This is a genomic window from Streptomyces meridianus (assembly GCF_023703325.1).
Taxonomy (GTDB): Bacteria; Actinomycetota; Actinomycetes; order Streptomycetales; family Streptomycetaceae; genus Streptomyces; species Streptomyces meridianus.
This window is the reverse complement of the sequence record NZ_JAMQGM010000001.1, coordinates 233,416-348,758: the sequence shown is the minus strand read 5'-3', so window position 1 is coordinate 348,758 and position 115,343 is coordinate 233,416. Positions and strand designations below refer to the sequence as shown.

Here is a 115,343-nt window from a genome sequence, read left to right as displayed (position 1 = left end):
CCGGCCCGGGCTCGGTCGACCGGCCGCAGCGCGTACACGAAGGTGTGGTCGGAGGTGACCTCCAGATGGTCCGGCCCGGCCTGTTCGACGTCGAACGAGCCGCGCACCCTGATCCTCCGGTCGGCCAGGGCGGTGGTCGCGGGGTCGAAACGGACGAGCCAGCCGGTGGCGGCGGCCTCCGCATCGCCGTTCGGCCGGTCGATGTTCCGGTCGAACTGCGCCAGCTGCCCCGCGTCGAGCAGGGAGCGGACCGGATGCACGACGCCGCCGGTGAGCACCTCCTGGTCGAGCGCCGAGGTGATGACGTACTTCCGGGCGGTGTCCAGCGCGGCCATCACCTGGCCGCCGGAGAAGCTCTCGGTCGATCCGGCGATCGGCGGGTTCACCCCCTCGGACCCGATCCGGAACCCGGCCGCGGGGCTGTGCTCGAAGAGCTCGGCCGGAGTCGCCCCCGGGACGGCCGCGGGCGGGGACAGCCTGATGACGGTGCTCCTCATCGGGATCGACACACCGGGCGCCGCTCCCTGGTACGGGTGGCGCACGCCCATGTAGATGGCCGTCCCGAAGGCCAGGGCGATCAGCACGACGAGCACCACCAGCTGCCGGGACACTCCACCGCGCACCCGGGACCGGCGGCTGCGCACGGCCGGGGAGTGATCGGTCAGCCGCTCCTGTGCGGAGAACTCCTGAAGGCGGGCAGCTCGGATGAACGACTCGTCGAAGACGACGGATCGGTACTCGTCCTCGCCACCTCCCGGGAAGCCCTCGGGAGGCCCTTCGGGTGGGTCTCCACGACCGGTCATACCTTCAGAGTGGGTCGGAAGGAGACCCCCTAAACGCGGGAGAATCCACCAACTTCGGCCCGGGAAGAGAGGATTGGAATCAGCGTTCGCGGGGAATGGCGGACACCGTCTGCGGGGCCGGCACGGACGGCAGCGACGGGACGGCGCCCGGCCGTCCGGCGGGGGAACCCGGACGCGAGCGGTCCACCTCGGTCGTCGCCGGCGGCGGCGACGGAGTCTGCCGGCTGTTCGTGGCCCCGCGGTAGACGGCCGTGAACGCGAGCGCGACCATCCCGATGCCCATCACGACGGCGAGCAACCAGGCCACGGGGCGGTGCCAGCGGATCCGTTCCCGGTAGGGGCGCAGGGCTCCCCCGTAAGGGCCGTACGGCCCGTCGGCCGCGTACCCGGGGTCGCCGTAACCGTGTATGTCCGGCGGGAGGAGCTCCTCGGGGTACTCGTCCTCCGCGGGGCCCGGCGCGGAAAGGGCGCCGACTGCGTCGGCCTCCGCGCGGGCCTGCGCCGCCTGGAGACTGCGCTCGGCCGCGGTGGGTTCGTGGATGCGCGCGGACCGGACGAATGCCTCGTCGAAGACCACGGAGGCGAACTCCTCGTCCGCTGCCCCGCGGCTGTGGCTGTCGGGCTCGTCACCGTCCGGGAACGGCCTGCCCCCCACATCGTCCGGCACCCGTCCAGCGTACGGCGCACGACCACCGCTGGATAGTGAAAGAACGCCAACGGGCCCCCGGGGACCGGGACCCTGCAGGGCCGGTCAGGAGCCGGGAACCCCGCCGCGGACGTGCCCGTCGCCGGTGACGACGTACTTCGTGGAGGTCATCTCCGGCAGGCCCATCGGGCCCCGGGCGTGCAGTTTCTGCGTCGAGATGCCGATCTCGGCGCCGAAACCGAACTCGCTGCCGTCCGTGAAACGGGTCGAGGCGTTCACGGCGACAGTGGTCGAATCGACCAACTGGGTGAACCGGCGGGCGGAGCTCTGCGACGAGGTGACGATCGCCTCGGTATGGCCGGAGGACCACTCTCGGATGTGGGCCACCGCGGCGTCCAGCGACGGGACCACGGCAGCGGCGATGTCGTAGGACAGGTACTCGGTCTCCCAGTCCTCGGCAGTGGCGGGCACCACCCGCGCCGAGGTCCCGGCCGCCTCGGCCGCGGCCACCACCCGCTCGTCGCCGTGCACGGTGACTCCGGCCCCGGCGAGCGCCGCGAGCGCCGGCGGCAGGAACTCCGCGGCGATGTCCTCGTGCACCAGCAGTGTCTCGGCCGCGTTGCACACGCTGGGACGCTGGGCCTTCGAGTTCAGCAGGATGTCCAGGGCCATCCGCAGGTCGGCCCCGGCGTCGACGTACACGTGGCAGTTGCCGGTCCCCGTCTCGATGACCGGCACCGTGGACTCCTCGACGACGGTCCGGATCAGCGAGGCACCCCCGCGCGGGATCAGCACGTCCACCAGGCCCCGCGCCCGCATGAGCTCGCGCACGGAGTCACGGCTCTCGCCCGGGACGAGCTGCACCGCGTCGGCGGGCAGACCCGCACCGGCGACGGCGTCCCGCACCACGGCCACCAGGGCCCGGTTGGATGCGTACGCGGAGGAGGACCCGCGCAGCAGCACGGCGTTGCCCGACTTGACGCAAAGAGCGGCGGCATCGACGGTCACGTTGGGCCGCGCCTCGTAGACGATCCCGACCACACCCAGCGGGACCCGCACCTGGCGCAGATCGATTCCGTTCGGCAGCGTGGAGCCGCGGACCACCTCGCCGACGGGGTCGGGCAGCGCGACGACGTCCCGGACATCGGAGGCCATGGCCCGCACCCGCTCGGGGGTCAGGGTGAGCCGGTCGACGACGCTCTCGCTCGTTCCCGTCTCACGCGCCCGCGCGACGTCACCGGCGTTGGCCTCGACGATCTCCGCGGCCCGGGACTCCAGCGCGTCCGCGACCGCCAGCAGTGCGGCGTCCTTGGCGGCGCGCGGCAGCGGAGCGAGGGCCTCCGCCGCGCCCCGGGCCCGGCGGGCGCACTCCAGGACGGGTGACGGGGCGGTCCGGTCGGTCGCGGGAGACGTGGAGACGCTGGTCATGCGTGCCAGCGTACTGACTCCGGCGGGCCGCTTCCGTGCGGTACCGCTCTGCGAGACGCCTGCGGCGACCGGCCGTTCCCGGCGCCGTCGGGCGCATGCCCGGGCCCCGCGGGGCCCTCGACCACGCGGGCATCCGGTCGGCGGCGGCAGCCGCGTCAGCGGTCCAGGAGCACCAGGTCGTCGCGATGGACGACCTCGCGCTCGTAGGCCGGGCCCAGCTCCCGCGCCAGCTCGTACGTGGTGCGCCCCAGCAGCCGGGGGATCTCCTTGGCGTCGAAGTTGACCAGCCCCCGTGCGACGGCATGCCCCTGCATGTCGCGCAGCTCCACCGGGTCCCCGGCAGTGAACTCGCCCTCGACGGCCGCGATCCCGGCGGGGAGCAGCGAGGTCCGGCGGTCGACCACGGCCTGCACGGCCCCGTCGTCCAGGGTCAGCGAACCGCGCGGTGCGGAGGCGTGCGCCAGCCACAGCAGCCGGCCCCGCGAGCGCCGGCCGGTGCGGTGGAAGTACGTCCCGGTGGGCCGCCCGGCGAGCGCTTCGGCGGCGCGGGCGGCCGAGGTCAGTACGACGGGGATGCCCGCCGCGGCGGCGATCCGGGCGGCCTCCACCTTGGTGACCATGCCGCCGGTGCCCACCCCGGCACGCCCTGCGCTTCCGATGGAGACGCCGTCCATGTCCCGTGGCCCGGTGACCTCGGGGATCCGGGAGGTGCCGGGGCTGCTGGGATCGCCGTCGTAGAGACCGTCGACGTCCGAGAGCAGGACGAGCAGGTCGGCCCGGACGAGATGGGCGACGAGCGCGGCCAGCCGGTCGTTGTCCCCGAACCGGATCTCATCCGTGGCCACGGTGTCGTTCTCGTTGACGACCGGCAGCGCGCCCATGGCCAGCAGCTGGTCCAGGGTCCGGAAGGCGTTGCGGTAGTGCGCACGACGGCTGGTGTCGTCGGATGTGAGCAGGACCTGCCCCACCCGCACGCCGTGACGCGCGAAGGAGGCGGTGTAGCGGGCGACGAGCAGCCCCTGCCCGACGCTGGCCGCGGCCTGCTGGCTCGCGAGGTCCCGGGGGCGGCGCGGCAGCCCGAGCGGGGCGAGACCGGCCGCGATGGCTCCGGAGGAGACCAGCACGATGTCCTTGACGCCGCCCTCCCGTGCCCGGGCCAGAACGTGGACTAGGGCGTCCACCCGATCCGCGTCCAGCCCTCCCGCCGACGTGGTAAGAGAGGACGAGCCGACCTTCACCACGATCCTGCGGGCCGCCACGACCTCGTCACGCTCCGCCGTCGGCCCTGCTGCCCCTGACACGTACGTCCCCTTGTTCGACCCAGCGCTGTTCCGGGCCGCCGTGAGGCGTCCCCTCGCTGGCAATCTACGTCAGCGCGCGGACTCCGGTGCCGGCGTCCCGATCGGCGGACGGCCCCGGCCGCCGGGGCATCCGGCTGCTGCACACGGCGCAACCCGCCCTACCGCCTTTGACCGCATTGCAGGTGATTGCTGTCACCGCAGATTGTCACGGGGGCGGCGCGCATCATACGGTCAGTGGTCGACCTGGCGTCGGCGCCGCCCGATCCGGCTGCTCCGACGCGTCCCGCGACCCGCGCCCCGCCGTCCACCTGCGAGGCATCGCGCCCGGGCCCCGGTCCGTCCCCCGTCCGTACGTCTCCCGCCAGGAGCCCAGCCCGTGCCCTCAGCCGGACTCGCCCCCCGCCGCATCGTGCAGCTCTGTGCGCTGCTCGCGATGTTCGCGGCCTTCACGGCCCAACTCGCGGGCGCGTTGCTGCCCAACGTGCCACTCTTCGTCACCGCTTCGGCGGCGGGCCTCGCGCTCGACCTCCATCTCCAGCACCGCCAGCCCGGCCTGCTCGCGCTGCTGGGCAAGGTCCGCTTCGACGTCACCGTCCGGCAGCTTCTGCGGGACATGCTGATCCTCGTCGGGCTGCTCCGCATCCCGGGTGTCAATCCGCTGCACGAGCAGTCACCGCTCACCATCGCCCTCCTCGCGTTCTACGCCCTGCACTTCGCCTGTCAGGCCATGGCGGTCCTGGTGCGCCGCAGCCGCACGCTGCCCATCGTCACGCGCAACATCGACACCAGCGGCCTGGAGCTCTCCCCCGCTCCCCCGCGCATGCTGGCCCGCCGTGCCGGCCACCGGTTGCTGACCTTCGCGGTCCCCTCCACCACGGGCCTGCTGATCAGCTCCGTCACCACCGAGGCCGTCTGGGGCGGCGTCGGCCTGGGCATCTCGCTGGCCCTGCTGCTCGGCGGCATGATCCACCTCGGCACCTGGCTGCTCCCGGGCAAGCGGACGGCGAACGAGCAGGCAGCCATCCAGTGGCTCAACGAGTGGCTGGCGTCCTACCGGCCGACGGTCGGCATGTACTTCTCCGGCGGCACCACGTCCGCGTACCAGGCCAACATGTGGCTCTCCACGCTCGCCGAGCTGGACCGGCCCGTCATCGTGCTCCGTGAGCGGTTCATGGTGCAGAAAATCGAGGCGACGGACGTCCCGATCCTGTGCATCCCGAAGGTCGCCCACCTGATGAACCTCGAGCACTCCACGCTCAAGGCGATGCTGCACCCGGCGAACTCCGGCAAGACCTCCCAGGTGCTGCGCATTCCTTCGATCAAGCACGCCTTCATCAACCACGGCGAGAGCGACAAGCTCTCCAGCTGCAACCCGTACGCCAAGGCGTACGACGAGGTGTGGGTCGCGGGCCCGGCCGCCCGCGAGCGCTACCAGCTCGCCGACATCGGCGTCGACGACCGCGACGTCGTCGAGGTCGGCCGCCCGCAGCTGGCGCCCATCCGGCCCTACGCCGGGCCGCCGGCCGCGGACGGCATCACCACCGTTCTCTACGCCCCCACCTGGGAGGGCTGGACGAACGACCCGGGCAACACCTCGGTGATCCTGGCGGGCGAGAACATCGTCCGCGAACTGCTGGCCGACCCGAAGGTCCGCCTGCTCTACAAGCCTCACCCGATGACCGGTTCGGTCGATCCCCGCGCGGGCCGCGCCAACCAGCGCATCCAGGAGATGATCGTCGCCGCCAACGCCCGGCGCAGCGGCGAACGCCCGGACGTGTCCGCCGTGGCCGAGCGCCACCGCCGCGCCGCCGACCTGGACCGGCTCACCAGCACGACGTTCCGCACCAGCGCCGACGAGGCCGAGCGGATGATGCTCCAGAGCGCCCCCGAGGAGGACCGGGCCGGGATGGTGGCCGCCGCCACGGCCGCATGGGAGGAGGCCTACTGGGCCTCGTACCCGGAGTGGGAACACCTGATCATCACATCCGCCCGGCCCGGCATCTACACCTGCTTCAACCAGGCGGACCTGCTGATCAGCGACGTGTCCAGCGTGGTCTCGGATTATCTGACCAGCGAGAAGCCTTACGCGGTCGCCAACACCAGCGGCCTGTCCGAGGACGACTTCCGGGCGAACTTCCCCACCGTCCGCGCCGCGACCATCCTCGACCCCAAGGCGACCGGTGTCCCGGGGCTCCTCGATCTGGTGCGCAACCCCGGCAAGGACGACCACGCCGGGGCTCGCAAGGAGCTCAAGGAGCACCTGCTCGGCCCGTCCGACCCGCCGTCGCTGGTGCGCTTCGACGCGGCGACGCGGGCCCTGTGCGCGGAGGCCGACGCCCGGCGCGCCCGGATGGAGGCACGCCAGTCCTCCGAGGTTCCCGGGCAGCGCGAGGTCGAGGACGCCGCCGAGGAGCTGGAGCTCGATCCCCACACCTCCGCCACGGACCCGACCGCCTCCACCGAGGAGGACGCGGTCAACGCCTAGCACCGGCACCGTGAACGGCTCGGGCCCCGAAGGCAGTCAACTGCCTTCGGGGCCCGAGCCGTTCAGCGCGGTGGAACCGGAGCCGGCCCGCCGTTCATCCGCTCACGCAAAGGGGTCGAAGTCGTCATAGGCGGCCTCGGCGTCGTCCCGCTCGGCCTCCCGCTCGCGGCGGCGCTGGGCCGCCGGACGCGGCGCATCGAGGCGATGGTCCTCGCCACGCCGGCCGAGCATCTCTGCGCCCGCGGCGAGCGACGGCTCCCAGTCGAAGACAACGGCGTCCTCGTCCGGACCGATGGCCACTCCGTCCCCGGGGCGCGCCCCGGCCTTCATGAGCTCCTCCTCGACGCCCAGCCGGTTCAGGCGGTCGGCGAGGTAGCCCACGGCCTCGTCGTTGTTGAAGTCGGTCTGCCTGACCCAGCGTTCGGGCTTCTCGCCGCGCACCCGGAACAGCGCCTCTCCCTCGGCGGTCACCGTGAAACCCGCGTCGTCGACGGCCTGGGGACGGATGACGATGCGCGTCGCCTCCTCCTTCGGCTTGGCAGCCCGTGCCTCGGCAACGACACCGGCCAGCGCGAAGGACAGCTCCTTGAGCCCCTGCCGCGAGACCGCCGACACCTCGAAGATGCGGTATCCGCGGGCTTCGAGCTCGGGGCGGATGATGTCGGCGAGGTCCTGTCCGTCCGGGATGTCGATCTTGTTGAGCACCACGATCCTCGGCCGGTCGTCCAAGCCGCCGTACTCGGCGAGTTCGGCCTCGATGACGTCCAGGTCGGAGAGCGGATCCCGCTCGGACTCCAGCGTCGCCGTGTCCAGCACGTGCACGAGCACCGAGCAGCGCTCGACGTGCCGGAGGAACTCCAGCCCCAGGCCCTTGCCCTTGCTCGCGCCCGGGATCAGGCCCGGTACGTCGGCGATGGTGTAGACGGTCGAACCGGCCGTGACCACACCAAGGTTCGGGACCAGCGTCGTGAACGGGTAGTCCGCGATCTTCGGTTTGGCCGCGGACAGCACCGCGATGAGCGACGACTTGCCTGCGCTCGGGTAGCCCACGAGCGCCACGTCGGCGACGGTCTTCAACTCCAGGACCACATCACCGGCCCGGCCGGGCTCACCGAGCAGCGCGAAACCGGGCGCCTTGCGACGGGCCGAGGCCAGTGCCGCGTTGCCGAGACCGCCCCGGCCGCCCTGCGCGGCGACATAACGCGTGCCCTCGCCCACCAGGTCGGCGAGCACCTGGCCGTGCCGGTCCAGGACGACCGTGCCGTCCGGGACGGGAAGTACGAGGTCCGCACCGTCCTTGCCGGAACGGTTGCCGCCCTCGCCGGGCTTGCCGTTGGTCGCCTTGCGGTGCGGCGAGTGGTGATAGTCGAGCAGCGTCGTGACGGACTGGTCGACGACCAGGATCACGTCGCCGCCCCGGCCGCCGTTGCCGCCGTCCGGGCCGCCGAGCGGCTTGAACTTCTCACGGTGCACGGAGGCGCAGCCATGGCCTCCGTTACCCGCGGCGACATGCAGCTCGACGCGGTCCACGAAGGTGGTCATGCGGGCCTCCTGCTGTGCTGACGTGGATGTACTGCTGATGAGGGTTGAACGCGCCGAGGGCGGACCGGCTTCCCCGCCGCTCGCTGCGACGGGAAAGGGCGGTCCGCCCTCGGGAAAGGTGCTGTATCGCGCGGAAGCCGTCAGGCGACCGGGACGATGTTCACGACCTTGCGGCCACGGCTGCTGCCGAACTCGACCGCACCGGCGGCGAGGGCGAACAGCGTGTCGTCGCCGCCACGGCCGACGCCCGTGCCCGGGTGGAAGTGGGTGCCGCGCTGACGGACCAGGATCTCACCGGCGTTCACGACCTGACCGCCGAAGCGCTTCACGCCGAGCCGCTGGGCATTGGAGTCGCGACCGTTCCGAGTGGACGATGCGCCCTTCTTGTGTGCCATCTCTCCTCAGTCCTTACTTCGCAGCCGGGGTGGGAATGCCGGTGATCTTGAGCGCCGTGTACTGCTGGCGGTGGCCCTGGCGCCGACGGTAGCCGGTCTTGTTCTTGTACCGAAGGATGTCGATCTTGGCACCCTTGTGGTGGTCCACGATCTCGGCCTCGACCTTGACGCCCGCGAGCACCCACGGGTCGCTCGTCACGGTGTCACCGTCCACGACGAGCAGGGTCGACAGCTCGACCGCGTCGCCCACCTTGCCGGTGGAAATCTTGTCAACCTCGACGATGTCGCCGACAGCAACCTTGTGCTGGCGACCACCGCTGCGCACGATTGCGTACACGCGGAACTCACTCTCTGCTCGTTAACGGGACCCGTGATGCCAGCCGCTCACACGGACGGGTGTCCGTGAGATCCGTGCGGACGAGCGGCCTCTCCCGGCGGACCGGGAGGTATTTGCTCAAGGGGTTGGCGTACAGACGCCGACGCTCCAGGTTACGGAACCCCGGTCGCGCCGGTCAAACCGGGTGTCCCTCCCCGCACCCGCTCGTTCGAGCGGGTGCGGGGAGGGACACGCGGCCTATGCCTCGTCGGCGGGCGCGGGGGCGGACGCCGCGGACCGGTCCGCCGCCACCGTCTCCTTCTGCGCCGCCTTCTTGGCCGTGGTCTTCTTCGCGGCCGTCTTCTTGGCGGTGGTCTTCTTCGCGGCCGTCTTCTTGGCCGGGGACTTCCTGGCGGTCTTGCGGGCCGTCTTCCGGGCCGGGGCGGACTCCTCGGGCTCCCCCGCCTCGGCCGCAGGTTCCTCGTCGGCGGACGTCTGCGCAGCCTCCTCGGCATCCGGAAGCCCGGCTGCCGGTACGACGATCTCGGCCGAGGCCGCGGCCTCGGCGGCCTCCTGGGCAGGTTGCTGCGGCGGACCGGCCGGCGAGGAGACCTTGCGGGTCGCCCGGCGCCGCGCCCGGACCGGCGGGGCCGGCTCCGCGGCAGCGGCCGGCTCGGTCACCGGCTCGGACCCGGCCGCCGGTTCGCGCTTGGCGGGGGCGACGACCACGGCCGCCTCCTCCGACACCTTCGGCGAACCGGCGGGCGCCGACACCTTGCGGGTGGCCCGTCGGCGGGAACGCCCGCGCGACGCCGCGGCCTCGGCCTCCTCCGCGCTGCTGAACAGTTCCTCGTCCGGTGTGAACTCGGGCTCGGGAAGCTTCCGGGGCTCGGCCGCCTCGGCGGCCACCTCGGCCTCGGTCTCCTTCTCCGGCCCGGGCTCGGCGGTCTCCTGGGTGGGCTCGTGGACGGGCTCCTGCGGCTGGCCGCCGCCGGACTTGCCCTTCTTCTTGCGCTTGCCGCCGCCCCCGTTGCCCGGCACGGTGGGCTGTTCCACGTGGACGATGACCCCGCGGCCGTTGCAGTGCGCGCAGCTCTCGGAGAAGGACTCCAGCAGGCCCTGGCCGACGCGCTTGCGCGTCATCTGGACCAGACCCAGCGAGGTGACCTCGGCGACCTGGTGCTTCGTCCGGTCACGGCCCAGGCACTCCAGCAGACGCCGCAGCACCAGGTCGCGGTTGGACTCCAGCACCATGTCGATGAAGTCGATCACGATGATGCCGCCGAGGTCGCGCAGCCGCAGCTGACGCACGATCTCCTCGGCCGCCTCCAGGTTGTTCCTGGTGACCGTCTCCTCGAGGTTGCCGCCCTGACCGGTGAACTTGCCGGTGTTGACGTCGACCACGATCATCGCTTCGGTCCGGTCGATGACCAGCGAGCCCCCGCTCGGCAGCCACACCTTGCGGTCGAGCGCCTTCATGAGCTGCTCGTCGATGCGATACGTCGCGAAGACGTCGACGTCCGAATTCCACTTCTGCAGCCGGTCGGTGAGGTCCGGGGCGACGTGCTGGACGTAGTCGTGGACGGTCTTCCACGCCTCGTCACCGCTGACGATGACCTTGGTGAAGTCCTCGTTGAAGATGTCCCGGACCACCCGGACGGTCATGTCCGGCTCGCCGTAGAGCAGCGTCGGCGCGTTTCCGCTCTTCGCCTTCTTCTGAATGTCCTCCCACTGCGCCTGCAGCCGCTCGACGTCGCGACGCAGTTCCTCCTCGCTCGCACCCTCGGCCGCGGTGCGCACGATGACACCGGCATCCTCGGGGACGACCTTCTTGAGGATCGTCTTCAGCCGGGCCCGCTCCGTGTCGGGCAGCTTGCGGCTGATGCCGGTCATCGAGCCCTCGGGCACGTAGACCAGGTAGCGGCCGGGCAGCGAGACCTGGCTGGTGAGCCGGGCGCCCTTGTGCCCGATCGGGTCCTTGGTGACCTGGACCAGAACGGACTGGCCGGACTTCAGCGCGGTCTCGATCCGGCGCGGCCCGTGGGCCATGCCGAGCGCCTCGAAGTTGACCTCGCCCGCGTAGAGCACGGCGTTGCGGCCCTTGCCGATGTCGACGAACGCGGCCTCCATCGACGGCAGCACGTTCTGGACCTTGCCCAGGTAGACGTTGCCGACGTAGCTGGTGGCCTGCTCCTTGTTCACGAAGTGCTCGACGAGGACGTCGTCCTCGAGCACGCCGATCTGCGTGCGGTCGCCGTTCTCGCGGACGACCATGACCCGCTCGACGGCCTCGCGGCGGGCGAGGAACTCGGCCTCGGTGATGATCGGCACCCGGCGGCGGCCCTGCTCGCGCCCTTCGCGGCGGCGCTGCTTCTTCGCCTCGAGACGGGTGGAGCCCTTGATGGACTGCACCTCGTCGGCGCCGGTGCCCGGCTCCTCCTTCTTGCGGGGCTCACGAACCTTGACGACCGTGCGCTCCGGGTCGTCCGAGCCGGCCTCGGCGGTCTCGCCGGCGTCGCCGCTGCGACGGCGGCGGCGACGACGGCGCCGGCTGCTGCTGCTGCTGCTGCTGCTGCTGGAGGAGGATCCGCTTTCCTCGGACGTGCCCTCGTCCTCGTCGGCGCCCTCCTGCTCGTCCTCCGCGGGACCCTCCGGGTTCTCCGCCGAGCCGGAGGCCCTGCCGCCGTCCTCCTCGGGACGGTCCGGCCCGCCTTCGGCGGAGTCGCCGCGACGACGGCGGCGCCCGCCACGCCGACGGCGACGGGCCGGGCGGTCCCCCGACTCGTCGTCGCCCTCGGCCTGGTCGGCCCGGTCTTCGGTCTCGGCGGACTCGCCGTTCTCCGAGGTCTCGGCGAACTCCTCGGCCGGCTCCCGGCGCCGACGGCGGCGGCGCGGGGCGGTGTCCGCCTCGTCCTCGTCCGCGCCGGCCCGGGCCTCGGCCTCAGCGGCGGCAGCGGCGGCTGCCGTCTCGGGGGTCTGGAACACCGGCTCGGTGAACACCGGCGCCTGGAAGACCGCGCTCGGCGGCCGGACCGCACGGCGGCGGGTACGGGCCGGCTCGGCGGGCTCCTGCGCAGCGGCCCGGTCCGGCGTGCCGCCCTGGCTCTCGGCCGTGTCCTCGGCGGGGGCGGCGGACTTGCGGGAGGCACGTCGGCGGGTACGGGCCGGCGGTGCGTCGATGGCGTCGGCCACGGTGACTGCGGCGGCGCGGTCCGGCTGCTCCTCGGTGGTGTCCTGTGCGGCCTCCGCGGAGGCCGCTGCCGGGGCGGCGGACTTGCGCGTGCCACGACGCCGGGTACGCGCCGGCGGCGCAACCTCCTCGGCATCCGGCGCCGGGGCAGCCCCGGTCCCGGCGGCCTCGGCGGCCTCCGTCCCGGATGCCTCGGTCACTGCTGCTTCCCCGATGTCCTCGGACGCCGGGGATGCGGGGCCGGTCGCCGGTTCGCCGGTGGCGGCCGGTGCGCTCTCCTCGGCAGCCGCCGGCGAACCGGCGGGGGCCGAAACCTTGCGCGCGGCACGACGCCGCGACCGGACCGGCGGCGCGGCCTCCTCGGCGGACTCCTCCACCGGCGACGGCACCGCGGCCTGCGCCTCCACCGAAGCCGGGGCGGCGGGCGCGGCCGGCTCGACGACGGCAGCGGCGCTCTCCTCGGCCGGAGCCGGGGAAGCGACAGGGGCCGTCACCTTGCGGGTCGCACGGCGACGGGTACGGGCCGGCGGCGCGGCCTCCTCGGCGGACTCCTCCACCGGCGACGGCACCGCGGCCTGCGCCTCCACCGAAGCGGGAGCTGCCGGAGCCTGCACCGGCGGTATGGCCGGCGCGGCCTCGGCCGGCGCGCCGGCCGGAGGGCCTGCGGGCCTGGACGCGGCACGGCGGCGGCGCGGCGGCAGGGTGTCGCTGGGGCTGCTGTCCGAGCCGTTGCCGTGGTTCTGGGCGCGGTCTGCGCCGGCCGACGGCTCGTTGGGGTCGGTTGCTTCGAGCATGCGGGCGGTTCTCCCGTCTACGCTCCCGGGCGCCGCGCCCTGTTCCGGGAGCGGGCCGCTGATGTTCGCGTCCCGCTCTCCGGGGGCGTGGGCGCCGCACGGGAGCTGTTGTCTCACTCGCCGGGTCCGTCAGGGCGGGACCGGCGAAAGTCTCCTGGTCAGTGCGTCTGCCGGACCCGGGTGGCTCCCTGGTTCCTCGGCGACGCGACGACGGCGGTCCTCAGGCCGAACCATCCGGCGCCTCCGCCGAGGGGCCCTCCTGAACTGCCGGAGGGGAGGCCGGCCCGGCGGCCGCGAATCGGACGGCCGTGGCTGCCTCGCGGTCGGACGCGAGCGGGTCGGTCACCGTGCCGGTCTCCTCATCGAGCGGCCCCTGCGCCAGCCTGGTCACCGCAGCGGGGACCGGCGGCGCCAGGTCGGCCGTGGCGCGGAGACCGGACAGGACGTCGTCGGGTCGCACGGCAGGTGTGGAATGCCGAACAACCAGCCGCAGTATCGCACAGGCGTCGTCCACCGGCCCATCACCCGCGTCGTCGACGACCTCGAGGCGCTTCACGGCGGCGCGGGAATCGAAGGTCCGCATCCCGCTCTTCGTCCGCCGCTCGACCTCGACCGTTCCGGCCGCGAGGAACGTCTGCACGGCACCGGCGGCCTCCGTCCGGTCCGCACCGGGCAGCCTGATCTGCCAGACCGAGGCCTCCAGCCGCTCGGCGAGACCGGACGTCCGTGCCTCCACGGCGTCCACGATGTCGAGCCCGGTCGGCATCGACTCGTCGAGGAGCAGGCGCAGCTTCTCCGGGTCCCGCTGCTCGGTGAGGGCGATCTCGAGGTACTCGGCCTCGCTGCCCGTGCCGGTGGGTGCGGCATTGGCGTACGACACCTTCGGGTGCGGGGTGAAGCCCGCCGAGTACGCCATCGGCACCTCGGCCCGTCGCAGGGCCCGCTCGAAGGCGCGCTGGAAATCGCGGTGGCTGGTGAACCGGAGGCGGCCGCGCTTGGTGTAGCGCAGGCGAATGCGCTGCACCGCGGGTGCTGGCGGCGGGCCCTCGGGCTGTCGCTTGCCCAGTGTCGTTCAGTCCTTCGTGAGTTCCGTCGTACTGCCATCCAGATTACGTGTGCCGGCCACCGCTGGTTCCCGGGACCCGGGCACAAGCCGCGGACCTGCCCCGGAACCCTCGCCCCAGCAGGCCCGCCCCCTGGTCCCGGCGGCTCCGAGCCGGTCCTACTCGTTGACGACCGTGAGCGGGAGCAGCTTCTTGCCGGTGGGGCCGATCTGGATCTCGGTGTCCATCTGCGGACAGACACCGCAGTCGAAGCACGGCGTCCAGCGGCAGTCCTCGACCTCGGTCTCGTCGAGGGAGTCCTGCCAGTCCTCCCAGAGCCAGTCCTTGTCCAGCCCGGAGTCCAGGTGGTCCCAGGGCAGGACTTCCTCGTAGGTGCGCTCGCGGGTGGTGTACCAGTCGACGTCGACGCCCTGCTCGGGCAGCGTGCTGCCGGCGCACTCCATCCAGCGGTCGTAGCTGAAGTGCTCGCGCCAGCCGTCGAAGCGGCCGCCGTCCTCGTAGACGGCGCGGATGACGCTGCCGACCCGGCGGTCGCCGCGCGAGAGCAGGCCCTCGACGATGCCCGGCTTGCCGTCGTGGTACCGGAAACCGATGGAACGGCCGTACTTCTTGTCCCCGCGGATCTTGTCGCGGAGCTTGCCGAGCCGCGCGTCGGTCTCCTCCGCGGACAACTGCGGCGCCCACTGGAACGGGGTGTGCGGCTTGGGCACGAACCCGCCGATGGACACGGTGCAGCGGATGTCGTTCCGCCCGGAGACCTCACGGCCCTTGGCGATGACGTTGACCGCCATGTCGCCGATCTGCAGGACGTCGTCGTCGGTCTCGGTCGGCAGGCCGCACATGAAGTACAGCTTCACCTGGCGCCAGCCGTTGCCGTAGGCGGTGGCGACGGTCCGGATCAGGTCCTCCTCCGAGACCATTTTGTTGATGACCTTGCGGATGCGCTCGGATCCGCCCTCGGGTGCGAAGGTCAGGCCCGAGCGGCGGCCGTTGCGGGTCAGCTCGTTGGCCAGGTCGATGTTGAACGCGTCGACCCGGGTGGACGGCAGCGACAGGCCGATCTTGTCCTCTTCGTAGCGGTCCGCGAGTCCCTTGGCGATGTCACCGATCTCGGTATGGTCGGCCGAGGACAGGGACAGCAGGCCGACCTCCTCGAAGCCGGTGTTCTTCAGGCCCTTGTCGACCATCTCGCCGATGCCGGTGATGCTGCGCTCGCGGACCGGGCGCGTGATCATGCCGGCCTGGCAGAAACGGCAGCCACGGGTACAGCCGCGGAAGATCTCCACGGACATCCGCTCGTGCACGGTCTCCGCGAGCGGGACCAGGGGCTGCTTCGGGTAGGGCCACTCGTCGAGGTCCATCACGGTGTGCTTGGACACCCGCCACGGCACGCCCGAGGCGTTCGGGACGACGCGGCTGATCCGGCCGTCGGCGAGGTACTCCACGTCATAGAACTTCGGGACGTAGACGGTGCCCGTGCGGGCCAGCCGCAGCAGTACCTCGTCCCGGCCGCCGGGGCTGCCCTCGGCCTTCCAGGCGCGAATGATCTCGGTGATCTCGAGGACCGCCTGCTCGCCGTCGCCGACCACCGCGCAGTCGATGAAGTCGGCGATGGGCTCCGGGTTGAACGCCGCGTGACCGCCGGCGAGCACCAGCGGATGTTCGACGGTCCGGTCCTTCGCCTCGATCGGGATACCGGCCAGATCCAGCGCGGTCAGCAGGTTGGTGTAGCCCAGCTCGGTGGAGAAGGAGACACCGAACACGTCGAAGGCGCTGACGGGGCGGTGGGAGTCCACAGTGAACTGCGGCACCCGGTGCTCCCGCATGAGTTCCTCGAGGTCCGGCCACACGCTGTACGTGCGCTCGGCGAGCACGCCCTCGCGCTCGTTGAGCACCTCGTAAAGGATCATGACGCCCTGGTTGGGCAGGCCGACCTCGTAGGCGTCGGGGTACATCAGCGCCCATCGCACATCACAGGCGTCCCAGTCCTTGACGGTGGAGTTGAGCTCTCCACCGACGTACTGGATCGGCTTCTGGACGTGCGGGAGAAGCGCTTCCAGGCGCGGGAAGACCGACTCGACAGGCATCGCGATGTCTCTCATGAGCTGACTGGGGGACCACCCAGCGTACCGCGAACGGCGCAAGCCGCCGGACGGCTCCGCCCACGGCGTGCGTGCACGCCTCAGCCACCGAGGCCGGCCCGCAGCTTTCTTCCCGCGACCTCCCGCCACACCTTCCCGAGCTCGGCCTCCCGGGCGGCGGCGCGCTGCTCCTCGCGCCCGTACAGGACACCGAACGTGAAGGCGTTCTCACCGGACGAGTGAGTGCGGGCCGCGAGACCGAGCAGGGCCTCACGGGCGACAACGGAATCCTGGTGATCGCCGAGCACGGTCTGGAGCGACTTCATCCGCTTCACCATCCGCCGGGCCGGCTTCCCCAGGACCGGCCGGGCCGCCTCCGCTCCGTAACGGGTGCGCTTGGCGGCCTTGCGGGCCTCGTGCAGAGCCAGGTCACGCTCCTCTCCCGGCGGGAGGCCCAGCGCGCGGTCGATCCGGACCGTGAGCCGGTCGAGGTCGCGCAGCACCGCCTTGCGCATGACGCCGCGCGGCTTGCGGGAGGCGGCGGGCAGCAGCGGAGGGTCGTCGAGCAGAGTGTCGAGGGTTCCGAGCAGTGCGAGGTAGCGGTCTGCGTCAAGGACCCGGTTGACGTGCCGGCGGGTGTCGGCATGCTGAGCGTTGTCCCAGGTGCGCAGCTGTCCCCGCGGAGAGCCGATCAGCAGTTCGTGTGGCAGGGCGTTCAGTTCCTCGTGCAGGCGTGCACTGAGCACCTCGCGGTCCCGGTCCAGACCCAACTCTCCTGCCAGCCAGGACAGTTCGGTGATGACAGGGTCGGTTGCGGCCCGGTCGAGGACGTTGCGGTAGGTCCGCAGGGCGCTGCGCAGCCGGCGGCAGGCGACGCGCATCCGGTGCACCGAGTCGGGGGCTTCGAGGCGCACCGCGGGATCCAGCCGGACGATCTCGTCCGCCTGCGCACGCACGTAGGCCAGGACGTGGTCGCCGGCCGTCACCGGCTTGCGCCGGGCAGCGGCCCGGGTCTTCCCGGCACGTTCGGTGCGGGGCCGGGTGCGTTCCAGGGCGCGCGCCAGCTTCGAGGGGACGTCCGCCCGGACCAGTCCGGCGGCCAGCAGATGCCGTTCCACACCGTCGAGGAATGCGGGAGGGGTCGCGCCGGCGAGCTCCACCTCGGTCTCCGCCCAGGTCGTGGCGGAGTCGCCGCCGTGCAGCCGTTGCGCCTCGACCCGGTCGACGGCGACGTCGGCGAGGACAGCGCCGTCGGCGTCGTGGAGCCGGCGGATGCGGCGCTCGGTGCGCAGTCGCATGACGGGAACCAGGTCCCGGTCGCGGGTGTGTACGCGGACCAGCGAAGCCAGGCGGCGCGGCACCTCGTCGGAGAGGGGGGCGTGGATCTCGTCCCGCGCGTCGCCGTTCGCTGCGGCGTCGGCGGGCAGTTTGAGGTGCCAGCCCTCGTCGTCGCCGCCGGTGCGCCGGCGCAGGGTGATCCCTGCGGTCGCCAGGCGTTCGTCGGGGGTGTCGTAGTAGGTGGCGTCGAGGGCGTGGACGCCCTCGTCCGCGACCGTCGCCACCCCGGCGATGTCCCGCAGGTCGGGAAGATCTCCGCCCGAGGAATCGTACTTTCGTTCGATCTCTCGCACTTTGTCGGCCATGATGCCGAATGTAGTCGCCCTCGCACCGTCCGGACAGGGCGGCGAAACCTGCGCGCACGACACACGGCCGTCCCGGGCCCGGGACGCCGCCGTGACGTCAGGCGGAGACGGGCCGCTGGATGCGGATGGACAGCAGGAGCCCGATCGCGATCCAGACGGCGAACATCGATGTGCCGCCGTAGCTGACGAACGGCAGCGGAAGGCCCGCGACGGGCATGATGCCCAGCGTCATTCCGATGTTCTCGAAGGCCTGGAAGGCGAACCAGGCGGTGATGCCGGCGGCGACGATCGTGCCGTACAGCTCCGTGGTGTCCCGGGCGATCCGGCAGCACCGCCACATGACGATGCCCAGGAGCAGGATGATCAGGCCGGCGCCGAGAAACCCGAGCTCCTCGCCCGCGACGGTGAAGATGAAGTCGGTCTGCTGCTCGGGCACGAACTGGCCGGTGGTCTGGGAGCCGTGGAAGAGGCCCTTGCCGAGCAGTCCGCCGGAACCGATGGCAATGCGTGCCTGGTTGGTGTTGTATCCGACGCCGGCCGGGTCGAGTTCGGGGTTGGCGAAGGCCGCGAACCGGTTGATCTGGTACTCGTCCAGCACGCCCAGCTGCCACACCATGACAGCACCGACGGCGCCGGTGGTGCAGAGCCCGATCACCCAGCGGTTGGACGCCCCGGAGGCCAGCAGCACACCGAGAACGATGACGGCCATCACCATCACCGAGCCGAGGTCCGGCATCAGCATGGTGATCGCCATCGGCAGCACCGCCATGCCCAGGGCCTGCATGACGGTGCGGTGGTCCGGGTGCAGCCGGTCCCCCGCGTCGACACGAGCTGCGAGCAGCATCGCCATGCCCAGGATGATCGTGATCTTGCAGAACTCGGACGGCTGCAGCGAGAGGCCGCCGGCCTTGATCCAGGCGTGGGCGCCGTTGATGGTGGCGCCGAGCGGGGTGAGGACCAGGGTGACGAGCAGCACGGACAGGCCGTACAGGAACGGGACGGCCGTTCGCAGTGTGCGGTGGCCGAGCCAGACCGTACCGACCATCAGGGCCACACCGATGCCGATGTTGATCAGGTGCTTGAGCAGATAGGCGTAGGTGTCACCGGAGTTGAGCTCGGTCCGGTTCCGGGTCGCCGACCAGACCAGCAGCGTGCCGATCACCGACAGCATCAGGCAGGCGCCGAGCAGGATCCAGTCCAGGCGGCGGACCAGGGAGTCACGGGCGGTGAGACGGGCCCAGGCGCCGAGCTCAGGGGTGTAGCGGCGGATGAAGAAGCGCTGGGACGTCACTCGCTCCTCCGTCCGACCTTGACGGGCTTCTTGGGCGGTTCGGGGGATTCGATGGTGCCGTCCTTGCCGATTTTCGGCAGCTCGTCCTGCGGCTTGTACAGGAGGGCCTTCTTCTTGTTGATGCCGCCCTTGCCGCCCACGCCGTACAGCGCGTTGTAGATGTTGCGCACGGCAGGGCCCGAGGCGCCGGATCCCGTACCACCCTGGGAGATCGTCATGACGATCGCGTAGTCCTTGGTGTAGGTCGCGAACCAGGACGTGGTCTGTTTGCCGTAGACCTCTGCGGTACCCGTCTTGGCGTGCATCGCGATCTTGTCCTGGGGCCAGCCGCCGAACCGCCAGGCGGCGGTGCCCCGCGTGGCGACGCCCTCGAGCGCCTTGTCCATCTTGGCGAGGTTGGCCTTGCTGATCGGCAGCTTGGCGTGGGACTTGGGCTCGATCCGCTCGACGCGCTTGCCGTCGGGACTGACGATCGCCTTGCCGACCGTGGGGTTGTAGAGGGTGCCGCCGTTGCTGATGGCGCCGTAGATGGCCGCCATCTGGATGGGGGTGACGAGGGTGTCACCCTGTCCGATCGAGTAGTTGACCGAGTCGAAGGCGTGCAGCTTCATGCCTTCGAGGCAGTTCTCGCGGGAGAGCTGCGTGACGTAGTCCTTCTTCTCCGGCCACTTCTTGGCGATCTTGCACCAGTTGTCCTTGTTGGCCTTCCAGAAGTCCTTCTTCCACTTCCGGTCGGGGACTCGGCCGGTGACCTCGTTGGGGAGGTCGATGCCGGTCTCGGCGCCCAGGCCGAACTGGTGGGCAGTCCGGTAGAACCAGTTCTTGGCGTCCTTGTGGGGAGTGAGTCCGCCGTCCTTGCGCCACTGCTCGTGGCCGAGCGCGTAGAAGACCGTGTCACAGGAGACCTCGAGCGCGCGGCCCAGGGAGATGGGCCCGTGGTTCTGCGACTCGAAGTTCTTGAAGACCTGGTTGCCGATGCTGTACGAACTGCCGCAGTTGTAGCGGCCGTCGAAGTCGTACCCGGCCTGGAGCGCGGCGGCCGTGGAGACGACCTTGAAGATCGAGCCGGGTGCCGCCTGGCCCTGGATCGCCCGGTTCAACAGCGGGTAGTTGGACTTCTTGTCGGTCATCCGGGCGTAGTCCTTGCCCGAGATTCCGCCGACCCACGCGTTGGGGTCGTAATCCGGGTTGGACGCCATCGCGACCACCCGGCCGGTCTTGGCCTCCATGACGACGACGGCGCCCGCATCCGCCTCGTAGAGGCGGTTGGTGTTGCGGTCCATCTGCTTGCGGGCTTCCTTCATCGCCTTCTCCAGCTCCTTCTCCGCGACGGCCTGGACGCGGGAGTCGATGCTGGTGATGACGCTGGAGCCGGCCTCGGACTTGTCGTTGCGCTGCTCGCCCATCACACGGCCGAGCTTGTCGACCTCGTACCGGGTGACGCCGGCCTTGCCGCGGAGCGCGTCGTCGTAGGCGCGTTCCAGACCGGAGCGGCCGATCTGGTCGGAACGCAGCAGCGGTGAGCGGCTGTTCTCGGCCTTCTTGATCTCTTCGTCGGTGACGGGTGAGAGGTATCCGAGGACCTGTGAGGTGCGGGCCTTGTCGGGTGCCGGGTAGCGGCGTACCGCAGTCGGCTCGGCGGTGATGCCGGGGAACTCCTCGGCGCGCTCACGGATCTGGAGGGCCTGCTGGGTGGTGGCCTCGTCGGTGACCGGGATGGGCTGGTAGGGCGAGCCGTTCCAGCAGGGCTGCGGGGTCTTGGAGTCGCAGAGGCGGACCTTCTCCGCCACCTCTTCCGGGGTCATGTCGAGGACCTCGGCGAGACGTGCGAGCACGGCCTCCCCATCGTCCTTCATCTTCATCAGCTCGGTGCGGCTGGCCGAGACGACGAGGCGGGTCTCGTTGTCGGCGAGCGGCACGCCGCGGGCGTCGAGGATGGATCCGCGGACAGCGGGCTGGACGACCTGCTGGACATGGTTTCCGGCGGCTTCGGCGCTGTACTCGTCGCCGTTGCGGATCTGGAGGTACCAGAGCCGGCCGCCGAGAGTGGCCAGCAGGGAGAACACCAGGACCTGGATGGCGACGAGCCGGATGGTGACGCGGGAGCTCCGGCCCGTCTCGGGGATGTTGCTCACAGCCGTTTGACCCCCTTGATGCGCGCCGTGCGGATCCTGGGCTTGGCAGGACGTGTCAGCAGGCCCGTGCGTGCGCTGCCGATCCGGCCCTTCTTGAGGCGCATGCCGCCGCTCGTCATCAGGCTTGCCGTCGGGCGCTCCGTGCCGGTGCCGGTGCCGGAGCTGTCGGCCAGCGGGTCGTTGTCGATGCGCCGGGCCAGGGTCATGATCAGCGGCACGGTGAAGGGCGCGAGGAGCAGGTCGTAGATCAGAGCGGTCAGCACCAGGCTTCCGAGGCCGGTCTGGCCTTCGTGCGTCTCACCGACGAGCGCGGCGACGCCGACCGACAGGAACGTGGATCCGGCGGCAGCGCCGCAGACCACCAGCAACGGGACGGTGGCGGACTGGACCCGCCCCTTGTCGGGCCTGGCGAGGCCGGCGAGGTACCCGATGAAGCACAGGACGAGCGCGTAGCGGCCCATCGCGTGGTCGGCAGGCGGAGCCAGGTCGGTGAGCAGGCCCGCGCAGAACCCGACCAGGGCTCCGGCCACGTGGCCCCAGACGAGAGCGAGCGCGATGATGACGAGCAGCATCAGATCGGGGACCGCGCCGGGCAGGTGGAGCCGCGCGAGGATGCACACCTGCACGACGAGGGCGACGGCCACGAGGGCGGTCGACAGCAGGATCCGGTTGACTCGCATGATCAGCTCCTGCTCGGGCTCGGTGTGGGGGCCGCACCGTCTTCCGCCGCGACGCCGGCGTCGTCCTCGTTCCGGGCGTCCACGCCGCCCTCGGCTCCCTCCGCGGCCTCCTCGTCACCCCGGGCCGACGGGGAGGCCGTGACGGTGACGGTCGGCGTGGGTTTGGCCTTCACCGGGGGCGGCAGCACCATGTCGCGAGGGTTCTTGCGCGGTGGCTGGACGACGACCCCGACGATGTCGAGCTTGCTGAAGCCGACGAAGGGGCGGATGTGCACGGTGCGGGTGAGGTCTCCCGTCGACCGGTCGACGCGGACGATCTCACCGACGGGAACGCCGGGGACGAACGGCTTGTCGGCCCGGGAGCCGAAGGTCACCATCCGGTCGCCCTTCTTCACCCTGGCCTTGCCGTTGAGGAGCTGGACGCGCATCGGGCGGTCGCCCTGTCCGGTGGCGAAGCCCAGTTCCCCGGAGTGCTCCATGCGGGTGCCGACGGTGAAGTCGGGGTCGCTCGCGAGCAGGATCGTCGACGTGGACGGGCCGACGGTGGTGACCCGTCCGACCAGACCGTCGCCGTTGACGACGGTCATGTCGCGGGCGATACCGTCGTTGCTGCCCGCGTCGATGGTGACGGTCCAGGAGAAGCCCTGGGCTGCTCCTATGGCGATGACCTCGGCGCCCTTGATGCCGTACTGACCACGGCCGGCGAGCTTGAGCATCTTGTCGAGCTCGGCCACCCGGCTGCGGTTGCGGGCGTCGCTGCCGAGCCTGGTCTTCAGGGCTGCGTTCTCCTGTTCGAGCCGGCTGACGCGGGTGTGGCGGTCACCGGACTCGCGCACCGCGCTGATGGCGTTGCCCACGGGGCCGACGGCGGTGGCCACGCCGTTCTCGACCGGGCCGAAGACAGAGGCCGCTGCCCGTCTGGCGCCATCGAGGGGTGAATCCTCACCACCGCGAATGTCCACCGTGATCAATGCGAACGCGATGGCGATCAGCAGCACCAGGAGCAGCCGGCTCTCTCGTGTGTCCCTCACGTGCGGCGGCCGTGCCTTCCTCGTCGGGCCGGACGGCCGGGGCCGCACCGGATCATCAGGGTCGCTCTACTCGCGGGCATCGGGGTTCGAACCGACCCCGCACACATGTGTCCACGACGAGCGGACGACCCGCCGCACGGGCGTAGAGCTACCCGTGCAGCAGGGCTCCCCACCGCGGTGCGGGGGGCATTTCACCCGATTGTCATCTGCGGGGCTGGGCGTCCAGCACCTGCTGGAGCGCTTCGAACTCCTCGACGCACTTGCCGGAACCGAGCGCGACGGAGTCGAGCGGGTCCTCGGCGATGTGGATCGGCATACCGGTCTCGCTGCGCAGTCGCTCGTCGAGGCCGCGCAGCAGAGCGCCGCCGCCGGTGAGCACGATGCCCCGGTCCATGACGTCGCCGGAGAGCTCGGGCGGGCACTTGTCGAGGGTGGTCTTGACCGCGTCGATGATCGCGTTCACCGGTTCCTCGATGGCCTTGCGCACCTCGGCGGCGGAGATGACGACGGTCTTCGGCAGCCCGCTGACCAGGTCGCGTCCACGGATCTCGGTGTGCTCCTCCTCGCCGAGATCGAACGCCGAGCCGATGGTCATCTTGATGCTCTCGGCGGTCCGCTCACCGAGGAGGAGGCTGTACTCCTTCTTGATGTGCTGGATGATCGCGTTGTCGAGTTCGTCGCCGGCGACCCGGATCGACTGGGCGGTGACGATGCCGCCGAGCGAGATGACCGCGACCTCGGTGGTACCGCCGCCGATGTCGACCACCATGTTGCCGGTGGCCTCGTGCACGGGAAGGCCGGAGCCGATGGCCGCGGCCATGGGCTCCTCGATGATGTGGACCTGCCGGGCGCCCGCCTGGGTGGACGCCTCGATGACCGCGCGGCGCTCGACTCCCGTGATTCCGGAGGGCACACAGACAACGACCCTGGGGCGGGCCAGGTAGCGGCGCTTGTGGATCTTCAGGATGAAGTAGCGCAGCATCCGCTCGGTGATCTCGAAGTCGGCGATGACGCCGTCCTTCAGCGGGCGGACCGCGACGATGTTGCCAGGGGTGCGGCCGATCATCTTCTTGGCCTCGGCCCCGACCGCGAGGATGCCACCGGTGTTCGTGTTGATGGCGACGACGGACGGCTCGTTGAGGACGATCCCGCGACCCCTGACGTACACCAGCGTGTTGGCGGTGCCGAGGTCGACAGCCATGTCACGGCCGATGAACGACATGTTGTTCCCCATGAGGATACGTCTGGCCTTCCCAGCTGGAGCGGTGATGGCTTTGCTTGAGGTAGGCAGGGTGAGCGCTGTGGGCGTGGAAGCATCATCGTAGACCCGCTCGGAGGCGAGCGCGGCGCGAGGGTTCCTCAGCCATTGTCAGTGGAACACGACCCTGCCTCAGTAATGGTGACGTCGTGTCGGGGGAATACGTTCCCCCATTCGGGCTACATATGCCAGAGGGCGACCGAATTTCTTCGATCACCCCAGGTCATACCGCCCGTTGAGATGACGGGCTGTCAGGCAAAGGCCGGGAAAAAAATCTTCAGCTCTCGCTCCGCGGACTCCTCGGAGTCCGAGGCGTGAATGAGGTTCTCGCGGACAATGGTGCCGAAATCTCCGCGAATACTTCCGGGAGTTGCTGCAATCGGGTCAGTCGGCCCGGCCAGCGTGCGCACACCCTCGATGACGCGCTCACCCTCCACGACCATCGCGACGACCGGGCCGGAGGACATGAACTCGACCAGCGGCTCGTAGAACGGCTTGCCCACGTGTTCGGCATAGTGCTGCTCCAGCACCGCACGGTCCAGCGTCCGCAACTCCAGAGCGGTGATGCGCCAGCCCGCCTTCCTTTCGACACGGCCGACGACCTCACCGATCAGGCCGCGTCGGACGGCATCGGGCTTGAGAAGGACGAGGGTGCGCTGGCTCACTGGGTTGACTCCTTGGAGGTACGGCTCGGGGGCATCCTGATCGCTCCCCGGAGGAATTCGTCCGCGGACGGTGGTCAGAGGCTACAGGGACGACTCCGCCGCTCGTCACGCAGCGTCAGCCTCGGCGGCCTGCTCGGCGAACCGGGCCTTGGCCTCGTCCACCTTGCGGCCGAAGTGGACCGACGCCCACCACAGGGCGCCGAAGCACACGCCGAGGAAGAACATCGTGGGCACGATGAAGCCGCTCGCGACCAGACCCGCCTGGAGCACCCAGCCGATCGTCACCGCGCCCGGCCGGCTCAGCACGCCGCACAGCAGCAGGCACAGCAGCATCACCACGCCGCTCACCGTCCACACGACGCCGGCGGACAGCTCCGACGTCTGCATGGCGACCAGCCCCGCGAACCCGATGACGAAGAACTCACCGATGAGGGTGCTCGCACACAGTGTCCGCATCTCACGACCTCCCGAGCAGCAGCCGGGCCTCGCCGACCGTGATCACCGAACCGGTCACGAGCACGCCCGCGCCGGAGTATTCGTCCTCCTCCTCGGCGAGCGTGATCGCCGCTTCGAGCGCGTCGTCGAGCCGCGGTTCGACCTGCACCCGGTCCTGGCCGAAGACCTCGACGGCGATCGCGGCCAACTCGTCCACGTCCATGCCGCGGTGACTGGAGTTGCGGGTCACCACCAGGTCGGCGAAGACCGGCTCGAACGCCTCGAGGAGACCTCGGACGTCCTTGTCGCCGCTGGTGCCCACCACACCGACCAGCCGGCTGAAGCCGAACGCCTCGGTGACAGCCCCAGCCGCGGCCCGCGCGCCGGCGGGATTGTGGGCGGCGTCCAGGACGACGGTCGGGCTCTTGCGGACGACCTCGAGACGCCCCGGCGACACCACCGAGGCGAAGGCGGCACGCACGGTCTCGGGCTCCAGGGTGCGCGCGTGGTCGGTACCGATACCGAAGAACGCCTCGACGGCCGCCAGCGCCACTGCCGCGTTGTGCGCCATGTGCGCGCCGTGCAGCGGAAGAAAGACGTCCGGGTACTCACCGCCCAGGCCGCGCAATGTCAGCAGCTGGCCGCCGACGGCCGGCTCACGGCTCTGCACACCGAACTCCATGCCCGCACGGGCCACGGTCGCGTCGACTTCGACGGCCCTCTTCAGCAGCACCTGCGCGGCGTCAACCGGCTGCTGGGCCAGCACCACGGTCGCCCCCTGCTTCACGACGCCGGCCTTCTCGGTCGCGATCTCGCGGGGCGTGGAGCCGAGCCGGTCGGCGTGGTCCACGTCGATGGGGGTGATGACGGCCACTTGCCCGTCGATCACGTTGGTGGCGTCCCAGGTGCCGCCCATGCCGACCTCGACGACCGCCACGTCCACCGGGGCGTCCGCGAAGGCCGCGTACGCCATTCCGGTGAGGACCTCGAAGAAGGACAGCCGGTGTTCCTGCGAGGCGTCGACCATGTCGATGTACGGACGGAGGTCCTGATACGTCTCGATGAACCGCTCGGCCGCGACGGGCGTGCCGTCGATGCTGATGCGCTCGGTCACCGACTGGACATGCGGGCTGGTGTACCGCCCGGCCCGCAGCTCGAACGCGGTGAGCAGCGCCTCGATCATGCGCGCGGTGCTGGTCTTGCCGTTGGTGCCGGTGATGTGGATCGACGGGTAGGCGCGCTGCGGATCGCCGAGGACGTCCATCAGCGCCTCGATGCGGACCAGTGACGGGTCGAGCTTGGTCTCCGGCCAGCGCCCCGCCAGCTCCGCCTCGACCTCGCGCAGCGCCCGGTCGGTCTCCGGGTCCTGCGGACGGGCCGGGATCCCGTCGCCCTGCGGCGGGCCGGCCTGGGCGCGCAGCGTCCGGCTGCCCGCCTCGATCACGGCCAGGTCGGGATCGCGCTCGGTCTCGGCCTCGACGATCTCGTCGAAGGGGTCGGTTCCACCGGGATTGTCGGGTTCATCGTGCTGGGGGCGCTCACTCACCCCTTCAGTCTACGGAGCGCGCCGGTCGGGGTCGGCACGGACCGCCCGAGCGCCCCGCGGCCGTCCGCGACGAGGGCCCTGCCGCCCGATGAGACGGACGGCAGGGCCCCGATCACGTCGGTGCGCTGCGGGTCAGCGCTGCGGCAGGGCTGCCAGCTGCGCCGTGATGCGCTCGATGTCGGCCTCGGCGGTGGCCTGCCGGGTGCGGATCTTCTCCTTCACCGGCTCCGGCGCCTTGGCAAGGAACGCCTCGTTGCCGAGCTTCGCAGTGGTCTGGGCCTTCTCCTTCTCGGCCGCGGCGAGGTCCTTGGCGAGCCGTTTGCGCTCGGCCTCGACGTCGATCACGCCCGAGAGGTCGAGGGCGACCGTGGCCCCGGCGATCGGCAGGGTGGCGGTGGCCGCAAAGCGGTCGCCCTCCGGCTGAAGGCGCAGCAGCTGCCGGATGGCGTCCTCGTGCGCGGCGAGCGGGGTGTCGGTCAGGTCGAGCCGGGCCGGGACCTTCTGCCCTGGCTGGAGGCCCTGGTCGGCGCGGAACCGGCGGACCTCGGTGACGACCTGCTGGACGGTCCCGATCTCCTGCTCGGCCGCCCGGTCGCTGAAGCCGTTCGGTGCGTCGGCACCAGGAACCAGCACAGCGGCCGGCCAGTCGGCGATGACGACGGACTCACGGCCGGTGAGCGTGGTCCACAGCGTCTCGGTGACGAACGGGACGACGGGATGCAGCAGGCGCAGCGTGACGTCCAGGACCTCGCCGAGGACCCGGCGCGAGGCGTCGGCCGCGGGCCCGCCCTTGGCGAAGGTGGTCTTGGACAGCTCGACGTACCAGTCGAAGATCTCGTCCCAGGCGAAGTGGAACAGGGTCTCACTGAGCTTCGAGAACTGGTAGTCCTCGTAGTACGCGTCGACCTCGGCGACGACGCTGTTCAGCCGGGACAGGATCCACCGGTCGGCGGCCGACAACTCGGCCGCGGGCGGGAGTTCGCCCTCCACGGTCGCGCCGTTCATCATCGCGAACCGGGTGGCGTTCCAGATCTTGTTGGCGAAGTTGCGGGAGGCCTGGACCCAGTCCTCGCCGATCGGGACGTCGACACCGGGGTTGGCGCCGCGGGTCAGGGTGAACCGGACGGCGTCCGAGCCGTAGGTGTCCATCCAGTCCAGCGGGTTGACCGCGTTGCCGAAGGACTTCGACATCTTCTTGCCGAACTGGTCGCGGACCATGCCGTGCAGCGCGATGGTGCGGAACGGCGGAGTGCCGTCCATCGCGTACAGGCCGAACATCATCATCCGGGCGACCCAGAAGAAGAGGATGTCGTAGCCGGTGACCAGGACGGAGTTCGGATAGAACTTCTCGAGGCTCTCGGTGCGTTCGGGCCAGCCGAGCGTGGAGAAGGGCCACAGGCCCGAGGAGAACCAGGTGTCGAGGACGTCGCCGTCCTGGTGCCAGCCCTCGCCGCTCGGCGGTTCCTCGTCCGGACCGACGCAGACGACCTCGCCGTCCGGGCCGTACCAGATCGGGATGCGGTGGCCCCACCACAGCTGGCGCGAGATGCACCAGTCGTGCATGTTGTCCATCCAGCCGAAGTAGCGGGACTCCATCTCCTTGGGGTGGATGGTGACGCTGCCGTCGCGGACCGCGTCGCCGGCAGCCTTCGCGAGCGGGCCGACCTTGACCCACCACTGCATGGACAGCCGCGGTTCGATGGTGGTCTTGCAGCGCGAACAGTGACCGACGGAGTGGCTGTAGGGGCGCTTCTCCGCCACGATCCGGCCCTCGGCGCGCAGGGCGCCGACGATGGCGCTGCGTGCCTCGAGCCTGTCCAGGCCCTGGAACGGTCCGTGCGCGGTGATGACGGCGTGCTCGTCCATGACCGCGAGGTTCGGCAGGCCGTGCCGGCGGCCGATCTCGAAGTCGTTGGGGTCGTGCGCGGGAGTCACCTTGACGGCGCCGGTGCCGAACTCGGGATCGACGTGCTCGTCCGCGACGACCGGGATCCGGCGACCGGTCAGCGGCAGTTCGATCTCGGTACCGACCAGGTGGCGGTAGCGGTCGTCGTCGGGGTGGACCGCGACGGCTGTGTCACCGAGCATCGTCTCGGCGCGGGTGGTCGCGACGACGATGGAGCTGTCGCCCTCGCCGTAACGGATGGAGACGAGTTCGCCGTCGTCGTCCTGGTACTCCACCTCGATGTCGGAGATGGCGGTCAGGCAGCGCGGGCACCAGTTGATGATGCGCTCGGCGCGGTAGATCAGCTCGTCCTCGTAGAGCTTCTTGAAGATCGTCTGGACGGCCCGGGAGAGTCCCTCGTCCATGGTGAAGCGCTCGCGCGACCAGTCGACACCGTCACCGAGGCGCCGCATCTGGCCGGAGATCTGTCCGCCGGACTCGGCCTTCCACTGCCAGACGCGCTCGGTGAACGCCTCCCGGCCCAGGTCGTGGCGGGACTTGCCCTCCTTGGCGAGCTCGCGCTCGACGACATTCTGGGTGGCGATTCCCGCGTGGTCCATGCCGGGCTGCCACAGCGTCTCGTGACCCTGCATGCGCTTGCGGCGGGTGAGGGCGTCGATCAGCGTGTGCTCGAAGGCGTGGCCGAGGTGGAGCGAGCCGGTGACGTTGGGCGGCGGGATGACGATCGTGTAGGGCTCTTTGTCGCTCTTGGCGTCCGCGGCGAAGTAGCCGCGCTCCACCCAGCGCTCGTACAACTGCCCTTCCACCTCGGCCGGGGCGTACTGGGTCGGCAGATTCTCGGGCGCACTGATGCCCCCGGTGGCGGGGCGCTGGGTGTTGTCGGTCACGACGGTCAGTGTACGGGCGCGGTCGGAGCGGCCACGAACCGGTTTCCCGTGACGGGCGGCGCGGGGCGGGGCGGGCGTAACCGTTTCGAATCTGTTGCCGCCCCACGGCGATGTACAGACATGACGTCCGGGAGGATGTGCCCGACGCAGCGCGTGACGAGGGGACTTCATGAGCCACAACCAGCCGCCGCCACCGCCGGGAGGGGGACAGGGGCCGTACGCCGCCGCCGGCGGGCCGGGGTTCGGGCCGCCGCACCACCCTGCCGGTGGAGCCGCCGGGCCGCCCCGACCGGGCGACGGCCTCCCCCAGCCGAACCCCTACGCGTCACCGGGCGCCTACGCACCGCACGGCCCGTACCCGCCGCAGGGACAACCTGCCGGGCCGCCGTACGGGATGCCGCGGGCGCCTCAGGGCGGTGGCGGGAAGGGCCGGACGATCGGTCTCGCCGTCGGCGCCGCCGTGCTGGTGGCGTCCGTTGTCGGAGGGGTCGTTCTCTTCGGTGGCGCGGGCGACGAGCGGTACGAACTCACGACCCCGGCCCGGGTGGCCGCGGTGTTCGACCGCGAGGGTCCGGGTGAATCAGGCCCTGAGCTGAACGCTGCCGACCGGAAGGCGCTGGAGCAGCTTCCCGGGGTGGCCGATCCCCGGCCCGTGGCGGCGCAGTACCGCGCCCCGGGCGAGCGGAAGCTGATGCTGACCGGTGTCTCGGGGCGGGTCGGGAAGCCGGAACAGGTCGTGGACGCCACCTTCCTGGTGCTGGCCGAGTCGCTCGCCGGTCAGGACACCACCCCGGTGGGAAGCCCCGAGACGCTGACGCCGGAGGGGCTCGATGACGACGCGGTCATGAAGTGCCAGAAGTTCCGGGTCCGGGCTCCTGCGGGCAGCGGCGGCCCCTCGACGGTGGACATGCCCGTGTGCGTCTGGGGTGATGCGAGCACCGTCGGCGCGGTCCTGGTGGTCGACCCGCTCGCGGCCGTGACCGGGAACGTGAAGCTGTCGGATACTGCCGGGACCGCCGCAAAGGTCCGTACCGACGCCCGCGTCGAGATCGAGCAGTAGCCAACCCGAGAGGATCCCCATGAGCCACAACGAGCCCGGGCCGTACGGCGGTCAGCCGCAGCAACCGCACTACGACCCGTACGGGGACGGTTACCAGCAGCCCGGACCGTACGGCGGTCAGCCGCAGCAGCCCCACTACGACCCGTACGGCGACCCGCAGGCGGATCCTTACGGACAGCAGCAGGGACAGCCCGGCTACGGCTACCCGCAACAGCCACCGCCCGAACAGCCGGGCTACGGCTACCCCCAGCAGCCGCCTCCGCAGCAGCCCGGCTACGGCTACGGCTACCCGCAGCAGGAAACGGCGTACGGCTACCCGCAGCAGCAACAACCGCCACCGCCACCGCAGCAGGACCCCTACGGTGAGCAGCACAGCCCGTACGGACAGGAACAGGCGGAGTGGGACGCCCCCGCGGAGCGCAGCAGCAGCGGCAGGACCATCGGCATAGCCGCGGCCGCGGTGTTCCTGCTCGTGATCGTCGGCACCGTGGTCTGGTTCAGCGGAGGCGGCGGCGCGGGCGGGAACGGGGACGGCTACACGCTCACCACCCCGGCCAAGGTCATGGGCGGGGAGTTCAGCAAGAACCAGGAGCAGAGCGAGAAGATGCCCAAGTCCCAGTCCGGGGACGACACCGGCATCAGCGACGCCACCTCCGTCTCGGCCGTCTACACCAACGACAAGGCCCAGTTGTCGTTCGGCGGAGCCTACGGCGACGTGACGGACCCATCAGCGGCGGTGGACCAGATCATCGCCGGCGGACCGTTCAAGGACACCAGGGTCACGGCTCAGAAACCCGCGGGGTTCGACGGCGACGTCATGAAGTGCGGTGAGCTGGACATGGAGGTCTTCAAGACGCCCTTCTGCGTCTGGGGCGACTCGAGCACCGCAGCTCTCGTGATGTACTCCCCGACTCCCAAGGCGGCGACGGACGGCAAGATCTCGACCCCGTCGGTCGGCGACTGGGCGGAGACGACGGCGAAGTTCCGCAAGGACGTGCGCGTCAAGGAGTAGCCGGCACGGACACCGAAGGGGCGGGCCCGGGAAGCTCCCGGACCCGCCCCTTCGCGGATGTCCTATGCGCTCTTCTCGTGGCGCTCACCCTTACCGATGGACCGCGACTCGCGCGGCACCAGGGTGGGGTTGACGTTCGAGTGCACGACCTCTTCGGTGATGACCACGCGTGCGACGTCCTTGCGGGACGGCACCTCGTACATCACCGACATCAGCACCTCTTCCATGATGGCGCGCAGACCCCGCGCGCCGGTGCCGCGCAGAATCGCCTGGTCGGCGATCGCCTCGAGCGCGGGCCGATCGAAGTCCAGCTCCACACCATCGAGTTCGAAGAGCCGCTGGTACTGCTTGACGAGCGCGTTGCGCGGCTCGACGAGGATCTGCAGCAGGGCCTCGCGGTCGAGGTTGTGCACCGAGGTGATGACGGGCAGCCTGCCGATGAACTCGGGGATCATGCCGTACTTGACCAGGTCCTCCGGCATGACGTCACGGAAGTGGTCGGAGGAGTCGACCTCGTGCTTGGAGCGGATCGTGGCACCGAAGCCGATGCCCTTCGCCCCGGCGCGGGCCTCGATGAGCTTCTCCAGCCCGGCGAAGGCACCGCCGACGATGAACAGCACGTTCGTCGTGTCGATCTGGATGAACTCCTGGTGCGGGTGCTTGCGTCCGCCCTGCGGAGGCACCGAGGCGGTGGTGCCCTCGAGGATCTTCAGCAGCGCCTGCTGCACGCCCTCGCCGGAGACGTCACGCGTGATCGACGGGTTCTCGCTCTTGCGGGCGACCTTGTCGATCTCGTCGATGTAGATGATGCCGGTCTCGGCCTTCTTGACGTCGTAGTCGGCGGCCTGGATCAGCTTCAGCAGGATGTTCTCGACGTCCTCGCCGACGTAGCCCGCCTCGGTGAGCGCGGTGGCGTCGGCGATCGCGAAGGGGACGTTGAGCATCCGGGCGAGCGTCTGCGCGAGCAGTGTCTTGCCGGAGCCCGTGGGGCCGAGCAGCAGGATGTTGGACTTCGCCAACTCGATGCCGTCCTCGCGCCCTTGGCCGTTCTCCCCGGCCTGCACTCGCTTGTAGTGGTTGTAGACCGCCACGGACAGCGCCTTCTTGGCGGCCTCCTGCCCGACGACGTACCCCTCGAGGAACTCGGAGATCTCACGGGGCTTGGGGAGTTCCTCCCACCGCACCTCGGAGCTCTCCGCGAGCTCCTCCTCGATGATCTCGTTGCAGAGGTCGATGCATTCGTCGCAGATGTAGACACCGGGACCTGCGATGAGCTTCTTCACCTGCTTCTGGCTCTTCCCGCAGAACGAGCACTTGAGCAGGTCGCCGCCGTCACCGATGCGTGCCACGAGGTGCTTCCCCTTCGCCTGGGATCCGCCCTGTTCGACGAACCCTGGTGCCTGACTTGGGTTTCCGGGGGAGCCGCATCGCTCGGTCGCTGCCTTCTGCAGCGGCTGCCGTCAACGGCGAAGGCCCCAGGCCCAATACGACGGTACCTTGCCCGGCCCCCGGTTCGGGCCCCCCTTGGGCCGACTCGGCCCAAGGGGGTCGGAACGTCACATGGTCACGGTGGAACTCTTGCGGGTCGAGACGATCTGGTCGATCAGGCCGTACTCGAGGGACTCCTCGGCCGTGAGGATCTTGTCGCGCTCGATGTCGTCGCGGATCTTCTCCAGCGGCGTGGTCGAGTGCTTGGCCAGCAGGTCCTCGAGCTGGGAGCGCATCCGAAGGATCTCCTGAGCCGCGATCTCCAGGTCGGAGACCTGGCCACGGCCCGTCTCGCTGTACGGCTGGTGGATCAGCACGCGGGCGTTCGGCAGCGCCATCCGCTTGCCGGGCGTTCCCGCGGCCAGCAGCACGGCTGCCGCGGAAGCCGCCTGGCCCATGCAGACCGTCTGGATGTCGGGCTTCACGAACTGCATCGTGTCGTAGATGGCCGTCAGCGCGGTGAACGAGCCGCCGGGCGAGTTGATGTAGATCGAGATGTCGCGGTCCGGGTCCATCGACTCCAGGCACAGCAGCTGCGCCATGACGTCGTTGGCGGAGGCGTCGTCGATCTGCACGCCCAGGAAGATCACGCGCTCCTCGAAGAGCTTCGCGTACGGGTCGTACTCGCGCACGCCCTGAGAGGTGCGCTCCACGAAGCGCGGGACGACGTAGCGGGACTCTGCCGCCGGGCCCTCGTAGAGGCCGCTGCCGGGGAAGTTGTTCATGTCGGTGTCACCGTCCTGGTGGCGTTCAGTGGACTGGAGTGCCCCGGCCTGCGGTGGCGGGCGGGGGAAGGTCGCCTGGGGGTGGCGCGGGGATCAGGCCCCGGTGCCGCCTCCGCCCGGAACGCCCATGGCGGACGCCATGACCTCGTCGACCAGTCCGTACGCCTTGGCCTCCTCGGCGGAGAACCAGCGGTCGCGGTCGGAGTCGCGCGTGACCTGCTCGACGGTCTGGCCGGTGTGGAAGGCGGTGAGGTCCGCCATCTTCTTCTTGGTGCGCAGCAGCTGCTCGGCGTGGATCTTGATGTCCGAGGCCGAGCCGGCCAGGCCGGCGGAGGGCTGGTGGATCAGGATCTCGGCATTGGGCAGCGCGAAGCGCTTGCCGCGGGTGCCGGCGCTCAGCAGGAACTGGCCCATCGAAGCGGCGAGGCCCATCGCGATGGTGACCACGTCGTTCTTGATGTACTGCATCGTGTCGTAGATCGCCATGCCGGCGGTGATCGAACCGCCCGGGCTGTTGATGTACAGGTAGATGTCCTTGTCGGGGTCGGCGGCAAGGAGGAGCAGCTGCGCCGTGATCCTGTTGGCGATGTCGTCGTCGACCTGCTGGCCGAGGAAGATGATGCGCTCGTTGAGGAGCCGGTTGTACACCTGGTCGCCGAGGCCACCACCGATGGACGGCTCGCCGGCGGCGGAAGGCATCAGATTCGTCACGTATCCACCTGCTCGTCTCTGACGGCAACGGGCCGTCTCAGCGTCTTCTTCTCGGGCACGGGTTCGGTTTGCCACCGACGGTTCTCCGTCGCCCCGCGGCGACTCCCCTGCCCTCGTATCTACGGACCCTAACGCGCAGGTCGGACAACACCATCCCGCACGGAGAACTGTTCGCTGTGAGCGCAGGCTTCGGGCCCCTCCGGACATGCCGGTGGGCCCGGTGCGGCACCTGCCGCTGTCGCGGCCTGTGCGGCGCGTCCGGGCCCACCGTACGGGTGAAGGCCTCCGGGGACTCGGCCCCGCCTACTTCTCCTCGGCGGCCTTGTCCTCGGCGCTCTCGGCGTCCTCGGCGTCCGACGCCTGGACGGTCTCGGCGGTCTCGTCCTCGTCGTCGAGGTCCACGGTCTCGCCGTTGCTGTCGACGACCTTGGCGGCCTCGACGACGACCGCGAGCGCCTTGCCGCGGGCGACCTCGCCGACGAGCATCGGGACCTGGCCGCCTTCGACGACGGCCTGGGCGAACTGGTCGGGGCTCATGCCGGAGGACTGCGCACGGCGCATGAGGTGCTCGGTGAGCTCCTCCTGGCCGACGGACAGCTTCTCCTTGTTGACGAGCTCGTCGAGGACGAACTGGGTCTTGATGCCCTTCTCGGCCTGCTCCTTCAGCTCTGCGTCGAAGTCCTCGGCGGACTTGTCCTGCATCTTGAGGTAGCCCTCGAGGTCGAGCCCCATCTGGCCGAGCTGGTGGTGCTCGAGGTTGTGCTTGCGGGTCTGGACCTCGTCCTCGAGGAGCTTCTCGGGGATCGGGACCTCGACCAGCTCGAGAAGCGCGTCGAGCACCTTCTCCTGGGCCTGGGTGGCCTGGTCGTACTTCTTGGACTGCTCGAGGCGCTTGCGGCTGTCGGCGCGCAGCTCGTCGAGGGTGTCGAACTCGCTCGCCAGCTGGGCGAACTCGTCGTCCAGCTCGGGCAGTTCACGCGACTTGACGGCCGTGACGTCGACCTTGACCTCGGCCTCGCGGCCCTCCGCCGAGCCGCCCTTGAGTTCGGAGGTGAAGGTGGCCGTGCCGCCGGCCTCGAGACCGGTGACGGCCTCGTCGATGCCCTCGAGCAGCTCACCGGAACCGACGGTGTAGTCGATGCCCTGCGCGACGCCGTCCTCGAGGACCTTGCCGTCGACGCTGGCCTCGAGGTCGACGGTGACGATGTCGCCCTCGGCGGCGGCGCGCTCGACCGGCGACGTCGAGGCGAAGCGCTCGCGAAGCTGCTCGACGGCCTTGTCGACCTCCTCGTCGGAGACCTCGATCGGATCGACGGTGACCTCGATGCCCGAGAAGTCCGGGATCTCGATGGAGGGGCGGATGTCGACCTCGGCGGTGAAGGCCAGCAGCTCGCCGTCCTTCAGCTCGGTGATGTCGACCTCGGGCTGACCGAGCGGGTTGAGCTCACCCTCATTGACGGCCTCGGTGTAGAACTTCGGGAGCGCGTCGTTGACGGCCTCTTCGAGCACGGCCCCGCGGCCGAACCGCTGGTCGATGACGCGGGCCGGGATCTTGCCCTTACGGAACCCCGCCACCGTGACCTGCTGGTTGATCTTCTTGTACGCCGCGTCGAGGCTGGGCTTGAGCTCCTCGAAGGGCACCTCGACAGTGAGCCGAACCCGGGTCGGGTTCAGGTTCTCCACGGCGCTCTTCACGGTTCGGTCTCCTTGGGGCTGACTTCTGGGATTTCGCTGACACTCAGCGGATTGGGCCCGGCAGAGAGACACACGGGCACACAGCTTGCATAGTAACCGCAAGCACGACGGGCCCCACAACGCGATCTTGCATGGTCGGGGTGGCCGGATTCGAACCGACGGCCTTCCGCTCCCAAAGCGGACGCGCTACCAAGCTGCGCCACACCCCGCAGGTGCGACACGTAGGGTACATGCCCGTACGCTCAAGAGCCGTCGCGTTCCGTGCGGGACAGCGAACGTGCGGGAAGGCCCCCCGACCCGCTACGATGCATGCCGTGCCGCAGCCGTGATCGGCCGCGCTCGCGGGCGTAGCTCAATGGTAGAGCCCCAGTCTTCCAAACTGGCTACGCGGGTTCGATTCCCGTCGCCCGCTCCACACGGCATCGGGCCAGGTCGGAGGATGTTTCCTCGACCTGGCCCGATGTGCTTCCCAGAGGCTTGATCAGCCGCCCGTGCCATCCACGTGCCAGTCCTGTGCCGAGACCTCTTCGCGGGGTGCCGCAGCAGCCTTCCTGGCCTGGCTCACGAGTTGACTCACCGAGTCGGCGATCAGCCGGTCCCGTTCAGCGCTCGCGTGCTGGTAGATCAGCGCAGCCCTGGCCGTGCTGTGGCCCATCCTGGCCATCAGCTCACAGGTGCTGGCACCGGTCGAGGCCGCCAGGGTGTTGCCCGTGTGCCGGAGGTCGTGGAAGCGAAGGCCGGAGATGCCGGCCCTTTCGCACGCCTGGTGCCAGAGCCGGTTGAAGTGGTTGCGGCGCGGGGTAGCGCCCTTGCCGCCGATGAACACCCGGCCTTCCGAGCCCGGCTCGGCGAAGTGCTCGAGGTGCGCGCGCAGATCCGGGAGGATCGCCTCCGGGATGGACACGGTTCGCTTGCCCGCTTCGCTCTTGGGAGCCTTGATCTCCCGCTGCCCGTTGGTCAGCTCGGCGACGGCCTGGCGCACGCGGACGGCTCGCCGGTCGAGGTCGATGTCCCGACGGCGCAGGCCGATCAGCTCGCCCCATCGCAGGCCGAGGAAGCCCGCCATGAGCACCAGGGCGCGGTAACGCGGCTGGACGGCATCGGCGATGGCGAACACCTCGTGCACGGTGGCTGTCGGCGCTCGGGGACCGGGGTGGCGCTCGCGCCTTTGATCTGGCAGGGGTTCCGCCGGATCATCTGGTCTTCCACCGCAGTGGCGAGTACCGCCCGCAGCAGCGCGTACGCCTTGGCGACGGTGGATGCCCCGGTACCGGCACCGAGTCGAGCGGCTCGTCAACGACGCACCGCAGCGGGCGAGATGTCGGCGACAGCCACTCCCCCGAAGGTCGGGGCGAGGTGGAGCCGCAGCAGCGACCGGTACAGCTCGGTGGTCCGCGTGGTCAGTCCGCGCTCCTCGATCCAGGCAGCCGCGTACTCCCCGAAGGAGACCTGCCCGGCGTCAGGGTCGCGCCAGGTCGGTGCCGATGGCGGCCGCAGTGTCAGCCACGGCCGCCGGAGCCACAGGGAAGCGGGGCACTGGTGACCGCCCTGGCAGTGTTCCGGGTGCGCTGACCACCAAGATCTCAGGAACGCAGGCGGGCTTCGCACCGGGACGAGCGGCCCCCCGGTCGCACATTCGCCGACGGTGAAGCACGGTGGAAATGTGCCATACCGGTACATGCCAACGTGGAGGCGAGATGAACAATCACGTGAATCTGGCGTGGGACTTTCCGCTCCTCAGCGCCTTCCTGGTGACCGTATGGATCTTCCTCTGGGTCATCTGGCTGGTGCTGCTGATCCGGGTCATCGGCGACATCTTCCGTGACCACGATCTGAGCGGGGGAGCCAAGGTCGGCTGGCTACTCTTCGTGATCGTCCTCCCGTTCCTCGGCGTCTTCGTGTATTTGACGAAGCGCGGAACGGAGATGGCGAAGCGGGAAGAGCTTCGGTCACGGAGGAGTCAAGAAGAGGCCGACGCGCAGGTCCGAGCCGCCGCAGGGACCGGGGGAACAAGCGGGGCGGACGAGCTGACCAAACTCTCGGACCTCAAGGCGCGTGGCGAGATCACTGACAGCGAGTTTCAGCAGGCCAAAGAGAAGATCCTCCACTGACCACGTGGGCCGACCCGTTCACGTGCCCTACGCGTGCCCGTACGAGGGGGATCATGCAGACAACCACGGGGAACCACGGTGCATCAGGCGGCGTCATCGCAGGATGCGTTTCCTCCCCGAGCTGAAGCACGGGGTATCCACGCAAGGAGTGTGGGATGAAAAGCAGCAGCCTGAGGCGCACCGGGAAGGATCATGAACGATTCGGACACACCCGACAACGGCGTCCCCCCGGACTCGGAGACGTCCGGAGCATCGGGCAAGGATGCACGCGAGCAGGGCGGCGATGGGGCGGAAGCGAACCGCGGGGGCCCGGCATCGCGGGGCCGCCCCCGTCGGCGTCGCACCTTGGCCACCTTCGCCGGCGCCGTCGGGGCCACCTTGATCAGTCTTGTGTTCATCGCCTCTTTCATGGGTGCCCTGCATGCTCCGGGCCCAAGAGCCCTGCCGATCGGAGTGGTGGGCAGCCGGACGCAGGCCTCGGCCCTGAGTGACAGCCTGGAGCGGGAGCGCCCCGGCGGTTACACCGTCAGGAGCTACCCGACCGTGCAGGCAGCACGTAACGCAATCCTCGAGCGCGAAGTGAACGCCGCCCTGGTGCCTGCGACACCCCGCCACGTGCTCGCGGTGGCCACCGCCAACGGTTCAGCGGCTACGAACGCCACGGTCGCCGACGCAACCGCCGTTGCTCGCGCGGACGGCATGCAACTCGCCGTGCAGAACGTCCGCCCCTTGCCTCCCAACGATCCTCAGGGCCTGTCGCAGGTGTTCTTCGTGATCGCGCTGCTCGCACCGAGCCTGGTTTTCGCCAATCTGCTGGTGACACGCTTCGGCAAGGTCATGCACCCGTTCGGGCAGCTGCTCGCGATCGCCGCTTATGCGGTGCTCGTCGCCGCGGTCGCCACCGCGCTCGCCGACCCGGCGATCGGGGCGCTGACCGGTGCCCCCTGGGGGCTGTTCGGCATCGGCACCCTGCTGGCGTTCGCCGCCACCGCGACGGCCGCCGCTGCGGCGCGGTGGGCCGGAGGCCTGGGCTACCTGCTGGTGTTCCTGCTGTTCATCCCCGTCGGTGTGGCCTCCTCGGGCACGACACTCGGCCCTCACATGATCGCCCCGTGGTATGCCGACCTCGGCAAGGCCCTTCCCGCCGGATCGGCCCTTCCCGCCATCCAGAACACCGTCTACTTCGACGGCAACGCCATCACCACCCCGCTGCTGATCCTTTCCGCCTGGGCACTGGCCGGCGCGGTTGCGCTGGCCCTGGTCGCGGTCTTCCATCCGCCCACGCCCGGCAGCCGCAGGCAGCACCCCGGCCGCCCCGCCGCCGGCAGTGGCCCTGCTGCGGACGCCCGGACCTGACCGTCGGTTCCGCAGGACACAGCGGCGAGGGCCTGTCCCGGACCAGGCACCGGGCAGACGACCTCCCCGGCGCCGCCGGACCCACGATCTCCCGCCGGCAACGCCGCAAAGGCGGCCTGCCTGCGCTCCGGGGGCCGCTTCCGGCAGGGGCCGCGGCTGGCTAATCTTCGCGGCATGGAGATCTGGGTGAACCCTGCTTGCTCGAAGTGCCGCTCGGCCGTGCATCTGCTCGACGCGGAGGGCGCGGACTACACGGTCCGCCGCTACCTGGAGGACCCGCCGAGCGCGGACGAGATCGGGGCCGTCCTCAAGCGGCTCGGACTGGAGCCGTGGGACATCGCCCGCACCCAGGAGCCGGAGGCGAAGGAACTGGGGTTGGGCGACTGGTCCCGCGAGCCGGCGGACCGTGACCGGTGGATCGGGGCGCTGGCCGCGCACCCACGTCTCATCCAACGACCGATCATCACCGCGGACGACGGCACAGCTGTGGTCGGGCGCAGCGAGGACGCGGTACGCGACGCCCTCGAGCGCGGGAAGGCGTGACCGTCAGAAGGTGATCTGGCTGATCGTGTCCGTTATCGAGTTGAGGAACCGGTTGATCGACGGTGCCATGTTGGTCGAGGCGAGGAAGAAGCCGAACAGCGCTGCGATGATCGCGGGACCCGCTTTGAGCGAACCACCCCGAATCATCACGATCAGGACGATCGCCAACAGGACGACTACTGACAGCGAAATGGCCACAACTCATCACACCCTCGGTCGGAACGCTTTGCCGGCCTGAGGGCGTGCAGCGCCGCACACCCCCGCCAGATCCATGGTGCCACCAACAGGCCCCGGGTATGCGCGGGGTGACGAATCGTTGGTCAACGGTCGACGGGCCGCCCGGAGGCCGCCGCCTGCCACTGCGAGGCGGGGGCGGGCACCGCGACGTGTGGGTGAATGAATTCCCCCATCACGGAGACCCTCGAGACGCGTTCGTTTCCTCATGCACGGGTCCGCGACGATCCTCATGCACGGGCACGCAATGCCAGCCACATGTGACGACGGACACCAGGAATGCGAATGGCATTCCGAGTGCATCAACATGTCGACAAAATCACCCACATCGGACGTCACGTTCGGCTGATGTGGGCTGATATGACTACATCGAACATGGTGAAGCCGGACAAAGCCTCCAGGTGCTGTCATCGCACCCAACAATTCGAAGAGCCCCATGAATGCGCGGGATGGGGGTAGCAGAACCCTTCACGAGAGGAGAGGTGAAGGTTTTACGGCGACGACCTTCCAACGCTATGGTGCCTCAGATGTTCCACGCTGCCCCGACCCCCGAACGCGCAGTGAGGTCCGAGATCGTCTCCCCCAGTCTTTGGTGGGATGGTCTGTGACGAACAGCCTGCGCCCCCATGGTTATCAGAGGGTTCCGCTCCCCCCGGCCCGGGACGAGAACCCTGCGGATCGTGCCTACCGGCCCGACGAGGCGGACGAGAGTCCCAAGTCCTCCAGCGGCACGGCCGGCAGGGACAAGCCCAAGCAGCGCAACGCGTTCTTCGACAACGCGAAATACCTGGCGATCGTGTTCGTGGCCTGCGGCCACGCCTGGGAGCCGCTGACCGACAGCAGCCGGGCAGCGGAAGCCCTGTACATGGTCGTCTACACGTTCCACATGCCGGCGTTCATCATCATCTCCGGCTACTTCTCCCGTAGCTTCGACATGCGGACCGACCGGCTCAAGCGGCTGGTCACAGGCGTCCTCGTGCCGTACGTGATCTTCGAGATCGTGTACAGCTTCTTCAAGCAGTACGCGGACGACGACCCCACGCACCCGATCAGCCTGCTCGACCCGTGGTACCTCACGTGGTTCCTGGTCGCGCTCTTCGTGTGGCGGCTGGCCACCCCGCTGTTCAAGATCGTGCGCTGGCCGGTGCCGCTCGCCCTGGGCATCGCGGTACTGGCCTCGATCTCGCCCGACATCGGCGACGACCTCGACCTCCAGCGGGTGCTGCAGTTCCTGCCGTTCTTCGTCGTGGGTCTGGTCATGAAGCCGGAGCACTTCGAGTGGGTGCGGCAGCGCTGGGTCAAGATCGCGGCCGTTCCGGTGTTCGCGGTGGCCACCGTGTTCGCCTACTGGGCGGCCCCGCGGATGTCGTCCGCGTGGTTCTACCACCGCGACAGCGTCCAGGAACTGGCTGCGCCGTGGTGGAGCGGCATCGTGATGACGCTCGCTCTCTTCGGCTGCTCGCTCGTGCTGACGGCCTGCTTCTTCGCCTGGGTCCCCAAGCGCACCATGTGGTTCACCGCGCTGGGCGCCGGAACGCTGTACGGCTACCTGCTGCACGGCTTCCTGGCCAAGGGCTCCCGCTTCTGGGGCTGGTTCGACCATGACTGGCCGCACACCCCACTGGGCGCCATCGCCGTGACGGTCGTCGCTGCCGTCGTGGTCACCGTCCTGTGCACCCCGCCGGTGCAGCGGATGTTCCGCTTCGTGATGGAGCCGAAGATGAACTGGGCGTTCAAGCGGGACGCGGCCGCCCAGGCCCGCGATCGCGCCGGGACCCCTCCCCGCAAGGAAACCGCTCGGGCCCACTAGGTCCTGCCCAGGACCTTGGGCCCCGGGCAGCGCGTGCAACCGGTCCGGGTGACGGAAGTGTTCGTCGTCACCCGGACCGTTTCTGTCGGAGGAAACCGCCGCGGTCGGAGCTCCGGCTCAACGCGGCCCGTGCACAGCGCGGTTGACGAGTTCTGCGGCCAGTTCCCCCAGGGCCTCCTGCGTCGCGCTGCCGAGCAGCGCCATGCGGATCGCACCGCCTGCGGCCAGATGCCGGTCGTAGGGCAGCGGCAGCACCCGGACGCCGTCGAGCCGGAGATGGGCCGCCGCGGCATCGAGGTCGATCGTCATGTGCGGGGAGTGCGAGGCGAGTACGACGACGGTTCCGGGAAGCATCAGCGGGCGGGGCAGACCGCCCATCCAGTCGAGCACCGACCGGGTGCTCGTTACGCCCTCCAGCGTGGCCGGGGCGACCAGCACCCGGGCGTGGGCGGCAGCCAGCGCGGTCCGGGCGAGCTCGCTCGGCAGCGTCTCGCAGTCCACCACGGTCATCGCGAAGAAACGGCGCAGGGCCACGACCACCGACCCGTAGTCCGCCGGATCGAGCCGGGCCCCGACCCGCCCCTGGCTGCCGGGCAGCAACCAGCCGCCGTCGGGCAGCTGGACGAGATACCCCGTGACATCGGTGAGCTGCATCGACGGGTCCACGATCCTGGCGAGGTCACCGCAGGTCCACCGGACCACCGGGGCTCCGAGCCGTACCGGCAGAGTGCCGAGCGCCGGATCGGCCTCCAGGGTGAGGACCGGGTCGTGCCGGTAGTGCTCCAGCGTGCGGCCCAGCAGCGCGGAGACGGTCGTCTTCCCGGCGCCGCCCCGGATGCTGGTCACCACGATCTGGCGGCCGTCGCCCACGGGTTGCTGGATGTCCCGGGCCACCCGGGTGGCGATCTCGACCTCGCGGGCCGCGGAGGATCCGACGAGCTTGCGCAGCGATCGTCCGGTGCGCCGGGCCGCGGAGTCACCGTTGAGCAACTTCCCTTGGGCCTGGGCAAGTTCGGGCGCCACGGTGGTGACGGAGACGGGTGTCGCCGTGGGCACGCGGGTCGCCGGCCGGGTCTGCGGGGGAAGGGACGGGGGCGCCCCGGAAGCGGGACCGGCCTGCGCGGCGGATGGCCGGGCCGGTGACGGTCCGGGGCTCACCGGCGGGGACGGCGGCTGCACCGGCGCCGGAGCGGCTTGCGCGGGAGCCGGAGCCGGTCCGGCCGGTCCGGCCGCCGACGGGACCGAGGCCGGGGCCGCCGCCGGTCCGGCCGGTTCCGCGCCCCGGGCGGGAGCCGGGGCGGCCGGGGCGGGATCCTGTGGCATCGGCACGGGAGCCGTCACCGGGGTCTCGGACGACGTCGGGGGCTTGGCAGGAGCCGGGGAGGACCGGGACAGCGCGGCCTTGAGCGGCCGGTCCCAGGGGGACTCCTCGGGCAGCGGTGGCACGCCGGGCACCGGCGTCCACTGTCCGCTGCCTGCCCGGACGACGTCCCCGTGCCGCTCCGATTCCGCCATACCGCTCCCCCTCGGGCTGTTGTCGCTCACGGCTCAGAATGCGCCGGGCAGATGGGTGCCGGTGCCGAACACGCCGACGGCAAGCGGGAGCAGGACGACGAAGCCCGCCGGCTCGGCGAGGTCCATGCCCCGGGACAGACGGGTACGCAGGCGGTCCGGCAGGGTCACGGCCGTCGCCGCGAGCGACAGTACGGCCGCCGCCCCCAGCAGTCCGACCGCCGCGATCGAGGCCTGCGCGTTCGTTTGCATCCACACAGCGACGAGCCTGACCAGGAGTACCACGGCCCCGGCCCGCAACAGCACCACCTCGATGACCAACGGATAGGCCCGGGACCGTGCCCACATCACCACTGCGAGAACCGTCGTGAACAGCACCGCCCAGGGACTCGGCAGCCCTCCCACCAGCCAGCCGGCGGCGGTTGCCGAGGCGGCTGCGACGAGCGCCGCACCGACCAGCCCGCGGTGCGTGACGGCCAGCGCGGCGCCGGCACCGAGCCGGCTCACCGACGCCCCGGCCGGGCGGTTGCCCCAGGCGGCCAGCCCGGCACCGGTCAGCGCGGCCCGCGGCAGCACGCCGAGCACGACCAAGGCGATCACCCCCTGGGCGGCCCCCGCGTGCGCGGGGGCGTCCGTCAGCAGCAGAGTGGCCCACCACAGTGCGGCGAGCCCCGCCAGCGCCATCGCCCCCACCGGGCCGGAACGCCCGACGGGCGAGAACAGGCCGAGCAGGACGAGTGCCGCAGAACCCGCGACCGCGAGCCCGGCCACCCGGCTCGGTGCGGACCACTGGTGCGCGTCGGCCGCCGTCCACACCGCGAGGACCGCCAGTACGCCCGAGGCTGCGGCCAGGGTCGCCGGAGCACCGCGGACGGTCTCGGGGCGGCGGAACAGCAGTGCGGATGCCGCCGCCGTGAGGGCGGCGCATCCCAGCAGCCACCAGGCGACGGCGCCCGGGGCGAACGCGTCACGGGCGAGCAGGGCCGTGACGGCGGTGAGCAGGACGGTGGCCGCGGAACCGGTGATCCGGGCAGTACGGGGGCTCCATCGCCAGGCGGCCGGACCGGCCCCCGGGTCAGCGCCGTCGTGCTTGTCCGCGTCGGCGCTCAACTGCTGCTGCCGAGCCGTTCGTTCCGCCCCCATGCTGGCCACCGGGCGAATTTACCACCGCCGGTCAGTCCCGGCAGATGAGCAGAAGAGCCCGGTCGTCGTTGACGTCCTTGGCCACCGACTCGATCAGGTGCCAGGCGGCCCCGTGGAAGCCGCTGACCACGTATTTGTCGGCCTCACCGGTGAGCCGGTCCAGGCCCTCGGTCAGCTCGCGCTCCGCGGATTCCACCAGCCCGTCGGTGAACAGCATCAGCACGTCCCCCGGCCGCAGCGTGCCCTTCACCGAGTCGAACTGCGCACCGCCGTAGACCCCGAGCAGCGGCCCCTCGCCCGTCTTCTCCTCCCAGCGGCCGGTGCCCGCGCAGAGCTGGAGGCCCGGAGGGTGCCCGGCCGAGAGCAGTTCGTAGTCGCCGCTGTCCAGGTCCAGGACGAGGTGGATGGAGGTCGCGAAGCCCTCGTGCCAGTCCTGGCGCAGCAGATAGCCATTGGCGGCCGGGAGGAAGTCGTTCGGTGGCAGTGACCCGAGCAGGCCGCCGAACGCGCCGGACAACAGCAGGGAGCGGGAGGCCGCGTCCATGCCCTTCCCGGAGACGTCGGTCAGCACGACCTCGAGGGTGCGGCCCCCGTTGGTGCGGGCCGCGACGACGAAGTCCCCCGAGAACGACTGGCCGCCCGCGGGACGCAAGGCCATCTCACTGTGCCAGCCCTGGGGGAGCCCCGGCAGCTTGCTCTGCACCCGGATGCGCTCGCGCAGGTCGAACAGCATGGTGCCGCCACGCCGCCAGGGCACACCGACACGGCTGCGGAACTGGGCCACCACCAGGCCGGAGAAGCCGACGGCGCCCACGACGAGGACGGTCCCGGGCGTCACGCGGTACCAGGCGCCCTCGGCGTACGGCCCGAGCATCAGGGTCTCGACGATCAGCGCCGCAGCGGAGGCGCCGTAGAGCAGGAGCAGGCTTGCGGGCCGCAGCAGCAGGCCGCCGGCGACGATCGGGAGGACGAGTGCCGCGGGCGGGCACCACAGCGGTACGGCCACGGTGGCGGCGGCTATCGCCGGGACGCTCAGGAGCAGGGCGACGAGGGCGATCCAGTCGGATCCGTCGCCGCGGAAGTAGTCGACCCCGGCCTTGCGCAGGCCGGTGCGGGCCCGGTGCATCGTGATGCGCATCCGTGCCGTGAATGTCTCTGCTCTTGCCGTACGTGCCATTGCACCGGGACCCTATCCATCCCGGGCTGCGCTGCGCAGGGGGGATCCCCCAGCTGCCCTCGGAAAACGTTCCGCCCGGCGCCGAGGGCGGCACGGCGGGCCCGGGTCACGCGCCCTCGTGTGCGAAATGCGCTCGCCTGCTCGGACCGGAGTCGGCAGGCTGGAGGCCATGACGACGGAGTTGCGCAGCCTGCGGCCCGACGAGTGGGACCGGTGGTTCCGGATGCTGGAGGTGGCGTTCGGGGGTGTCGCCGAGTCACCTCAGTGGCGGGCCCGGTACCGGGAACTGACCGAGTTCGAGCGGTCGGTGGGGGTCTGGGACGGTGACACGTGCGTGGGGGCGTCCGGGGCGTTCAGCTTCCGTATGACGGTGCCGGGCGGCGCGTCGGTGCCCACTGCGGGGGTCACGATGGTCGGCGTGCTGCCGACGCACCGGCGGCGCGGGATTCTGCGGTCGATGATGCGGCGGCAGTTGGACAACCTGCGGGAACGGGGTGAACCGCTGGCGGCCCTGACGGCATCCGAACCGGTCATCTACGGACGTTTCGGATATGGCGTCGCCAGTGAGCAGTTGAGCGCGGAGATCGACACCGCCCGGGTGCGGCTCGACGTCCCGGAGGGGACCGGGCGGGTGCGGCTGCGCCTGACGGAACCGGATTCCGTGCGGGAGGAGTGCGAGGCCGTGTACGCGGCCGCCGTGCCCACCCGGCCGGGAATGCTGGCCCGGATGCCGGGCTGGGACCAGGTCCCCCTGCTGGACCCCGAACAGGACCGCGCGGGCGCGTCGCCCCTGCAGTGCGTGGTGGCGGAGTCCGGGGGCCGGGTGACGGGCTTCGCCCGCTACGCGGTCCGGCCGGACTGGGACGCGAGCGGCGCGAACGGCGCGGTGCTGCTGCGCGACCTGTACGCGCCGGATCCGGCGGTGTACGCCGCCCTGTGGCAGTTCCTCCTCGACATCGACCTGACCTCCCGCATCGAGGTGCGCAGCAGTCCGGCGGACGCGCCGTGGCGGCATCTGGTCTCGGACGTCCGGCGGTGCGGACTACGGGTTCGCGACGGGGTGCACCTGCGACTGGTCGACGTGGGCAGGGCGCTGGAACTGCGCAGCTACGCACGGGAGCTGGACACCGTCCTTGACGTCACCGATCCGTTCTGCCCCTGGAACGAGGGCAGTTGGCGGCTGGCCGCCGACAGCAAGGGCGCGTCGTGCGAGCGGACGACCGCACCGGCGGAACTCGCCCTGTCCGTGAACGATCTCGCGTCGGCCTATCTCGGCGGGACGTCCCTGGCCGCGCTTGCGGGCACCGGACGGGTGCGGGAGCTGAGGCCGGGTGCCCTGGCGGCGGCGTCGGCGGCGTTCCACAGCGATGTCGCGCCCTGGCTGCCGCACGGGTTCTGAGCCGTCGCCCCGGTCAACCGCCGTGCCCCGGCTGACAGCCGGGGCACCAGAAGAGGTTGCGGGCAGCGAGCGCGGCGGTGCGGATCTCGCCGCCGCAGAGGTGACACGCCTGACGGGCGCGGCGGTAGACGTACACCTCGCCGCCGTGGTCGTCGACCCGCGGCTCTCTTCCCATGGCCCCGGGGGTGTGCTCGGGACGGACCGTGTCGATCCGGTTGTTGCGGACGCCCTCGTGCATCAGTTCGGTGAGATCCGCCCAGAGGGCGTCCCATGCGGTGCGCGTGAGGTCCCGGCCCGGGCGGTAGGGGTCCATGCCGTGCCGGAAGAGGACCTCGGCGCGGTAGACGTTGCCGACCCCGGCGACGACCTTCTGGTCCATGAGCAGGGTGGCGATCGCGGTCCTGCTGCGGGAGATGCGCGCCCACGCCCGGCCGGGGTCGGCGTCGGAGCGCAGCGGGTCGGGGCCGAGCCGGTCGTGTATCGCCTGCTTCTCCCCCGGTGTGACGAGTTCGCAGGCGGTGGGGCCGCGCAGATCGGCGTGGTGCAGCCCGTCGGTTCCGCCGGTCAGGCGCAGCCGGACCGCGCCGACGGGCTCGGGCGCAGGGCCGGTGCCGAACCGGAAGGTGCCGTAGAGCCCCAGGTGGACGTGGACCCAGCCGGCGCCGTCGAAGCCGAGGAAGAGGTGCTTGCCGTGGGCGTCGGCGGCGCTCATGACCCGGCCGTCGAGCAGCGCCGCGGACTCCGTGAACCTGCCCTGCGGGCTGGCCGCACGCACCGTGCTCCCGCCGAAGCGGTGCAGGCAGTCCTGGGCGAGGCGGTGGATCGTGTGGCCCTCGGGCACGGGTCTCTCCGGTCGGCGCGTACGGGCTGACTGTGCCGGCCGCGGCGGTGGGCCGGAACCCGCCGCCGCGCCGTCAGGGCTGCTGCGGGTGGTGGGCCGGAACGGGCGGCAGCTCACCGTTGTTCTCGTAGGTGGTCAGCATGTCGATGCGGCGGGTGTGGCGCTCCTCGCCCGAGTACGGGGTGTCGAGGAAGGTCCGGACGAACGCCGTGGCCTCGTCCGCGGTGTGCATGCGGCCGCCGATGCTGATCACGTTGGCGTTGTTGTGCTCACGTCCGAGGGCGGCGGTCTGCTCGCTCCAGGCGAGGATCGCGCGGACGCCCTTGACCTTGTTGGCGGCGATCTGCTCGCCGTTGCCGGAGCCGCCGATGACGATGCCGAGGCCGTCCGGGTCTGCGGCCGTGCGCTCCGCGGCGCGGAGGCAGAACGGCGGGTAGTCGTCGACCGCGTCGTAGATGTGCGGGCCGCAGTCGACGGGCTCGTGGCCGTTGGCCTCGAGCCATTCGACGAGGTGGTTCTTGAGTTCGAAACCGGCATGATCGGAGCCGAGGTACACGCGCATGCCCCGAAGTGTGGCACGGCCGCGGCGGGGAAAGCGGTGCGGGTGGTCCCTGCGCTTTCCCTGCATGAGACGTACGCAACTATCCGGAATAAGGGGTTCCGTAACCGTTTCACCTGAGTTTCAATGCGAAGGCTCGAAATCCGAGAACCGTAAGGACCGTGCATGAGCGCGCAACCGACGACCACCTCGGTGGACACGTCGCCCGTCACCCCCGGGCATCATGATTCACCCGATGGACTCAAAGCCGGTCTCAAGGACCGCCACCTCTCCATGATCGCCATTGGCGGCGTCATCGGGGCCGGCCTCTTCGTCGGCTCCAGCGCCGGCATCGCGGCCGCAGGACCCGGCATCCTCGTCTCGTACGCCCTGGCGGGTCTGCTCGTCGTCCTCGTCATGCGGATGCTCGGCGAGATGTCCGCGGCCAAGCCGACATCCGGCTCCTTCTCCGCCTACGCGGACCGCGCCCTCGGCCGCTGGGCGGGCTTCACCATCGGATGGCTGTACTGGTTCTTCTGGGTCGTGGTACTCGCCGTCGAGGCGACGGCCGCCGCCACCATCCTCACCGGGTGGATACCGGCCGTGCCCCAGTGGTCCTGGGCACTCATCGTCATGGTGATCCTCACCCTGACCAACCTCGCGTCGGTCGGCTCCTACGGCGAGTTCGAGTTCTGGTTCGCCGGCATCAAGGTCGTCGCGATCGCCGCGTTCATCGTCATCGCCGGCCTCGCCGTCTTCGGCGTACTGCCGGGCACCGACGCGGTCGGCGCGAAGAACCTCACGGGTGCAGGCGGGTTCCTGCCGAACGGGCCCGGAGCCATCCTCTCCGGCATGCTGCTCGTCGTCTTCTCCTTCATGGGCAGCGAGATCGTGACCCTCGCCGCGGGTGAGTCCGAGAACCCCTCGAAGATGGTCCGCAGGGCGACCAACAGCGTGATCTGGCGGATCTCCCTGTTCTACCTCGGCTCGATCGCCCTCGTCGTCACGCTGCTCCCCTGGAACGACAAGTCCATCACGGAGAAGGGCAGTTACGTCGCGGCCCTGGACGCCATCGGCATCCCGCACGCGGGCACCGTGATGGACGCGATCATCGTGACCGCGGTCCTGTCCTGCCTCAACTCCGGGCTGTACACGGCCTCCCGCATGGCCTTCTCCCTCGGCGGCCGCGGGGACGCCCCGAAGTCCTTCGCCCAGGTGAACAAGCGCGGGGTGCCCGCGACGGCGATCTGGGCCTCGGTGGCCTTCGGCTTCGTCGCGGTGATCTTCAACTACACCTCGCCGGACACGGTCTTCCAGTTCCTGCTGAACTCCTCCGGCGCCGTCGCGCTCTTCGTCTGGCTCGTCATCTGCTTCTCGCAGCTGCGGATGCGCCGGATCATCGAGCGCGAGATGCCGGAGCGGCACACGGTGCGGATGTGGCTCTTCCCCTACCTGACGTACGCGACGATCGCGATGATCCTCTTCGTCGTGGGCTACATGACGTACGACAAGGAGGGCCGTCCGCAGATGCTGATGTCCGTGCTCGTCGGCGCCCTGGTGCTGGGGATCGGCCTGGTCGTCGGCCGCAGGCACCGCGCTCGGGCGGCCCGGTAGCCGCACGGTTCCGACCACGGCCGGGGTCCGGGTCCGCCGCAGCTTCGCGGCGGGCCCGGGCCCCGGCTCGGTTTTCCGTGCCGCAGTCAGCCGCGACGGCCGGCCAGCCTCCACGCAGCCGGCAGCAGCCCCATCGCCAGGGCGGCCTTGAGCGCGTCGCCGACCAGGAACGGCAGCAGCCCGGCCGCCACCGCCCGGCCGAGGGACATGTGGGCCGCGAGCGCGAGACACGGCACACCGACCGCGTAGATCACGGCCGAGCCGACGGCCATCGTCCCCGCCGTCCGCAGCACCCCGCGGTCGCCCCCGCGACGCGCCAGCGCACCGACCGCTCCGGCGGCGAGAACCATGCCGAGCACGTAGCCGAGCGAGGGCGCGGCGACTCCCGAGGACCCCCCGGCGAACCACGGCATCCCGGCCATCCCGGCCAGCGCGTAGAGCAGGAGCGCGGCCGGGCCGCGACGGGATCCGAGGGCGGCTCCGACGAGCAGCGCCGCGAACGTCTGACCGGTGACCGGCACCGGCGAACCCGGGACCGGCACGCTGACCTGGGCGGCGAGGCCGGTCAGGGCGGCACCGCCGACCACGAGGAGCGCGTCTCGCGCACGGGCACCGGAGGCGCCGTCGGCGGTCAGCACGTCGGCGAGGACCGCGCCGGGGCGGACGGCGGCATGGGCAGTGCTCATCGGGGGCTCCTGATGGGGAGTTGGACGGGTACGTACCCAGCGACCGTAACCCACCTGTGAACGGTCGTTCACCTTCGCGGTGAACAGCCGGTCCTGCGGCTCGGGAGGCATCCGGACAAGCCCCCGGGCGGCACGGCCGCCGACGGCACACGCCCACCGGGCGTGAGGATTCTCACGCACCGGAAACGCTCCGCCGCCGCGCCGGAACCCTTACCGGCACGGCCCCGCCCCTCCGGCCTCCCCGCCGGGCGCGGTCGAGTGGCGAACTCGCCCGCACAGGTGGGTGATGCACCGCCCCCGGCCCCGTCGAACCGGAAGCAGCACGCTCCCGAGCAGGCACTTCCGGTCGCAAGCGGGAGGTCCGGCATCGGCAGCACCGGCCGCTGCTGCCGATGCCGTGCTTGGGACCGGGCGAACACCAGCACCCCCCGCCGAGCGTTCCTGACGAGACGTCGGGCACGCACGGTCACCGCAGTGTCCGCATCGCGAGCGTGTGGGGCTCGTCATTGTTCTGGGCGGAACCGGGCCTCACACTGAGGCTTCTTTGTGCCCGTTCTCATCCATTGGACAGAAATGCCCATCAACAGGACATCCGAGTCATCGGTGCCCACAGCCGTCGACCCGTCCGTCGAGGACGCCGGCTCCCCGCTGTCCCACGGCCTGAAGCAGCGCCATCTCTCGATGATCGCGCTCGGCGGCGTGATCGGCGCCGGACTGTTCGTCGGCTCGGGCGCCGGCATCGCGGCGGCCGGTCCGTCGATCGTCCTGGCGTACGCCGCGTCCGGGCTGCTGGTCATGCTCGTCATGCGGATGCTGGGCGAACTGTCCGCCGCGCATCCGGCCTCCGGATCGTTCTCGGTGCACACCGAGCGGGCGATCGGCCCCTGGGCCGGTTTCACCACCGGCTGGATGTTCTGGGTGCTGCTCTGCGTCGGCGTTGCCGCCGAGGCCATCGGCGCGGCCGAGATCATGACGGGTTGGCTCCCGGGTACCGAGTCCTGGATGTGGGTCGCCCTGTTCATGACCCTGTTCTGCGCCACCAACCTCGCGGCCGTCAGCAACTTCGGCGAGTTCGAGTTCTGGTTCGCGGCCCTGAAGGTCGGCGCCATCGCGCTGTTCCTGATACTGGGCGGCCTCGCGGTCTTCGGCGTTCTGCCGGGCACCGAGCCGGTGGGCACCGCCAACCTCACGGGCGAGGGCGGGTTCCTCCCCAACGGCACGAACGGCCTGGTCGTCGGCCTGTTGGCATCCGTCTTCGCCTACGGCGGTCTGGAGACCGTCACCATCGCCGCGGCAGAGTCCGAGCACCCGGTGAAGGGCGTGGCGAAGGCCGTGCGCACCGCGATGTGGCGGATCGCCGTCTTCTACGTCGGCTCCATGCTCGTCATCGTCACCCTGGTGCCGTGGGACGACAAGGCGGTCGTCGAGGACGGCCCCTACGTCGCCGCTCTCGGCCACATCGGGATCCCCGCCGCGGGCCAGCTGATGAACGTGATCGTGCTGGTCGCGCTGCTGTCGGCGATGAACGCCAACATCTACGGCTCCTCCCGCATGGCCTACTCGCTCATCGCCCGGGGCGAGGGACCGAAGTTCCTCGGCGCGGTGAGCGGCGGCGTGCCCCGTCTCGCGGTGCTGGCCTCCTCGGTCTTCGGCTTCTTCGCGGTGCTGCTGAGCTACTGGTGGCCGGACACGGTCTTCAAGTGGCTGCTGAACATGGTCGGTGCGGCGGTACTCGTCGTGTGGGGCTTCATCGCGGTGGCGCAGCTGCGGATGCGGCGGCGGCTGGAGCGCGAGGCTCCGGAGAAGCTTGTCGTCCGGATGTGGCTTTTCCCGGGTCTGACCTGGGCGGCACTGGCAGGTGTGGCCGCGATTCTGGTGCTCATGGCGGGCCAGGACGACACCCGGGTCCAGCTGTACTTCACCGGCGGGCTCGCGGCGGTGCTCGCCGGCGTCGGCCTGATACGGCAGAAGCGGGCCGGCGTCACGCGCGACTGAGCCGGACTTCTCCCACCGACGCCTGCGGGCGGGGCCACGTCATGCCGAGATGACCGGCATCGCTCCGGCCATGCCTCAGTCGAAGATCGGGCGCTCGGTCCGGGTCCGCTTGATCTCGTAGAAGCCGGGGGTGGCGGCGACCAGCAGGGTTCCGTCCCACAGCCTGGCCGCGGCCTCACCCTTCGGCGCCGGGGTGACGACCGGGCCGAAGAAGGCCACCCGCTCCCCGTCCGGTCCGGGGGTGGCGATGACGGGGGTGCCGACCTCCTGGCCGACCAGCTCGATGCCCTCGCGGTGCGACTGGCGCAGCTCCTCGTCGTACTCGGTCGAGCCCATGAAGTCCGCCAGGTCCTCCGGCAGTCCGGCGTCCTGCAGCGCGAGGATCACGGTCTCCCGGTCGCGGGGCCTGTCCTCGTTGTGGAAGCGCGTCCCGAATGCGGTGTAGAGCGGGCCGAGCACCTCGCTGCCGAACTTCTGCTCCGCCGCGATCGCGACCCGGACCGGCCCCCACGCCGTGGTCGCCAGCATCTCCCGGTACTCCTCCGGGAGTTCGTGGATCTTGGGCTCGTTGAGCACCGCCAGGCTCATCACGTGCCAGCGGACCCGCACCGGGCGCACCTTCTCGACCTCGAGCATCCAGCGCGAGGTCAGCCAGGCCCACGGGCAGACGGGGTCGAACCAGAAGTCGACGGACGTCGGCTCGTCGTCGGACGCGGCGGCGGGGGTGTTCTCGGGCGCGGTCACGGCATCTCCTCGCAGGTTCCCTGGATGCGGTCAGCCTGCACAACGCCCTGATCCTCCGGCTCATTCCCCGGCGGTGCCCGCAGGGACGCGTGACATGATGCGGGCGATCGGGATTCGAGACATGAGACGGACAAGACGAAGGAGTCGGTCGTGCCAGGCGAGAACCTGACCCGTGAGGAGGCCCGGGAACGGGCCCGGCTGCTTGCCCTGGACGCCTACGAGGTCTCCCTCGACCTGCGGTCGGCGACGGCCGCGCCGGATGAGGGCCCGCACACCTTCCGCTCGGTGGCGACCATCCGGTTCCGCTGCGCCGAGCCCGGCGCCTCGACCTTCGCCGACCTGATCGCGCCGTCGGTGACGTCCGTGACGCTCAACGGCCGGGCGCTGGACCCCGCGGCCGTCTTCGACGGATCACGGATCGCCCTGGACTCGCTGGCCGCGGAGAACGAGCTGGTGGTGGACGCCCGGTGTGCCTTCAGCCGCACCGGCGAGGGCATGCACCGGTTCGCCGACCCGGAGGACGGGGAGGTCTACCTCTACACCCAGTACGAGCCGGCCGACGCGCGCCGTGTGTTCGCGAACTTCGAACAGCCGGACCTGAAGGCGCCGTTCACGTTCTCGGTCACCGCGCCCTCCGACTGGACCGTGCTCAGCAACGGCGACCGGGACGGCAAGGCAGAGCCCGTCGACGACACGGCGTCGACGTGGCGGTTCGTGCCCACACAGCCGATCTCGACGTACATCACGACCGTCCTCGCCGGCCCATACCACTACGTTCACGACCACTACAGTCGCACCGGCGCCGACGGCGCGGCGCTCGAGATCCCGCTCGGGGCGCTCTGCCGCAAGTCGCTGGCCCGGTACTTCGACGCCGACGACATCTTCACCGTCACCCGGCAGGGCCTGGACTTCTTCCACGACAACTTCGACTACCCCTACCCGTTCGGCAAGTACGACCAGGCCTTCGTGCCCGAGTACAACCTGGGGGCGATGGAGAACCCCGGCTGCGTCACCTTCCACGAGAAGTACGTCTTCCGCGGGAAGACCACGCAGACGTCGTACGAGAACCGGGCGAACGTGATCCTGCACGAGATGGCCCACATGTGGTTCGGCGACCTCGTCACCATGGAGTGGTGGGACGACCTGTGGCTCAAGGAGTCCTTCGCCGACTTCATGGGCGCGTTCGCCCTCGTCGAGGCCACCCGGTTCAAGGACGGCTGGATCACCTTCGCCAACCAGCGCAAGTCCTGGGCCTACCGCGCCGACCAGCTGCCGTCCACGCACCCGGTCACGGCCGACATCCACGACCTCGAGGACGCCAAGCTCAACTTCGACGGCATCACCTACGCCAAGGGCGCGGCCGTGCTGAAGCAGCTCGTCGCCTACGTCGGACCGGACGCGTTCCTCGAGGGTGCGCGCCGCTACTTCAAGCGGCACGCGTACGGCAACACCCGGCTCGAGCATCTGCTGGCCGCCCTCGAGGAGACGTCGGGCCGCGACATGGCCCAGTGGTCGCGCTCCTGGCTGCAGACCGCCGGTGTCAACTCCCTGACCCCGCAGGCCACGTACAGCGCCGCGGGCCGGATCACCGAGCTGGCCGTCGTCCAGGAGGCGGACCCGTCGTACCCGCAGCTGCGGCCGCACCGGGCGGCGGTCGGGCTCTACCGGCGGGAGGAGGCCGGCGGCGCCCTCGTGCGCTACGCCCGCGCCGAGGTGGACGTCGACGGACCGCGCACGGTGGTCGGGGAACTGGCCGGTGCCGAGCGGCCGGAACTGATCCTGGTCAACGACGAGGACCTCACGTACGGCAAGGTCCGCTTCGACGAGGAGTCGCTCGCCACGCTGCGCGCGCACCTCGGCGAACTGACCGACCCGCTGGCCCGGGCGCTGTGCTGGTCGGCGCTGTGGAACCTGACCCGTGACGGGCTCATGCCCGCCCGGGACTTCCTCGCACTCGTGCTGCGGTTCGCCGGGCGCGAGAGCGGGGTCGGGGTGCTGCAGATGCTGCACGCCTGGGCCGGCACGGCCCTGCTCCACTACACCGCGCCCGAACGGCGCGAGGAGGCGGGCCAGGAACTGGCCGAGGGCGCGCTGCGCGAACTGCGGCTCGCCGAACCGGGCAGCGGCCACCAGCTCGCGTGGGCCCGGTTCTTCGCCGCGAGGGCCACCGCGGAGCCTCATCTGCAGTTGCTCCAAGGGCTGCTGGCCGGCACCGCGAAGATCGACGGCCTCGACGTCGACCAGGAGCTGCGCTGGACGTTCCTGGAGCCGCTCGCCGCGCACGGCGCCGTCGGTGCCGCCGACATCGCGGGAGAACTGGCCCGCGACGACACGGCAGCAGGCCGGCAGCACCGGATCCGCTGCCTGGCCGCCCGGCCGTCCGCCGAGATCAAGGCCGAGGCGTGGGCGAACGTGATCGAGTCCGACACGCTCTCCAACGCGCTGGTGAAGGCCACCGTCGCCGGCTTCCAGCAGCCGGGGCAGCAGGAGTTGCTCGCGCCCTACACCGAGAAGTACTTCGCCGTGCTGGAGACGGTGTGGCGGGAGCGGTCGATCGAGACCGCCCTGTCGTTGGTCCGCGGTCTGTTCCCGGTCTTCCAGGCGGACCGGCGGACCCTGGACACGGCCGGCGCGTGGCTCGACGCGCACCGGGATGCGGCTCCTGCGCTCCGCCGCATCGTCCTGGAGGCGCACGACGACCTCGCGCGTGCCCTGCGGGCCCAGGCGTGCGACGAGGCGGCCGCCTGACCAGGGCGGCTCGGGCAGCGGAGGGTCCGTGGGCGGCATTCATGATCGGTTGTCGTCCCGCGCCACTTGAGGACAGGACCGTTCTGGTTTGTCGACGAGCGTGTAACAGGCGTTAGGAGGCGGGGCCGGGGAGGGAATCGGGGGTTCATGTACCCCAACACCCCCCTCTCTCCCCGCCCTCTGAGCCATCTCGCCGATGGCGGACCCGTCCTCCTGACGCTGCGTCAACTCCGTGACCACGGGGTCTCCCCCGCCGACGCCGCCGACCGGTGTGCGCCGGGCGGCCCCTGGCGGCAGATCCTGCCCGGGGTTTTCCTGCTCCACCCGGGGCCGCCCACCAGCGAGGAGCGGCTGCACGCGGCGCTGATGTACGCGGAGCGGCCGGTCGACGCGTCCGCCGTCCGGCCGTCCCCGGTACCGGGGGTCCGGCACGGCGCCTCTTCCTTTCCGCGGCAGCCCGGCTCACCGGAGAGTTCCACGGAAGCGATGATCACCGGGCTGGCGGCGCTCAACCTGCACGGCTTCGCCTCCGCCCCGCCGCTGACGGCGATCGACCGCATCGACGTCCTGGTACCCCGGACGCGCCGGGTGCGTTCGGTCGGCCCGGTCAACGTCGTGCGCTGTCAGGTGCCGCCCCGACCGCTGGAGGTCACCGGGGTTCCCGTCGCACCCGTGACCCGCGCCCTGGCAGATGCCGTGGACGGACTCGACGACCCGGTGACGATCCGGCGTCTGCTCACCGAGGCGCTGCGCAGCGGACGCTGCGACGCCACGGCGATCGTCGGTGAACTCGGGCGGGCGCGGCTGTTGACGCGCCCGCCGGTGATGGACGCGGTGGAGTCACTGCATGCGGAGGGGCGGGCGCTGGCCGAGGGCCGGTTGTACGCCGTGGTGCGTGCGCACGGCCTGCCGGAGCCGCTGTGGAACGTCGAACTGCGGCTTCCGGACGGCCCGTCACTCGGTTGTGTGGACGCCTACTGGCCGGACCACGCGATCGCGTTGGAGATCGACGGCATGCATCGCGGCCACGAGGCCGGCGGGCCAGGGGAGTTCGCGGGAAAGCGCGAGCAGCTGGAGCAGCTCGGCCTCATGGTGGTCCGGGCCGAGCCCAGGAGGCTGCGCGACCGCCCGGACGAGCTCGCGACGGTGGTGCGTACGGCGCTGATGGCGTCGGCGGACCGGGAACCGGCGGCTCACGTCCACGTGCTGCCGTGCTGAGCGGCCGGCGCACCAGGTGGTCCTGCGGAAGACGAACGCAGACGGATGTCACCGCTGTTTCAGCAGCAGTTCCGTGTTGCGGTCGGCAGGGCCACCGGCCAGGTCGTCGCGGGCCGCGGGGTCGTTGAGGGACAGCTCCCGGTAGAGCGCGGCCAGGCCGGTCTGGGAGAGGTCCGTGACATCCGTGCGGTGCGGGGCGGCGGACTCGATGAGCGTGGTGAACAGGGACAGGGTCCCGTCCCCGTTGTCCACCAGCTCGAAGACCCGGGCCAGTTGGGGGAAGTCGATGTGCGAGGCGGTGGAGATCTCCCACAGTCCGCCGTGCGCTCTGATCTCGTTGCGGTGGCTGTGGCCGTTGATCCAGGCCAGGACGTTGCCGTGGTTCGTCAGCAGGGCGAGCAGTTCGTCCCCGGTGTGGCGTTTCTCGCCGGGGCGCGACGGGTCCGGGCGCGGGTTCTTCATGGACGTGCTCGTGTGGTGGCTGAAGACGAGGACGCGGTCGTCCCGGTGTCGGGCGAGGGCCCGTTCGAGCCAGCGCAGCTGAGCGGTGCCGACGGACCCCTGGTAGTGGCCGCCGGGGTCGGTGGTGTCGAGGCTGACGCCGATCACGCCCTCGGCGACGGGGAACGTGTAGTACATCCGGCCGTCCTCGAGGTGGTCGGCGGTGTAGCCGTGGCCGACGGGGCCGGCGCCCGTGTACCGCGGGTCGAGGTGGGCGCGCAGGTACTCGTGCGGGGTGAAGGGCGCGCGACGCGGGTCGGGGGTGACGGTGCGCATCTTCCGGGCGTTGGCGCGCAGCACCTCCTTGAACTGCTCCCCCTTCGGGTCGAGGCCCTTCTCGACGGCTCTCCACAGTGCGGCGCCCTCGGCCTCGGGGAGCGCCTCGAGCTTGCGGCCGCCGACCGCGAAGTCGGCGAAGAAGGGGTCGCCGGGGGCCCAGCATCCGCCGGGGAGGCTGTCGTGGTTGCCCACGGTCGAGTACCAGGGGACGTTCAGGCCGGGGCTGACGACAGTACGGATCGCGGCGTCCAGGTAACCGTGGATGCGGGGGAAGCCGAGCCGCTTGTCCGCGTCGCGCTGGTCGGAGTCGGCCTGCCAGTAGAGGTCGGAGCCGCCGTTCTGGACGCCTTCGTAGCGGCGGGGGTCACCGGTGTCGGGAGTGATGCGGCCACCGCTCATGACGGAGAGGTACCAGTCGAGTTCGGCCCGGGAGTTGTTGTCGGTGTTGTCGCCGGTGGTCATGACGAACGAGACCGGCTCCCCGGTGGCGGGCGCTCCGGACAGGCGGTTGACGCGCTCCACGAGGGAGACGGCGCCGGCGACGGTGAGCGCCTCCTGGGGACGCCAGGCGCTGCCGGTCTGCGGGCGCACGTACTCGTACCGCAACGGGTGCTGGACGTCGACCAGATGAAGGTCGGTGAACTGCACGAACGCGGCGAGCGTGCTGCGCCGGTCCTCCCGTCCTTCTTTCGCGGCGGCGAGTTCCTGGCGGACGACGCGGGGCCAGCCGGGCCCGTCGGTGATCCTGCGGTAGCTGCCGCTGCCGGTCGGGATCGCGACGGATTCGAGGGTCGTCCCGGCCGGTGAGGGTGCGGGGTCGGCGACGCGCAGGATGCGCCGAGGGCGGGCCGGGGCGGCGTCGGCCCGCCTGCCGCCGGGGCCGAGTGCGGCCGAGATGCCGGCGGAGACGCCGGCGGTCCCGAGGGCGGCGAGGACAGTACGACGATCGGGTCCGGAGGCGACGTGGCCGGTCCGGGACATGGGCGGTCTCCCCAGTGACGCGGTGCGGGCCGCGGGGCGTTCGTCCCCGCTCACCGGTGATGCTGGGCATTCCGGGAGAGCGACACGTGAACGGGACGGGAACCACCGGCGCCGATCAGCCCACGTGGATCATTCCGGGCGGAGACGTCATCCGGGCCTCGCCCGCCGGAGACACTGCGCTCACCTGATGTTCAACCAACGGCACTGGCGGACGCTTTCTTGGCTTTGCGCCCGTTTCGCTCCGGATGGCGGCTGGCGGAAACATGCCAGCGGACGATTACGCGCGAAGAACCCTCCCCGAACACCCTTTCCATCCATAACAGTTCGCTCATCCGGTTCCGAAGTACGAACAAGGATGACCATGTCTTCTTCCATATCTTCCGCCTCCGGGCGGAGACGCGCGGCCCGCACAGCGATGGCCGCCGGGCTGGTGGCCGCACTCGCCGCCGCCGGCCCTTCGTGGGCCCATGCCTCCGACGAGCCCGCTCCGGCAACCGGTTCGGTCAAGTCCGCCGGTGACAAGCTCGGCTCGGCGGACGCCGAGCTGCTGGCCGACGCGAAGGCCGACGGCGACAAGACCGTCACGATGATGATCGCCACCACCCCCGGCGCCACCGAGCAGGTCGCCGGCGCGCTGGACGCGGTCAAGGGCGGTTCGGTGGGCCGCACCTACGACAAGCTCGGCTACGTCCGGGCAACCGTGCCGACCGGCCGAGCCGATGCCGCCATCGCCAGGGCCGAGAAGCTGTCCTCGGTGCACGGCATCGACCTGCGCCACGAGATCAAGCTGCCGGACCCGACCCCGGCGGCCGACCGCGCCAAGGGGTCGAAGGCCGCGAGCAAGGGCTCGTACCCCGCGCCCGGCAAGGACACGCCGGCCAAGAACCCCTACCAGCCGTCCTTCGAGACCGGCGCCGTCGACTTCGTCGACGCGCACCCGCAGGCGGACGGCCGGGGTGTCACCATCGGCATCCTCGACTCGGGCGTCGATCTCGGGCACCCGGCGCTGCAGAAGACCACCACCGGCAAGCGCAAGATCGTCGACTGGGTGACCGCGACCGACCCGATCGTGGACGGCGACGGCACCTGGCGCGCGATGGTCACCCCGGTCGAGGGCTCGTCCTTCACCTACTCGGGCCGCACCTGGACCGCGCCCGAGGGCAAGTACCTGATCAACCGCTTCTCGGAGTCCGCCACCACGGGCGGCGACATGAAGGGCGACCTCAACCGGGACGGCGACACCACCGACCGCTGGGGCGTGCTGCTCGACCCGGCCGCCGGCACCGTGCGCGTCGACCTCGACGACGACGGCGACTTCGGCGACGAAGAGGCCATGAAGCCGTACAAGGACGGCTTCCAGAAGCGGTACTTCGGCAAGGACGACCCGGACACCCCGGTCGTCGAGCGGATCCCGTTCGTGGTCGAGACCCGCAAGAACGTGCCGATGGACCCGTACGGCGGCGACTGGGTCGGCAAGAAGGCCGACTTCGTCAACATCGGCGTCATCCAGTCCGAGCACGGCACCCACGTCGCGGGCATCACCGCCGCCAACTCGCTGTTCGGCGGCGAGATGAACGGCGCCGCCCCCGGCGCGAAACTCGTCTCCTCCCGGGCCTGCACCTGGAGCGGCGGCTGCACGAACGTCGCGCTCACCGAGGGCATGATCGACCTCGTCACCGAGCGGGGCGTCGACATCGTCAACATGTCGATCGGCGGCCTGCCCGCGCTCAACGACGGCAACAACGCCCGCGCAGAGCTGTACAACCGGCTCATCGACACCTACGGCGTGCAGCTCGTCATCTCCGCGGGCAACAGCGGCCCCGGCGCCAACACCATCGGCGACCCCGGCCTGGCCGACAAGGTGATCAGCGTCGGCGCGACCGTCTCCAAGGAGACGTGGGCCGCCGACTACGGCTCGGTCGTGAAGCAGAAGTACGCGATGATGCCGTTCTCGTCCCGCGGCCCGCGCGAGGACGGCGGTTTCACGCCGACCCTCTCCGCCCCCGGCGCCTCGGTCAACACCACCCAGACCTGGCTGCCCGGCGGCCCGGTCGCGGAGGCCGGCTACGACCTGCCGCCCGGCTACAGCATGCTCCAGGGCACCTCGATGGCCTCGCCGCAGGCCACCGGCGCCTCGGCGCTGCTCCTGTCAGCCGCCAAGCAGGCGCACGTCAAGCTGACGCCGATGAAGCTGCGCACCGCCCTGACCAGCACCGCGAAGCACATCAAGGGCTTCCAGGCGTACGAGCAGGGCGCGGGTCTGATCGACATCGTGAAGGCGTGGCAGGCCATCGGAAAGAAGGCCACCGCGCACGAGTACACGGTCAAGGCCCCGGTGAAGACCGCGCTGTCGGACTACCTGAAGACGCCCGGCTTCGGCACCGGCCTCTACGACCGCGAGGGTGGCCTGAAGGCCGGCGAGTCCAAGACCTACAACGTCACCGTGACCCGCACCAGCGGCCCGGACCGCCGCGTCGCGCACCGTCTGGGCTGGAAGAACAACGACGGCACCTTCAAGCTGGCGAGCAGCAAGGACGTCTCGCTGCCGCTCGACCGGCCGGTGACCGTGAAGGTCGTCGCCGAGCCGCGCAGCGGAGGCTTCCACAGCGGCATCCTGACCGTCGACGACACCCGCACCACCGGTGTGGACAAGCAGATCCTCACCAGTGTCGTCGCGGCCGACGAGACTGCGAAGCCTTCGTACTCGGTGAAGAAGTCGGGTGCGGTGCAGCGCAACGGAACCACGTCGTACTTCGTGTCCGTCCCCGAGGGCGCCAAGTCCCTCGAGGTGGCGATGGGCGGGCTGCGCACCAACAGCCAGACCCGGTTCATCGCGATCGACCCGTACGGCGTCCCGGCCGACAGCACCTCGACCCCGAACTGCTACAACAACTACGACAACCCGGCCAACACCTGCCGCCCCGACGTGCGTTCGTACTCGGACCCGCTGCCGGGCGTCTGGGAGATCGAGGTCGAGGCACGGCGCACCTCGCCGGTACTCGACAACCCGTTCACCCTGACGGCGACCGCGCTGGGCACCACGTTCGACCCGGCCGTCCTGACGGTGGACGAGGCCGAGGTGGGCACGCCGTCGGCCGTCGAGTGGAAGGTCACCAACGGTTTCGCCGCCGTCGACGGCAAGCTCGCGGGCGGTCCGCTCGGCTCGGCGAAGAACGCCCGCCCGACGATCGCGGACGGCGAGTCGCAGGAGACGCAGCTGGTGGTCGGCGATGGCGTCTCGCGCCTCGACGTGGCCATCGGCTCGACCACGGACGCCGGCGCGGACCTCGACCTCAGCGTCTCGCTGAACGGCAAGGTCGTCGGTTCGTCCGCGGACGGCGACTCGGAGGAGTCGGTCAGCCTGAAGAACCCGGCGGCGGGCACGTACACCATCACGGTCGACGGCTACTCGGTGCCCGCGGGCACGACCGAGTACGACTACCGGGACGTGTACTTCTCCCCCTCGCTGGGTGAGGTGAAGGTGGACGGGTCCCGCAAGGTGGAGCTGGCGAACGGCGCGTCCGTCCAGGTCCCGGCCCAGGTCGTGGTCGGCAGCACCGCCCCCGAGGGCCGCGTCTTCTTCGGCGAGGTCAAACTGCTGAACGCCCGTGGCACGGTGACGGGCGTCGGCAAGGTCGAGGTCGAGAAGGTCGTCGAGTAGCACCGGGCACACCGGGAGCGGGCCGTGCGGTCCGCTCCCTCCCGGGACACAGCACAGGAAGACCGCTGCCCGGCTCCCTCAAGGGGGCCGGGCAGCGGCGCGTTCCGGGCGGTGCCGCCTCCCGGCGGACCGTCGCGCCGGTCCGGGAGACGGCCGGGCGCGTACAACCTTTCGATGCCGAGGGGAGTCGCAGTGATCAGCACCGTCCCTTCAGTCAAACGGAGTATCACCATCATCCCCATGCACAAGGGTGTGGCCGCTGCCGGCTGCGCCGTCTTCATCGCCGTCTCCCTGGCCGGCTGCGGCACCGAGCAGATCAGCGCCGGCACCAAGGTCGAGCAGGCTTTCGACCGGCTCGACCGGCAGAAGGCCGTCACGATGACGTTCGGCTTCGACGGCACCGAACAGCAGGTCTGGACCGCGATGAAGGGCCGGAAGGACTTCACCCGCGACGACGCGAAGATGCTCGCCGGCCTCGACGTCTCGGTGTCCACGAGCTCGGCCGGGCCGCTGAAGGACAAGAAGAAGGACCGGTCGGTCGCCCTGCGCGTCTCGCAGGGCAAGGGCAAGGACCTGCTGGAGGTCCGCCGACTGGGCGGCCGGAAGCAGCTGTTCATGCGGGCCGACATCGAGCGGCTGATGGCCCTCACGGCCGACAACGGCGACGCCGAGTCCAAGGCCGCCATGAAGGAGTTCGGTGCCTTCGTCGACGCCGCCGGGGACTTGCCGTCGAACTACCGCTCGGTCAAGGACGCCCTCACCGGCAAGTGGGTCTCGATCGACCCGCAGGCCTTCGAGGAGTTCTCGAAGAACATGGGCCCCGGCTCCGGCGGGAAGTCCCCGCTCCCGGACATGAAGGGCCTCAGCGCCAAGGAGCAGCGGAAGATCTCCGACGCACTCGGCAGGACGATCCGCCGCAACGCCCGGTTCACCGACAAGGGCACCAGGAACGGCGTCGACCACGTCACCGTCACGCTCCCGACGCAGAAGACCGCCGACGCCGTGATCAAGGCGTTCGAGCCGGTGGAGTCCCGGCTGCCGGACGGCGTCGAGCTCGCGAGCCTCAAGGACATCCCCGCCAAGAAGCTCGACCTGGACGTGGCGATCAAGGACGGAGCGGTCGCCGGGATCACGATCGACATCGCCCAGCTCGACCGGAAGACCCAGGGCAGGCTCCCCCTGTCCGTCCGCTTCGCCCCCGACGCAGGCCCCGTCAAGGCCCCGGCGGGCGCCTCGGCGCTCGACCCGCAGGACGTCATGGGCGCGGCGATGCAGTTCATGATGGGCCGGATGAACGCCTGACCGGCTTCCCGACGGACCGGCCTGCACGGCCGGTGGGCCCGCCCGCTGCTGTTTGGGCGGGCCCGCCGTCGTTCCCCCCGCCGGTCGGGCCCGGGCAGTCCCGGCACCGCCCGGTCACGCCGGAGAGTGCCGGGATGTTCACCGTGTGCCGCAGAAGCCGCCGAGCGTGGCCGGGCCCACAGGCATGGTTCCTGCGGACCTGAGAAGGTGAGGGATGTCGAACCACGAGGTCGGAGACGGAGCAGGTGTCCCCATGAAGATCGGAATCGTCGGAGCCACGGGCCAGGTCGGTGGCGTGATGAGCAGGATTCTCGCCGAGCGGGTGTTCCCCGTCGAGCAGCTGCGGCTGTTCGCCTCGGCGCGGTCCGCGGGGCGGACCCTGCCCTGGCAGGGAAGCGAGATCACGGTGGAGGACGCCGCGACCGCCGATTACTCCGGGCTGGACATCGTGCTGTTCTCCGCCGGCGGCGCGACGGCGCGCGAGCTGGCTCCCCGGGTCGCGGCACAGGGCCCGGTCGTGATCGACAACTCGTCCGCGTTCCGGCGCGACCCCGAGGTGCCGCTGGTCGTCTCCGAGGTGAACCCGCACGCCGTCGCCGACCGGCCCAAGGGCATCATCGCCAACCCGAACTGCACGACGATGGCCGCCATGCCGGTGCTGCGGCCGCTGCACGCCGAGGCCGGTCTGACCGGCGTCGTCGTCTCCACCTACCAGGCGGTGTCCGGTAGTGGCCTGGGCGGCGTCTCGGAACTGGACGAACAGGTGCGCAAGGTCGTCGCGCAGGACGCCACCCGGCTCACCCACGACGGTTCGTCCGTGGAGTTCCCCGAGCCGGAGAAGTACGCTCGCCCGATCGCGTTCAACGTGCTGCCGATGGCCGGTTCGATCGTGGACGACGGCTCGGAGGAGACGGACGAGGAGCAGAAGCTCCGCCACGAGAGCCGCAAGATCCTCGAGATCCCGGACCTCAGGGTCTCCGGCACCTGCGTGCGCGTCCCGGTCTTCACCGGACACTCGCTGCAGATCAACGCGCGCTTCGACCGACCGATCACCCCGCAGCGGGCCCGCGAGGTGCTCGGCGGCGCGCCGGGGGTGGCCGTGTCCGCCATTCCGACTCCGCTCCAGGCCGCGGGCAACGACCCGACGTACGTGGGCCGGATCCGCGCCGACGAGACCGTGGAGAACGGGCTCGCCCTGTTCTGTTCGGGCGACAACCTGCGCAAGGGTGCCGCGCTGAACGCGGTGCAGATCGCGGAGTTGGTGGCCGCCGAGCTCGGCTGAGCCAGGGACGTTCCGAACGGAGGGCGGCGGTCGCGGACCGTCGCCCTCCGCGTTCGCCGGCTACGGATCAAAGGCCCGGGTGACGGCGGAGCGCCGCGCCGATCCGGACCTTCGTCGGCCCCGGTACCGTCCGATGCGGTGCAAAGAGCGCGGAGGCCACCGAACGCACGTGCTCGCACTGCGCCTTGGAGTCCTTGACCAGTCCACTCCCAGCGGTCCGCAACAACACCTCGACCCGCCAACCCGTGCTACCGCACGTGCCACCACCGGCAATCCTCCTGCTGCCGAAGGCCCACCGTGGAAGGATGGCCGGAAAGCGTCCGAACAAGGAGATGACCAGGTGCCTGGCGAGAACCTCACCCGTGAGGAGGCGCAGCAGCGGGCGCGCCTGCTGCACGTCGACACGTACGACATCGATCTCGACCTGACCGGGGCCCCGGACGGGGGCGTGTTCCGGTCGGTGACCACCGTGCGGTTCGACTCCGCCGAGGCGGGTGCGGGCACCTTCGTCGACCTGGTGGCACCCACGGTGCACGAGGTGGTGCTCAACGGCGCCGCCCTGGACCCGTCCGAGGTGTTCGCCGACAGCCGGATCGCGCTGACCGGCCTGCAGGCCGGGAGCAACGAGCTGAAGGTCGTCGCCGACTGCGCCTACACCAACACCGGCGAGGGCCTGCACCGGTTCGTCGACCCGGTGGACGACCAGGTGTACCTCTACACGCAGTTCGAGGTGCCGGACGCGCGGCGGGTCTACGCCTGCTTCGAACAGCCCGACCTCAAGGCGTCGTTCCGGTTCACCGTGACCGCTCCGCACGGCTGGAGCGTCGTGTCCAACGCGATGACGCCGGGCGAACCGGACGACAACATCTGGCGGTTCGAGCCGACTCCGCGGATCTCCACGTACATCACGGCGCTGATCGCCGGCCCGTACTACAAGGTGTTCAGCACCTGGGAGGGCCACGGGCGCAGCGTGCCGCTCGGCATCTACTGCCGCCCGTCGCTGGCCGAGTTCCTGGACGCCGACGCGCTCTTCGACGTGACGCGGCTGGGCTTCGACTGGTTCGAGGAGAAGTTCGACTTCCCGTACCCGTTCTCCAAGTACGACCAGCTCTTCGTGCCCGAGTTCAACGCGGGCGCCATGGAGAACGCCGGCGCGGTGACCATCCGCGACCAGTACGTCTTCCGGTCCAAGGTGACGGACGCGGCGTACGAGACGCGCGCCGAGACCGTCCTCCACGAGCTGGCCCACATGTGGTTCGGCGACCTGGTGACGATGGAGTGGTGGAACGACCTGTGGCTGAACGAGTCGTTCGCCACCTACACGTCCATCGCCTGCCTCGCGCACGCTCCCGGCAGCCGGTGGCCGCACGCGTGGACCACGTTCGCCAACTCCATGAAGACGTGGGCCTACCGGCAGGACCAGCTGCCGTCCACACACCCGATCATGGCGGAGATCAACGACCTGGACGACGTCCTGGTCAACTTCGACGGCATCACGTACGCCAAGGGCGCTTCGGTGCTCAAGCAGCTCGTGGCGTACGTCGGCATGGACGAGTTCTTCAGCGGCGTGCAGGCGTACTTCAAGCGGCACGCATTCGGCAACACCCGGCTGACCGACCTGCTGGGCGCGCTGGAGGAGACCTCCGGGCGCGACCTGAAGACCTGGTCCAAGGCATGGCTGGAGACCGCGGGCATCAACGTCCTGCGGCCCGAGATCACCACCGACGACAACGGCGCCATCACGTACTTCGCCGTGCGCCAGGAGGCTCCGGCGCTGCCGGCCGGGGCGAAGGGCGAGCCGACGCTGCGTCCGCACCGGATCGCGATCGGCCTGTACGAGCGGGCGGGCGGCAAGCTGGTGCGCACCGACCGGATCGAGCTCGACGTCGACGGCGGGCTGACCGAGGTTCCGGAGCTGACCGGCCGGCAGCGGCCCGCGGTGGTGCTGCTCAACGACGACGACCTGTCGTACGCCAAGGTCCGGCTCGACGAGGAGTCGCTGGCGACCGTCACGCAGCACCTGGGCGACTTCACCGAGTCGCTGCCGCGGGCGCTGTGCTGGGCGTCGGCCTGGGACATGACCCGGGACGGCGAACTGGCGACCCGCGACTACCTGGACCTGGTGTTGTCGGGCATCGGCAAGGAGTCCGACATCGGCGTCGTGCAGTCGCTGCACCGCCAGGTGAAGCTGGCCCTCGAGCTGTACGCGGACCCGGGATGGCGCGAGACCGGGCTCGCCCGGTGGACGGACGCGGCCCTGGAGTACCTGCGGGCCGCCGAGCCGGGCAGTGACCACCAGCTGGCCTGGGCCCGGGCGTTCGCCGCCTCGGCCCGTGAGGAGGACCAGCTCGCCCTGCTCTCCGGGCTGCTGAACGGCACCGCCGTGATCGAGGGCCTGTCCGTCGACACCGAGCTGCGCTGGGGTCTGCTCCAGCGGCTCGCCGCGACCGGGCGGGCGGACGACGACGACATCGAGGCGGAGCTGGAGCGCGACCGGACCTCGGCGGGCGAGCGGCACGCGGCGACGGCCCGCGCGGCCCGTCCGACGGCGGAGGCGAAGGCGGATGCTTGGGCGTCGGTCGTGGAGTCCGACAAGTTCCCCAACGCCGTGCAGGAGGCGGTCATCAGCGGGTTCGTCCAGACCGACCAGCGTGAGCTGCTGGCGCCCTACACGGCGAAGTACTTCGACGCGCTGAAGTCCGTGTGGGAGGCGCGCAGCCACGAGATGGCGCAGCAGATCGCGATCGGTCTGTACCCGTCGCTGCAGGTGTCGCAGGAGACGCTGGACGCGACGGACGCCTGGCTGGCCGAGGCCGGGCCGTCGGCCGCGCTGCGGCGGCTGGTCAACGAGTCGCGTTCGGGCGTCGAGCGGGCGCTGCGGGCCCAGGCCGCCGACGCGGCGGCTGCGGGCGGCAGCGCCTGACGGCGGCGGTTGCCGGCCGGGCCCCGTCCACCCGTTGGTTGGTGGACGGGGCCCGGCCGTGTGCGGGACGGGCGCCGCCGCGGTTCAGGAGGCGCCGCGGAACTGCAGCTTCAGGAGGGCGTCGAAGGCACGGTCCCCGAACAGCCTCCGGGTGTGCACCAGGACCTTGGCGGCGGGGGTGACGACGTAGCGCGGACGGGGCCGGACGGACAGGGCCGCGCGCTCGATCACCCGGGCGACGGCCTCGGGGCGAGCTGCCAGCAGGGGCGAGGCGTAGGCCCCGGCGATCTGACGTTCGACGACGGTGTTGAGGGTGGCGTACGGCCCGGAGGGGGCGGCGGAGCCGGCGAGGGAGGTCGTCGCGGCGGAGCCGAACCGGGTCCGGATCAGTCCGGGTTCGATGAGGCTGACCTTGATCCCGAACGGCGCGGCCTCGAAGCGCAGGGCGTCGCTGAGCGCCTCCACCGCGTACTTGCTCGCGTGGTAGTAACCGCCGGCCGGGAAGGTGAAGCGGCCGCCCATGGAACCGATGTTGACGATGCGGCCGCGTCCGGCGGCGCGCATGCCGGGAAGCACCAGCTGGGTCATCCGGGAGAGGCCGAACACGTTGGTTTCGAACTGCCGCCGCACGGCGTCGAGATCGGCCTCCTCGACGGTGCCGTACGCGCCGTAGCCTGCGTTGTTGACGAGGACGCCGACGGCGCCGTGCTCGGCCTCGACCGCTTCCACGGCGGCGCGCATGGACTTCTCGTCGGTGACGTCCAGGGCGAGGGTCCGGGCGCCGGTCCCGGCGAGGTCCGCTATGTCCTCCGGCCGGCGGGCAGTGGCGTACACCGTGAGGCCGGGGCGGGCGGCGAGCCGCTGGACGGCGGCGCGGCCGATGCCGGAGGAAGTGCCGGTGACGAGGACGGCTGTGGTGGGGGCTGCGGTCACGTCTGCTCCTGGGAGGGGGTCTTGGAGGTGGTCCGGGGTCCGGGGCCCTGCCGGCGTCGGGGGTCCTGCTGGTGGGCGAGGCCCGCGACGAGCAGTGCGACGCCCTGGCGCAGACGCCTGAGCGGAGCCTCGGGGTCGGACAGATCGGCCTCGATGCCGCGGGCGAGGGCGAGCAGGACCTCGGCGAACTCGGATGCGTCCGGGCGCGGGACGGTGCCGTCCATCACCTCGACGAGCAGGGCACGCATGGCGTCGTTGTAGTCGCCGATCAGGTCCTCGGACAGCCGCGCGTCCTCACCGAGCAGTTCGGCGGCATGCGCCGGGCTGTCCCGCCACAGGTCCCGGGCCAGGGCGATCTTCGACTCGAGGACGGCCGCCAGCCGGTCGTCCAGCGGGCCGTCGTCGCCCGCGGCGGTGCGGGCCTCGGCGAGGGCACGGTCCAGCAGGTGCTGCGCGAGGCGGCGGAAGGCGTCCTGCTTGTTGCGGACGTACTGGTAGACGGCCGGGCGGGACATGCCTGCCGCACGGGCGATGTCGTCCATGGTCGTGCGCCGCACGCCGTGCCGGGTGAAGCACGTGTACGCCGCGTTCAGGATCTTCTCGATCCGCTCACCCTCCGTCATGCTGACAATATGAGTATGAAACGTCAGAATGTCAAGCGAGGCCGTGCGCCGACCGCACCCCGGCCGCGCAGGCCGCCGAGGGGTTCGCTAGGTTGAGTGGCGTGAGCAACCTGGACAAGAAGAATGCGCTGCGCGCCGGAACCGTGTCCGCCGGCACGGTCCTGATGATGCTGATGTCGAACCCCGCGTTCGCGACCTACCGCGACGACGGCGACGACCCGGGCACGGGCCTGAGCGTCGCCGAGACGCTCGGCCTCTTCGTCATCACACCTGTCGTTGCGTTCCTCGTGATCGCCGCGCTCGTGGTGGTGGGCGAGAAGGCCGCCAAGAAGAAGCACGGCTGACGCCACCCCCCCCACAGGCGTCGAGGCGCCCGGACTCGTTGAGCTGCCGGGCGCCTTCGCCATGCGCGGGGCCGATGCCCACGCCGTGGCCGGCCCCGGCGCGCCGGTCCGGCCCTGCGGACTCGAGGTTCTGCCGCACCGGCGTACTCAGCGGCTGCGGCGGGCCCCCACGTCGCCGGACCCGGCTGCTTCACGGGCCGGACCCGGCCGCTTAACGGCCGTCCCCGCCCGGTCCTTCCGGTCCGGGCATGGGAACGGCCGGCCGGAGGGGCCGGCCGGCCGGGATCACTGAGGTGTCGGGGAGCGGCTCGCGGCTGACGCCGCGCGGATGACGGGTCGGGCGGCACTCACGCGGGGCCGAGGTGCCGGGACTCCGGCTCGGCGGGAACGGGAAACGCGTTCCCGGGCGGCTCGGCCGTGTGGTCGGGGGACGTCGCCTGCCGTGGCGGCGCCGTTGCGGTGCGAGGCCGCGCCCGCCCGTCAGACCTCGGTGGACTCCGTCCCCGCACCGGTCCCGGTGGCAGTCGGCTCGCTCGTCAGGGGGGCCTCGGTGCCCAGCGGCGGCTCGCTCGTCAGCGGAGCGGCGTCCGCGAGCGGCGGCTCGCTGGTCAGCGGCGGTTCGGCGTAGTCGCCGGAGCTCGATCCGTCCAGACCGCTGTCCGGGTCGGACAGGCCGTCGAGGTCGAGCGGATTGAAATCGTCGGTATCGCAGGGGTCGTCGGGTTTGGAAAGCAGCGGCGCGCTGGCGGGCATGGCTTCCTCCTTGTGCGGACGGGAGTGGGTCACAGCAGCCCTACCCAACGATGGCGACAGCAGGCGTGTTGGCACGACGATCGTGGCGCACCTCACACTAGGGCCACCCGGGCGATTCGACTGCTGGGCGCGTCGTACAGCGTAGACCGTTGCGGCGAAACGGGTCACGAACGGGTGTTCTTACGACCTAACCGGCGATCGGCAGTATGCGCCCCCGCCACGGTGCCGCCTCCTCCAGCTGTGCCGCAAGCGCGAGCAGTGGTCCGTCCGCACCGTGGGACGCGCCCAACATCATCCCCACGGGCAGGCCGCCGCCCGTCCAGCCCAGCGGCAGCGACACCGCCGGGAGGCCCGCCATGTTCCAGGGGCCGGTGAACGGGGTGAAGGCGACCTGCGCCGCGAAGTCGGCCGCCGGATCCGCGTCGTCGCGCAGCGCTCCGACGGGCTGCGGAAGCCGGGCGAGAGTCGGCGTGAGCACCACGTCACACGACGCCACGGCCACGGCGATCCGGCGGCCCACCACCTGCATCGCCGCCAGCGCCTGCGTGTAGGCAGCGCCGCTCGTGCCCCGCCCCAGCTCCCGCAGCCAGCGGGTGAGCGGCAGCAGGTCGTCCTCCTTCTCCGGTGGCACCGGTGCGGAGCCGGCGAGCACCGCCCAGACCGGCATGAACGCGTCCCGGTCACCGGGGCGCAGGGGCTGCGGCACGTCGACCACCTCGTGCCCGAGGGCCGCCAGCAGGGCGGACGTCTCCTCGTACGCGGCGAGCACCTCGGGGTCGACGGTCACGCCCTCGACGTCCGGCCGGGACCAGCGGCCGATGCGCAAACGGGCCGGCGGCCGGTCGCACCACTGGAGGAAGGAGGTCTCCGGGACAGGCACCTGCCAGGGGTCCCCGGGCACGGGCACCGCCATGACGTCGAGCAGGGCTGCGGCGTCGCGGACGGTGCGGGTCAGGGGACCCGCGGTGACGAGCCCGCTGACGTCCCCGTGCGGGGCGGGGCTCACCCGGCCCCGGCTCGGCTTGAAACCGACCAGGCCGCAGGCGCTCGCCGGAATCCGGATCGAACCGCCGCCGTCACTGCCCTGGGCTGCGGGCGCCAGCCCGGCGGCCACGGCGGCCGCAGCGCCACCGCTCGAGCCCCCGGCGCCGCGGGTCAGGTCGAACGGGGTGCGGGCGGGCGGGGCGATGCGGCTCTCGGTGTATGCGGGCAGGCCGAACTCGGGCGTGTTCGTCTTGCCGAGCATCACGGTGCCCGCGTCGCGGAGCAGGGAGACGAGGTGGGGCTCGTCCTGCGGCTCGGCGACCGTGTCGGCGAACGCGGCGGATCCGAAGGTGCAGCGGACACCGGCCACCGGGGTCAGGTCCTTGACCGGCAGCGGCACGCCGAGGAGCGGCGGCAGCGCTCCGGGGCCGGTCAGCAGGCGCTCGGCGCGGCGTGCCTCGTCCAGGGCGCGGTCGGCGGTGACGGTCAGGTAGGCGCCGACCTGTGCGTCGTACGTCTCGATGCGGCGCAGGTAGTGCTCGGCCAGCTCCACGGGGCTCAGATCCCCGGACCGGATGGCGGCGGCCTGCTCGAGCATCGTCAGCTCGTGGGGGTGGGACATGGCGTCAGGGTACGGCTGCGTGCCGGGCGGGCGTGGGGTGTTGGGGACGGGGTCAGGTGCCGGGGTCGGGCGCCGGGGTCGGGCGCCGGGGTCGGGCGCCGGGACGGGACACCTCCTCTGGGGGCTGCATGATTTACGGGCCGGGCTCGAGGGGTCGCCAGGCCGAACCTCGACGGACGGCCCACAAATCACGTTTTACGCCCCCCTGCCGGAGCCGTCCCGTCCCGTCCCCCTCCGGTCGCAGCCGGGTCGGCCGTGGGGGCGTGCACAGCGCTGGGGGTCGCGTTGATGGCGCGGGCCGGGAGAGCCGTCCCGTCCCGGCCCCCTCCGGGCCTGCTCGGGCCGGCCGCCGTCCGGCCCCACCCAGGTCGACCGCCGAGAACACGCGGAATCATGGGCGTATGAAGCCTCTTGACGCGCAGGACAGCCTCCGGCACCTGTTGAACGAGTGGGACCCCATCGGTGTCGCGGACGTCGTTCGGGACGAGTACGACTGCATGATCGGTCCTCTTCTCGGCCGCCTGGCACGCGGGGCGGGGAGGGCGGAGATCAGTGAGTTCCTGTGGTTCGAATTGGAAGACCACTTCGGCCTGGATCCAGCTTCCAGGGGGGTGGACAGCATGGCGAACCGGCTTGTCTTCTGGTGGGCGTCGGCTGTCCCGTCGTAGGGGCGCGGAGAGGGCCTGGCCCGGGTGCCGGTGGTGAGGGCGCGCCTCGCGGCGGGGGTTGGTTTGACACGGCATCGGGCGGGTGGTGGGCTCAGGGCGCATTCGACACCGAGAGCAGGGGGAAATGCCGTGCAGACATGGGGGGTTCGGGCATCGGGCTGCGCGAGAGCCCGTGTCGTGGGGACGACCGCTCTCGCGGCCGCCGTCATCGGATCGCTGCTCGGCGCACCGCATGCCGACGCGGTTCCACCGAGACCGGACGGCCCCAGCGCCTCCGCTCCCGACCGGGAGACCGAGGGCCGGTTGCCGTCCGTCTGGCCGCGTCCGCAGCAGATACGAGCCGCGGGTGCGTCCGTGCCGCTGGGAGACGACGTCACGCTGGTGGCCGGCGAGGACACCGACCGCTACGCCCTGGACGCCCTGCGCGACGTGCTCCGGGACGCCGGGGCCCGCACGGTGCGGGAAGTGCGTCCCGGCGCGCCGCTGAAGCGCGGCGACCTGGTGGTCCTGGCCGGTGGAGCGGGCGCCCGGAAGGCGCTGCACGACCTGGGAGCGCCCGAGCGCGGCGACCTCCCGTCCGGCGGCTACCGCCTCGCGGCCGGCCGCATCGACGGGCGGGAGACCGCCGCGCTGGACGGCGCGGGTCCGGACGGACTCTTCCACGCGGTGCAGACGCTGCGGCAGTTGAAGGTGTCCGACGGCGGCACGGCCGGGTTCGCCGGTGCCGTGGTCCGCGACTGGCCGGGGACCGGGGTGCGCGGGACGACCGAGGCGTTCTTCGGCGAGCCCTGGACCCTCGAACAGCGCCTGGAGCACCTGGTCTTCATGGGCCGGACCAAGCAGAACCGCTACCTGTACGCGCCCGGCGACGACCCGTACCGGCAGACCCGCTGGCGCGACCCGTACCCGGCCGGGCAGCGGGACGAGTTCCGCAGGCTGGCCGACCGCGCCCGGCGCAACCACGTCACGCTCGGCTGGGCCGTGGCGCCCGGCCAGTCCTTCTGTTTCGCCTCCGACGAGGACCTGCGCGCACTGAAGCGGAAGGTCGACGCCATGTGGGCGCTGGGTGTGCGCGCCTTCCAGTTGCAGTTCCAGGACGTCAGCTACAGCGAGTGGCACTGCGACGAGGACAGCGCCGCCTTCGGGGACGGTCCGGCCGCCGCCGCACGGGCGCAGGCGCGGGTGGCGAACGCCGTGGCCCGGCATCTGCACCGCCGGCACCCGGGCGCCGAGCCGGTGTCCGTACTCCCGACCGAGTACTACCAGGACGGTTCGACGGATTACCGCCGGGCGCTGGCGTCCCGGCTCAGGCCCGGGATCGAGGTCGCCTGGACAGGCGTCGGGGTGGTGCCGGAGACCATCACCGGCCGCGAACTGGTCGAAACCCGCGAGGCCTTCGAGCATCCGCTGCTCACGGTCGACAACTATCCGGTCAACGACTACGCGCAGGACCGGCTCTTCCTCGGCCCGACCACCGGCCGGGACCCCGCCGTGGCGACCGGCTCCGCCGGGGTGCTGGCCAGTGCCATGCAGCAGCCGTCCGCCTCGCGGATCCCGCTGTTCACCGCCGCCGACTACGCCTGGAACCCCCGCGGTTACGAGCCGTCGGAGTCCTGGAAGGCTGCCATCGACGACCTGTCCGGGGGCAACGCCCGTTCCCGCGCGGCCCTGCAGGCGCTGGCGGGCAACAGCAGCGCGTCACAGCTCGCGGGAGCCGACGGCATCCCCGACGGGGACCGGGAATCGGGGTACCTGCGACCGCTCATCGAGGCGTTCTGGCGGGCGGAGGGCGACGCCTCGGGCCGCAACCGGGCCGGAGGACAGGAGCGGCGCGAGGCGGCGGAGCGACTGCGTGCCGCGTTCCGGGTGATGCGGGGAGCACCGGACCGGATCCCGGCGGGCGCGGGCAGCCTGCGGTCCGAAGTCGCCCCCTGGCTGGACCAGCTGAGCCGGTACGGCCGAGCCGGTGAGCACGCCCTCGACATGCTCGCCGCGCAGGGCCGCGACGAGGGCGCCGCGGCCTGGAAGGCCCAGCGCGAGGTGGAGCGGCTGCGCCGGGAGACCGACGGCTCGCCCGCGACCGTGGGCAAGGGAGTGCTCGACACGTTCCTGAAGCGGGCGCTGGATCGCGCGGACGCCTGGACCGGCGCGGACCGGGCGGGCTCCCGGTCCGCCCTGGACGAGGACCGCTCCGGCCTGACCGCGACGTTCGGGCGCGTCCGCACCCTGCACACGGTGACCGTCCTCGCCGAGCCGGGCGGCGGCGCGTCCCGCATCGAGGCCCGGGTGCCGGGCAAGGGCTGGCAGCGGCTCGGCGACCTGTCCGGCAGCGGCTGGACCCAGGTCGACGGCAAGGAGGTGCGGGCGGACGCGGTACGGCTGTCCCGACCGTCCGGCGGGCGACTCCCCGAGGTGCGCCATCTGGTGCCCTGGTTCACCGACGACCCCGCCGTCCGGGTCCGCATGGGAAGCAGCGAGACGGAAGCCGGGATCGGCGGCGCCTCCCGCACCGTGGCGGCGGAGCTGACCGGCGGCCGACCCGGGACCGTGCGCGGGAGGATCGTCGCCGAAGCACCGGACGGCGTCGACATCGACGTGCCGGACGAGGTCACACTGCCCCGGGGCCGCACCGCGTCGGTGCCGGTCCGGGTCACGGTCCGCCCGGGTACCCCGGCCGGGGACTACGAGGTGCCGATCCGCTTCGGGGACGAGGAGCGCACCCTCACCGTGCGGGCCTTCCCGCGCACCGGCGGCTCCGACCTGGCGCGCCGGGCGCGGGCGGAGTCGTCCGGCGACGAGACCCGGGACTTCCCGGCCTCGGCCGCCGTGGACGGCGACTCCGGGACCCGATGGTCGTCCACCGCCCGCGACGACGCCTGGCTGCAGCTGGAGCTGGACCGCACGGTCCGGCTGGGGCAGGTGGTCCTGCGCTGGGAGGACGCCCACGCGTCCCGGTACCGGGTGGAGGTGTCGGAGGACGGCCGGCGGTGGCGCACGGCCGCGACCGTCGAGGACGGCGCCGGAGGTCGCGAGTCGGTCCGGATGGACGCCCCGGACACCCGGTTCGTGCGGGTGCAGGGCGAGCGGCGGGCGACCCGTTTCGGTTACTCGCTGTGGTCGGTCGAGGCCTACGCCGTGCGGGACTGACGGCACAGCACGGCCACGAGCGGGCGGCCGGGGCCGCGAGGCGCCCGGGGCCGCCGGAATCGGCCGCCCCGGGTACAGAAGTGCCCGGTCTCAGGCGGAGATGCCGTCGATCCGGGCCATCGCGTCGTCCGCGCCGTACGGCTGCAGGTAGGGCAGCCAGCGCGGGTCCCTATGCCCGGTCCCGATGATCCGCCAGGCCAGGCCGGACGGCGGGGCGGGCTGGTGGCGCAGCCGCCAGCCCAGCTCGGAGACATGGCGGTCGGCCTTGGCGTGATTGCAGCGGCGGCAGGCCGCCACCACGTTCTCCCAGGCGTGCTGGCCCCCGCGGCTGCGGGGAATGACGTGGTCGACGCTGTTCGCGATGCCGCCGCAGTAGGCGCACCGGCCGCCGTCGCGGGCGAACAGGGCTCGTCGGGTCAGGGGGACGGGTCCACGGTAGGGAACGCGCACGAAGCGCTTGAGTCGTACGACGCTGGGGGCGGGGACGACACAGGTCGCGCTGTGCATGAGAGCGCCGGAGTCCTCGAGGCTGACCGCCTTGTCGTTGAGGACCAGGATGAGTGCGCGTCGGAGCGGTACGACGCCGAGTGGCTCGTACGACGCGTTGAGGACCAGGACGTGCGGCACGGTGCCTCCTTGTACGCCGGCGACGCGTGGCTCGCGCCGGGACGATCTGCTCTCAGTCTCCCCTCATGCCTGGTCGGAGCGCCACCACGTACGGGTAACGCATCAGCAGTGTTTTCGACCACACTCCGTTCTTCCCCCGGCACCTGTGCGTTGTCTCTCGAACCGAGCGCCGGGAGGGGACCGATTGCCCCGTTAGTGTGGTTGGTCGGCGCACATGTGCCGGTGAGCGGGACCGCACCCCGGCGGTCCCAGTCCCACACGGAAGGTTCCCCGCTGTGTCCTGGATCCCCGCGGACGGCTCGGCAGACACACCGTCCTCGCTGCTCGAGGCGCAGAATGACGCTTCCCAGGCCGCCGGTTGGCTGCAGGAGAACTGGGAGACCTGGCTGAGCGCCGGGCTGCGCATCCTGTTGATCGTCGTGATCGCCCTGGTGCTGCGGACCGTGGTCCGCCGGGCGATCACCCGCTTCATCTCCCGGATGAACCGCACGGCCCAGGCGGTGAACGGGACCGCGCTCGGCGGCCTGCTCGCCAACGCCGAGCGACGCCGGCAGCGCTCCGAGGCCATCGGCTCGGTGCTGCGCAGCATCACGTCGTTCGCCATCCTCGGCACGGCTGCACTGTCGGTGCTGTCCGTCCTCGGCATCTCGCTGGCGCCGCTGCTGGCCTCGGCCGGTGTCGCGGGCGTGGCGCTCGGTTTCGGGGCACGGAACCTGGTCACGGACTTCCTGTCCGGCGTCTTCATGATCCTCGAGGACCAGTACGGCGTCGGCGACACCATCGACGCGGGCGTGGCCTCCGGTGAGGTCATCGAGGTAGGCCTGCGGGTCACCAAGCTGCGGGGCGACGAGGGCGAGATCTGGTACGTCCGCAACGGCGAGGTCAAGCGGATCGGCAACAAGAGCCAGGGCTGGGCGACGGCCACGGTCGACGTCCAGGTCCGCTACGACGAGGACCTCGAACGGTCCAGGGCCGCCATCCTCGAGGCCGGCGAGGGAATGACCAAGGACGAGCCGTGGAGCGAGCGGCTGTGGGGCCCCGTCGAGGTGCTGGGGCTGGACTCGGTGACGCTGGACTCGGTGATCGTCCGGGCTCAGGCCAAGACCATGCCCGGCAGATCGCTGGACGTGGCGCGGGAGCTGCGCTGGCGCATCAAGCAGACGTTCGACGAGGCCGGGATCCGGATCGTCGGGGGCGCCGCCGGGGCTGCCGCGGAGGAGGCCGCGGACCCGGCGGCCGGCGTCGCCGCACCGTCGTCGCTGGCCAATCCGGTGTCGCCGCAGTCGGTCGCCGCCTCGCCGATCCCGCCGTCCACCGCGAAGTGATCCTTCGGCCGCCGGACTTCTTCCCCGGCCGGCCGTCGCCCGTTTTGCCCGGAACCGCCCCAGGAGCGGCTCCGGGAGACGGCAGGCGGAGAAACGGGCATGCGGCTCGCGGCGTGGGCGGCGGCTCCACGTACACTCTGAACTCGTCGACGGTTTCGCCCGGTTGCGCGACACACTCCCGCTGACCGAGCCGGTCCTGGCCGATCCGGCCGAAGACCGGCTGGAGCACTTCGCCGACCGGACGGCCGGAGCGGACGGCGTTTGACGTCACCCGAGGCCCGGGCCCATGATCACCCGGAAATGGGGAGGGGACGTCTTGAGCGCCGACACGGCAGAGCGGTACCGCTTGTTCGCATCGCGGGAGGCCCGGGGGCACTCCCCCGCCTACGAGGAGCTGGCCCGGGAGGTCGCCGGTGACCCGGCCCTGCTCGCCCTGATCGGCTCCCTGCCGCCCGAGCGGCGTCAGCCGAACCTGCTGCTGGGCGCGGTGCGCTTCCTCGGCGGACCGCTCGACGGCTTCGCGGCCTTCCGCGCCTGGACGGCCGCGCACTGGGACGACGTGCGGGCCGTCATGATGCGCCGCCGTACCCAGACCAACGAGCCGGGGCGCTGCGCCACGCTGCTTCCGCTGCTCGCGTCCCTGCCGCAGCCACTGGCCCTGATCGAGGTCGGCGCCTCGGCCGGGTTGTGCCTGTACCCGGACCGCTACCGCTACCGGTACGACACCGGGCACGCGCTGGGGCCCGCCGGCAGCCCCGTGGTGCTGGCCTGTGAGGCGACCGGGCCCGTCCCGCTGCCGGATCAGCTGCCGGAGATCGCCTGGCGGGCGGGCATCGACATCAACCCGCTGGACGTCCGCGACGACGAGGACGTGCGGTGGCTGGAGTCGCTCGTCTGGCCGGAGCAGGAGGATCGCCTCCAGCGGCTGCGCGGCGCCGTCGACGTGGCGCGGGCCGAGCCGCCGCACCTGGTGCGCGGCGATCTCAACCGGACGATCCGCGAGCTGGTGGCCGCGGCGCCGTCCGGGGCGACGCCCGTCGTCTTCCACAGCGCGGTACTGGCGTATCTGCCGCCGGAGGAGCGCGAGGCGTTCGCCGCGACGATGCGTGAGCTGCCGTGCCGCTGGATCTCGAACGAGGCCGTCGGCGTCCTGCCCTCGGTGGCCGAGCGTCTGGGACGCCCGGTGCCGGAGGACCGGACGGTGTTCGCCCTCGCCCTGGACGGACAGCCGGTCGCCTTCACCGGTCCGCACGGCCAGTTCGTGCAGTGGTTCGACCGCGCGGATTGAGCTCCAGCCGCCAGTCGTTGCAGCGGAGCGGGTTCCCCTTCGGGTACTCGAAAGTCGCACGCGCCCAGGAGCGAGAAGCCCAGCCGGCGGCAGACGGCGTTGGACGCGTGGTGCCCGACGGACGGGAAGGCGTGCAGGTGGCGGTGGGTGCCCTCCGTCCGTGCCGCGGCGATCAGTTCGCGCCCCGCCGCGACCGCGATCCCGCGCTTCTGAAAGGCCGGCAGGACGCCCCAGCCGGTCTCGTACACGGTCTCGTCCCGCCAGGACCGCTCCCAGAAGCCGATGCTGCCCACCGCCTCGAGATCCGGCAGCAACACGATGCGGAACATGCGTCCGGTGCCCGGAGGGCCCACCCGGAGGTAGCGCCGGTGACGGTCGAGGAGACGCTCCTCCGGCTCCGGGCCGCCGAGATGTTCCGTCATCTCCGGGGAGTTGAGGCCGCGCAGCAGGCCGAGGTCGCCGTCGGCCCATCCCTCGAGGCGCACCCCGGTGCCGTCCGTCCGCTCGCCCATGCTCGCTCCTGACATCGGTCCGGGTCCCTTCCCGTCGCCCTTCCTATCGGCGGACGGAGAGCCAGGAAAGGGGGCAACGGCACTCGTTCGGCTGAGAGGGCGGGTCGGCGAGGCTGCGGAACCGAACGCTCCGGTGACATGCGGCAAGGTCAGAGCACTCCCCCGCAGGCCGCCAGGACAACCGTTCGTCCCGGATTCGAACAACTTCCGGGCAATGCGGCTGTGCGACGGCCTCCCTGCGGCCATACTGCTGGCCGGGGTACCCGTGCTGCGCCGACCGGACCGGCGGGGACAGCACCGGCGAACGAGGGGGAGGTCCCGTGGCACAGCCGCCGAGCGGCGGTCGGGGCATCCACGGCCTCACCGGAAACAGCGCTTCCGGTCCGGGACGGGCAACGCTGCCCCTGCCGGGCAGCGGCCCGCACGCCACCGGACTCCCGCGCCAGGGCGGCGGCTCGGGCACGGACCCCGCGGCGGGCCCGGGCGCGGCCGGAGCGAAGGGCGCCGGCAGGCTCCGCCGGGCGACCACCGAACCGGGCCGCCTGCGCGCCCTCGGCACGCTCCTCGCCGTGCTGATCCTGGGATTCGGCACGATCACCGCCTGGCAGGTGTCCGACCGCGAGGCCGCGGCCGCCCAGGTGGCCGGCCGCAGCGAGCGGCTGTGCGCGAACGCCGCAGGAATCCACCGGGCCCTCGCCGACGCCGACACCACGGCCGCCGCCGGCTTCCTGGCGGGCGGCGCGTGGCCGCGAAGCGTCCGGGAGCGCTACCTGCGGGACATCGACACCGCCTCCGCGCTCCTGGTCGAAGCCGCGGCCGACGGCGGCGCTCCGGACTCCGCGAGCCGCGCCGTCGCCGAGCTCAACGAGCAACTCCCGCGCTACACCGGCCTGGTGGAACAGGCGCGCGCCAACCACCGTCAGGGCCTGCCACTCGGCGGCGCGTACCTGCGTTACGCCCATGACCGGATGCGCAGCGAACTGCTGCGGGCGGCAGAGGAGTTGTACGCCCTCCGGGCCACCCGGCTGGAAGCCGAGCGCTCGCGTGCCGAGGCACGGCCGTGGCCGGCGCTCGGCGCGGGCGCCGTCGTCCTCGTCGCGCTGCTCGCGGTCCAGAGCCGCGACCGGCGGCGGACGAAACGGATCCTCAACCTCGGGCTGCTCTCCGCCACACTGGCGTCCGTGGCCGCGCTCGCCTGGCTGGCAGCGGGTCACGAGAGCGCCCGCTCCCGGCTCTCCGACGACGGCGGCCCCGCCTCGCGGTCGGTCCGGCTGATCGACGAAGCCCGCATCCAGGCCCTGCAGGCGGGCGGCGACGAGAGCCTGACGTACGTCGCCGGCGGATCGGTGCCCACCCGGGACGGCGAGGACTTCTACGAGGCCTCCTACCGCGAGCGGATGACACGCCTCACCGGCGACGTCCGCGGCTCCGGTGCGGGGGACGGCTCGATCCTGGCGCGCGCCGGGCAGTCCGCCGACGACGCCGAGGGCCGGCGGCACGTCCGCGCGGCCGTCGCCGACGCCGCCGAGTGGCGGGAGCGCCACGCGGCGGCCCGGACGAAGGACGAGGCCGGGGACCACGCGGGCGCGCTCGCCCAGGTCATCGGCGACGGACCCACGACCCGCGAGTCCTCCGACCGGGTCGACACGGCCCTGTCGGCGGCCCTGGGGCACGAGCGGCTGGAACTACGGGAGGCGGCCGGCTCCGCCCGTGACATGCTCGGTGAACTCCCTTTGGGAGCAGCTCTGTTGACGTCGATCGCCACGGTCTGTGCACTGCTGGGCATCGGCCGCAGACTGGCGGAGTACCGGTGAGAGGGGGCCCGGCCATGCAGACGGCGCGTTCCCGGGCGCTCCGCGGCCTGCGCGGTGCCGCGGTGTCGGCGGCGCTGGTGGTCTGCTGCACGTCTCCGGGCCCGCCCGCGGCGGCGAGCAAGCCCGGCGCGGGCTCCGTGCGCGCCGCGGCCGGTACCGCCGGATCGCCCGTGGCGGCGTCGGCAGCAGCGCCCGCGCAGGCCCGTGGGCGGCAGGCCACCTGCGACGCCCCGGAGGCCAGTCTGCGACCGTCCGGGAAGAGCGGCCCTGCCGTGAAGCGGATCAGGAAGCGCGGCATGCTGATCGCCGGGGTCGACCAGAACAGCTACCGGTGGGGCTACCGGGACCCGGCCACCGGCGAGTTCGCCGGCTTCGACATCGACCTGGTGCGGGCCGTCGCGAAGGAGGTCCTCGGCGACCCGGACAAGGTCCTCTACCGTCCCGTCCGCACCAACCAGCGCATCCCCGCACTGCTCGGGGGCAAGGTCGACCTCATCGCACGCACCATGACGATCAATTGCGACCGGATCGGCCACGTCGCCTTCTCCACCGTCTACTTCGTGGCCGGCCAGCAGGTTCTCGCGCCGAAAGGCTCCCCGGTCAAGGGCTTCGACGACACCCTGCGCGGCCGGACCGTGTGCACGGCCAGGGGCTCGACCGGCGCGACGGAACTGGCCGAGGAGACCCACGACGCGGACGTCCGGCTCGTCGCCGACCAGCTCGACTGCCTGGTGCTGCTCCAACTCGGCCGGGTGGACGCCGTGATCACGGACAACGCGCTGGCCGCGGGGCAGGCGGCGCAGGACCCGACCGTGGAGCTCGTCGGCGAGCCGTTCACCCGGGAACCGTACGGCCTGGCGATGCGGCCCGGCGACGAGGACCTGGTGCGCCGGGTCAACAAGGTGCTCAAGGCATATCGCAAGGGCGGCGCGGACAGTCCTTGGTCGAAGGCCTACGACCGGTGGCTGAAGGACGACCTCAGGGGCGTCACGGGGCCGCCGAAGGCGAAGTACCGCGACCGACCGAGGACCACGCCGCACACGGGCACTGCAGAGAGGTGATCAATGGAGGCCTCCGAACCCACCGGTCCGGCGCCGGAGCGGGAGGAGACGGACCGGGCGGTGGCCCGCCTGGGCGCCGAGCACGAGGCCGTGGAGACCTCGTTGCTCGCCCTCCAGGACCACGCGGGGCGGAGGCTGCTCGAGGGCGCCCGGCTGAGCGGCGCCACGGCGCACCGATGGCAGGGGACGGAGCGGACGGTCGTCCGGCTGTGGGCTCACTTCGACGCCTACACCGAGGCCGTGGCCCGGGTCCGGGAGGTGCGCGGACGACGGCGCTGGCCGACGGCCGGGGAGTCCGCCGAGCTGCGGGAGTTGTTGCACGGCCCGTGCGTGACCGTGACCGTCCCGGACGACGAGGCCGACGGCACCGCCGCTCCGGACGGGGACACCGCCGGTGGGCCCGCGTCCGGGCCCGCCACCGAGCAGTTGACGCTGCGCGAGGTCGTCGAACGGATCAACTCCTGGTACGCGCGCGCCCTGGACGTCGTCGCGGCGGCCGAGACCGTCTGGTCCGCGCTGCCCGCGCGGATCGACCTGCTCGCCGCGGAACTGCGCCGCACCCACGCTCTCGCACACTCCGTCGGGGTCCGGCCCGGCGAGCATCCGGCGGGCGACGACCTCGCGCGCATCGCCCGGGAACTCACCGCTCTCCGGGACGAGGTCGTGTCCGACCCGCTCGCGTTCTGGGTTCCGGCGAGCGGGAGTTCGGCCCCCGGGGGCGGACGCCCCGACACGGTCCGCTACGACCGGGCGGCCCTGGCCCTGGAGGACGTCCGCCGCGAGATCGAGGCGGTTCTGGACGTGCGCCAGGACGCCGAGCAGCGGCTGTCCCAGCTGCGCGACCTCCTCTACCGGGCCGAGCGCACCTTCGCCGAGGCACGGCAGGCGCGGGGCGAGGTCCTGGCGAAGATCGCGGCCTCGGAGGTCCCCGTCGTCAGCGGCCCGCCCGTCGCGCTGAGCGAGCAGGTCGCAGCGGCGGCCGACTACCGCAGGCGCGCCCAGTGGCACCGGCTCGCCCCGCTGCTGGACCGGCTGGAGGAGCGGGCGGAGGACGAACTGCACCGGGCCCGCGAGTCGTTGACCGCGGTCACCGCGCCGCTCGCGCTCCGGGCCGAGCTGCGCGGCAGGCTCGACGCCTGCCGGGCGAAGGTGGCCCGGCACGGTGTGGACGGCGACCCCCTGCTGGCCGACCGCTACGACACCGCCCGCCGGCTGCTGTGGAGCGCCCCCTGCGACCTGCGCGCCGCCGAGCGGGCCGTGCTGCGCTACCAGCGGGCGGCCGCGGAGTCGGTGGTTCCGCGGCAGGCAGGCGCACCGGGCGGCGCCGCGTCCCCGGAGGGCGCTGCGGGCGGCATGCCCGCGGAAGGCGGGTCGCAGGCATGACGAGCTCCTGCGGGCGGCCCGGTTGCGACGGCGCCCGCGCCACCGCCGGCAACGACCCGGACTGCGCCGACTGCGCGCCTGCGGTCCCCGGTGGCGCCCTCTCCACGGACGGCTTCCTGGGCCCGGCGCCCACCGGCGTCACCGCGTCCGCCGCGCCACGGGCCGGCGGACGCACCGTTCCCGACCCCCGCCTGCCGCCGGACGGCTCCTTCGTCGGGACCTCCCGCACCCTCGGCTCGCGCCGGTCGGTGCCGGGCAGGATGCCGCGCAGCGAGTCCCCCGTGCGGTCCGTTCGGGTGCGCCCCGCGACGTCGTCCGGCTGGGCCCCGGGCCGCGGCCGGCTGGGCGCGGGGCTGGTCACCGTCCCCGAGGTGCCGCAGGCCGATCCTCGTACGGCCGTGTCGGCCGACCCTCGTGTCCCGGAGCACCGGCGGTTCTGCGGGCGCGCCGACTGCGGTGCGCGGGTGGGGCGTTCGCGGGGCGGCCGTCCGGGCCGCACCGAAGGATTCTGCACCCGGTGCGGGCACCCGTACTCCTTCGTGCCGAAACTGCACGCCGGCGATCTGGTCCACGAGCAGTACGAGGTCGTGGGCTGCCTCGCGCACGGCGGCCAGGGCTGGATCCATCTGGCCGTGGACCACGCCGTCTCCGACCGCTGGGTGGTGCTCAAGGGCCTGCCGGGAACCGCCGACGACGACGCACTGGCGGTGGCCGTCCCGGTGTTGCGCCACCTCGCCGAGATCGAGCATCCCAACATCGTCCGCATCCACAACTTCGTGGAACACCCCGACCCGCGTACCGGCAGCCTCGACGGCTACATCGTGATGGAGTACATCGGCGGCAGGTCCCTCCGGGAGATCGCCAACGAGCGGACGACGGCCGACCGGGGCCGGCGCGCCCCGCTGCCGGTGGAACAGGCCTGCGCGTACGGCCTCGAGGCGCTGGAGGCCCTCGGACATCTGCACAGTCGCAACCTGCTCTACTGCGACTTCAAGCCGGACAACGCGATCCAGCAGCAGGACCGGCTCAAACTGATCGACATGGGTGCCGTCCGGCGCATCGACGACACCGGCGGCCCGGTCCACGGCACGGCCGGCTACCAGGCGCCCGAAGTCGCCGTCCTCGGGCCCTCGGTGGCCTCGGACCTCTACACCGTGGCCCGCACCATCGCGGTCCTCGTGTTCGACTTCCAGGGGTTCACGACCGTCTACGCGGACAGCCTGCCGCCACCGGAGCACATCGACGTCTTCAACGAGTACGAGTCCCTCTACCGGTTCCTGGTGCGTGCCACCGACCCCGACCCCACCCGACGCTTCGCCTCCGCCGGAGAGATGGCCGAGCAGCTGACCGGGGTGCTGCGCGAAGTGGTGGCCCTGCGCACCGGGCAGCCGCGGCCTGCGCTGTCCGCCCTCTTCGGGCCCGAACTCGGCTGTCCGGCGGCCGACCCCTTCCCCGGCCCCGCCGGGTGGCGGCCGGACGCCGGTCCCGTCCGGGCCGCCCTGGCCCCGGTGGCCGCGACCGCCCTCGCCCTGCCGGTGCCGCACCCCGACCCGGACGATCCGTGCGCCGGCTTTCTCGCCGGGCTCGCTGCGCCGGCCCCGCGGGGCATGCTCACGGCTCTGGCATCGGCTCCCGCCGACTCCGCCGAACGCCGGCTGCGGGAGGCGCGTGCCCTGCTGGAGACCGGCGACCCGCAGGCCGCGGCCGGGGCGCTGAAGGCCGCCGAGGCCACGAACGACGGTGACTGGCGGGTGGTCTGGTACCGGGGCGTCGTCGCACTCGCGGCCGGCGACGCGGAAGGCGCGGCGTGGGCGTTCGACGCCGTTTACGACGCGTTTCCCGGCGAGACGGCGCCGAAGCTGGCCCTGGCCGTGTGCGCCGAACTGCTGGGGCAGGCGGACAACGCCGCCGAGTACTACCGTTCGGTGTGGACCACTGATCCCGGTTTCGTGAGCGCCGCGTTCGGTCTCGCCCGGGTCCGGCTGGCCGTCGGGGACCGGACGGGTGCGGTGCTCGCGCTGGAGTCCGTCCCCGAGGCGTCGGTGCACTCGACGGCGGCCCGGATGGCCACCGTCCGGGCCCGGCTGACAGGTGACGGCGGGGCTCCCGCCGGACCCGACGACCTCGTCGCCGCCGCCTGGCAGGTGGAGCGGCTGCGGGATCTCGGGCTGGACGCGGTGCGCCGGGAGCAGCTGACCGTCGAGGTCCTGAGCGCCGCGCTGGCCGGTGTGCAGACCGGGGAAGCCCGCCGGGCCGTGCACGGCATATCCGGCGCCGGGGACGGGAACCGGCCGGGCGTGGGAGCCTCGCTGCTCGGCAGTCGTCCGGACGAGCGGGGCCTGCGCCTCGGCCTGGAGCGCTCGTACCGGGCACTCGCCCGGCTTGCGCAGCGCGGCGAGGAGAGGATCGACCTGGTGGAGCGGGCCAACCGCTGCCGCCCCAGAACGTGGATGTGAAAGATGCCGCAACAGCCCCGACCGTCCGCCTGTCCGAGGTGCGACGAGCCACTGGAGGCGGGGGACCTCTTCTGCGAGGCGTGCGGTGCGCCCGTGACCGTCCCCGCCGAGACACCGTCCGGCCCCGGGGAGCAGACTGCCCGGTCCGGTGCGCCGGACGCCGGACGGGATCCTCTGCCGGGCGCGACCGCCTGCCCGGACCCCGGCACCCCCGACCCCCGGGTCGCCGGCCCGTTCGGAGTCCCGAGCGTCTCGGACGCACCGCCCGACCCTTCCGGCGGCGGGGACATCGCCGACGTGGCGCTGTGTGTGGCGTGCCGCACCGGGACGGTCGGCGCGGACGGTTGCTGCGAGAACTGCGGGCACGCCCAGCCGCGCGAGCGCGACCACATGGAGCGCGAGGTCGACGGCGCCGCCGCGGTGAGCGACCGCGGGCTGCGCCACCACCGCAACGAGGACGCGTTCGACGTGTCGGTGGCGGAACTGCCGGACGGGACACCGGCGGTCGTCGCGATCGTCTGTGACGGGGTCTCCTCGGCGACCCGCCCCGACGAGGCGTCCGCGACCGCCTCGCGCACCGCCGGCGAGGCGCTGCGCGAGGCGCTGCCGGCCGGTGTCCATCCGCAGCGGGCGGTGCACGAGGCGATCCTGCGGGCGGGCACCGCGGTGACGGCACTCGCCGACGAGCCGGCCGGGGAGGGAACCGAACCGTCGCGCTCGGGCAACGCCCCGGCGTGCACCGTCGTGGCCACCGTGATCGCCTCCGGCATCCTCACCGTCGGCTGGGTCGGCGACAGCCGGGCCTACTGGGTGCCGGACGACCGCACCGCACCGCCCGCCCGGCTGACCGAGGACGACTCCTGGGCCGCCCGGATGGTGGCTGCCGGACTGATGCCGCGGGACCAGGCGTACGCGGACCCGCGGGCGCACGCCATCACCGGGTGGCTCGGTGCCGACGCGTACGAACTCGAGCCGCACACGGCCTCGTACGAGCCGGACGGGCCCGGGGTGCTCGTGGTGTGCACCGACGGTCTGTGGAACTACACGGAGTCCGCAGCCGAGTTGGCGCTCGCCGTGCCCGCCGACGCCCGCACCCGGCCGCTCCACTGCTGCCGGGCCCTGGTCGGGCTGGCCCTCGACGCGGGCGGCCACGACAACGTGACCGTCGCGGTGTTGCCGTTCGTCGTCCCGCCCGGGGCCGCACGGCCCGGCGCCTGACCGGGGGCGGTGGGACCCGGTCCTGCCGTGTGTGCGGCGCCGCGGAACCGCGACGGCGCCGGACCGCGTCGTGCCGGGGAGCGGTACTGTGCGAGGTCGAACGAGGCTCGCACAAGCTGACGAAGCGGCCCTCCAGACGCGCTCCACGAGAACGGTCCGCGTCGAGACATGACGACGGACGGTCCGCGAGGGCCGGGTGAAAGGGGAGCACCGACATGTCGACCTGTCCGAACGGTCACCAGTTGGGTTCGGGCGACTGGTGCGACGTCTGCGGACTGCGCATCACCGGTGCCGCCGGCACCGCAGGGATGAGTCCCGGCGGGCAGGGCAGCCCACCGCCGGGGGCGCCCGGCGGCTACGGATATCCGCAGCCGCCGCAGCCGCCTCAGCCGCCCGCGTACGGCCCCGGCCCCGGGGCCACCGGGGAGTTCTGCCCGCAGTGCGGGACTCCTCGCGCGCCGGGTGCGGCGTTCTGCGGTCAATGCCGCCACGGCTTCGCGCCGCAGCAGGCGCCGGGCGGCTACATGCCGCCGCCGCCCGCGGGCGGCGTTCCGCTGCTGCCTCCGGGTTTCCGGCAACAGCAGCAACCGCCGTCCGCCGCGCCGGGGTTCGACCCGAACCCTGCGCGGCGCGACGCCGAGGCTCCGGTGTACACGCCGCAACCGGTTCCGCCCCAGGGTCTCCACCAGCAGCCCCCGGGAACGCCGCAGCCCCCGCAACCGCCGCCGGGGCAGCAGCCGCAACCGCCCGGCGGCGCGCAGCAGCCCCCGGGCATGCCGCCGTACCAGCAGCCGCCGATGCCCGGCCGGCCCCCGCAGCCGCCGTTCGGCCAGGGCGGCGAGTGGCAGCCGGGGCAGCAGCCGCAGCCCGGGCCCGTACCGGGCGGTCCCGGCGCGGACGGCAGGTTCACGGCGCAGGCTCCGCAGGGGCAGCAGCCGCCGGGCGGGGCCGAGCAGGGCGCGCCGTCAGGGAGCTGGACCGCGGTCATCTCGACGGACCCCGAGTACTTCACCGTGATGATGCGGCGCAGCGGACCCGAGGCATCGGCGCTGAGCATGCCCGCCGCCTCCCCGGAGCAGCAGCTTCCGCTGTCCGGGCAGCAGATCAGCATCGGCCGGCACCGGAACAGCACCGGGGAGTCGCCGGACATCGACCTGTCGCTGCCACCCGAGGACCCGGGGGTCTCGCACCAGCACGCGGTCCTGGTCGCCCGGCCGGACGGCACCTGGGCCGTCATGGACAAGGACTCGACGAACGGGACCACGCTCAACCTGGCGGAGGAACCCGTCCCGCCGTTCGTCGAGATCCCACTGCGGGACGGCGACCGGGTGCACGTCGGCGCCTGGACCACGATCACCGTCCGGCGCGGGTAGGGCACCGGCACCCGGGGGCGCCCGCGCCGGCGCCCCCGACGGCAGGGCCCCGCTCGGTACGCGCAGACGGAGAGCGGGCCCCGGTGTCCGCTGCCGGGACTGCCGCCGTCGCCCGTCTGGCAGCATGGGGGTGTGACTGAGATTCGGCGCGGCGCACTGCAGCAGCAGACGTTCTACGAGCAGGTCGGCGGAGAGCCGACCTTCCGCAAGCTGGTGCACCGCTTCTACCAGGGGGTTGCCGAGGACCCGCTGCTGCGGCCGATGTACCCGGAAGAGGATCTGGGCCCGGCCGAGGAGCGGCTCGTGCTGTTCCTGATGCAGTACTGGGGCGGTCCCCGCACCTACAGCGACAACCGGGGGCACCCGCGGCTGCGCATGCGGCACGCGCCCTTCACCGTGAACCGGGCGGCCCACGACGCGTGGCTGCGCCACATGCGGGACGCCGTCGACGAGCTGGAGCTGGGCCCGGAGCACGAGAGGGAGCTCTGGGACTATCTGACCTATGCGGCCGCCAGCATGGTCAACAGCGCTGACTGAGCCGGGGCAGCGGCAGGTGCCCGCCCGGGCCGGGTCGGCCTCCGGCGACGTCAGACCGGGCTGACCGTCAGGCCGGAACCGCTGCCCGGCCGGCGCACTGCCACCGAGCCGTACGGGGTGCGCAGGCGCAGCCACGGACCGGAGGCCAGGAGCACGGGAGGCGCGTCGTCCTCCAGTACGGCCGCCCCGCCCCCGGAGCGGCCGGCCGGCGCCTCCTGCCGCACGGGCCGGAGGAACCCCAGGGCGTGCGCCGCATGGACGGCCCGCAGCGGCAGTTCACTTCCGCCGAGGGTCCGGGACCAGATGTCCCGGCCGATGACGTCCAGTTCGGCTCGCGTTCTGCGTTCCTCCGGGACGTTCTCGGTGCGCTCGCGGAACTCGGAAACCGCCGCGGCGACGGCGCTGCGCAGCGCGGTGGTGCCGGGGATCCCGTCGAGCCGCTGCCAGCCGCCCCGGGGCGGCAGCAGACCGGCCCACGCCGGGCCGGTCACGGATTCGGGGACCTCGACGGCGAGGCCGGGCCCCGGATCGGCGACGTCCCCCTCGGCCGGGCAACCGGTGTCTCCCGCGGCTGCGTCGAGCGCGTCGGCGAGCCGGCCCGCCGACACCGTCGCGTCCTGCGGGCCGTCGGGCTCCGCGGCGAGCCGGGCGGTTCGTACGGCCAGCACCTCGAAGGCGGCCGGCTGCCCGAACACGGCGAGCACCCCGCCGCCGGCCTGGATCCGAACGGCGGCGCGACGGTCGTAGTGGATCAACCGGGCGAGGAAGGCGGCGAGATCGGCCGCCTCCCCCGCGTCGGCGAGGCGCAGCGCCGTCATGCGGCCACGCCCTCCGGGCTGTCGGCGTCGTCCGCTCCGTCGGTGTATGCCTCGAGGAACGAGCGCTCCTCGGCCGTGATCCTGCGCGGCCGGCCCTCGGCGAGGTTGAACGGGACCACGACGGTGCTCGCCCGGACGTACACCTGCTCGGTGTCCTTGACCTCGTAGGCGACGGTGAGCGATGCCGCGTTGATCCTGGTCACCCAGGTCTCGACGGTCACCGGCTCGTGCCGGTGGACCAGCGGGCGCAGATAGTCGATCTCGTGGCGGGCCACGACGGACCCGCCGGTGAAGGACGTGCTGCCCTCCCCCGGCGCCAGCCGGAACATGAAGTCGATGCGGGCCTCCTCCAGGTAGCGGAGGAAGACCACATTGTTCACGTGCCCGAAGGCGTCCATGTCCGACCAGCGCAGGGGACAGGAGTAGACGTGGCGCACGCTCAGCCCCGCGTCAGCTTCTTGTAGGTGGCACGGTGCGGGCGGGCGGCGTCGGGGCCGAGCCGCTCGATCTTGTTCTTCTCGTAGGACTCGAAGTTGCCCTCGAACCAGAACCACTTGGACTCGCCCTCGTAGGCGAGGATGTGGGTGGCGACGCGGTCGAGGAACCAGCGGTCGTGGGAGACGACCACGGCGCAGCCGGGGAACTCCAGCAGCGCGTTCTCGAGCGAGGACAGCGTCTCGACGTCGAGGTCGTTGGTCGGCTCGTCGAGAAGCAGCAGGTTGCCACCCTGCTTGAGGGTGAGCGCCAGGTTGAGGCGGTTGCGCTCACCGCCGGACAGGACGCCGGCCGGCTTCTGCTGGTCCGGGCCCTTGAAGCCGAACGCCGAGACGTAGGCGCGGGACGGCATCTCGACCTGGCCGACGTTGATGTAGTCCAGCTCGTCGGAGACGACGGCCCACAGCGTCTTCTTCGGGTCGATGTTGGAGCGGCCCTGGTCGACGTAGGAGATCTTGACGGTCTCGCCGACCTTGATCTTGCCGGAGTCCGGGGCCTCGAAGCCCTGGATCATCTTGAACAGGGTCGTCTTGCCGGCACCGTTGGGGCCGATGACGCCGACGATGCCGTTGCGCGGCAGGGTGAACGACAGGTCGTCGATCAGGACCTTGTCGCCGAACGCCTTGTTGAGGTTCTCCACCTCGACGACGACGTTGCCCAGGCGCGGGCCCGGCGGGATCTGGATCTCCTCGAAGTCCAGCTTCCGGGTCTTCTCCGCCTCGGCCGCCATCTCCTCGTAACGGGTCAGACGGGACTTGGACTTGGCCTGGCGGCCCTTGGCGTTGGAGCGGACCCACTCCAGTTCTTCCTTGAGGCGCTTGGCGCGCTTGGCGTCCTTCTGGCCCTCGACCTTGAGGCGGGTGGCCTTCTTGTCGAGGTACGTGGAGTAGTTGCCCTCGTAGGGGTGGGCACGGCCGCGGTCGAGCTCGAGGATCCACTCGGCGACGTTGTCGAGGAAGTACCTGTCGTGGGTGACGGCGACGACGGTGCCGGTGTACTTGGCGAGGTGCTGCTCCAGCCACTGCACGGACTCGGCGTCCAGGTGGTTGGTGGGCTCGTCGAGGAGCAGCAGGTCGGGGGCTTCGAGCAGCAGCTTGCAGAGCGCGACGCGGCGGCGCTCACCACCGGAGAGGTTGGTGACCGGCCAGTCGCCGGGGGGGCAGCCGAGAGCGTCCATGGCCTGTTCGAGCTGGGTGTCGAGGTCCCAGGCGTTGGCGTGGTCCAGATCCTCCTGGAGCTTGCCCATCTCCTCGAGCAGCGCGTCCGAGTAGTCGGTCGCCATCAGCTCGGCGACCTCGTTGAAGCGCTTGAGCTTGGCCATGGTGTCGGCCGCGCCGTCCTGGACGTTCTCGAGAACGGTCTTCGACTCGTCCAGCGGCGGCTCCTGCAGGAGCATGCCGACCGTGTAGCCCGGGGAGAGGAAGGCGTCCCCGTTGGAGGGCTGCTCCAGCCCGGCCATGATCTTCAGGACAGTCGACTTTCCGGCGCCGTTCGGACCGACGACACCGATCTTCGCGCCGGGCAGGAAGCTCAGCGTGACGTCGTCGAGGATCACCTTGTCGCCGTGGGCCTTGCGGGCCTTGCGCATGGTGTAGATGAACTCAGCCAAGAGAAACCGTCCGGCAGTCGTGAAGGGCCAATGTGCGGCTCCGCCCGCGGGAGGGCAGATACACCCATCTTGCCGTACGCCCTGCGCCCGGCGGAAACCCGCCGGTGGCCCGGCCCGCCGCGGGCCGTGCGGCGGCCGCCTCCGGGGCATGCGCGAAGGGCCGGGATCCCGATGGATCCCGGCCCTTCACCACCCTGTGTCGTGTTCAGCCCGACGGAGGGTGAACCGTGTCAGCGGTCCGGATCAGTTGCCGGCCGAGTTGTTCTTCCGGCGAAGGAAGAACACGGTGGCGCCGCCGAGGACGACGAGGGCGATGGCGACGCCCGCGATCGTCGGGGTGGCGCTGTTGGCGCCGGTCTCGGCGAGGTCGCCGGCGTCACCGGCCGGGCTCGGCGCGGAGGACGGCACGGCGGGGCCGGCGGTCTTGCAGTCCAGAACGCCCGAGAAGGTCTTCTCGAAGCCGTTCGGACCGGTGATGGTGAAGTTGTAGGACTGGTCCTCCTTCACCGGGATGGTGACCGTCTCGGACTTGCCCGCCTCGATGGTGTGCTTCACACCGGCGAGCTCGAAACCGAACGCCTCGTCGCCCTGGTTGGACGCGGTGATGGCGAGGCCGCCCTTGACGCAGTCCTTCTCGGCGGAGAGGGCCGGGACGGCGCCCTTCTTGGCCCAGTTCGCGGTGGCCGTGGCGGTGACGGTGCTGACACTGGAGCCGGCCAGGATCTGGGTCTGGCTCTTGGTGCGGCTGACGAACGCGCGGCCGACCTCGACCTTGGTGGAGGCCGTGACGGTGACGGCGCTCGATCCGTCGGGGGTGCCCGCCGGAACGTCGAAGAAGAGCTGGGCGCCGTTGGCGGCGGACGTGACCGCCTGACCGTTCTTGTCGACGATCTTCACGCCGGAGGCGATGTTGCCGACCGCCGGGGCGACCGTGGCACTGGCGGCGTTGGTGCGGACGGTGACGGGACCGAGGCGGTCCCCCGACTTGCCGGAGACGGCGGGGTTCTCGAGGGTGAGCGACGCCGCGGGCTCGGCCACGTTCTGCGCGCTCTTCTCCAGCCAGTCGGCGAGCTTCTCGGCCTGCGGGTCGACGGCCTCGACGTTCGCCTTGTCCGACAGACGCCAGATGGCGACCTGGGTGCCGGCCGCGGCGGTCTTCGCGGTCAACGTGCCCGTCTTGGCCGTGCCGGCCAGCGCGTCCAGATCGTTGACCTGCGGGTAGGAGTGCTGCAGGATCCAGCGGATCTTGCCCGCGTCACCGTTCCGGGCGAGCGAGGACTCGGCCCAGGACTTCTCCTCGTACTGCGCCTCCTTCTGCGTCGGGTTGTGAATGTCGATGCAGTAGGTCTGGATGGTGCCGCCGTTGTCGACGTTCATCTCGAACAGGCCGGCGCTGACCTTCATGTCCCGGCCGCGGTCGTGGATGACCGCGCCGTCGTAGGTCTTGAGGCCGCTCAGAACGGCCTTGGCGCCGCTGTGACCCGCGACCGGCTCGTCGGCCGCGGCCGGGCCGGCGGTCGCTATGGCGCCTGCTGCGATCAGGCCGGAGGCCACGATCGCGGCGGCAAGGCGGGACACGCCCCGCCTACGGACAGAAATCATGTGGTATTCCCCTCGGAGCGAGGCGTGAAGAGGGGTCGCCTCGCATGGAAAACTCAACTTGCCCCCGTGAGTTGGTCAGGATCCTAGGGAGGAAGCGCAACACCCGGCCAAATAATCACACCTGACGCACCATCCGAATCCGAATCGTTATCCGCTGGATCGTTTCGCGCGCGCCATTATCGACATATCGGCAATCCCATTGCTCTCGAAGGCGGCCATAAGCGGACGATCGGTTCGCGACGTGCCCACCCGCAGGCTCTGCCGTTCCGCCACCTCCACGCCGGACCTCAGGGCTCCAACGGAGCTTTTGAGTCCACGAGTTGGTCATCACGACGCACCACGCCAGCGGGCCCATCGGCGGCGGGCTGCCGGCCCGGCAGCCCCGGCTTCGCCGGGGAAACCCTCCGGAATGCGCTCGTCCCCCGGGACAGGTCGTGCCCCACTGCCGTCGCGTCGATATCGGCCGAGGTCCGGCGCTGCCCCTGGTATTCCTCGTCCCGAATGCGCAATCTCCCCCGGACGACGAGCGGTTCGCCCGTCCTCACCGATTCCGCGAGATTTGCCGCGAGCGATCGGCGGGCCCACACCGTGTAGAAGCTGGTGGGCCCGTCCACCCAGGTCTCCCGTGCCCGGTCCCAGTGCCGGCTCGCCGCCGCCAGACGGAACCGCGCAACCGGACCGCCCGCGGCGCCGCCCCTGCACACCACATCAGTCGCGGCGTTCCCCACCACCGTCACCAAGGTCTCGTTCATGAGCCGGCCCCCGTCCGTCACCGTGCCGGACGGCCGACTGCCGCCCGGCTGCATCCATGCTGCAGGAAGGCGGCGATCGCCGCCGGGGGCTGTGGACAGCGTGCCGGGTGTGGACAACTCGGCCACCCCGGCGGGGGTTCGACCGGTCCGGACGCGCAGCGGACACCGCCCGGCGACGCCTCAGGCCCCTCCTGCGCCGATGCCGCCGGACGCAACCAGGTACTGGTCACGCACCTCCTGGTACCGCAGCAGTTCGGCCGCGATCGGCTCCAGCACCCGCGAGCGCCCGCAGGCTGCCGCCGCCTCGCTCAGCCGCCTCTCCACCTCCTGGCCGTAGCGCCGGGCCGGGCCACGGGCCACCGCACGGCACACCCAGGCCAGCAGCGGTCCGCCCACCACGCTTCCGGCCGTCACCAGGGCGGCCGTCGTCCAGGGGCCCCCGACGGCGCCCAGCAGAGCGGACACCGCCCACCCGGCCCCCACGACCTGGAGCAGCAGAAGCAGCCACTGCACCACGGCCACGACCGACCACCATCCCGGACGGAACAGGCCGCGCCCCACCGGGGACGCCGCCGAGCACACCGAGGAGACCGCCGCCGCGGCATCGTCGAGAGCACGCGGCAGCTCCCGCGCGCCTCTCGTCGCAGCATCACGGACCGCCAGGGACCAGGCCTCGGGCAGCCCCGCTGCCGCCTGCCCGGAGACCACCCGCACCGCCTGTTCCACCATCGCCCGGGACGCCCTCGGCGCCCCGGCCGCCGGCCCACCCGTCGCGTGACGTCCGGTCGCCGGCCCGGGACCGCCGGCGCGGCCCTCCGGGCCCGGTACCGCAGGAGCGGCGCTCCGGGCCGCCGAGGCCGGATCGCCGAGAGTCCCGGCCGGCCGTACCGCGAGGACGCCCCGGATGCCCGGGCCACCGGGCCCGTCCTTCTCCGGATTCCTCCGGCCGGCCCGCCACACCGGCAGCCTGCGAGCCTGCCGCCAGGGCGCGCCGCACACCAGACCCGCCTGCCGCATCCATTCGCGTTCGGCTGCCTGACCGGCCGCCCGCGCCCCGACGGCGTCGGCGAGCCGGGACTCGTACTCCTCGCGCGCGGCCTCGGTCAGCCCGGTGCGGCCGTCGGCGAGGCAGACGGCCCGCAGGCGGTCCGCCGCACCCGTGACATCCGCCGCCAACCGTCGCTCGGGAGCGCCCCGTTCGGCGACGAACGCACCCAGCTGGCTCCTGAGTTCGCCGATCCCCTCGCCCGTCAGCGCGGAGACGGCCAGAACCGCCGCGCCCGCCTCACCGTGCTCGCCGAGGGCCACGCCGTCCTCGTCGAGCAGCCGCCGCAGGTCGTCGAGGACCTGCACGGACGCCTCGCCGGGGAGCCGGTCCACCTGGTTGAGGACGACGACGCTCACCTCCGCGTATCCGGCGAGCGGGCGCAGATAGCGCTCGTGCAGTACCGCGTCCGCGTACTTCTCGGGGTCGACGATCCACACGACCGCGTCCACGAGCCCGAGCAGGCGGTCCACCTGCTCGCGGTGCCCGGGCATGGCCGAATCGTGGTCGGGCAGGTCCAGGAGGACGAGACCCCGCAGCACCGGGTCGTGGAGACGTTGCGGGCGGCGGCGCAGCCGTGGTGGAACGCCCAGCCGGTCGAGCAGGCCATCGGCCCCGTCCGACCACACGCAGGCGACCGTCTCCGAGGTCGTGGGGCGGCGCACACCCGCCTCGGAAACCGGGCCTGCGGCCAGGGCGTTGAAGACGGACGACTTTCCGCTGCCCGTCGCTCCGGCGATGGCGACGACCGTGTGGTCGAGGGAGAGCCGATTGCGCGCGGTCGCCTCCTCGAGGACGCGTCCGGCCTCGAACAATGTGCGGCCGTCGAGGCGGGCGCGCGACAGGCCGACCAGTTCCCGCAGCGCGTCCAGGCGGACCCGCAGCGGCCGGCTGAAGCCCCGGCGCACGGAGCCGGGCGCGAACGGCTCGGGGTGCCCACGGCCTGCGCCGCGGGACGGCGCCGGGATCGTTGCCGATCCGGACTCCCGGAGGCCCGGGAGGGGCGGGCGGTGGCCGCCCGTACGGGGCCCGGCCGGGTCCTGGGCACGGCGGGCGATGAGACCGTCGTCCCAGGCCCTCGGGTCGGCTTCGTCGAGCGCGACGCCCGGTGCCGCGCGCTCCGCGGTGCCCCCGGGGGCGGAGACGTCGCCGGGGTCCGGGCCGTCCGCGCCGTCACCCGCGCCGGACGAAGGAACCGGCGCCGCTTCGGCCTTCCCGGCGGCCCCGGACCGGCCGTGCGGCAACTCCTGCTCGTCCGGGTGGGTCTGGGCCGTCATGGGCTCAACGCTCCTTCTTGAGTGCGGACAGAGCAGCGATCAGTTCCACCTGGTGCTGCGGGGTCACGTCGAGCACGTCGAGTGCTTCCAGGCGCCCGCCGCGCTCGATCTCGACAACGCGGTTAACGGCCTGGGTGAGCAACTGGCCACCGCGTTCGAGGAGTCGTACGGCGCTCATCGCGCCGAGCGATTCCGCGAGCCACTCCCCCGCTGCGGACGCCTCGCGACCGCCGAGCACGGAGACCGCGATGTGTGCGGCGACCCGGTCGGTGTCGGCGCCGGCCCGTTCGGCGTCGCGCACCCCCTCGTCCGCCAGCTCTTCGATACAGCGCCGCCAGCGCCGGACGGCGGCTCCGATCCGGCCGACGGCGTCACCGGTGTCCGCCGCGGCGCGGGTCTCGAAGGCGGAACGGGATGCCCGGTCGCGGCGCCATGCGCGGGCCGTCTGTTCGTCGGCGTCGGACACGACGCAGTTCACCAGAGCGGTGAGGCTCTCGACGAGAGCGTCGAGGAGCTCGCCGGGGCTGCTGACCAGCGGGTGGTTCTGCCAGCGCGTGAGCGCGTCACCGGCGAGCACGGCTCCGTCCGTCACCTCACGGCGCACCCGTTCGGCGGCGTCGGCGTAGGCGTCCTCGACGACCTGGGCCATGCGGACCGCTGCCGCGTACTGGGCGGCCGAGGCGCCCGCCAGGTCGGGCATGCGTGCGCCCAGCGACGCGATGACCCCGTCGGCCGTACGGCTGACGACGGCTGCGCGGGCCACCGGGTCCACCGCGTGCTGGACGAGCCAGCCGCGCAGTCCGGCGATCGCGGTGGACGGCAGCAGACCGTTGCCGCCGCCCGCCGACTCGGGCAGCTCGGGGATCGTGAAGCGGGGGACGTGGCCGAGGCCCGCCCGGTCGAGGAGCGCGCCGTACTGTCGGGAGACGTCCTCGGCGACCTGGTGCGGGACCCGGTCGAGGACCGCGACGAGGCTGACGTCGTACTCCTTCGCCGTCCGCAGCAGGTTCCACGGAACGGCGTCGGCGTAACGGGCCGCCGTGGTCACCAGCACCCAGACGTCGGCGGCGGAGATCAGCTCGGCCGCGAGGTCGCGGTTTCGGATGACGAGCGAGTCGATGTCGGGCGCGTCCAGCAGAGCCAGACCCGGGGGCAGGTTCCGGGACGTCTCCAGGCGGAGTTCGGGCGGCCCCTCCTCGGGGCGCTCGGCGGCGCATCCGTAGCCCTCGTCGCGGGATCCCGGCAGCGGGTCGCCGGGGGCTGCGCGGGGCGGCGTCCAGACCCGGGTGAGGTCGGGCAGAACGCGCCGGCCGGCGAACCAGTGCTGGTCGTCCGGGTGACAGACGAGGACGGGCGTGCGGGTCGTCGGCCGCAGCACACCGGCGGCGCTGACCGGGGCGCCCACCAGGGAGTTGACGAGCGTGGACTTCCCGGAGCCGGTCGAACCGCCGACGACGGCGAGGAGCGGCGCTTCGGGGGCTCTCAGCCGCGGCAGGAGGTAGTCGTCGAGCTGGGCCAGGAGCTCGGCACGATTGCGGCGCGCTCTCTGGGCTCCCGGCAGGGCCAGCGGAAAGCGTGCGGCGGCGACACGGTCGCGCAGAGCGGACAGTGCGTCGAGCAGTTGGGGCCGTACTTCCAAGGTCGCCACATGCGAAGAATGCCCAATTTTGGTGGCGTTTTGAAGCGTATGCGCATCTCTGCGCGCCGCCCGACCGGAGGAACCGGAGGGGGCCGATCGCACGTCCGGGCATAACGAGTCCACAACACCGGCAACACCGGACGCCAAAGGGCGTGCAAAATTCATACGCGCCTGCGATTATCGGGACCGCTTCACTGAAAATCCACAAGGTGTCACGGAGGTGAAGCATCCGGGACGAGGCGTCCAGCGTCCTATCCTTGTCCCCGGCAAGGCCACGGAACCGCCGCCCCGGCGCCGCCACCGCGCGGCCCAAGGGGCGGGCCGAGGCCCTCCGGGACCGGGACAGGCCGCGGCCACCATCCGGCCCCCGTAGCTCAGTGGATAGAGCAGGCGCCTTCTAAGCGCTTGGCCGCAGGTTCGAGTCCTGCCGGGGGCACCTCTCATCGGCCCCGCTTCGGCGGGGCCTTTCTGCTGTTCGGAGCGGCCTTCCCGGGCTGCAGGCGAGCGCCGGACCCTCTCGGCTCGGGACTGCGCCCCCGTCCGTACGGGGCGAGTACGCGCAGGCTCCCTCTCGCGCGCGGGTCGCCTCATCCACGGCATTCCGAGCGCAGGCCGAACGATGGAGCGCCAGGCAGCATCCCGTGGCACACCGTCGTGATCGTGAGCATGATCGCCGCTGTCACGGCCGCCGATAGGCCCCGCCCTCGACGTTCCGGGGTCTTGGTGAGCAGCACACCGATACGGTGACCGGATGCCGATCAGGAAGTTCCAGGTCACCTTCGACTGCGCCGAACCCGAGCGCCTCGCTCGTTTCTGGTGCGAGGTGTTGGGGTATGTCGCACCGCCGCCGCAGGGGTTCGCCACCTGGGAGGACTTCGATCGCTCACAGCCACCCGAGCAGCAGAATTCGTGGGCCGCCTGCAGTGATCCCTCAGGGGTGGGCCCGCGGCTGTACTTCCAGCGCGTCCCCGAAGGCAAGGTCGCCAAGAACCGGGTTCATCTCGACGTGCGGGCCGGCACCGGACTCGTGGGTGCGGAGCGCCTCGCCACGCTCGAGGCGGAATGCGCGCGACTGGTCGCGCTCGGCGCCGTTCACGTGCGAACGCTGCCGGCCGATGACGACAACGAGTCGTGCATCGTGATGCAGGACATCGAGGGCAACGAGTTCTGCCTCGACTGAGAGGCTGCGACCGTGCCGTCGTCCTGCCCCCATGGGCCGGGACGACGACACGAGGCAAGCCAGCTCCCGTTCGGCCGGTGGAGACCACCGGCCGAACGGGCCGTCGCCCGGCTCGTCCGCCACGGAAACCGCAAGCCCCTCCACCGCGGCACCATCAGGAACGACACTTGCCGCGACAATCCCCTTGCCGAGGTGATTCCGGGGAATTCGCCCCCGGAAACCGCTCACGGCTTGAAGTACTCCGACATCAGGCGGCTGACCCATTCCGGCTGCTCGACGTTCACCGGGCAGAACTCCGCCATGGCCGGCTTCAGGTCGATGACCGGCGTGCCCGAGACCGCGTCGAGGCCCACCACCGTCAGTTCGCGGCCGCGGACGGATTCGACGGCGCAGCACGTCGACCCGATGCGGTTCGGCCTGCGGGGGCCGCGACCGGCGAAGACACCGACGGGCGGGAGGTCGGAACGGCCGCGGTAGGGGCGGGGTTCGCGGTGGTCGTCGAGTTCCGGGAACCGGTCGAAGACGAACAGGACTTCCACGTGGGAGAAGCCCTCCAGACCCTGGAGGCACGCCTCCCCGAAGCGCTCGTCGACGGTGATCGTGCTGCGGACGGCACCCCAGTTGTCCGTGTGCTGGACGTCCGTCCGGTCGTTCCGGACCGTACCGATCGGCGTGATCTCGAAGCTCGGCATGGCCGGAGGCTATCCCCACCGCCGTCGCGCCCGCAGGCCGTCAGTAGCGATGGCCGGGCCAGTGCGGATCCGCCCAGCGTTCCTCACCGGAGAGTCCGAGCAGTCGTATTCGGTGCTGCAGATCTTGCAAGGCGCCGGCGTTGCGGAGCCGGCGTCCGGCGGGACCGAGGAGCCAGGCCACCAACTCGGCGCGCATCTCGTCCTCGTCGTGCTCGTACCAGTTGACGTACCACGGCAGCCTGTCGCCCAGCAGCTCGCACTCCCACTCCTGCGCCGCTTCGACGAGGCGCCGATCGCTGAGGCACCCGGTCCGCTCGTCCCAGTCGGCGAGCCAGGGACCGAGCGTGCCGGACTCTTCGGCGCACATCGCCAGGACCTGGTGCGCCGGGACGACCGCCTCCGGATCGGTGAGGCTCTGCACCCACCACGCGTGGAGAAACTCGCGCACCGCACCAGCCTGATCGTCGGGCCACTGCTGCCAGCGTCCACGGGCGAAGGAATCCCCTGCCTCCTCCAGCCCGAAGAGGGGTTCGACGCGACCGGCGACCAGGTCGGCGGCGAACTGGGGCAGGATGCGGCGCAGTACGGCCGCGTGGTCGAGCCAGTCGACGGCCTGCCAGGTCCGGCGCAGGAGATCCGGATCCAGCCCGACGTTCGGCGTCTTCAGCAGGGAGAGCTCGTCCGGGCTTCCCCAGTGGCACTCGCAGTTGCGCTCGTCCGGATGTGCCGTCATGCCGTGGAAGGTCACGAAGAGGCCGGCCAGGGCGGCGCCGAGCCGGCGGCCGGAGGGATCGTCGGTGAGATGCATGGTGGATGCCGGGCCTTCGAGGACTCCGGAACAGCTTCCACCGCCCGAAGATCACCACCTTACCGGGCCGGGCAAGCGCGGGCCGCAAGTTCGGGTCCCTGCCGGGGGCACACGGACAGCACCACCGACGGACCGTCCTCGGGGCGGGTCTTCTTGCTGGCCGGGAGATGCACCCGGAGAAGCTCGCGGCCACGGCGGGCACAGCCAGGGTCGGCGCCCCACCGGCACTGGGGGCCCACGGCGCAATTGCGGGACAACCACGGCCCCCGGTGCCCGAACGCAGATCACGCGAGTTCCGACCGCAGCCAGGACCGTTCCGCACGGCTGGTGGCTCGGGCGACGAGGAGCATGCCGCGACGGTACGGGTCGTGAACCTCCTCGGCACTCAGCGGCTTCTCCCCCTCGAGGAAGAAGCTCGCCGGCTGTTCCAGGAACTCCAGCCGCCGGCGCAACACCCGGTGCCGCTCGCCCGCGTCGGGCAGTTGGGAGAGAAAGGCCAGGACCGTGAAGAAGCGGCTGCTGTCAGTGATGTCCAGATCTTCGGGCTCGCGGAGCCGGCGCAGCAACTCGGCGCGGCCGGCCGGCGTCAGCCTCAGGGTGTGGCGCTGGGCGGCCGAGGCGCCGGGCTCCGCCGTCCGGTCCAGCCAACCGGCCCTGACCAGGCGGTTGATCGCCGGATAGAGGCTGCCGTCACTCACCGGGCGGGAGTGGCCCGAGAGTTGCGCGATCCGGCGGCGCAATTGGTACCCGTGCAATGGCCCCTCGGCAAGGAAACCCAGGATCGCAAGTTCCAGCATGCTGCTACTCTCGCACATCGAATCGAGGTACCTCGATTCGATGTATCAGGGTGGGGATGACACGTGACATACACCGAAACATGGGTGACCGCACGGGCGCGCGACGCATACGAACACGGTCTGGCCTCGTTCGACCTGCGCCCCGAGCGGACGGCGCTGCTCGTGATCGACATGCAGGACGAGTTCGCCCGGCCCGGTTGGAGCCCCTACTGGGTGCCGGCGGCCACAAGAATGGCGCCCAGGCTGCGCCGGCTGATCGCAGCGTGCCGGGCCGCCGAACTTCCGGTGATCTGGAGCGTCTTCGACGACACGCATCTGGGGCTCGACCGGCCGCGCACCCTGTCCTGCCTCCCGCACGTCGCGACGGACTGGCACCGGCCGAGCCCTGCCGGGGTCTGGGAACCGATGGGCTACCGCAAGGACGAGGTCCTCATCCGTAAACCCTCCTACGGCGCCTTCTACGACACCCCGCTCGACACGGTGCTGCGCAACCTCGGCTGCGACACGGTTGTGGTCACCGGAACACTCACCAACTACTGCTGCGGCACAACGGCCCGACAGGCGTACGAACGCGGCTACAAGGTCGTCTTCGGATCAGACGTCACGGCCACGGACGACGAGTCCAGGCAGGAGCCGGAACTCGCCGTCCTGCGCAAGGGCTTCGCGCTCGTGCTGACAGCCGATGAGATCGAGGCTCGGGTGGCTCATGGTCCGGAATCACGGTCGGAGGGGTGAACAGCAGAACGTCTCCGGGCCTTCCCGTCCCCCCGCGGCATGATTGCCGTCCTGAAGTGGTGTCCCGCCGACCGTGATGTGGATGCCCCGAACCCGCCCTCACCGTTCCGGATCTGCACGTGGTGATGTGCTGTGTGCTGTGCACGGTCACCTGTGCGCGGTGCTGAGCTGCTCTGTGTTCAGGGGAATCGAACCCCCGCGCTGCTCTTCGCGCGCCAGGAGAGGGCCGGATGAACCGCCGGCCCGCGGTGTGTGCACGCTTCCGTGACGGCTACCTGCTCCACATCCTCGGGTCCCGCTCAGTCCAGGAGGTCGGCCTCCCAGTTCGTCCGCTGGATCCGCGTGTCGAGCTCACGGAGCTCCCGCGCCAGCACGTCTGCCTGCGCCCGGAGCTCCGCAACGGGCAGCGCGGGAAGCATCATCAGTTCGGACCGCAGCTGCCGTGAGTAACCGCGCTGGTCGCTGCCGGCAGCAGCGTCGGCCGCGGCGGTGACGACGGCGTGGCGCAGCCGCAGCACGTCGCGCCGCGCCAGTGCGTCGGTGATCGTGCCGTGCTCCCCCATCACCACAGCCGCGTTGGTCCGGTTGATCCGCCGGATCAGGATCTGCAGGGCGTCGAGCGCCTCCCCCGCCTCGACCAGCAGCCGTGCGGCGTCCTCGGCGGGCGTCTCACCCTCCTGATAGCGGGCGTTGCTCACGATGCGGGAGCGCAGCTGCTCCACGCGCCGTGTCGCGTCGGCCCGTTCGGCCAGCGCCTCGGCAAGTTTCAACGTTCACACCCCCATTGCTGCCCTGGTGCAGCTCCGGCCCGAGTATGCGGTGTCCCATCCTCCGGTGCACGCGAATTGATCAGCGCGGAGAATGCAGCGGTCATTCGCGACGGCCGTACCACCACACGGCCAGAAGGAGCGGGCTCCCTCAACGGGGGTCACCCCGGACTACCGCGGCTGCCAGGCGCGTACGAGGTCCTCCGGTCCCCAGTGCGCGGCCAGGGGCAGCCCGTCGGCCACTCCGCACCGGGACACCGCCACCAGCGGCGTGCCGGGTTCGGCGCCCGGGACGGCGGGCTTGGCACGCACCAGGGCCTCGTACTCGTGCTCACCGAACGGCTGGTGCTCCAGCCACTTGACCGATCCGACGAAGTGCACGTTCCGTGCCACCGGTTCGCGGTCCGCGCCGACCAGATCGACCTCGGGGTTGTTCTGCCGGTTCCACCAGCCGCCGACCGCCTCGGTCTCCGGCCAGTCCGCGTCGGGCAGCAACCGCAGCAGGGCATCGCGGACCAGCGGCTCGACCGCCCGGCCCCGCCAGCTGGTCCAGGACCGTTCGATGTGTTCCAGGGCAAGGTCACCGCGGCCGCGTTCGATGAGCGGGATCGCCCGCTGGAGGAACGCCAGCCAGAACCGCAGGTACGAGTCGGCGATCCGGTAGCGCTTGTTCTTGCTGTCCGGCTTGGCCGACAGCGGCAGGTCGACGGCCACGATGCGCTTGGCCTGCAACGTGCTCAGCAGCGGGGAGAGCGTGCCGGACGGCAGCGCACCGGCGCCACCGGCGCGGGCCGCGATCGCACTGAACGTGCGCTCCCCGGCGCCGACCGCTTCGAGCACGGCTCGCGAGTGCGCCGCTGCCGGGAACTCACCGAGCAGGGACAGCTCACCGGCGACGAGCAGCGGGGAGAGCGGGGTGGCCATCGCGGCCTCGAGGAAGTCCGTTCGTGTCGTCCCGGGCTGCCACGACTGCACGATCTCCGGGAACCCCCCGGTGATCAGCCGGGCGTCGACGGCGGCTGCGGCATCGAGTTCCGTCATCGCCTGGACGTCGGCAAGGTTCAGCGGCTGGACCGTCATCGTCGCCGCGCGGCCGAAGAACGGGCGCCCGTACGACTGCAACGCCTCCATCACCGACAGATCACTGCCGACCAGCAGCAGGAGCACCGGCTTCGCGGACAGATGACGGTCCCAGACGGTCTGGAGCGCCCCCTCGAACTCCCGGTCCTGCTCGACCAGCCAGGGAACCTCGTCGATCACGGCGATGCTGGGGGTGTCGTCCGGGAGGGCCAGAGCCAGGGCCCTCAGCGCCTGGTTCCAGTCCTGGGCCTGGAACCCGGCGACCAGCTCGGCCCCCGGCAGGGCCGAGTGCGCGAGGGTGGCCGCGAAGTCGGCGCGCTCCGTCACCGGACTGCGGCCCCGGGTCGCCTGGAAGACCACGTACGGCGCGCCGGACCGGTCGCAGAACTCCTGGACCAGTCGCGACTTCCCGACCCGCCGCCGGCCGGTCATGATCACGGCTCGGCCCCGGGTGGATCCGGTGCCGTCCGCGACCGTGCGGTACTGCCCGGCCAGAAGGCCGAGGTCTCCGGTACGGCCTCGGAACTCCATGGACGCCCCTGAAGGTAGATTCATTCTTACGTAGATTGAATCTTACTTTGTTGCAGCCGACCACCCGGGAACCGCCGCCGCGAGCCGCTTGGCGGGCACGGCGGCGGGTGCGGCCGGTACCTGCCGGGCCCTCTGGCCTGTACACGACACTCCGTGACAGGCAGCGGGGCACACCGGCGGTCACGGCCGACCACCGCACCGCCGGCTCGAAGCGGCGAGAAGTACGTCACGACGACGGGGGAGCGGCCTCTCGTGTGCGAACGGGCGTGGGAGCAGCGATGGGCATCGGCGCTGGCGGAGGACAGCCGGGAGCCCGTGCTGCTGCTGGTCGAGGGGGCCGCGGGCATGGGCAAGAGCCGGCTGGTCCGGCGGCTGCTGGCGCTGCCGCCGTCGCAGGCCGTCGCCACCCGCTGGTGGTCGCGTTCCGGCCCTCCGGATCTCTCGTGGTGGCCGGGCCGGGCCCGGTGACGGGCGCGACCCCCATGACCGTTCCGGCGGCGGGACCGCGTCCGGCCGGGGGTGCGCCGCCCCCGCAGGCCTGCGCAGCCATGGACTCCCTGCTCGCAGCCCCTCCCGCCCTCCTCGTCGTCGAGGACGTCCAGCACGCCGACGACCACTGCCTCGGACTGCTGCGCGCACTTCTCCGCGAGCCGCCGGAGCGGTTTGCGGCGGCGCTCACCTACCGGCCCGACGAACTGCCGCGCCGGGGACCCCCGTTGGGCCGTGCCGTGGAAAGGGCGTACGGAGAACTGGCTGCGCGCCGCCGAGCACCTCGCGGACGACACCGGGTCGGCCGCGGACGAGACGTCCTTGACGCTCCTGGAGCAGGCCCTCGGCTTCGGCGGCCTTTCCCCGCAGACGCGCGGGCGGCTGGCCCTGGTGCTGGCCCGCGGTGCCATGCTCGGGCCGCGCCCGGAGGGGACGGCCGGTGTCCTGCGCAGACTCGTCGACGACCCCGCGCTCCCGGTCGGTGTCCGGGGAGAGGTCCGGCTCGAGCTCGGCCTGCTGCTGCACAACCGGCAGCGCCGGTTCCACGAGGGGCGGGTGCAGTTGCGGCAGGCTGCGGGGGAACTGGCCGCACGTCCCGCCCTCGCCGCGCAGGCCATGGCGGCCCTCGCGAACCCGTTATATGTACGGATACGCAAAAACCCCGGCGCGCGGACGACTGACCTGCCATGAGGGCATGCCACCGGGCCGACGACCGGCCTCCCCCGGCGCCCCCGCCCCCGACAGCAAGGGTTTTCCCCAGTTCCCGGAGCAACGCGCGGTCCTTAGGCTCAACGGCGGCTCAACAGCCGTGCACCGTACGGCGTTCCCCTCCGTCGGTCACGGCCCCGGCCACCACCCCCCACGGCGTTTCCTCCATCCCCCGGACCGAAGTCGAGGAGCCCCATGACCGACCGATCAACGTCGTCCGGCAGACGTCTTGCCGGCATGTGCATAGCCGTGGCCACCGCGGCCTTCACGGCGCTCGCAGGCACCGCCACAGCCACCGCCGCCACTGCCGTCACCCCACGACCCGCCGAGGGCCGCATCCTCTCGGCGAACAGTGACGCACGGATCGCCGGCAGCTACATCGTCGTCCTCAAGGGGACGCCGGACGCGAAGGACCGCGCGAAGAAGCTGACCGAGCGTCACGGCGGCTCGGTGAAGCGCACCTACGGCGCGAGCGTGCGGGGCTTCTCCGTCAAGGCCGACGAGAAGACGGCCCGCAAGCTGGCCACCGACCCCGCTGTGGCGTACGTCGAGGCCGACCAGCGGGTCCGGGCCACCGGCACCCAGCCCAGCCCGCCCTCCTGGGGCCTGGACCGTATCGACCAGGCCGCACTGCCGCTGAACTCCAGCTACACGTACCCGAACACCGCGTCCAACGTGACGGCGTACATCGTCGACACCGGCATCCGCACCACGCACAGCGACTTCGGCGGCCGGGCGACCTGGGGAACCAACACCAGCGGGGACGGCAACAACACCGACTGCAACGGCCACGGCACCCACGTGGCGGGCACGGTCGGCGGCAACTCCTACGGCGTCGCCAAGGCGGCCCGGCTGGTCGCGGTGAAGGTCCTCGACTGCCAGGGCAGCGGCACCACGTCCGGTGTCATCGCGGGTGTCGACTGGGTCACCGCCAACGCCTCCAAGCCGGCGGTCGCCAACATGAGCCTCGGCGGCGGCGCCTCCACTGCCCTCGACAACGCCGTTGCCTCGTCCATCAGCTCCGGCGTCACCTACGCGCTGGCCGCGGGCAACGACAACCTCGACGCCTGCAACAGCTCGCCGGCACGCACCCCGAGCGCCATCACGGTCGGCTCGACGACGAGCAGCGACGCCCGCTCCAGCTTCTCCAACTGGGGTACCTGCCTGGACGTCTTCGCCCCGGGCAGCTCCATCACCTCCGCGTGGAACACGGGCGACACCGCCACCAACACCATCAGTGGCACCTCGATGGCCACGCCGCACGTCACTGGCGCCGCCGCCCTCGTCCTCTCGGCCCACCCGGCCTGGACCCCGCAGCAGGTGCGTGACGCCCTGGTCAACAACGCCACCAGCGGCGCCGTCTCCTCCCCCGGCACCGGATCCCCGAACAAGCTGCTGCGCGTCACCGACGGCGGTGGCGGCGGTGGCGGCACCTGCACCGCCGGCCAGAAGCTCGCCAACCCGGGCTTCGAGTCCGGCACTTCGGGCTGGAGCAGCACGTCCGGCGTGATCGGGCAGCACGGCGCCTCGGGTCAGCCCACCCACTCCGGCAGCTGGAACGCCTGGCTGAACGGTTACGGCACCACGACGACCGACTACGCCACACAGGCCGTTTCGGTGCCGTCGGGCTGCTCCTCCTACACCCTGAGCTACTGGCTGCACGTGGACACCGCCGAGACCACCACGTCGACCGCCTACGACACGCTCCGGGTGCAGGTCCTCTCCTCGAGCGGTTCCGTGCTCGGCACGCTGAAGACGCACTCCAACCTCAACGCGGCGAGCGGCTACACCAAGCACTCGATGAGCCTCGCCGCGTACGCGGGCCAGAGCATCCAGATCCGGTTCTACGGCCAGGAGGACTCGTCGCTGTACACGTCCTTCGTGGTCGACGACACGGCCCTGGACGTCGCCTGACGCCTCCCGCGTGACGTGATGTCCCGCTGATCCCCCGACGGCGCGGCGCCGGTGCACCCCGTGTGCGCCGGCGCCGTTCCGCAACCCGACGACGGACGCCGGCACGCGACCCGCGGGAACACGAAACGGAATCAGACGTCCCGGTCGAACAACCAGATCTCCCCCGCAGTTCGGGAAGAAAACGGAACCCGAGCCCGCGGGCCCGTCCGAGTCCCCTCCGGCTGGAAAGCGCCATTGAGGGCCCTGCCCCGGGGCGTTAGGGTCGCCCCCGGATTCCTCGTTCTTCACGGGAGGGCGTTGATCGACATGGACAGCACCGGACCGGTCACCGCCCCGCCCGCCCCGCGCCTGGTGGGCCGGGCGGATCTGCTCGCCGCAGCCGAATCGCACCTGTCACGCGACGGCAGCATCGTCCTGACCGGGCCGAGCGGCATCGGGAAGACCTCCGTCGTCGACGCCCTCGGCGCTGCTGCCGCCGCCCGCGGCGAACTGGTCCTGCGGACCTCGGGCGCCGAGGCCGACCGGTGGCTCCCGTACGCGGCACTGGCCGATCTGCTCGCCCGGATCCCCGCCGCTCACGTGGCCGCACTCCCCGGACCCCTGCGCGCCGCCGTCCGGGCCGTGTTGTCGGGCGAGCGCCGGGACGGCACCGGCGACCGGGCCCTGGCCGTCCGCCTCGCCTGGCAGGCGCTCCTCGAACGCTGCGCCGCGGAACGCCCCGTGCTGCTCCTCGTCGACGACGCGCAGTGGCTGGACGCCCCCTCCGCCGACACCCTTTCCGCCGCGGCGCGCCGCTTCACCGGGAGCGGCTTCCGGATGGCCGCCGCCGGACGGTGGCCGGACTGCGTGACGGCGGGCGACGACACCGGACAGCACCACCGGCCGGTCCCCGCCGTCGCCACCGAGATCGCCGTACCGCCCCTGGGCTCCGATGACCTGGCCGAACTGCTCGACGAGCACGGCATCCCGGCCCGTGTGACGAACAAACTGCACGCCGACTCCGGCGGCAACCCGCTGCTCGCCCTCGCCCTGGGCAGTGACGTCGGCCCCCGGCTCCCCCGCCACGGCAGACCGGCGCCGCTGCCGGAGGCCGCCCGCACCCTGATCGGCCGGCGCCTGGCGACACTGGCGGCAGAGGTCCGCGAGACCCTGCTGATCGCGGCGCTCGCGGGCGCACCCACCGTCGAACTGCTGCTGCGCGTCGGGCAGGAGGAGGCCGCCCGGGACATCCGCGCCGCGGCCGACGCGGGACTGCTGGTCACGGACGGCAGTCGCATCCGGTTCACGCCGCCGACCGTCGCCGCGCTGGTCGCCGAGGCGACACCGGCCCCGCGCCGCGCCGAGGTGCACGCGCTGCTCGCCGCCTTCGCCACCGACAGTGCGGCGCGGCTCCGGCACCGGGCCCTGACCAGCGCAGCACCGGACGCCGAACTGGCCGTTGCGCTGGCCGACGTGGCAGCGACCGCCCATCGCCAGGGGTCGCGTGCGGTGGGGGCCGAGCTCCATCTGCTGGCCGCCGACCGAACCCCCGCCGAGCTCGACGGGCACCGGCTGGAGCGCCTCGTCGCCGCCGCCGAGGTCGGGGCCACCGCAGGACTGCCCGACATCGTCCACCGAGCGGCCGACGCGGTCCTCTCGGTCGACGCCGGCCCCCACTACCGGGTCAGGGTGCGGATGGCGGTGATCGATCTGGCCGGCCAGGGCCTCAAGGACATGGACGAGGTCTTCGCCGCCGCCCTCAACGAGGCGGAGACCGAGGGGGATCCGGCTCTGCTGGCACCGCTCGGACTGCGGCTGTCCTGGGCGGCGCTCATCGACGGACGGCCGGCCCGCAGCGAGACCGAGGCCGACGCCGCCGCCGCATTCGCCCGTGCCGCGGGCGACACGGCCACGGAGGCGATGGCGCTGACCGTGAAGGCAACCGCAGCGCGGGTCATGGGACGCACCGACCACCGGACGCACCTCGACCGCGCCCTGGCGCTGCCCCAGCCCGCCGTCGACGGCTGGCTGCACATGGCTCCCCGCTTCACCGCCGCACGCTTCGCCGTCTTCGACGACCGCCTGCACGAGGCCCGGACTGACCTGCTGCGCATGCTCGCCCTGGTCGAACGCGGTTCGGGGGAGGAGATCGTCCAGGTCCTGCGCAGCCTCTCCGAGGTCTCCGCCCGGATGGGCCGCTGCCGGGACGCGCTCGACTTCGCCGACCGGGCGCTCCGCATCTCTCAAGCCTCCGCGATCAGCCCCGGGCCTGCCTGGTACGACGCGGCGGTCGCCGAACTCGCGGGCGGCAGTGTCAACCGGGCGGCCGGGTACGCCCGTCGCGGCATCCGCGCCTCGGAACAGGAGGGCGACGCCATCTTCCTGGGGCGCCACCTCCACACGCTGGGGCAGGCCCGGCTGCGCGACGGGGACGTGCGGGGCGGCGTGGAGGCCCTGCTCCGCGTCCGCGAACTCGAACGGTCCCAGGGTGTCTCCACGCCTCTCGTCCTGCGCTGGCACGCCGATCTCGCCACCGGGCTGGCCACCCTGGGAGAACCCGGCCGCGCGGAGGAGGTGATCGGCGAGGCCCGGCTCGCGATCGGTGACCGGTCCCGCGGAGCGGCCGTCACCGCACAACTCGACCGCGCGGAGGCCGTCGTGCTGACCTCACGCGGCCAGACCGGTGCCGCTCTCGACCGGCTGCACGAAGCGATCGGGCGCTTCGAGGAGCTCGGGCAGCCCCTCGAACTCGGCCACTGCCTGCTGGTCCGGGGCGGGATCGAACGCCGTCGTCGGCGCCACTCGGCAGCGCGCACGGCCGTCGGCGAGGCACTTGCGGTCTTCACCCGGGCCGGGGCCCGCCCCTGGGTCGCGCAGGCCGACCGGGCGCTGGCCCTGGTCGACGGCGCTGGCTGTGCCCGCGAGGCCGGGGGCGAGGAGAGCGAACACGCCGGCCCCGCACCGCTCCTGACGGCCGCGGAGCGGCAGGTGGCGCTGCTGGTGAGCCAGGGGGCGACCAACCAGGAGGTCGCGGCGCGGATGTTCCTCAGCATCAAGACCATCGAGGCCTCGCTCACCCGCATCTACCGCAAGCTCGGCATCCGCTCGCGGACGCGCCTCAGCTCGGTCATGCGCGGGGGAGCGGCCGGAGTACCGGGAGGCCCGGGGAACGAGGAGATCTGCGCGGGCGCGAACCGTCCGTGAACACCCGCCGGAAACCGTCCCGTCCGGGGGGCGGTGCGGGGCCGCACCGGGATGCCTTCGGGCCGGACGGTCGGGGGCGGGCGGTCCGTCGACCGCGCAGGGACGCGATCCGGCCAACTCCTTGTCGCGGACCTGTCATCGCTGGGGTGCTCGGTGGCATCCTTCCCCTCGGTCGCCGCGGCACAGCACCCCAAGCTCCCCGGATCGTCCGCGCTGCCCGGCGTCGTCCCACGGCACACCCCAACGTCCCAGGGGGCGGCGGCCCGGTCCGGCGCGCTCCCAGCAGAAGGAGTCGGCGTGACAGCGCGAGCAACCATCACCGAACGACGGAGGAGACCCGGCCCGGCGGCACGCCTGGGGCGGCTCGCCGCCCTCGCGGCCCTCGCGGGCCTCACCGCCGTGTCGGGCATCGGAAGCGCCACGGCCGCCCCGGCCCCCGTTCCGGATGACAAGGCGGTCGTCTACCGCGGCTATCAGATCCGGGTCCCGTCCTCCTGGCGGATCGTCGACCTGGACGAACACCCGCGGGCCTGTGTGCGGTTCGACCGGCCTGCCGTCTATCTCGGCCGGCCCGGTGACCGGAACGACTGCCCCGCCGGCCTGATCGGCCGGACGGCGGGCCTGGTCGTCCAGCCCATCGACCGGCAGAGCGCCGAGCAGGTCACCGACACCACAGCCGTCGCGCGGCGGGGCAGCGCCACCGCCCCCTCGGCCGCGTCGGAGAACGACACGATCCGGATCGCGGTCGAGGACGCGGGCGTGCTCGTCACCGCCGCCCACACCCCGCGCACCCGAGGCCAGGTACGCGGCATCCTCGACTCCGCCGAGCTGACCGCGGACGCCCGGCGCACCGAACTGCCCGCCGCCGGTGACCGCGATTCCGCCCCGCTCGCCGCGGCAGGTCCGCAGCCCGGCGACTTCCTCGGCAAGGGCTTCGACGCCTGCGCCGCACCCTCGCAGGCGGCCATGGACGCCTGGCTGGCGAACTCGCCCTACCGAGCCGTGGGCGTCTACATCAGCGGCGCCACCCGGGCCTGCTCCCAGCCCAACCTGACCTCGACCTGGGTGAACAACCAGACCGGCAAGGGCTGGCGCCTGATTCCCATCGACGTCGGCCGGCAGGCCCCGTGCTCGGCCTTCTCCAACAGGATGTCGAGCGATCCGGCGACCGCCCGCTCCCAGGGGGCCGGCGCGGCGAGTGCATCGGTGACCGCGGCCCAGAACCTCGGCGTTCCGGCCGGCAGCGCCCTCTACAGCGACATCGAGGGTTACGCGTCCACCGCATCCTGCAAGGCGGCGGTCATGTCGTACCTCTCGGGCTGGACCGAGCAACTGCACGCGCAGGGCTACCTGTCCGGCCTCTACTCCAGCGCGTCCTCCGGCATCGCGGACGCCGTGAGCGTCTACGACGACCCGGCTTACCTGCGTGTCGACCACATCTGGTTCGCCTGGTGGAACGGCCGGGCCGACACCGACGGCGGCAGCTACGTGCCCGCCACCCACTGGGCGAACCACCAGCGGCTTCACCAGTACGCCGGAGAGGTGTCCGAGTCCTACGGCGGCTACCCGATCAACATCGACCGCAACTACCTCGACGTCGGCTCCGGGACGCCCCCGCCCGCCACATGCACCACGACGAACCTCGACTTCACCGCGTACCCGGTGCTCCGGTCCGGGGCGACGGGTGCCCCGGTGCGGGCGGCCCAGTGCCTGCTGGAGAGTGCCGGGTACAGCCCCGGCTCCGGGACCCCGACCGGCACCTACGACGCCGCAACCGTGAACGCCGTCCAGGCCTTCCAGAGTTCCCGGGGCCTGACCGCCGACGGCATCACGGGGGCCCGCACCTGGACCGCGCTGCTGTCCCGCGGCACCACCCCGACACTGCAGAACGGCTCCACGGGTGAGGCCGTGCGGCGCCTGCAGCGCGCCCTGACGGCGGCGCTCGGCCGGACCGTCGGGATCGACGGCATCTTCGGCTCCGGCACGGACCAGGCCGTGCGGGACTACCAGTCGACGCGCGGGCTCGGCGTGGACGGCATCGTCGGCGCCGGCACCTGGTCCGCGCTCCAGTCCGGAAGGTGAGCCCGACATGACCCGACTCCGCAGACTCGTCACGCTGTTCGCCACCGTCGCGGCCCTGCTCCTCGGCCTCGGCACACCGGCGCATGCGTATTCCCAGGCCTTCTTCCCCACCCGGAGCAGCGGCGACCGGGGGACGGACGTGGTGGCGCTGCAGCACCTGTTGACGGCGCACGGCTGGAACGTGTCCGCCGACGGCGTCTTCGGCTCCGGCACGGACCAGGCCGTGCGGGGCTACCAGTCCGCCGAGGGGCTGGGCTCGGACGGGATCGTCGGACCGGCCACCTGGGGTTCGCTGGTCGTCACCGTCCGGCAGGGCGACAGCGGGCCCGCGGTGCGGGCCGTGCAGAGCCTGCTCGACGCCAAGCGCGGCACGGGGCTTTCCGCCGGCGGGACGTTCGACGCCGCAACCGACGGCGCGGTCCGGTCGTTCCAGAGCCACGCCGGGATCACCGCGGACGGCATCGTCGGTCCCACCACGTGGCGGAACCTGCTGTGGCACTTCGAGAACCTCGGCTTCGACGCCGGGACGATGTGCCCCCAGAGCCCCGACGGCAACACCGGCGCCCACTGGGCCACGGCGTCAGCCGTGGGCGGACTCGAGGCGGCAGCCGCTGCGTTCGCCGCGACGGGCAACGGTGATCTGGCGGTCGGGGACGCCGGT

General features: G+C 71.7%; 88 protein-coding genes, 3 tRNA genes and 1 pseudogene (2 of these 92 only partly in view). 38 read left to right on the top strand and 54 right to left on the bottom strand.

Annotated features, from left to right (window positions below; genetic code table 11):
* The 4 genes from M1E25_RS01470 to proB all read right to left on the bottom strand — a co-directional run.
* Window positions 1-803 carry the 5' portion of an SCO2583 family membrane protein gene (locus M1E25_RS01470; protein WP_251408108.1) on the bottom strand. The gene continues 283 nt to the left of window position 1, outside the view, so only the first 803 of its 1,086 coding nucleotides appear in the window; its start codon is at window positions 801-803; its stop codon lies beyond the left edge, outside the window.
* A gap of 79 nt (window positions 804-882) precedes the next feature.
* A complete protein-coding gene (locus M1E25_RS01465) occupies window positions 883-1,470 on the bottom strand; it encodes an SCO2584 family spore wall biosynthesis protein (RefSeq protein WP_251408105.1) in 588 nt (195 codons plus the stop codon).
* A gap of 84 nt (window positions 1,471-1,554) precedes the next feature.
* Complete coding sequence (locus M1E25_RS01460) at window positions 1,555-2,877, bottom strand: glutamate-5-semialdehyde dehydrogenase (RefSeq protein ID WP_251408102.1); 1,323 nt, start codon at window positions 2,875-2,877, stop codon at window positions 1,555-1,557.
* Between the two features lie 155 nt (window positions 2,878-3,032).
* The gene (gene proB / locus M1E25_RS01455) at window positions 3,033-4,118 is read right to left on the bottom strand and encodes a glutamate 5-kinase (protein ID WP_251408273.1); all 1,086 of its coding nucleotides are present in this window, start codon (window positions 4,116-4,118) and stop codon (window positions 3,033-3,035) included.
* Between the two features lie 436 nt (window positions 4,119-4,554).
* Here proB and M1E25_RS01450 point away from each other — a divergent pair, with 436 nt between their 5' ends.
* Window positions 4,555-6,663, top strand: coding sequence for a CDP-glycerol glycerophosphotransferase family protein (locus M1E25_RS01450; protein WP_251408099.1), 2,109 nt, complete (start codon window positions 4,555-4,557; stop codon window positions 6,661-6,663).
* A gap of 102 nt (window positions 6,664-6,765) precedes the next feature.
* Here M1E25_RS01450 and obgE read toward each other — a convergent pair whose 3' ends face one another.
* From obgE to M1E25_RS01370, 16 genes are all read right to left on the bottom strand, one after another.
* Window positions 6,766-8,205 carry a GTPase ObgE gene (gene obgE, locus M1E25_RS01445; RefSeq protein WP_251408096.1) on the bottom strand — a complete coding sequence of 480 codons (1,440 nt, stop codon included), beginning with the start codon at window positions 8,203-8,205 and terminating at the stop codon, window positions 6,766-6,768.
* Window positions 8,206-8,345: 140 nt separating this feature from the next.
* On the bottom strand, window positions 8,346-8,600 hold the full coding sequence (rpmA, locus tag M1E25_RS01440) for a 50S ribosomal protein L27 (RefSeq protein WP_251408093.1): 255 nt from the start codon (window positions 8,598-8,600) through the stop codon (window positions 8,346-8,348).
* A gap of 13 nt (window positions 8,601-8,613) precedes the next feature.
* On the bottom strand, window positions 8,614-8,937 hold the full coding sequence (gene rplU, locus M1E25_RS01435) for a 50S ribosomal protein L21 (RefSeq protein ID WP_251408090.1): 324 nt from the start codon (window positions 8,935-8,937) through the stop codon (window positions 8,614-8,616).
* Window positions 8,938-9,174: 237 nt separating this feature from the next.
* Complete coding sequence (locus M1E25_RS01430) at window positions 9,175-12,900, bottom strand: Rne/Rng family ribonuclease (protein ID WP_251408087.1); 3,726 nt, start codon at window positions 12,898-12,900, stop codon at window positions 9,175-9,177.
* Window positions 12,901-13,120: 220 nt separating this feature from the next.
* Window positions 13,121-13,924 carry a TIGR03936 family radical SAM-associated protein gene (locus M1E25_RS01425; protein ID WP_251408084.1) on the bottom strand — a complete coding sequence of 268 codons (804 nt, stop codon included), beginning with the start codon at window positions 13,922-13,924 and terminating at the stop codon, window positions 13,121-13,123.
* Between the two features lie 198 nt (window positions 13,925-14,122).
* Complete coding sequence (locus tag M1E25_RS01420; RefSeq protein ID WP_251408270.1) at window positions 14,123-16,051, bottom strand: TIGR03960 family B12-binding radical SAM protein; 1,929 nt, start codon at window positions 16,049-16,051, stop codon at window positions 14,123-14,125.
* A 95-nt stretch (window positions 16,052-16,146) separates the two neighbouring features.
* A complete protein-coding gene (locus M1E25_RS01415) occupies window positions 16,147-17,688 on the bottom strand; it encodes a CYTH and CHAD domain-containing protein (protein ID WP_251408081.1) in 1,542 nt (513 codons plus the stop codon).
* 97 nt (window positions 17,689-17,785) lie between these two features.
* Window positions 17,786-18,979 (bottom strand): rod shape-determining protein RodA, encoded by a 1,194-nt coding sequence (gene rodA / locus M1E25_RS01410; RefSeq protein WP_251408078.1) that lies wholly within the window; start codon window positions 18,977-18,979, stop codon window positions 17,786-17,788.
* Window positions 18,976-21,114, bottom strand: coding sequence for a penicillin-binding protein 2 (gene mrdA / locus M1E25_RS01405; RefSeq protein ID WP_251408075.1), 2,139 nt, complete (start codon window positions 21,112-21,114; stop codon window positions 18,976-18,978). The genes rodA and mrdA overlap by 4 nt, the downstream gene beginning before the upstream one ends.
* The gene (mreD, locus tag M1E25_RS01400; protein ID WP_251408072.1) at window positions 21,111-21,794 is read right to left on the bottom strand and encodes a rod shape-determining protein MreD; all 684 of its coding nucleotides are present in this window, start codon (window positions 21,792-21,794) and stop codon (window positions 21,111-21,113) included. The genes mrdA and mreD overlap by 4 nt, the downstream gene beginning before the upstream one ends.
* A 2-nt stretch (window positions 21,795-21,796) precedes the next feature.
* Window positions 21,797-22,825: a rod shape-determining protein MreC gene (mreC, locus tag M1E25_RS01395; RefSeq protein WP_251408068.1), complete on the bottom strand. Its 1,029-nt coding sequence runs from the start codon at window positions 22,823-22,825 to the stop codon at window positions 21,797-21,799.
* A 202-nt stretch (window positions 22,826-23,027) separates the two neighbouring features.
* Window positions 23,028-24,047: a rod shape-determining protein gene (locus M1E25_RS01390; RefSeq protein WP_251408267.1), complete on the bottom strand. Its 1,020-nt coding sequence runs from the start codon at window positions 24,045-24,047 to the stop codon at window positions 23,028-23,030.
* 287 nt (window positions 24,048-24,334) lie between these two features.
* Entirely contained in the window at window positions 24,335-24,748 is a 414-nt protein-coding gene (gene ndk, locus M1E25_RS01385) for a nucleoside-diphosphate kinase (protein ID WP_251408065.1), read from the bottom strand.
* A 105-nt stretch (window positions 24,749-24,853) separates the two neighbouring features.
* The gene (locus tag M1E25_RS01380) at window positions 24,854-25,204 is read right to left on the bottom strand and encodes a DUF4233 domain-containing protein (protein WP_251408062.1); all 351 of its coding nucleotides are present in this window, start codon (window positions 25,202-25,204) and stop codon (window positions 24,854-24,856) included.
* A 1-nt stretch (window position 25,205) separates the two neighbouring features.
* Window positions 25,206-26,729, bottom strand: a complete 1,524-nt coding sequence (gene folC / locus M1E25_RS01375; RefSeq protein WP_251408059.1) for a bifunctional tetrahydrofolate synthase/dihydrofolate synthase — start codon at window positions 26,727-26,729, stop codon at window positions 25,206-25,208.
* A gap of 132 nt (window positions 26,730-26,861) precedes the next feature.
* The gene (locus M1E25_RS01370; RefSeq protein WP_251408056.1) at window positions 26,862-29,522 is read right to left on the bottom strand and encodes a valine--tRNA ligase; all 2,661 of its coding nucleotides are present in this window, start codon (window positions 29,520-29,522) and stop codon (window positions 26,862-26,864) included.
* Window positions 29,523-29,691: 169 nt separating this feature from the next.
* Between M1E25_RS01370 and M1E25_RS01365 the strand changes: the two genes are divergently transcribed.
* Together M1E25_RS01365 and M1E25_RS01360 are read left to right on the top strand one after the other, a co-directional pair.
* The gene (locus tag M1E25_RS01365; RefSeq protein WP_251408053.1) at window positions 29,692-30,582 is read left to right on the top strand and encodes a hypothetical protein; all 891 of its coding nucleotides are present in this window, start codon (window positions 29,692-29,694) and stop codon (window positions 30,580-30,582) included.
* A 19-nt stretch (window positions 30,583-30,601) separates the two neighbouring features.
* Window positions 30,602-31,594, top strand: coding sequence for a hypothetical protein (locus M1E25_RS01360; RefSeq protein WP_251408048.1), 993 nt, complete (start codon window positions 30,602-30,604; stop codon window positions 31,592-31,594).
* A gap of 62 nt (window positions 31,595-31,656) precedes the next feature.
* On the opposite strand, the gene clpX is transcribed toward M1E25_RS01360, so the two are convergent.
* The 5 genes from clpX to M1E25_RS01335 form a co-directional block, all read right to left on the bottom strand.
* Window positions 31,657-32,943 carry an ATP-dependent Clp protease ATP-binding subunit ClpX gene (gene clpX, locus M1E25_RS01355; protein WP_251408046.1) on the bottom strand — a complete coding sequence of 429 codons (1,287 nt, stop codon included), beginning with the start codon at window positions 32,941-32,943 and terminating at the stop codon, window positions 31,657-31,659.
* A 207-nt stretch (window positions 32,944-33,150) separates the two neighbouring features.
* Entirely contained in the window at window positions 33,151-33,807 is a 657-nt protein-coding gene (locus M1E25_RS01350) for an ATP-dependent Clp protease proteolytic subunit (RefSeq protein WP_251408043.1), read from the bottom strand.
* A 93-nt stretch (window positions 33,808-33,900) separates the two neighbouring features.
* On the bottom strand, window positions 33,901-34,506 hold the full coding sequence (locus M1E25_RS01345) for an ATP-dependent Clp protease proteolytic subunit (RefSeq protein WP_251408264.1): 606 nt from the start codon (window positions 34,504-34,506) through the stop codon (window positions 33,901-33,903).
* Between the two features lie 315 nt (window positions 34,507-34,821).
* Complete coding sequence (gene tig, locus M1E25_RS01340) at window positions 34,822-36,213, bottom strand: trigger factor (RefSeq protein WP_251408040.1); 1,392 nt, start codon at window positions 36,211-36,213, stop codon at window positions 34,822-34,824.
* 132 nt (window positions 36,214-36,345) lie between these two features.
* Window positions 36,346-36,422, bottom strand: a tRNA-Pro gene (locus M1E25_RS01335).
* A 132-nt stretch (window positions 36,423-36,554) separates the two neighbouring features.
* On the opposite strand from M1E25_RS01335, the gene M1E25_RS01330 reads away from it, so the two are divergent.
* Window positions 36,555-36,628: transfer RNA gene (locus tag M1E25_RS01330), tRNA-Gly, on the top strand.
* Between the two features lie 66 nt (window positions 36,629-36,694).
* Here the strand turns inward: M1E25_RS01330 and M1E25_RS01325 are convergent.
* On the bottom strand, window positions 36,695-37,330 hold the full coding sequence (locus tag M1E25_RS01325) for a site-specific integrase (protein ID WP_251408037.1): 636 nt from the start codon (window positions 37,328-37,330) through the stop codon (window positions 36,695-36,697).
* Between the two features lie 176 nt (window positions 37,331-37,506).
* Complete coding sequence (locus tag M1E25_RS01320) at window positions 37,507-37,821, bottom strand: hypothetical protein (protein ID WP_251408034.1); 315 nt, start codon at window positions 37,819-37,821, stop codon at window positions 37,507-37,509.
* Between the two features lie 89 nt (window positions 37,822-37,910).
* Here M1E25_RS01320 and M1E25_RS01315 point away from each other — a divergent pair, with 89 nt between their 5' ends.
* The 3 genes from M1E25_RS01315 to M1E25_RS01305 all read left to right on the top strand — a co-directional run bounded on the left by M1E25_RS01315 (window position 37,911) and on the right by M1E25_RS01305 (window position 40,223).
* Window positions 37,911-38,324, top strand: coding sequence for an SHOCT domain-containing protein (locus M1E25_RS01315; protein ID WP_251408031.1), 414 nt, complete (start codon window positions 37,911-37,913; stop codon window positions 38,322-38,324).
* Window positions 38,325-38,867: 543 nt separating this feature from the next.
* The gene (locus M1E25_RS01310) at window positions 38,868-39,680 is read left to right on the top strand and encodes a hypothetical protein (protein WP_251408029.1); all 813 of its coding nucleotides are present in this window, start codon (window positions 38,868-38,870) and stop codon (window positions 39,678-39,680) included.
* Window positions 39,681-39,854: 174 nt separating this feature from the next.
* Window positions 39,855-40,223, top strand: a complete 369-nt coding sequence (locus M1E25_RS01305) for an arsenate reductase family protein (protein WP_251408026.1) — start codon at window positions 39,855-39,857, stop codon at window positions 40,221-40,223.
* A gap of 3 nt (window positions 40,224-40,226) precedes the next feature.
* Here the strand turns inward: M1E25_RS01305 and M1E25_RS01300 are convergent, their stop codons facing one another.
* Window positions 40,227-40,421 carry a hypothetical protein gene (locus M1E25_RS01300; protein ID WP_251408022.1) on the bottom strand — a complete coding sequence of 65 codons (195 nt, stop codon included), beginning with the start codon at window positions 40,419-40,421 and terminating at the stop codon, window positions 40,227-40,229.
* 640 nt (window positions 40,422-41,061) lie between these two features.
* On the opposite strand from M1E25_RS01300, the gene M1E25_RS01295 reads away from it, so the two are divergent.
* Complete coding sequence (locus M1E25_RS01295; RefSeq protein WP_251408020.1) at window positions 41,062-42,267, top strand: acyltransferase family protein; 1,206 nt, start codon at window positions 41,062-41,064, stop codon at window positions 42,265-42,267.
* A gap of 117 nt (window positions 42,268-42,384) precedes the next feature.
* On the opposite strand, the gene M1E25_RS01290 is transcribed toward M1E25_RS01295, so the two are convergent.
* The 3 genes from M1E25_RS01290 to M1E25_RS01280 form a co-directional block, all read right to left on the bottom strand.
* On the bottom strand, window positions 42,385-43,323 hold the full coding sequence (locus tag M1E25_RS01290; RefSeq protein ID WP_251408017.1) for a CpaE/TadZ family protein: 939 nt from the start codon (window positions 43,321-43,323) through the stop codon (window positions 42,385-42,387).
* A 492-nt stretch (window positions 43,324-43,815) separates the two neighbouring features.
* Window positions 43,816-44,922 carry a type VII secretion integral membrane protein EccD gene (locus M1E25_RS01285; RefSeq protein ID WP_443735582.1) on the bottom strand — a complete coding sequence of 369 codons (1,107 nt, stop codon included), beginning with the start codon at window positions 44,920-44,922 and terminating at the stop codon, window positions 43,816-43,818.
* A gap of 31 nt (window positions 44,923-44,953) precedes the next feature.
* Window positions 44,954-46,060 (bottom strand): PP2C family protein-serine/threonine phosphatase, encoded by a 1,107-nt coding sequence (locus M1E25_RS01280; RefSeq protein ID WP_372500493.1) that lies wholly within the window; start codon window positions 46,058-46,060, stop codon window positions 44,954-44,956.
* A 208-nt stretch (window positions 46,061-46,268) separates the two neighbouring features.
* Here M1E25_RS01280 and M1E25_RS01275 point away from each other — a divergent pair, with 208 nt between their 5' ends.
* Window positions 46,269-47,498: a GNAT family N-acetyltransferase gene (locus M1E25_RS01275; RefSeq protein ID WP_251408009.1), complete on the top strand. Its 1,230-nt coding sequence runs from the start codon at window positions 46,269-46,271 to the stop codon at window positions 47,496-47,498.
* A gap of 13 nt (window positions 47,499-47,511) precedes the next feature.
* Here the strand turns inward: M1E25_RS01275 and M1E25_RS01270 are convergent, their stop codons facing one another.
* Together M1E25_RS01270 and M1E25_RS01265 are read right to left on the bottom strand one after the other, a co-directional pair.
* The gene (locus tag M1E25_RS01270; protein WP_251408006.1) at window positions 47,512-48,339 is read right to left on the bottom strand and encodes an Fpg/Nei family DNA glycosylase; all 828 of its coding nucleotides are present in this window, start codon (window positions 48,337-48,339) and stop codon (window positions 47,512-47,514) included.
* A 73-nt stretch (window positions 48,340-48,412) separates the two neighbouring features.
* Window positions 48,413-48,901: a ribose-5-phosphate isomerase gene (locus M1E25_RS01265; protein WP_251408003.1), complete on the bottom strand. Its 489-nt coding sequence runs from the start codon at window positions 48,899-48,901 to the stop codon at window positions 48,413-48,415.
* 162 nt (window positions 48,902-49,063) lie between these two features.
* Between M1E25_RS01265 and M1E25_RS01260 the strand changes: the two genes are divergently transcribed.
* Window positions 49,064-50,491: an amino acid permease gene (locus tag M1E25_RS01260; protein WP_251408001.1), complete on the top strand. Its 1,428-nt coding sequence runs from the start codon at window positions 49,064-49,066 to the stop codon at window positions 50,489-50,491.
* A gap of 86 nt (window positions 50,492-50,577) precedes the next feature.
* On the opposite strand, the gene M1E25_RS01255 is transcribed toward M1E25_RS01260, so the two are convergent.
* Entirely contained in the window at window positions 50,578-51,177 is a 600-nt protein-coding gene (locus M1E25_RS01255; RefSeq protein ID WP_251407998.1) for a biotin transporter BioY, read from the bottom strand.
* Window positions 51,178-51,750: 573 nt separating this feature from the next.
* Here M1E25_RS01255 and M1E25_RS01250 point away from each other — a divergent pair.
* Complete coding sequence (locus M1E25_RS01250; protein WP_372500492.1) at window positions 51,751-53,172, top strand: amino acid permease; 1,422 nt, start codon at window positions 51,751-51,753, stop codon at window positions 53,170-53,172.
* Between the two features lie 75 nt (window positions 53,173-53,247).
* On the opposite strand, the gene M1E25_RS01245 is transcribed toward M1E25_RS01250, so the two are convergent.
* Window positions 53,248-53,916 carry a mycothiol-dependent nitroreductase Rv2466c family protein gene (locus M1E25_RS01245; RefSeq protein WP_251407995.1) on the bottom strand — a complete coding sequence of 223 codons (669 nt, stop codon included), beginning with the start codon at window positions 53,914-53,916 and terminating at the stop codon, window positions 53,248-53,250.
* 150 nt (window positions 53,917-54,066) lie between these two features.
* On the opposite strand from M1E25_RS01245, the gene pepN (M1E25_RS01240) reads away from it, so the two are divergent.
* Both pepN (M1E25_RS01240) and M1E25_RS01235 read left to right on the top strand, forming a co-directional pair.
* The gene (gene pepN, locus M1E25_RS01240; protein WP_251407992.1) at window positions 54,067-56,664 is read left to right on the top strand and encodes an aminopeptidase N; all 2,598 of its coding nucleotides are present in this window, start codon (window positions 54,067-54,069) and stop codon (window positions 56,662-56,664) included.
* A gap of 147 nt (window positions 56,665-56,811) precedes the next feature.
* Entirely contained in the window at window positions 56,812-57,882 is a 1,071-nt protein-coding gene (locus M1E25_RS01235; RefSeq protein ID WP_251407989.1) for a hypothetical protein, read from the top strand.
* 48 nt (window positions 57,883-57,930) lie between these two features.
* Here the strand turns inward: M1E25_RS01235 and M1E25_RS01230 are convergent, their stop codons facing one another.
* On the bottom strand, window positions 57,931-59,643 hold the full coding sequence (locus M1E25_RS01230; protein WP_251407985.1) for a TIGR03767 family metallophosphoesterase: 1,713 nt from the start codon (window positions 59,641-59,643) through the stop codon (window positions 57,931-57,933).
* 355 nt (window positions 59,644-59,998) lie between these two features.
* On the opposite strand from M1E25_RS01230, the gene M1E25_RS01225 reads away from it, so the two are divergent.
* From M1E25_RS01225 to pepN (M1E25_RS01210), 4 genes are all read left to right on the top strand, one after another.
* Window positions 59,999-63,304, top strand: coding sequence for a S8 family serine peptidase (locus M1E25_RS01225; RefSeq protein WP_251407982.1), 3,306 nt, complete (start codon window positions 59,999-60,001; stop codon window positions 63,302-63,304).
* 240 nt (window positions 63,305-63,544) lie between these two features.
* On the top strand, window positions 63,545-64,606 hold the full coding sequence (locus tag M1E25_RS01220) for a hypothetical protein (protein ID WP_251407979.1): 1,062 nt from the start codon (window positions 63,545-63,547) through the stop codon (window positions 64,604-64,606).
* A gap of 253 nt (window positions 64,607-64,859) precedes the next feature.
* On the top strand, window positions 64,860-65,888 hold the full coding sequence (locus M1E25_RS01215) for an aspartate-semialdehyde dehydrogenase (RefSeq protein ID WP_251407975.1): 1,029 nt from the start codon (window positions 64,860-64,862) through the stop codon (window positions 65,886-65,888).
* Window positions 65,889-66,228: 340 nt separating this feature from the next.
* Window positions 66,229-68,811: an aminopeptidase N gene (gene pepN, locus M1E25_RS01210; RefSeq protein ID WP_251407973.1), complete on the top strand. Its 2,583-nt coding sequence runs from the start codon at window positions 66,229-66,231 to the stop codon at window positions 68,809-68,811.
* Window positions 68,812-68,895: 84 nt separating this feature from the next.
* Here pepN (M1E25_RS01210) and M1E25_RS01205 read toward each other — a convergent pair whose 3' ends face one another.
* Window positions 68,896-69,744, bottom strand: coding sequence for an oxidoreductase (locus M1E25_RS01205; RefSeq protein ID WP_251407969.1), 849 nt, complete (start codon window positions 69,742-69,744; stop codon window positions 68,896-68,898).
* On the bottom strand, window positions 69,741-70,367 hold the full coding sequence (locus M1E25_RS01200; RefSeq protein ID WP_251407966.1) for a TetR/AcrR family transcriptional regulator: 627 nt from the start codon (window positions 70,365-70,367) through the stop codon (window positions 69,741-69,743). Before M1E25_RS01200 ends, M1E25_RS01205 begins: the two co-directional genes overlap by 4 nt.
* A 110-nt stretch (window positions 70,368-70,477) precedes the next feature.
* Here M1E25_RS01200 and M1E25_RS01195 point away from each other — a divergent pair, with 110 nt between their 5' ends.
* The gene (locus M1E25_RS01195) at window positions 70,478-70,711 is read left to right on the top strand and encodes a hypothetical protein (RefSeq protein ID WP_285830216.1); all 234 of its coding nucleotides are present in this window, start codon (window positions 70,478-70,480) and stop codon (window positions 70,709-70,711) included.
* A gap of 480 nt (window positions 70,712-71,191) precedes the next feature.
* Here the strand turns inward: M1E25_RS01195 and M1E25_RS01190 are convergent, their stop codons facing one another.
* Both M1E25_RS01190 and M1E25_RS01185 read right to left on the bottom strand, forming a co-directional pair.
* Window positions 71,192-71,464, bottom strand: a complete 273-nt coding sequence (locus M1E25_RS01190; protein WP_251407960.1) for a hypothetical protein — start codon at window positions 71,462-71,464, stop codon at window positions 71,192-71,194.
* A gap of 187 nt (window positions 71,465-71,651) precedes the next feature.
* Complete coding sequence (locus M1E25_RS01185) at window positions 71,652-73,070, bottom strand: amidase (RefSeq protein ID WP_251407957.1); 1,419 nt, start codon at window positions 73,068-73,070, stop codon at window positions 71,652-71,654.
* A gap of 401 nt (window positions 73,071-73,471) precedes the next feature.
* On the opposite strand from M1E25_RS01185, the gene M1E25_RS01180 reads away from it, so the two are divergent.
* Window positions 73,472-73,738 (top strand): hypothetical protein, encoded by a 267-nt coding sequence (locus M1E25_RS01180; RefSeq protein ID WP_251407954.1) that lies wholly within the window; start codon window positions 73,472-73,474, stop codon window positions 73,736-73,738.
* 177 nt (window positions 73,739-73,915) lie between these two features.
* Complete coding sequence (locus tag M1E25_RS01175) at window positions 73,916-76,885, top strand: glycoside hydrolase family 84 protein (protein ID WP_251407951.1); 2,970 nt, start codon at window positions 73,916-73,918, stop codon at window positions 76,883-76,885.
* Between the two features lie 90 nt (window positions 76,886-76,975).
* On the opposite strand, the gene M1E25_RS01170 is transcribed toward M1E25_RS01175, so the two are convergent.
* On the bottom strand, window positions 76,976-77,512 hold the full coding sequence (locus tag M1E25_RS01170) for an HNH endonuclease (protein WP_251407948.1): 537 nt from the start codon (window positions 77,510-77,512) through the stop codon (window positions 76,976-76,978).
* A gap of 275 nt (window positions 77,513-77,787) precedes the next feature.
* Between M1E25_RS01170 and M1E25_RS01165 the strand changes: the two genes are divergently transcribed.
* Window positions 77,788-78,837: a mechanosensitive ion channel family protein gene (locus M1E25_RS01165; protein WP_251407945.1), complete on the top strand. Its 1,050-nt coding sequence runs from the start codon at window positions 77,788-77,790 to the stop codon at window positions 78,835-78,837.
* Between the two features lie 316 nt (window positions 78,838-79,153).
* Window positions 79,154-80,125 carry a DUF2332 domain-containing protein gene (locus tag M1E25_RS01160; RefSeq protein ID WP_251407942.1) on the top strand — a complete coding sequence of 324 codons (972 nt, stop codon included), beginning with the start codon at window positions 79,154-79,156 and terminating at the stop codon, window positions 80,123-80,125.
* On the opposite strand, the pseudogene M1E25_RS01155 reads toward M1E25_RS01160, so the two are convergent.
* Window positions 80,076-80,652, bottom strand: a pseudogene (locus M1E25_RS01155) (GNAT family N-acetyltransferase). The gene M1E25_RS01160 and the pseudogene M1E25_RS01155 overlap by 50 nt on opposite strands.
* Window positions 80,653-80,957: 305 nt before the next feature.
* Here M1E25_RS01155 and M1E25_RS01150 point away from each other — a divergent pair.
* The 7 genes from M1E25_RS01150 to M1E25_RS01120 all read left to right on the top strand — a co-directional run bounded on the left by M1E25_RS01150 (window position 80,958) and on the right by M1E25_RS01120 (window position 90,479).
* Window positions 80,958-82,451: a GlnX family signal transduction membrane protein gene (locus M1E25_RS01150; RefSeq protein WP_251407939.1), complete on the top strand. Its 1,494-nt coding sequence runs from the start codon at window positions 80,958-80,960 to the stop codon at window positions 82,449-82,451.
* 14 nt (window positions 82,452-82,465) lie between these two features.
* Window positions 82,466-83,512: a glutamate ABC transporter substrate-binding protein gene (locus M1E25_RS01145; RefSeq protein ID WP_251407936.1), complete on the top strand. Its 1,047-nt coding sequence runs from the start codon at window positions 82,466-82,468 to the stop codon at window positions 83,510-83,512.
* 3 nt (window positions 83,513-83,515) lie between these two features.
* Window positions 83,516-84,895, top strand: coding sequence for a hypothetical protein (locus tag M1E25_RS01140; RefSeq protein WP_251407933.1), 1,380 nt, complete (start codon window positions 83,516-83,518; stop codon window positions 84,893-84,895).
* Window positions 84,892-87,351, top strand: a complete 2,460-nt coding sequence (locus tag M1E25_RS01135; RefSeq protein WP_251407930.1) for a serine/threonine-protein kinase — start codon at window positions 84,892-84,894, stop codon at window positions 87,349-87,351. Before M1E25_RS01140 ends, M1E25_RS01135 begins: the two co-directional genes overlap by 4 nt.
* 3 nt (window positions 87,352-87,354) lie before the next feature.
* Window positions 87,355-88,569 (top strand): PP2C family protein-serine/threonine phosphatase, encoded by a 1,215-nt coding sequence (locus M1E25_RS01130; protein WP_251407927.1) that lies wholly within the window; start codon window positions 87,355-87,357, stop codon window positions 88,567-88,569.
* A gap of 215 nt (window positions 88,570-88,784) precedes the next feature.
* On the top strand, window positions 88,785-89,942 hold the full coding sequence (locus tag M1E25_RS01125; protein ID WP_251407924.1) for an FHA domain-containing protein: 1,158 nt from the start codon (window positions 88,785-88,787) through the stop codon (window positions 89,940-89,942).
* 132 nt (window positions 89,943-90,074) lie between these two features.
* Window positions 90,075-90,479, top strand: a complete 405-nt coding sequence (locus M1E25_RS01120; protein WP_251407921.1) for a globin — start codon at window positions 90,075-90,077, stop codon at window positions 90,477-90,479.
* A gap of 50 nt (window positions 90,480-90,529) precedes the next feature.
* Here the strand turns inward: M1E25_RS01120 and M1E25_RS01115 are convergent, their stop codons facing one another.
* The 7 genes from M1E25_RS01115 to M1E25_RS01085 form a co-directional block, all read right to left on the bottom strand.
* Window positions 90,530-91,297 (bottom strand): DUF8185 domain-containing protein, encoded by a 768-nt coding sequence (locus tag M1E25_RS01115; protein WP_251407918.1) that lies wholly within the window; start codon window positions 91,295-91,297, stop codon window positions 90,530-90,532.
* Window positions 91,294-91,734 (bottom strand): acyl-CoA thioesterase, encoded by a 441-nt coding sequence (locus M1E25_RS01110; protein WP_372500491.1) that lies wholly within the window; start codon window positions 91,732-91,734, stop codon window positions 91,294-91,296. The genes M1E25_RS01115 and M1E25_RS01110 overlap by 4 nt, the downstream gene beginning before the upstream one ends.
* A gap of 2 nt (window positions 91,735-91,736) precedes the next feature.
* Window positions 91,737-93,401 carry an energy-dependent translational throttle protein EttA gene (gene ettA / locus M1E25_RS01105; RefSeq protein WP_251407915.1) on the bottom strand — a complete coding sequence of 555 codons (1,665 nt, stop codon included), beginning with the start codon at window positions 93,399-93,401 and terminating at the stop codon, window positions 91,737-91,739.
* A 243-nt stretch (window positions 93,402-93,644) separates the two neighbouring features.
* Window positions 93,645-95,003 carry a Cys-Gln thioester bond-forming surface protein gene (locus M1E25_RS01100; RefSeq protein ID WP_251407912.1) on the bottom strand — a complete coding sequence of 453 codons (1,359 nt, stop codon included), beginning with the start codon at window positions 95,001-95,003 and terminating at the stop codon, window positions 93,645-93,647.
* Between the two features lie 287 nt (window positions 95,004-95,290).
* A complete protein-coding gene (locus tag M1E25_RS01095) occupies window positions 95,291-95,755 on the bottom strand; it encodes a single-stranded DNA-binding protein (RefSeq protein ID WP_251407909.1) in 465 nt (154 codons plus the stop codon).
* Between the two features lie 180 nt (window positions 95,756-95,935).
* Window positions 95,936-98,077, bottom strand: a complete 2,142-nt coding sequence (locus M1E25_RS01090; protein ID WP_251407906.1) for an ATP-binding protein — start codon at window positions 98,075-98,077, stop codon at window positions 95,936-95,938.
* Window positions 98,078-98,081: 4 nt separating this feature from the next.
* A complete protein-coding gene (locus M1E25_RS01085) occupies window positions 98,082-99,716 on the bottom strand; it encodes a dynamin family protein (protein WP_251408255.1) in 1,635 nt (544 codons plus the stop codon).
* A gap of 363 nt (window positions 99,717-100,079) precedes the next feature.
* Here M1E25_RS01085 and M1E25_RS01080 point away from each other — a divergent pair.
* Window positions 100,080-100,152 (top strand) — tRNA-Arg (locus M1E25_RS01080).
* Between the two features lie 315 nt (window positions 100,153-100,467).
* Entirely contained in the window at window positions 100,468-100,896 is a 429-nt protein-coding gene (locus M1E25_RS01075) for a VOC family protein (protein ID WP_251407903.1), read from the top strand.
* A 224-nt stretch (window positions 100,897-101,120) separates the two neighbouring features.
* Here the strand turns inward: M1E25_RS01075 and M1E25_RS01070 are convergent, their stop codons facing one another.
* The 3 genes from M1E25_RS01070 to M1E25_RS01060 all read right to left on the bottom strand — a co-directional run bounded on the left by M1E25_RS01070 (window position 101,121) and on the right by M1E25_RS01060 (window position 103,193).
* Entirely contained in the window at window positions 101,121-101,588 is a 468-nt protein-coding gene (locus M1E25_RS01070; RefSeq protein ID WP_251407900.1) for an SAM-dependent methyltransferase, read from the bottom strand.
* Between the two features lie 40 nt (window positions 101,589-101,628).
* A complete protein-coding gene (locus M1E25_RS01065; protein ID WP_251407897.1) occupies window positions 101,629-102,396 on the bottom strand; it encodes a hypothetical protein in 768 nt (255 codons plus the stop codon).
* A gap of 284 nt (window positions 102,397-102,680) precedes the next feature.
* The gene (locus M1E25_RS01060) at window positions 102,681-103,193 is read right to left on the bottom strand and encodes a PadR family transcriptional regulator (protein WP_251407894.1); all 513 of its coding nucleotides are present in this window, start codon (window positions 103,191-103,193) and stop codon (window positions 102,681-102,683) included.
* Between the two features lie 63 nt (window positions 103,194-103,256).
* Between M1E25_RS01060 and M1E25_RS01055 the strand changes: the two genes are divergently transcribed.
* Window positions 103,257-103,928, top strand: coding sequence for a cysteine hydrolase family protein (locus tag M1E25_RS01055; protein WP_251407891.1), 672 nt, complete (start codon window positions 103,257-103,259; stop codon window positions 103,926-103,928).
* 299 nt (window positions 103,929-104,227) lie between these two features.
* Here the strand turns inward: M1E25_RS01055 and M1E25_RS01050 are convergent, their stop codons facing one another.
* Window positions 104,228-104,698, bottom strand: coding sequence for a DIP1984 family protein (locus M1E25_RS01050; RefSeq protein ID WP_251407888.1), 471 nt, complete (start codon window positions 104,696-104,698; stop codon window positions 104,228-104,230).
* 168 nt (window positions 104,699-104,866) lie between these two features.
* Complete coding sequence (locus M1E25_RS01045) at window positions 104,867-106,306, bottom strand: ATP-binding protein (protein WP_251407885.1); 1,440 nt, start codon at window positions 106,304-106,306, stop codon at window positions 104,867-104,869.
* A 252-nt stretch (window positions 106,307-106,558) separates the two neighbouring features.
* On the opposite strand from M1E25_RS01045, the gene M1E25_RS01040 reads away from it, so the two are divergent.
* The 6 genes from M1E25_RS01040 to M1E25_RS01015 form a co-directional block, all read left to right on the top strand.
* A complete protein-coding gene (locus tag M1E25_RS01040) occupies window positions 106,559-106,774 on the top strand; it encodes an ATP-binding protein (protein WP_251407882.1) in 216 nt (71 codons plus the stop codon).
* Window positions 106,775-107,029: 255 nt separating this feature from the next.
* Window positions 107,030-107,485, top strand: a complete 456-nt coding sequence (locus M1E25_RS01035) for a hypothetical protein (protein WP_251407880.1) — start codon at window positions 107,030-107,032, stop codon at window positions 107,483-107,485.
* Window positions 107,486-107,698: 213 nt separating this feature from the next.
* Window positions 107,699-109,417 (top strand): S8 family peptidase, encoded by a 1,719-nt coding sequence (locus tag M1E25_RS01030; protein WP_251407878.1) that lies wholly within the window; start codon window positions 107,699-107,701, stop codon window positions 109,415-109,417.
* A gap of 306 nt (window positions 109,418-109,723) precedes the next feature.
* Window positions 109,724-112,600 carry a helix-turn-helix transcriptional regulator gene (locus tag M1E25_RS01025; RefSeq protein WP_251407875.1) on the top strand — a complete coding sequence of 959 codons (2,877 nt, stop codon included), beginning with the start codon at window positions 109,724-109,726 and terminating at the stop codon, window positions 112,598-112,600.
* A 297-nt stretch (window positions 112,601-112,897) separates the two neighbouring features.
* Entirely contained in the window at window positions 112,898-114,682 is a 1,785-nt protein-coding gene (locus M1E25_RS01020) for a glycoside hydrolase domain-containing protein (protein ID WP_372500490.1), read from the top strand.
* 7 nt (window positions 114,683-114,689) lie between these two features.
* Window positions 114,690-115,343, top strand: the 5' portion of a protein-coding gene (locus M1E25_RS01015; protein WP_251407872.1) for a penicillin-insensitive murein endopeptidase. Its footprint extends 318 nt past the window's final position; 654 of the gene's 972 nt are visible here — the first part of the coding sequence; its start codon is at window positions 114,690-114,692; the stop codon falls past the right edge of the window.

What these genes read in the sequence shown, in the direction of transcription:
- M1E25_RS01185 (WP_251407957.1), bottom strand. Translation starts at nt 73,070, where the DNA reads ATGTCCCACCCCCACGAGCTGACGATGCTCGAGCAGGCCGCCGCCATC.
- M1E25_RS01280 (WP_372500493.1), bottom strand. Translation starts at nt 46,060, where the DNA reads ATGCGCATCACGATGCACCGGGCCCGCACCGGCCTGCGCAAGGCCGGG.
- M1E25_RS01315 (WP_251408031.1), top strand. Translation starts at nt 37,911, where the DNA reads ATGAACAATCACGTGAATCTGGCGTGGGACTTTCCGCTCCTCAGCGCC.
- M1E25_RS01250 (WP_372500492.1), top strand. Translation starts at nt 51,751, where the DNA reads ATGCCCATCAACAGGACATCCGAGTCATCGGTGCCCACAGCCGTCGAC.
- M1E25_RS01230 (WP_251407985.1), bottom strand. Translation starts at nt 59,643, where the DNA reads ATGTCCCGGACCGGCCACGTCGCCTCCGGACCCGATCGTCGTACTGTC.
- M1E25_RS01130 (WP_251407927.1), top strand. Translation starts at nt 87,355, where the DNA reads ATGCCGCAACAGCCCCGACCGTCCGCCTGTCCGAGGTGCGACGAGCCA.
- M1E25_RS01075 (WP_251407903.1), top strand. Translation starts at nt 100,468, where the DNA reads ATGCCGATCAGGAAGTTCCAGGTCACCTTCGACTGCGCCGAACCCGAG.
- M1E25_RS01460 (WP_251408102.1), bottom strand. Translation starts at nt 2,877, where the DNA reads ATGACCAGCGTCTCCACGTCTCCCGCGACCGACCGGACCGCCCCGTCA.
- M1E25_RS01350 (WP_251408043.1), bottom strand. Translation starts at nt 33,807, where the DNA reads ATGAACAACTTCCCCGGCAGCGGCCTCTACGAGGGCCCGGCGGCAGAG.
- M1E25_RS01135 (WP_251407930.1), top strand. Translation starts at nt 84,892, where the DNA reads ATGACGAGCTCCTGCGGGCGGCCCGGTTGCGACGGCGCCCGCGCCACC.
- M1E25_RS01030 (WP_251407878.1), top strand. Translation starts at nt 107,699, where the DNA reads ATGACCGACCGATCAACGTCGTCCGGCAGACGTCTTGCCGGCATGTGC.
- M1E25_RS01415 (WP_251408081.1), bottom strand. Translation starts at nt 17,688, where the DNA reads ATGGCCGACAAAGTGCGAGAGATCGAACGAAAGTACGATTCCTCGGGC.
- M1E25_RS01100 (WP_251407912.1), bottom strand. Translation starts at nt 95,003, where the DNA reads ATGATTTCTGTCCGTAGGCGGGGCGTGTCCCGCCTTGCCGCCGCGATC.
- M1E25_RS01070 (WP_251407900.1), bottom strand. Translation starts at nt 101,588, where the DNA reads ATGCCGAGCTTCGAGATCACGCCGATCGGTACGGTCCGGAACGACCGG.
- M1E25_RS01140 (WP_251407933.1), top strand. Translation starts at nt 83,516, where the DNA reads ATGGAGGCCTCCGAACCCACCGGTCCGGCGCCGGAGCGGGAGGAGACG.
- M1E25_RS01420 (WP_251408270.1), bottom strand. Translation starts at nt 16,051, where the DNA reads ATGCCTGTCGAGTCGGTCTTCCCGCGCCTGGAAGCGCTTCTCCCGCAC.
- M1E25_RS01115 (WP_251407918.1), bottom strand. Translation starts at nt 91,297, where the DNA reads ATGACGGCGCTGCGCCTCGCCGACGCGGGGGAGGCGGCCGATCTCGCC.
- M1E25_RS01365 (WP_251408053.1), top strand. Translation starts at nt 29,692, where the DNA reads ATGAGCCACAACCAGCCGCCGCCACCGCCGGGAGGGGGACAGGGGCCG.
- M1E25_RS01430 (WP_251408087.1), bottom strand. Translation starts at nt 12,900, where the DNA reads ATGCTCGAAGCAACCGACCCCAACGAGCCGTCGGCCGGCGCAGACCGC.
- M1E25_RS01390 (WP_251408267.1), bottom strand. Translation starts at nt 24,047, where the DNA reads ATGTCGTTCATCGGCCGTGACATGGCTGTCGACCTCGGCACCGCCAAC.
- M1E25_RS01145 (WP_251407936.1), top strand. Translation starts at nt 82,466, where the DNA reads ATGCAGACGGCGCGTTCCCGGGCGCTCCGCGGCCTGCGCGGTGCCGCG.
- M1E25_RS01225 (WP_251407982.1), top strand. Translation starts at nt 59,999, where the DNA reads ATGACCATGTCTTCTTCCATATCTTCCGCCTCCGGGCGGAGACGCGCG.
- M1E25_RS01285 (WP_443735582.1), bottom strand. Translation starts at nt 44,922, where the DNA reads ATGGGGGCGGAACGAACGGCTCGGCAGCAGCAGTTGAGCGCCGACGCG.
- M1E25_RS01065 (WP_251407897.1), bottom strand. Translation starts at nt 102,396, where the DNA reads ATGCATCTCACCGACGATCCCTCCGGCCGCCGGCTCGGCGCCGCCCTG.
- M1E25_RS01260 (WP_251408001.1), top strand. Translation starts at nt 49,064, where the DNA reads ATGAGCGCGCAACCGACGACCACCTCGGTGGACACGTCGCCCGTCACC.
- M1E25_RS01275 (WP_251408009.1), top strand. Translation starts at nt 46,269, where the DNA reads ATGACGACGGAGTTGCGCAGCCTGCGGCCCGACGAGTGGGACCGGTGG.
- M1E25_RS01045 (WP_251407885.1), bottom strand. Translation starts at nt 106,306, where the DNA reads ATGGAGTTCCGAGGCCGTACCGGAGACCTCGGCCTTCTGGCCGGGCAG.
- M1E25_RS01090 (WP_251407906.1), bottom strand. Translation starts at nt 98,077, where the DNA reads ATGACGGCCCAGACCCACCCGGACGAGCAGGAGTTGCCGCACGGCCGG.
- M1E25_RS01220 (WP_251407979.1), top strand. Translation starts at nt 63,545, where the DNA reads ATGCACAAGGGTGTGGCCGCTGCCGGCTGCGCCGTCTTCATCGCCGTC.
- M1E25_RS01125 (WP_251407924.1), top strand. Translation starts at nt 88,785, where the DNA reads ATGTCGACCTGTCCGAACGGTCACCAGTTGGGTTCGGGCGACTGGTGC.
- M1E25_RS01180 (WP_251407954.1), top strand. Translation starts at nt 73,472, where the DNA reads ATGAAGCCTCTTGACGCGCAGGACAGCCTCCGGCACCTGTTGAACGAG.
- M1E25_RS01215 (WP_251407975.1), top strand. Translation starts at nt 64,860, where the DNA reads ATGAAGATCGGAATCGTCGGAGCCACGGGCCAGGTCGGTGGCGTGATG.
- M1E25_RS01200 (WP_251407966.1), bottom strand. Translation starts at nt 70,367, where the DNA reads ATGACGGAGGGTGAGCGGATCGAGAAGATCCTGAACGCGGCGTACACG.
- M1E25_RS01190 (WP_251407960.1), bottom strand. Translation starts at nt 71,464, where the DNA reads ATGCCCGCCAGCGCGCCGCTGCTTTCCAAACCCGACGACCCCTGCGAT.
- rpmA (WP_251408093.1), bottom strand. Translation starts at nt 8,600, where the DNA reads ATGGCACACAAGAAGGGCGCATCGTCCACTCGGAACGGTCGCGACTCC.
- M1E25_RS01360 (WP_251408048.1), top strand. Translation starts at nt 30,602, where the DNA reads ATGAGCCACAACGAGCCCGGGCCGTACGGCGGTCAGCCGCAGCAACCG.
- M1E25_RS01095 (WP_251407909.1), bottom strand. Translation starts at nt 95,755, where the DNA reads ATGAACGAGACCTTGGTGACGGTGGTGGGGAACGCCGCGACTGATGTG.
- M1E25_RS01345 (WP_251408264.1), bottom strand. Translation starts at nt 34,506, where the DNA reads ATGCCTTCCGCCGCCGGCGAGCCGTCCATCGGTGGTGGCCTCGGCGAC.
- M1E25_RS01305 (WP_251408026.1), top strand. Translation starts at nt 39,855, where the DNA reads ATGGAGATCTGGGTGAACCCTGCTTGCTCGAAGTGCCGCTCGGCCGTG.
- M1E25_RS01255 (WP_251407998.1), bottom strand. Translation starts at nt 51,177, where the DNA reads ATGAGCACTGCCCATGCCGCCGTCCGCCCCGGCGCGGTCCTCGCCGAC.
- M1E25_RS01235 (WP_251407989.1), top strand. Translation starts at nt 56,812, where the DNA reads ATGTACCCCAACACCCCCCTCTCTCCCCGCCCTCTGAGCCATCTCGCC.
- obgE (WP_251408096.1), bottom strand. Translation starts at nt 8,205, where the DNA reads ATGACCACCTTCGTGGACCGCGTCGAGCTGCATGTCGCCGCGGGTAAC.
- M1E25_RS01380 (WP_251408062.1), bottom strand. Translation starts at nt 25,204, where the DNA reads ATGCGGACACTGTGTGCGAGCACCCTCATCGGTGAGTTCTTCGTCATC.
- mreD (WP_251408072.1), bottom strand. Translation starts at nt 21,794, where the DNA reads ATGCGAGTCAACCGGATCCTGCTGTCGACCGCCCTCGTGGCCGTCGCC.
- M1E25_RS01060 (WP_251407894.1), bottom strand. Translation starts at nt 103,193, where the DNA reads ATGCTGGAACTTGCGATCCTGGGTTTCCTTGCCGAGGGGCCATTGCAC.
- M1E25_RS01025 (WP_251407875.1), top strand. Translation starts at nt 109,724, where the DNA reads ATGGACAGCACCGGACCGGTCACCGCCCCGCCCGCCCCGCGCCTGGTG.
- M1E25_RS01265 (WP_251408003.1), bottom strand. Translation starts at nt 48,901, where the DNA reads ATGCGCGTGTACCTCGGCTCCGATCATGCCGGTTTCGAACTCAAGAAC.